We start from the raw sequence: 85,564 nt of genomic DNA on the forward strand, positions 1-85,564 counted from the left end.
GTTCACCGAAGAGGAGGACCTCGGCGCGCTGAACCTCTACTCCCGCGAGCCCGGCGTGTTCAGCGCGGCCAGTGAGCTGGCCGGGTGGCTGCTGGGCTCCCATGCGGCGGTCGCCTTCTCCGCCGCCCGCACCCACGCCCAGCTGGAACGGGCCCTCGCCACCCGCCACACCATCGGCGAGGCCATGGGCATCATCATGGGCAGCCACCGCCTCACCGAGAAGGAGGCCTTCGACGTGCTGCGCCGCTACTCACAGGCGAACAACATCAAGCTCCGCGAGGTCGCCCGCCTGGTCTGTGAAGAGGGCACACCGTCGTGACCCCGGGCGAGCGGCTCCTCCGGCACTTCGGCTGAACCAGAGAAGCCTGGGCCGGGCCCGCTCTTGGCCGCTGTGCCGCCTGGACCAGCCCATGGGGGCCGACCCCCGTCAGGCCGACCTCGTGCCCCTCATCACCAGTGGGGCGGGCTCGCCCGGCACGTCCCAGCAGTTCAAGCCGCCCCCCTGACGCGGCCAGACCTCCGGACCCCCGCCATGCCATTCGATGAGGCCCGACTCGGCCACGTCCACCTCATCCCGGCATCCGAGCCCGGCGAGCCGCAGCAACTGCGTCAACTCGTGCAAGGAGTACGCCGTGCCCAGGCACTGGTCGTCGAGATGCACGCGGCGGCCCCCACATCCACCGGGCGCCTCCACGATCGCGGAACCCTGGACCATGGACTCAGCTTCTCTCCAGGTGAGCCGGTCCGCATTCCGGAGGGCAGCCTTCGTGTTCCTTGGTTGACCGGCCGGTTCATCAGGCCGGCCGTACAACCACCGTGCCGCCCGTACGGTGGGTGGACGCCTCCCCGACCACGGGGGGCTCCCTGTCGACAGAGCGAGGCAAAGCCCGATAGCTCTATGTCCCCCCGGCGCCCCGGCGCGGCTGCCCTCCGCGACACCATCACCCCCCTCAGCATGTCCGGGCAGCCCCGACCGTTGTGAGTGGAGGCTTCCTTGTCGCGCTGGTGTGCTGTCTGCCTGAGCGCCTGCAGCACGCTCGGCGAACGGCAGGCTGCCGCGTCCCACGCCGCCGTGCGGTTCGAGGAGAGTGTGTAAGTCACGAACATGCCGCCTACCGGCGATGAGGCTTCGTGAAGTGAAGATCCCCGGTCTCGCTCTTCGTTCCTCTTCGTTGACTGATCACCAGTGGGCCCAAGCCAGCCATATGGAGATCGTCAGGCCTGCTGCTCGCCGGCAGGAGGCTTCTGGGCAGTCATCACGCCCGCGTCGGTTTACAGAAGACGCGGGCGTGCGACGGGCTCAGCCATTGAGCGCCCTGGCGAGGAAGCCAATCGCCCGACTGATACCGGTCTCGGCGGGTGCGCCGGCGTTACGAGCGGGGGTCCTGCGGCCATCCTTGTGCGTCGAATACGGCGATGGGGTCCAGGTAGTCGCGCCAGTGCGTCACCTTGCGGTCTTTGACGGTCACGACGGAGACGAAGCGGTTGTCGTAAGGCCGTCCCGTCACTGCCGAAGTGCCGTGGACTTCATACTCCAGGACGACCACCGAGGTCTCGGGGTCCCGGTGAACGCGGAGATTGTCCGCACTGCGCAGCGTGACGTAGTCGCCGTAGTCGCTGTACAGGTCGATGATCCCCTGGCGTCCCTCGACCCGGCGGGGGTAGCCCGGCACGGTGATCACGTACTCGAAGACCACGTCCTCGGCCAGCAGGTCGTAGTAGTCCTCCCCGTCGACCAGGCCGTCCAGCCCCTCCTTGATGATGCGGAAGAACGGGCTGTTCGCCCCGAAGGAAGCGTTGTCGTCAACGGTCTTGCTCACATCGCCTCCGAGGTCCAGGCGTGGGCGCTGCGCTCGGCGAACGCGCGGAAGCTGGTCGCCGGACGGCCGGTGACTTTCTCGACGTCACCGGTGGGCGTGGCACCGTTGCCGGCCATGATGGTGCCGGTGAGCCAGCGCAACATCACCGCGTAGTCGGCGGGGACGCCCGCGGCGAGCGCACCGGCAATCCACATCTCCTGGTCGAGGTCGTGGTAGGCGACGGGACGGCCGCTCACGGCGGCGATGATGTCCGCGACCTCCTGGAAGGTGAGGGCCTGCGGGCCGGTGAGTGAGTAGACGGCGCCGGCGTGGGCCTCGGGGTTCAGCAGCGTCTGGGCCGCGACCGCCGCGATGTCGGCCGCGTCGACGAACGCTTCCCGGCCGCCGGCGCTCGGGACCGTCATCACTCCGTCGATGAGGGGGAGGTGGTCGTCGGCGAAGTTCTGCATCACCCACGACGTGCGCAGGACCGAGTGCGTGATGCCCGGCCGGGACGCCAGATCGGCTTCGACGGCCGCGATGTCGACCTCCGTCGGCGCCTGATCGGCGTTGTACACGCTCAGGTAGGTGACATGGCCCACGCCGGCCGCCTGGGCGAGGTCCAGGAAGGCCCTGACCTGACCGGCGTAGCCGATGCGCGCGGTGGGTGTCACCAGATAGAGGCGGTCAATGCCGTCCAGGGCGGGCTGGTGGGTGGCCTGGTCGTCCCAGTCGAAGCGGACGTCCGCTCCGCTACGCGCTGCGGTACGGGGGTTGATTCCTCGCTGGGCGAGTGCGCCGGCCAGCAGTGAACCGGACCGGCCGGTGCCGCCAAGGATGAGCGCGGTGGGTGCTTCGTTTTTCATGGCTCCATGCTCGAAGCGCGGATCGAGATAATCCATGTGTGATTCGCTCGATCTTTTATGTGAGGCTCTCACGCCTTGACCTTGGATGCTCGTGCTGGTCAAGCTGATCGCATGGATCTGCTGACTGACCACCTGGTGCGGGCACGCGCCACCGGCGCGGTGTTCGCGCGGACGGTCGCCGAACCACCGTGGGGCCTCCGGTTGGGCGGTTCGATACAGCTGTCGGTGCACACGGTCGTCCGCGGTCGCGGCTACCTCTGGCTGGACACCCCCGGCAGCACCGTGGAGCTCATCCCGGGAAGCGTCACGCTGGTTCGCGGCGGACCGGACCACTACATCGGGCATGAGCCGGGCGCCGCCTGCCTGGAGCCGGAGGAGTTCCGGGCACGGCACGCCCAGTCGCACCCCGGGGACAACCCGCGGGCCACGGTGTTCCTGTGCGGCGCCTACCAGTTCTCCGGCGACGTCGGCAGCGGGCTCCTGGACGCGCTGCCCCAGGTCATGACCCTCTCAGCGGCCGACGACGACCCCTTGCGGGACGTGATCACCTTGCTGTCCCGCGAACTGGTCCGCAACGAACTCGCCCAGCAGATCGTCCTGGACCGCCTCCTGGACCTGCTCCTCGTCCTGGCCATCCGCACCGACTTCCGCCGCAGCACGACCGCACCACGCTGGTACCGGGCTGCCGCGGACCCACGGCTGGGCCCCGCGCTGCAAGCCATCCACGACAACGCCGCCCACCCGTGGACGGTCCCCGAGCTCGCCGAGATCAGCGGCCTGTCCCGGGCCGCCTTCGCGCGGGTGTTCAGGGAGGCACTTGGTCAGGCCCCGATGCAGTACCTGACCGAATGGCGGATGACCATCGCCCGCGACCACCTGCGCGCCGACGATCTCACCCTGCCCCAGATCGCCGACGCCGTCGGCTACGGTTCCCCCTTCGCGTTCGCCGCCGCCTTCCGCCGCCACCACGGAGAACCGCCCGGCACCTGGCGACAGCGAGAACGAGCGACCGCGCAGACTCGACTGCTCACCACGCACCACGGATCTTGATCAACACCATGCCCGGTTCAACATCTCATCCAGCGCGCCTCCTGGACTCCGTGCCCCATGTCCTGGCTGCCGATCAACGGCTCGATCTGCGCGGAGGTTCTGGTGGTGCCGGGACGGCTCGCCACTGAGCAGGTCGATCGCCGCGAGCTCGTATCCGAGGCTTCTGTCAGCGATCCAGTGAAAGCTGGCACAGCCCTGACCTCGGCTTTCATGAGATCGCTGCCGAACCCTGAATGGCTGCCTCTGTTCGCCCCCGCACTTGGTTGCGATTTCAACCGCGGGTGGATCCCGGTGGAGCGGCGTGGCCGGCTTCTGCTCCGTAAAAGGCGATCAACTCCCGTATCGCGCAGGGTAATCTCACCGGTGTGAATGGTCTCGCACCCATGGGGCCACCGGAGATCCTCGCTTCGCTCGGCGTGTCCTTCCGGCTGCACGAGCACGCTCACGTGACCAGCCCGGTGGAGGTTTGCGCCGCGTTGGGCGTTCCGCTGGAGCGAACTGTCAAGACCCTCGCATTCGTCACCCCCGCGGACCGCCTCGTCCTGGCGGCGCTGCCGGGCCATGCCCGGCTGCGCTACGGCGCCCTCGCCCGCGCGGCCGGGATCCGCCGAGGTGAGCTGTCTCCCGCCGATGCCGGGCGGCTGGCGCGGGCGGGGATGCAGCCGGGCGGGGTGTGCCCCGTGTCCGCGGACCGGGCTGCGCTGGTGGTGTTCGACGAGACGGTCGGCGGCCTGGGACGTGTGCACTGCGGCAGCGGCCGGCGCGACAGCAGCATCGAGATCGAGGCGGCGGAGCTCGTGGCCGCTGTCCCGGGGGCCGCTACGGCTTCGATCGTCGGCTTCCCGCCGGACGGGCAGGCATGACGACTGTCCGCGACGCCACGCCCGCGGACGCCGACGACATCTTCCGTCTGCTGAGCGGGTTCGTGAGGAGCTACCGGGCCGACCGAGAGGTCTTCGACGGCGCCACGTTCCCCCGGATCATCGAGGCAGCCTCGGTCGGCGGCGCCGAGTTCCTGGTCGCCGAGGAGGACTCGTGCGTGGTCGGGTACCTGCTCGCGCTGCGCATGCCCACCCTGTTCGCGGGCGGAACGATCCTCGAAGTGCTCGAACTCACCGTGGCCGAGCCCGTGCGGGGCCGCGGTACGGGTTCCGCGCTGATCAGGGCCGTACAGGCGAAGGCCCGGGAGGTGAAGGATGTCGAGGTGACCGTGCCGACCCGCAGAGCGGCCGGCTTCTATCGCGCTCTGGGGTTCCACGAGACCGCCGTCCATCTCAGATGGTCCACAACATGACCGGGTATCCGTCGACCAATCGGCCGGGCGCGACGGGGAGACCATGCAGATCCACGGGGTAAACGATTCGAGATACGAGTCGACGCGCACCGGCCAGGCTCCGCCGCGGCCGTAAGGGGTGCGCTCGTCCCAGGGCCGCGTGATCCGGTCCACCTCGGGCCGTATCCGCCTCACCCCTTCAACGGCCGAGAGCGTTCTGCAACTGCTGCTTGGTCATCGAGGAGCGGCCGTCGATGTTGCGCTTCTTGGCCTCCTCGTACAGCTGGTCCTTGGTCGGCCCCTGCGCGCCGCTGTGCGAGCGCTGCCCGCCGCGCTGGGACGCGGACTTCGGATCACGCGTGGATGACTTGCTCGCGGTTTTCGACTCGCCCGACCTCGCCCGCTCCTTGTTGACCGTCCGCGAGGCGATCTCCTTGGCCCGTCCGGCGGACTCGCCGCGGTCCTGGGCGCTCTTCTTGATGTGTTCGTACTGCCGTTCCCGCTTGGAACTCGATCCGGCAGGCATGACGCTCCTCCTCGTTGTCTCTCAGGTGATCAGGCGTTCCCGGCGGCTCAAGGGTGCTCGGGCCGCTGGTCCGGCGGCACACCGCCGCTTTCTCCACCGCCCCTGTTTCCCTTGTCCGTGCCGTGAGCGTGGCCCTCGCCCGTCTCCTCGACGTGACGTGCCTTGAGCTCGCCGCTGTCCCGCGGCGTGGCACCGCCCTTACGACTGCGACGCTGCTGGGGCTGCTGAGGGTTGGACATGTTCGGTCCTTTCCCCATCGTTTCGGGATGAGGTCAACGTTTCGAGTTCCCTGAAGCTGTCGTCCGATCCGCCGCTTCCCGCTCGGCGTCAACCGGTGAGCAGGACGTCCTGGACCGCCCTGACGCGCAGCTCCTCCAGCGTGCTCAGCTGCCGCTCGGCCCGTGCGATCAGTCCGTCGAGCTCCTGGTCGTCGAGACGGTCGTCCGCCTCGGCCAGGGTGCGCAGCGTGCGCCAGCCGAGTTCCTTGCCCTGCACTCCCAGCCGGAGGAACTCAAGTTCGATCACCAGCGTCAGAGGTGAACGCCGCAAGAGGCGCCCGTTGGTCTTGAGGCGCCCCATTCGCTCGGCCGCGCCGGATGCCGCGACCTTGTAGTGGCGCTTCGGCACGCCCAGGCTCCGCATGATGCGCAGCAGGCTCGCGCGGTCCTCGGCGATCTCGCCCGCCAGGTGCCGCAGTGGTTCCGCGTAGGGCGGATTCCGATGGGATCGGGCTGTGAACTGGGAGCGTCCGGCTCCGACCGTGGAACCTGCCAGATGGTCGTTGAGGTAGATCCCGAGCAGGTCCGTGCGGATCCGACGGGTCTGCGGCCGGGTGCCCGGCATCGGCGTCGTCATGGCTCGTGCCTCGCTTCTCTCCATCCGTGTGTGGCGGCTTTGCACGAGTACCCGGACCGAGCGCGCCGGCCCAAGCCACGGTGAATCTCCTCGCCGAATCTCTGCACGATCCGGCCCGGGCCGCCGGCTTCGGGGGCGTGGAACCGGCACAGGGGCGCACCCGGCCACAGCAGGACCAGACCGCCGACGAAGACATGCCCTGCGCGACGAGGGAACCGAGGGCAAGGCGAAAACGACTGCAGGGCGACCGGCTCCCACCGGTGACAGCACCCGCACCCGAGGACCTCACCCCCGGAGACGGAGCCGTCATCCGGGTCGGCGGACACCAGTGCGCCGTCCACCGGGACGACAGCGGCCGGCTCCTACGCCGTCGCGGCCCGCTGCACTACCTCGGCTGCCTCGTCGCCTTCAACCCCGCGGAACAGGCATGGGAATGCCCCTGCCACCGCTCCCGCTTCGCCCCGACGGCAGCATCCTGCAGGGCCCGGCCGTGCGGCCCTTGGAGCAACGCGAGGTCCAGTCCCCCTGACACCCGCCCAAGGCTGCTCCTTCGTTACGGCAGCTGCCCAGGGGTACCCCGTGGGGCGCCGCCGACGGCGTCCGGCACATCCGCATCCCCGACACCCCTGTGGAGCAATCCCGTGAAAGCCCTGGTCATCAACTGCCCGCTCAAGAAATCCCCTGAGCCCTCCAATACGGAGGAACTGGCCTCGCAGGTCGCCGCCCGCCTGACCACGTCATCAGTGAGATATCCGGCGCGCTCGCGGACATCGGTTACACGATCCCCGGCCAGGCGTGGACTTACTGGCACCTCGGTCCCGGACCGGGCCCCGACTACCTGGACCGGGCCTGGGACGCCGGCACGGACGGACGGCTGCTGATGGTGCAGTCGCACCTCAGCGGCGTCGAGGAGACGCTGGACCGCCTCCGGGAAACGGGGATGCGCGCGGAAATCGTCGACCGGGCGCAGCTCCCCTTCGGCCACGTCCTGCGCTCCCGGCTCGGCTGGCTGCGCGAACGCGGCCTGGTCACCGACAACGCCGACTTCACGACCGAGGAGCTGGTGGTGCTCCGTGCCGAGAACGCTTGACCGCCCCCGCCGTATCCGCCTCCCGCGCGACGGCCCGCTCCTGGAAGCGGCCGTGCTGGGAGAGCTCCTTGCTGCGGTCCCAGGTCAGCGACCGCCGGAGCTGTTCAGGAAAGGGCAGGCCCGATTTTGGTTCGTGGGATGGTGCCGTACTCCCCTCATGCGCGCTGTACTGATGACTGCTGGAAGGCGGAACTGCACGACCGCGTGCCCTCGTTCCACGCTCACCCTGTCTTGCCAGGTCACGTCGAAGCAGCGTCAAGGTTCTCGGAACGGACGCCGAGGAATCCGCTGACAGCGCCGCCGGGCATACGGCCCGCACGAGTGACGCTCGCGGCGCGCAATCGACGGACAGGCCCACCCGCGGCTTACCGCGCGGGTGTGGATCGGGCCGCGGTGTCGACGTCCGCGGTGGTGAGGAGGCGATCCTGCTGCTCGCGGCATTCGGCGTGCCGGAGACGGACGACCGCGTCGAGTCCGCCGCCGGGGGCTGCCTCCAGGGTGACCTCGCCCCTGCCTGCGCGGGTCAGGTGCCGGACCAACGGCAGACCGAGGCCGGTGCCGTCGTGGTCGGCGTGGGGAGCTCGCCAGAAGCGGTCGAAGGCCCTGTGCCGTTCGGTCTCGGTCATACCGGGGCCCTGGTCGATCACATGCAGCTCGGTCATGGGCGGGGTGCGGGTGCCTTCTGCGGGGGTGGTGATGACGGCCAGCGTGACGGAGGTTCCCGGTGCGGACACACGGAGCGCGTTGGAGAGCAGGTTGTCGATGATCTGTTCCAGTGCGCCGGGGACTGCCAGCACCGGAACCGACGTGCTCCCACTGACGATGAGGTCGACCTGCTGTTCGGCGGCGAAGGCCGTCCAGATGTCCGCGCGGTCGGAGACGACGGCATTGAGATCGGCGGCTTCTGCCCGGATCTCCGTGTTCTCCAGCCGTGCGAGAGCGAGCAGCCCCTGCACCATGCGGCTGAGCCGCTCCAGCTCCCCGAGCGCCTTGTCGAGGCTGTCCTGGGCGCAGGGGGAGAGATGCGGCTCGAAGTTCTCCAGACGCAGGCGTAGGGAGGTCAGGGGTGTCTTCAACTGGTGTGACACGTCGGAGGCGAACGCCTGCTGAGCCTGGAGCAGGTGCTGAAGCCGGGTCGCGGTCCGGGTGAACGACGCGGCGAGCCTGCGCAGTTCCGGTGGCCCGTGGTCGGCGGCCGGGGGATCGGTGATCCGCCCTTCGGCGAGTTGCGCGGTGGCGCGTTCCAGGGCCTGCACGGGGCGGGTGATCGAGCGCGCGAGAGCGAACCCGATCAGGGAGGCGGCGGCGAGGACTCCGAGACCCACGGCGGCGAGGACCAGCCAGGTGGTGCGCACCCTGGCCTCGAGCGGGCCCAGCGCGTACACCGTTCGCACCACACAGGCGACGGCCGGGTTGGACCCGCCCGGCACGGTGACGAAGAGGAATTCACTGTCCGCGGGCGTGTCCCTGCGCGTGCCGACGGTGGGGCGACCGTGCAGTGCCGCGGAGATGTCCGGCTCGGCGGACAGGTCCTTGCCGACCACGGTATGGGCAGCGGTGTCGGTGAGGACGATGCCCCGCCGGTCGGCGACGAGCACGGTGCCGCCGGTCCGCCGCCCGTACGCGAGGGCGAGGCCGGGCAGGTCGGCTGTCAGTCCGTGCTCCATCTTGTCCTCGCAGACCTCGGCGAGCGTCATCGCCCCTTGCTCCGCCGTGCGGGAGAACCGGGCCAGCTCGCTGCGGCCGTAGAAGACGCCGAAGGGCACTTCGAGGGCGAGCAGGACGAGCAGTATCAGGCTCAGGTGGCTGAGCAGGAGGCGACGGGTCACCGGATCTCTCCGCCGCGCGTCTGCACCGCGGCGGACGGGGCGTCGGGATGTGCCGGGGGGACGAGGCGGAAGCCGATTCCGCGGATGTTCTCGATCCAGGAGGCGTCGCCGAGTTTGCGGCGTAGCGCGGCGATGTGGACGTCCAGGGTCTTGGTGGGGCCGAAGAAGTTGGGTTCCCAGACCGCGTCGAGGATCTGCCGGCGGGAGCAGACGGCGCCGGGGTCCTCGGCGAGGCACGTGAGCAGGTCGAACTCCTTGGGCGCGAGGGCGATGGACGTCTGGTGCAGGCGTACCTGCCGGGTGCGACAGTCGATGGTCAGAGGGCCGATCCGCTGGATGTCGGGTGTCCCGGGGTGACCGAGGCCGTCCGAGGGCTTCGAAGATCCGCACTGGGGGTCCGGAACCGCCGGGCGGGCGCGGCGGGTGACGGCACGGATCCGGGCGACGAGTTCCCGTACGCCGAACGGCTTGGAGACGTAGTCGTCCGCACCCAGTTCGAGCCCGAGGACACGGTCCACCTCGTCGTCCCTGGCCGTGATCATGATGATCGGTACGGACGAGCGGGATCTCAGCGTCCGGCACACGTCGATGCCGTCCATGTCCGGCAGCCCCAGGTCCAGCAGCACCATCGCCACCTCTGGCGCGGCAAGGCCCTCGGCCCCCGTTCTGGCGTGTTCCACGGTGAACCCGAAACGGCGCAACCCCTCCGCCAGCGGCCCGGCCACCCGGTCGTCGTCCTCGATCAGCAAGACACGCATGCCGAAAGGCTCACAGACACCGGCCACGGCGCGTGGCGCAAACGCCGCAAGCTCCCCCGAGCCAGTGATCTTCCACGGCCGGCTCATTCGCCAGGGCGCGGCTTCTTGACGACATCAAGGAACTGGCCAGCGTGGCGTAAGCAGAGAGTTAAGACGTCGGACGCCGACATCCGCTCTCCCAGATGGCAGTCGGAATCTGATCCAAGGTCAGTGCGCCGGCCCCGGTGTCGTACTCGGCTGGTTCGGCCGGAACCGCGCGGGGCGAAACGCCGCTTCGAGGGTGTCCGCGCCCTCTCGCTGTATTCGCTCTGGCAATTCCCTTGATCGTCTTCCCGTAGCGTCGGCCGGGCGGTCGGTGCCACCGGAGCACCACCGGACCACCCGCCACCGCAAGAACCAGGGACACCGCATGCCCTTTGACGACCGCATGCCCATCGACGACCTGCGCCGCATCCGCCCTGACCTGGTGGAGCCCTTCGCGACCGCGCTCCCGGGAGCACGCGCCACCGTGCTGTCCCGCCTGTGGGGCGCCTTCGGACGAGAACCCCTGCCCGGTGTGACCAGGCGTCGCCGTGAGGCCGGATCTCTGGTTGTCGAGCTGCAAAGGGGCGGTTCGCTCTCGGCGGCCGAGGCGGGCGCGCGGCCGTTCGCCGACGTTCCGCAGGGCTTCGCCGTGTCGGGGCCGGAGGGGCCGATCAGCGACCCGGCCCGGCTGCTGGGACAGCTGGGCCTGCGCACCCCCGCAGCGGAGCGACTGGCGGCCGAACTCGACAACAGCGTCGTCAACCTGGCCCTCGCCAGGGCCGCGAACGCGGGCCGGAAGGTCGCCCCGGCCGACTCGGCGGATGCCGAGCAGGCGGTCGTCGACGGCCATCCGCAGCACCCCTGCTGCCGGACGCGCACCGGCATGTCCGTCGCCGAGGTGCTCGCCTACGCGCCCGAACACCACCCGGTCGTCCGACTGGCCCTGGTCCGGGTCCCGGCCGACCGCTGGCAGGGCGCCGGCGACTGGCCGCGGGCCCTGCGGGACGGCGACGCGTTCCTGCTGCCGGTGCACCCCTGGCAGCGGGACCACGTGCTCCGGCACCACCGCGACCTGGCCGTCGTGGAGGAGACGATCGCGGCCCGCCCGCTGCTGTCGCTGCGTACCCTCGCACCGCTCGGCGCGCTGCCCGGCTGCCACGTCAAGACCGCGCTCGACGTCCAGGTCACCAACTACCGGCGCACCATCTCCGCGGCCGAGGTCGCCGACGGGCCCCCGCTGTCCGAGCTGGTCGCGGCCGTCCTCGACAAGGCCGGACACAGCGGCAGCCTGCGCGTCCTGCGGGAGCTGGGCGGTGGCTCGGTGCGCGTGGACGGACAGCCTTCCGCGAGCCTGACGGCCATGCTCCGGGAATCGACCGAGTGCCACCTCGACGCCGGGGAGATCGCGGTACCGCTCACGGCCGTGCACGCGACCGGCGCCGCCGTGGTGTCGGGGGACCCGGTGCGCTGGCTTGCGGACCTCGCTGGCCTCGTCCTGCCGCCGGCTCTGACGCTGCTGTCCATGGGGGTGGCGCTGGAGGCACATGGCCAGAACACCCTCGTCGTCCTGCGGAACGGGCGGCCGGTGCGGGTGCTGTACCGGGACCTGGACGGCGTACGGGTCAGCCCGCGCCGCCTGGCCCGGTGCGGCTTCACACTGCCGCCGCTGCTCGGCACCCGCGCAGGCGACGACAGCGGCGCGCTGCGCACCAAGCTCTTCGGCGGCCTGGTCAGCGGGGTCTTCAGCGAACTGGTCGACGTCCTCGGCCGGACCCGGGCGGCTGAGCCACGGGCGCTGTGGGGCACGGTCGCCGAGGCAGGACGCCGCGTCTTCGCCGACCTGCCGGACCAGGAGGACGCGGAAGCGTTCTTCGGCGACACGATGCCGCTGAAGGCGACGATCGCCATGCGCCTGTCCGAGAACCCGGGCGCCGCGCAATGGACGTCCGTGCCCAACCCCCTGGCGCTCTGCCGCTGACCTCTGACACCGCCCGCTGTCCCACTGGAGCGACCACATGACCACCGACACGGCCCCCCACACCGATGGCGCCACCACCGTCCTCTCCCCGACCGCGGAGCCGTCGCGGACGGCCGACCTCGTCACGACCCACACGCTGCTCAACTGCCTGGTCCGCGAGGTGTCCGCCCCCGAGCACCAGGTGACGGTCGTCGACGATCACCTCCTGCTACGACTGCCCCGCCGGGGCCTGCTGCTGCGTGCCGCGCTGCGTCGGACCTCGTTGATCGGAGCGCACCGCTTCGAGGGCTCGGTGCAGCGGCTCGACGGCGATTCCTGGGTGACCGTGGACTGGCGCGAGCTGGCCGGCTGCATCCAGGAGGAACTGGAACAGCGCACGGGCCTGGCCAACGAGGAGTTCCTGGAGCAGGTGGCGGACAGCCGGGAGACGATCCGCGTCGTACTGGAGGAGCGGGCGGGCGCCCGGGCGGCCGCGGACCCCTACGTGGCCTCGGAGCAGTCCCTGGTGTTCGGCCACCGTTTCCACCCCACGCCCAAGGCCCGTACCGGCGCCCCGGCGGACTGGCTGGCGTACGGCCCGGAGACCGGCGCCCGCTTCCGCCTGCGCTACCTGGCCGTACGCCGCCACCTGGTGCGGGAGGAGGGCGAGCCGCACGCGCTGGACGCGCTTCACCCGGTGGCCGGCCCGGAGTTCGCCGTACTCCCCGTGCACCCCTGGCAGTTCCGGCTGCTGGAGGACCACGACCGGCTGCGCGAGGCGGTTGCCGCCGGGGATGTCGTGGACAGCGGCACGGGCGGCCCGGAGCTGGTGCCGACCGCCTCGGTGCGGACGCTGTACGCCCCGGAAGCCGACGCGTTCCTGAAGTTCAGCCTCAACGTCCGCCTCACCAACTGCGTCCGCAAGCACGCGAGTTACGAGCTGTCCGGGGCCGTCGCCCTCAACCGGCTGCTGCAGCCCGTCTTCGCCCGGCTCACCGACCGCTTCCCCGGCTGCGCGCTCCTGGCCGAGCCCGGCTACCGCACTCTCGACACTGCCGGCGACACCGCCCTCCTGGAGGGCCTCGGCGTCATCGTCCGCTCCGGCCTGCGCCGCCATCTGCGTCCCGGGGTCACACCCCTGCTCGCCGCCGCGGTGGCGGACGAGTACCCGACCGGCGCCGCCCATGTCTCCCACCTGCTCGCCCGCGGCGACGGCTCCATCCTGGCCTGGTGGGACGCGTATCTCGGGCTGCTGCTGCCGCCGGTCCTGGCCGCCTACTTCGAACACGGCGTCGTGCTCGAACCCCACCTGCAGAACGTCGTCGTCGGCGTCGAGGCCGACGGCACGCCCGCGCAGATGTTCTTCCGCGACCTGGAGGGCACCAAGCTCCTGCCCGGCCGACACGGGCAGGCCCTCGCCGAGCTTCCTGACGATGTGCGCGGTCCCCTCACCTACGATCCCGAACACGGCTGGAACCGGGTCGCGTACTGCCTCCTGGTCAACCACACCGCCGACATGCTCAGCGCCCTGGCCGACCTCGACCCGGCCCTGGAACCCGCCCTGTGGGGCCTGGTCCGCGACCACCTCGCCGGCTACGCCCGCACCGCCGCCGAACCGCCGCGTCTGCGGGCCCTGCTGTCCGGCGTACCGCTGCCGGCCAAGGCCAACCTCCTGCTGCGCTGGTCGCGCAAGGCGGACCGGCACGCGACCTACGTACCCCTGCCCAGCCCGCTCGGCGCGGACTTCCCCCGCGAGGTGGTCCGGTGAGGCCCGAGACGTACGACCTCGTCGCCGCACTGCCCGACGACGATCTGCCCGCCTACGTCTACGACCTGCCCGAGCTGCGCGAACACGTGCGCACGATCCGGGCCGCACTGCCGGACCGCGTCGAGCTGCTGTACGCGGCCAAGGCCAACTCCGACCCCCGGATCCTGCGCACCCTCGCCGAACACGTCCACGGCTTCGAGGTGGCCTCCGGCGGCGAACTGGACCACGTCCGCGCCACCGTCCCGGGCGCACCGATCGCCTTCGGCGGCCCCGGCAAGACGCAGCAGGAGCTCAGCCGCGCACTGGACGCGGGAGCCGAGCGCCTGCACATCGAGAGCGAACACGAACTCCGCCTGCTCGCCACTCTGCTGGGCGACCGGACCGTGGACGTCCTGCTCCGCGTCAACCTGCCCGTCGACGTGGGCCGGGTCGCCCTGGCCATGGGCGGCGGGCCGTTCGGCATGGACCCCCTACAACTGGACCGCTGCCTGGAGGTGCTGGAGTCGGTCCCGGGCGTCCGGCTGCGGGGCCTCCACTTCCACCTGGCCAGCGGCCTCCAGGCCCAGCCCCATCTCCTGCTCGTCGACAAGGTCCTCACCTGGGCCGAGAGCTGGGCCCGCGACCGCGAAGTGTACCTGCGTGAGGTCAACGTGGGCGGCGGCATGGGCGTCGACTACACGCATCCGCCGAGGGTGTTCGACTGGCCTGCTCTCGGCGCCGGACTGCGCCGGATCCTCGCCCGCCACCCCCACCTCACCCTGCGGATCGAGCCCGGCCGCTCGGTCACGGCGTACTGCGGCTGGTACGTCACCCAGGTCCTGGACCTCAAGTTCAGCCGGGGGCACGCGTTCGCCGTACTGCGCGGCGGCACCCACCACCTGCGCACCCCGGCCGCGAAACAGCACGACCAGCCCTTCGAGGTGATCCCCGACGACACCTGGCCGCGGCCCTGGAACCGTCCGGAGGTCCGGGACGAGCCGGTGACGCTGGTCGGGCAGCTGTGCACGCCCAAGGACGTACTGGCGAGCCGGATCATGATCGAACGGCTGCGCGTCGGCGACCGCGTCGCCTTCGCCATGGCCGGCGCCTACGCGTGGAACATCTCCCACCACGCGTTCCTCATGCACCCCCATCCGACCTTCCACCACCTCGACGACACCGGCGCGCCCGTCGCAGGCGACACGTATGCCCGTCAGACGTCATGAGTGCCGTCTTCCGCCTGCCGACGGCGCACGCACTCGCCGTACCGAACTTCCGGCGCTATCTGCTCGGACAGCTGGTCTCCAACATCGGCACGTGGATGCAGCGCGCCGCCCAGGACCTGCTCGTCCTCCACACCACCGGCAACAGCGGCAGCGCGGTCGGCCTCGTGACCGCGCTGCAGTTCCTGCCGCAGACCCTGCTCGGCCTCACCGGAGGCGTGCTCGCCGACCGGTATCCCAAGCGACGGACGCTGCTTCTGACCCAGACGGCGATGGCCGCCCAGTCACTCCTGCTGGGACTGCTCACGGTCACCGGAGCGGTGAACCTGCCGTCCCTCTACGCGCTGGCCTTCGCCCTCGGCACGGCCACCGCCGTGGACAGTCCCGCCCGCAACGCCTACATCGGCGAACTCGTCTCCCACGAGCAGAGGGCCGGCGCGGTCAGCCTGAACGCCGCCCAGTTCAACATGGCCCGCGCCATCGGCCCGGCCCTTGCCGGCCTGACCGTCGCAGCCTTCGGCACCGGCCCGGTGTTCCTCCTGAACACCGCCTCGTACCTGGCCGTCCTCTACGGCCTGATCGGCATCCGTACCGACACGCCGGACGCCCCTGTCCGCGCGCGACGGGGCCCCACCCGAGCGCGCGAGGCACTCCGCCACATCGCCACCACCCCGGAACTGCTCCTGCCGATCAGCCTCATCGCCTTCGTCGGCACCTTCGGCCTCAACTTCCAGGTCACCGTCTCACTGGTCGCCGTCACGGTGTTCCACACGGGCGCGGCCGCCTTCGGCTACCTCTCCGCCGCCTACGCTCTGGGCAGCCTCCTCGGCGCGATCCACTGGGCCAACCACGGCAAGCCCCCCACCGCCCGCCGCCTGACCTCCGCCACGATGGGCTTCGGCGCACTGGAAGTCGCGCAGGGCCTCATGCCGGGTTATGGCTCGTTCCTGGTCCTGCTGTTCGTCACCGGATGTGCCGCGGTGACCGTGACCACCACTGCCAACGCGCTCATCCAGCTCCATGCCGACCCGCGGTTGCGGGGCCGCGTCCTGTCCGTGTACTTTCTTGTGCTCCTCGGCGGCACCCCCGTCGGCGCACCGCTGGTCGGCCTGGTGTCCGACGCTCTCGGAGCCCGCTTCACCCTGGTTCTGGGCGGCGTCGTCTCCCTCGTCACCGCGCTCGCGCTCTCCGTCTTGTTCGCGAACCGAAACCGGCGGCGCGTACGGGTCGGAGCGCTGCCGGCAGGCGCCGAGACCGGAGTCGCGGCTTGTGAAGGCGGCCCGCTGCCGCCTCTGGCCAGGGGGCGGCCGCATGCGTAGTGCGGGCACGCCTTACTCTTACAACATGTAGGAGATGTCGGGGCGGGGCGCTGACCTGAGGAGTAGCGAGAATGAGCGAACACCGGCGCCGATCGTCGGGGCGGACCACACCGTCCGGTTCCGACGGCATGCACCACGGTGGCCGGGCCGCGGCGCGCAGGGCTGCGCAGTCCCGGAACGGGCGCGCCCGCCGCGCGGAGCGCGCGCGACACACGGACGCCGGACGTTCCGGCCGGCGCCGCCTGATCGACTACCCGCGGACGGGCAGACGCGGCCTCCGCCGATGGCTGCCGTCGTGGAAGCTGGTGTCCGGCACCTTCCTGCTGTTCGTCGGCGGCCTGCTGGGGCTGTTCGGCTACGCCTACGCCACGACGACCATTCCCAGTGCGAACCCCAGTACGCAGGCGCAGAGCAACACCTACTACTGGTCGGACGGCTCGGTGATGACCACCCAGGGGGCGACCAACCGGCAGAACGTCGACCTCGCCCAGGTGCCGAAGCTGGTGCAGTGGGACTTCCTCGCCGCGGAGAACGCCACCTTCTACTCCGACCCGGGCGTCGACACACAGGGCATGCTCCGCGCCATCTACCACATGGCCACGGGAGGTGAGGTGCAGTCGGGGTCCACCATCACCCAGCAGTTCGTGAAGAACACCTACCTCAGCCAGGACCAGTCGGTCACCCGCAAGCTGAGGGAGATCATGATCTCCCTGAAGATCGGCGGCCAGCTGTCCAAGCAGCAGATACTGCAGGGCTACCTCAACACCTGCTACTACGGCCGGGACGCCTACGGCATCGAGGCCGCGGCCCGTACCTACTACCACGTGCACGCCTTCCAGCTGAACGTCAGCCAGGGGGCCTTCATCGCCGCCACGGTCAACGAGCCGAGCCTGCTGATGCACGCCGACACCGACCCGCAGGCCAAGGCCCAGGCCAAGGCGCGCTGGACGTACGTGCTGGACCGGATGGCCAAGATCCACAAGATCACCGGCGCCCAGGAACAGCAGTACCTCGCGGCGGGGTTCCCCACGCCCAAGCCGTACGCGCCGTCGGCGGGCATGGCCGGGCAGACCGGATACCTGGTGCAGGCCGCGGAGAAGTACGTCGAGGCCCACACGTCCCTCACGGACCAGCAGCTGGGCCATGGCGGCTACCAGATCTACACCACCTTCGACAAGAAGAAGGTCGGCGCCCTGTCGGCGTCCGTCACGGCGATGGAGCGGAAGCATCTTGAGCCGCGACACCGCGCGGCCGACAAGGACGTCCAGGTCGGCGCGGCGTCGATCGATCCGTCGACCGGCGCGATCGTGGCGCTGTACGGCGGGCCCGGCTGGAACAAGGGGCACTGGACGGACAACGCGGACGCGACCGGCGTGCCGGTCGGCTCCACCTTCAAGCCCGTCGACCTGGCCGCCGCCCTCGACCACGGCGCTGTCCTCTCTCCGGGGCAGCCGGCCTCACCGATCACCCCGGCCTCGAAGTTCGACGGCGACGACGGCATCACCATCAAGAACCAGCAGGGCCAGGAGCTCCCGGACGCGAACGACCCCACGGGGCTCCTGCACCAGCGCAACGACGTGTCCACGAAGTGGGGATACATCACCCTGCGCAAGGCGATGGAGCAGTCGGTCAACACGCCCTACGTCCAGCTCGGCGAGTACGTCGGCTACGACAACGTGGAGCGCGAGGCCCTGAAGGCGGGGCTGCTGCGCACGAGCCTGCAGTACGACACGCCGGGCTTCTACATCGGCACCTCCACGCCGTCGGCGATCCGGATGGCGGACGTGTACGCCACCTTCGACGACGGCGGGGTCCAGCACGAGCCGTACTCGGTGACCAAGGTCGTCGCCGACGGCCGGCAGCTGACCGGCTTCGACAAGCCCAAGGGCACCACGGCCATGCCCGCCTCGACCGCCGACACCGTCACCGACGTCCTGCGAGACGTCGTGAAGAACGGCACCGGTACCAACGCCCAGGCCCTGGGCCGCCCGGTGGCCGGCAAGACCGGTACCACCGACGACTACAAGTCCGCCTGGTTCATCGGCTACACCCCACAACTGACCACGGCCGTGAGCATGTTCAAGGAGAACCCGAAGAACGCCGGCCTCCAGTCGATGCAGGGCGTCGGCGGCTACGCCAAGGTCTTCGGCGCCGACATGCCCACCGAGGTGTGGACCGGCTACATGACCGCGGCCCTCCGGGGACAACCCGTCCAGCAGTTCCCGCCCGCACCCGCGCTCGGTCAGTCCACGGACGAATACGGCGCCCCTTCACCCACGCCCTCCGCCACCGCGGCCCCGAGCACCCCCACGGCCACCCCGACCGCACCGGCCGCCCCGACCCCCACCACCGCACCGTGCCACGGACACGGAAAGCACTGTGTCAGCCCGAGTCCGACCGACACCGCAGGAACCACCGGCGGTAACGGCGGCGGCCTCCTCGGCGGTACGACCGGCGGCAACACCTCGCCCACACCCACGCCGACGAGCAGCACACCGGCGCCGACAGGCGTCCGCGGGCGGCCCTGAGCCGTCGCATCATCTGAGGCCGAGAGTGTGGCTCAGGGGGCCTTCACCCGCGGGGCAGGCCGGGGACGCCGTGGTCGCGCAGGGGGCCGACCTGCCAGCCGCGTTCCTGGCAGGTGTCGAGGATGCGCGGCAGCGCGGCGAGGGTGGTGCGCCAGGAGCCGGTCGCGGAGGTGCAGTCGGAGTCGTGCAACAGGATGGTGCCGCCACCGCGCAGGTCCCTGAGGACGGTGTGCTCGACGGACCGCGGGGTGGCCCGCCTGCGCCAGTCCTCGCCCCAGCACGTCCACAGCACGGGGGTCATACCGAGGCGCCGGCAGGCCAGATGGGCGGCGGTGCTCATCACCCCGTACGGCGGCCGGAAGAGCACGGGGGGTCTGCCGGTGACGTCGGCCACGGTGTCGCGGGCGCGGGCGAGGTCGTCGTGGGCGGCACGGGGACCGCGGAGCAGCAGCGGGCGGTGGTGCCAGCCGTGGACGGCGATCTCGTGCCCGGCCGCGGCCATCTCCTTGGCCAGCCCCGGTGAGCGGGCCAGCATGGAGCCGAGCAGGAAGAAGGTGACCCGCAGCCCGCGTGCGTCGAGGAAGTCGAGGAAGCGCGGGGTGGACAGGTGGTCGGGGCCGTCGTCGAAGGTGAGCGCGACGTGATCCGGCCGGCCGCGGCCGGACAGGCGGGGCATGGCCGCGTTGCGCAGCGGCCCGAACGTGGAGATGACGGGTGCCGCGTGCAGTGCCGCGAGCGTGGGCACCGCCGCGGCCGAGGCGAGCGCCGTGGCACGGACGAGACGGGCCTGGGTCATCGAGCGTCTCCGTCCAGGTAGTGGGCGACGGCCGTGAAGCGGGCGGGTGTCTCGTTGTAGGCGTAGGCCAGGGGGGCGGCGACGCCCAGGCAGGCCGTGGCCGCCACGGTGACGGCCGTCAGGGCGATCCGGCGTCGGCCGGCGAAGCGCCGCACCACGGGCTGTGCGTCCGGCGCGGGGTGCGGCCCGGTTCTGGCGGCGATGGCGGTCACCGGTCCGGGGGCAAGGCGGTGCAGGTCGAGTCCCGCCGCACGCTGGGCCCGGCCGCGCGGTCCGTGGAGGAGCTCGGCCAGCACCGGGCCGAGGTCCGCCGGTTCGCGGATCCAGGCCGCCAGGCCCGCCTCGTCCAGGGCGGCCGCGTTGGTCTGGCCGTGACCGGGTATGCAGCGGTAGCTGCCCACCGGCAGCCCGGCGGCGAACGCCTCCAGCGAGGTCAGGCCGCCCGCGTTCTGCACCAGGACGTCGCAGGCGTGCATCAGCCCGGCCATGTCGTCCACCCAGCCGAAAGTGTGCGCGATGCCGTCCCCGCGCAACTTCTCCGCGAGGGCCTGGTTGCGGCCGCACACCACCACGGGCACCGCGACTCCGGTCTCCCGTATCTCGGCGGCGGCCCGCCGCACCGGTCCGACGCCCCACGACCCGGCGACCAGCAGGGCCAGGGGAGCGTCCGCGGGCAGGGCGAACCGCTCGCGGGCGGCGGTCCGTTGCCCGGCGGTGGCCGGGGTGAAGCGTGCATCGGTGACCGGACCGACGACCGTGGCGGCGGCCGCGCCCTGTACGTGGGCCTGGGCCGCCGGCACCGGATGCACGGCCAGGTGGGCGTCGATGCCGGGGGCGACCCAGAGGGTGTGGACGGAGAAGTCGGTGAGGTAGGTGAACGCCGGCACCGTCAGCTTGCCGCGCCGGCGCAGCGCGCCGAGGACCTGGCTGGCGCCGGGGTAGGTCGAGACGACCGCACAGGTGTTGGGCGCGAGCGCCCGCAGGGTGCGCTGCTCGGCCGCGCGGAACAGGGCCCGCCACAGCGCACCCGGGCGTCCGGCCCGGTCGGTGGCCGCGTACAGGCGCTGGTAGCCCTCCGGCATCCAGGTCAGCATGCGGTGGTAGGTACCGCACAGGAGCCGGCCCGCACCGGTGGGCAGCAGGTCGAGGAAGTCGTGCCGGTCCACCAGGTACCCGTGCTCGGTCAGCCGCTCGGCCAGCCCCGTGGCCGCACCGTCGTGTCCCGCGCCGACACCGGCCGAGATGATCGCGATCCGCCCGGCACCGCCCTGCGGCGGTGCGGCGGACTGCGAGGGCGCCGACTCCGGCACCAGGTCGTCACGGTGGACCACGGTGGATCGCCTCCTGATGGGCTACGGGGAACGCCGGGCATGCCCCGGCCCGGACGGCGCTGCGGGCAGGCCGAGGTCGCGCCCGCGCACCGGCCGGGGCCACGACTCGACCGCTGTGGTGTCGAGAAAGGAAGCTACTACATGATGTAGAACTTAGGGAGCGATCGCCGCGGGATGGGGGAGCGGAGGCGGTTCGGGCTCCGGAATCCCCGCTGATGCCGGTCAAATTACTACGAGATGTAGAGGCTGTGATGGTTCGCCGAGGGGAGGGGCGTCGATGGCGTCAGGTCTCATCACGCGCTCGGTGAGAGCGGGCGGCACGGGACGGCGTACCTGACACCTGTCATCGGCGCTGTCGTCGCCGTCGGGTTGCTACCTCCTGTCATCGAGTGGCTGCGGACCCGCCGGGCGCCCTCCGTCCCGGCCGAGGCGGATCGTGACGCACTCGAGGCAGGCGTCTCGGAGTCGTCCGTGCCCGATCCTGGGCGGGCGCGACGTCGGTGACCAGGCGGCCTCCCGGGATCAGGTGAACCTGGCAAACCGGCTGGGCTTCGTTTCCGTTCGTCGCCCCTCGCCCCCGATCGGACCCATCCGGCCTCGCGGATGCAGCGTCTCCGCTGTGGGCGCGGCCCGTCAGGTGGGGGTCTCTGTGGCCACTGCCGGGCGAAACCCGACCTCGGCCGCGCTGTGCGGCGAACGGCCCGTCCTTCTGACGTCTACAAGATGTAGTAGATTAGTCGGGTGGTCACCCTGGCGTCGTCGCCATGTCATTCAGACGTCACCTTGCAAGCGAGAGGCGACCGGTGACAGAGCCCGAACCCCATGGCCGCTCGCTCATCCCGTGAGCACTTGACGCACTCTCAAAGACGGAAGGACCTCTCCCTATGGCCGCGGCCGCCACCGCGCAACTGGCCCTCGACGGATCCGGCGTCGACGGCTCGTTGTTCACCTCGGTCACCGACTTCGCCCGTGACACCAAGTGGCTCAACACGCCCATGGAGGTGTGGACCAACCTTGGTCTCGGGGTCTTCGCCATCCTCATGATCGCGGGCTGGTGGACCGCACGGCGCCGTGGCCCGCGGGCGATGACGGTCGCGCTGGCAGCGCCGGTCGCCGTTCTGACGGCCTTCGCCGCCGCCGAGGTCGTCAAGAAACTCGTCGCGGAGGTGCGGCCCTGCCGGTCGATGCCCCACGCCTACCTGGTCGACACCTGCCCGGCGCCTTCGGACTACTCCTTCCCCAGCGGGCACGCCACCGTGGCCGCCGCGACCGTGGCAGCGCTCTTCCTGCTCGACCGCCGGCTGACCGCCGTCGCCGCCGTGTTCGCCGTGCTGGAGGGCTTCAGCCGGGTCTACGTCGGCGCCCACTACCCCCACGACGTCCTCGGCTCCGCTGCCGTCGCCCTCCCGGTCGCCTTCCTCGTCAGCTTGGCCCTGCGCCGCTGGGCCACCCCGCTGGTCGGCTCCCTGAGCCATGGGCCGCTGCGCCCCTTGCTGGCGACCGAAGTCATCGCCACCACAGCACCGGCCCGGCAAGCCGTTTCGGCCGGGGATCCACTGTGACCGCCCGTCCGGCGGCGTAGCCTCTCACATCGTGCGGCGTGCCGGAACGGCCGAGACCGGGGGCGGCACCAGGGTCGGCAAACCGGCGTTCGGCGCCGAGTCGGCCGTGTGCCGGCAGGGCCTGGGGGGAGCGGCGCGCGTATGCCGGCCCTTTCCGACGGATCCGGAGCCGGCCCCAGGCGTGGCCGTGCCGCTTGCCGCCGTCGGCAGTGACGCGGACTCGGCGTAGACAGGCCGGACGCCGGCATCGGGCTCACGCTCGCCCGTGAACCGGCCTTATCGCTCGGCGGTCGGCTCGCCTTGGTGCGAGCCGCGCACCGCGCATGTTCGTCGTGCTCCTGCCGGTCCGCCGGGCGACCGCGCGACGGGGGTGAGGAACGGCGCCCGGCAGGTCAGAAGTGCCGCTCTCCGTGCTCCGGACGATCAGGAGCGGCACAGCCGTTCGGTCCGTGCCCAGGTGCATCGTCGTGGTCGGTCGGCGCGGCGGCGGTGGTACTGGCATGTGCCCTGCACAGCGCCCACTGCGCGCTGTCCAGCATGCGGTCGCTGTCCGAGGCGGCGTTGGCCAGGCTCGCGCAGCAGACGGCCAGCAGCAGACCGCCCGCCAGCAAGGGCAGGCTGCGACGGGCGGGCGGCGGGGCCAGCAGGGCCCGTACCCGCTGGGGCACCACACCGCCGGTCGCGGCCAGCGCCGCCGGACGGGACGCACCGGCGGACGCCAGGGCGGCGCGGCCCACGGCGTGGGCGACGACCGTGCGGTCACCGACCCGCTCGGCGGCCTCCTCGTCGGCCCAGCGCTCCAGGACGAAGTCGCCCGCGACGGCCACCGGTCGCAGCAACGGGTTCAGGGCGGCCGTGAGCCGCCACACGCTCTGGAACACGTGGTGACGCCCCCGCAGATGCGCCCGCTCGTGGGCGAGCAGTGCCTCGCGCTCGGCGTCACCGAGACGGCGCAGCATTCCCCGGGAGACGACGATCCGGCCCGGTGACCCGGGCAGTGCGAAGGCCAGCGGGACGTCGTCGTCGAGTACGGCCAGCTCCGTGTGTCCGGGCAGGTCGGCGCACTCTCGCCGGGCCCGGAGCAGGTGGCGGCCCTGCCGGACGGCGGCCACGCCGAGAGAGACGACACACACTGCGAGCACCAGGGTGCTCAGGGCCGCGACCACGGCATAGACGGGATCCTGGGAGCGCAGCGCGGACACGGACCAGCGGCCCTCCTCGGCGATCTGCGGGATCTGTGCCACTCCGGTGAAAGCCAGCAGGGCGAGGGATCCCGCCCATCCGGCCGCCGTCACCAGTGCGGCGCAGGCCAGCGCCAGGGCCGCCGGGCGTGGGGGCAGCCGGTGCGCCACGGGGGGTGCGAGCACGGCGAGTGCGGCCGTGACGAGGAACGGGATGTAGACGCTGATCAGCACCGGCTCACCGCTTCCCGGGCGAACGCCGGCTTTCGGGGAGTACGTCGTCGTGCCCGGACAGCAGCTGCTGCAGCAGGTGCTCGTCCTGTTCGGACAGCTCCGAGACGAAGCGGGCCAGCACCGCCTGACGGTCGGAGCCACCCGTCAGCAGGGAGTGCATGCGCTGGGCGGTGTGCGACGCCTCGTCGCGGGCCGGCTCGTAGGCATAGCCACGGCCCTCGCGGTGCCGTACCAGCATGCCCTTGTCATGCAGCCGGGACAGGATGGTGAGTACGGTCGTGTAGGCGAGGTCGCCCGGCAGCTGTTCCCGGACCTCCCGTGCGGTCCGTGGACCGTCCGCCGCCCAGAGCGCGGCGAGTACATCGCTCTCCAGTTGGCCGCGAGCCCGCCGCCCGGATGCCTCGTGGGCTTCCTCGTCTCCTTGGCTCGTCACCTCGCCGTCCGCCTTCCCTCGCCGTCGTCGCGTACAGGCTACCCGCCCACGTCCTACTTGTTGTAGGACGTCGGTGGTGACGAGGGTGCCCGGCGCGCGGGCCGTCGTGATCGTCGTCGGGGTGCCGGTGCCCGCGGCGGAGGCCAGTGCGGCGGTCCAGGGGTGCGCGTCCCTCCGGCCGCTCGGCGATATGTGAGATTCCGGACGATTCCCGAACGGCTACTACATCACGTAGAGGCAGGGCGTACGGTGGGGGTATCGCGGGAACCGGGCGGTCATCCGGTCTGTGCCGGCCTTCTCTCGTCGGCTGCCGGGGTGACGGACGGGAGCGGGTGCTCCCGAGGGGTGTCCAGGGCTCCGGCAGATGTCTACGAGGCCGTAGTCGTCCAGTTGTCTGGCTGAACTCATTCATCCGAAAGGACCCTGCCCCATGACGGCACCGATTCCGGCGGCGTCCCAGTTGGCTGTGAACGTGCTCGACGCCCACTCCCTGCTGGCCGCCTTCGGCGTGCTGGGCGTCGCCGTGGTGATGTTCGCCGAGACAGGACTGCTGGTCGGATTCTTCCTGCCGGGCGACTCCCTGCTGTTCACCGCCGGCCTGTTGTGCACGGGGTCGGCGCAGGGGAGCCTGCATCTGTCTCTCGGCCCCCTGCTCGTGGCGGCGGCGGCAGGCGCGTTGGCCGGGGCTCAGTGCGGATATCTGCTCGGGCGGAAGGCCGGCGGAGCGCTGCTGGCTCGCAGCCACTCCCCGCGACTGCACGAAGGAGCGAAGCGCGCCGAGGAACTCCTGGAGCGCTATGGGTATGCCAAGGCCATCGTGCTGGCCCGTTTCGTGCCCGTGGTGCGCACGGTCCTCAATCCGGTGGCGGGCGCGCTGGAGGTGCCGGTACGGACATTCACCCGGTGGCAGGTCGTCGGCGGGCTCGTGTGGAGCGTCGGCCTCACCCTCGCGGGGTACGCGCTCGGCTCGTCGATCCCGAACGTCGACCGCTACCTGCTCCCGTTGGTGGCGCTGATCGTCGTCGTGTCTCTGGCCCCCCTCGTCGCCGAGGTGTACCGCGGGCGCCGGGCGGCACGGGCGGATCTCGCGCAACACCAGCGCGCCGGCCAGGGAGAATAGAGAACCGTTGGTGGAGTACCTAGGGTCAGCCTGTGCCTTCTATTGTGGTGTGTGAGGACGATGCGGCGGTTCGTGACGTGCTCAAGCGTGCACTTGAGCACGACGGCCATACGGTCGCAGTCGCTTCCACTGCGGACAGCCTGCTCCGCCAGCTTGAGCCGGTCCCTCACCTGGTCGTTCTGGATCTGGGACTCCCGGACGCCGACGGCCGCGATGTCTGCCTGGCGCTGCGGGCCCGTGGCGTCGATGCCCCGGTGCTGATGCTCACCGCTCTGGACGGCATGCATCACAAGGTGGGCGGCTTCGAGGCGGGAGCCGACGACTACATGACGAAACCGTTCGACATCCCGGAGTTGCTGGTGAGGGTCCGCGCCCTGCTGCGCAGAACAACCGCGACGACCCCACCGAGGGGCGTCGTTCTCGATCCGGCGAAGCATGTCGTGATCCACGGTTCGACGAGCGAGAGCCTGACGCCGACCGAGTTCCGGTTGCTGGGCAGGCTCATCGCCTCACAGGGCGACGCGGTACGCCGCCATGCCCTGGTCGCCGCGGGCTGGCCGCATGGCGCGCAGGTCAGCGACAACACCCTTGACTCCTATGTTCGCCGGCTCCGGACTAAGCTCGGTGCGCTGGGCGTGGCCGATCGCCTGGCTACGGTCCGCGGGGTGGGCTATCGATGGGAGTGACAGGCTTCCGCGGGAGGGTCGTCGCCCTTGCGGTTCTGATCGCGACCGCGGTGGTCGCCGTGCTGGTGGTGGTCTCGCACGTGTTGCTGAGCCAGGTGACCGACGCCGACGCGAACGCTCTGGCGCACACCCGTGCGGAGGCGGTGGCGGCGAACGTGGCCGTACGCGGTGGCCACGTCGTGCTGATCGAGGGCGGCAACGAAGCGCTGGACACGGTCTCGTGGGTGTACGCCGACGGGCACCTCATCGACGGAATCGTGCCGGGCAGCTTCCTTGAACGCGTCGACGCGCTCGTCGGCTCCGGGCGGTCCCAGACCACCACGGTCGGCAGTCACCTTCTCTATGCTCAGCCGATCCGGCTGGAAGGCCACCACGTCATGGTGGTCGTGAAGGTGGATCTGACGCCGTACGAGACGTCGGAGCAGCACAGCCTGACGATGTCGCTGATTCTGGGCGGCATCTCGATCGTGCTCGCAGGCGTCGTCGCGCACCTCGTGGTGGGGCGCGCGTTGCGGGTGGTCCACGACATGGCGGCTCTCGCCGACGAGTGGGGCGATCACGAACCCGGGCGCCGATTCGACCTCGGCGTTCCTCGCGACGAGTTCGGGGAACTCGGGCGAACCCTCGATCGCCTGCTCGACCGCGTGGACAACGCGCTCGCGGACGAGCGCCGGCTCACCGACGAGATCGCCCACGAGTTGCGGACCCCCCTGACGGCCCTGCGGGGCGAGGCACAGTTGGCGCAGCTCTCCGGTCAGCAGGTGGCACCGGAGGCCGTTCTGACCGAGGTCGACCGCCTGAACACGGCGATCACCACGATTCTCGGTGCCGCCCGGACACGGATCCCCGGCGGTACCCGCTGCGATCTCAGGGCGGCGGCGCGACAGGCGATCGCCGGTCGCTCCATCGAACTCGCCATCCCGGCCAACGTCGATGTCGCCGTGGCGACCGACCTCGTGGTGGCTGTGCTGTCACCCCTGCTGGAGAACGGCCTGCGGCACGCGAGTTCGCGCGTCTGGGTCACGGCGCGCGTCCAGCCCCAGGGGGTCGTGATCGATGTCCTCGACGACGGTCCCGGGTTCGACCCGGCGGAGGTCGACCGGGTCTTCGAAGCGGGCGTGACCAGCGGTGACGGGCACGGGTTGGGGCTGGCGGTGGTAAAACGTCTCGCCGTGTCAGCAGGAGTGGCAGTCCGTGCGATCGCGGATGGTCACGGCCGCGTCGAGGTGACCTTCCCCACGGCCGAGGCGATCGCGTAGTCAGGTTGTGTGCAGGTTGGCCGAGCCAACCTCGGCGCATGACAACGACGAGCGAAGCCCGCACGCGCCGCAGTGGGCGGCTGATGCTGAACAAGGTTCCCGAGGTCACCATCTGGTTCTGGGTGATCAAGATCCTGTGCACGACCGTCGGTGAGAGCTTCGCCGACTGGATCAACATGAAGCTGGGCGTCGGCCTGGTGAACACGGCCTGGATCTTCACCGCGGTGTTCGTCGTGGTCCTGGGCGCCCAGCTGCGGCTGAAGCGGTACGTCCCGTTCCCGTACTGGCTGACCGTGGTCGTCGTCAGTGTCACGGGCACGCTGTACACCGACATCCTGACCGACCAGCTCAACGTGCCGCTGTGGATCAGCACCACAGTGTTCTCGGTCCTGCTCGCCGTGGTCTTCGGTGTGTGGTGGCTGCGCGAGCGCACCCTCTCGATCCACTCGGTCAACACGCTGCCGCGTGAGTCCTTCTACTGGCTCACCGTTCTCGTCACCTTCGCGCTCGGCACCGCGACCGGCGACTGGACCCTCGAACTCACCGGCTGGAGCCCGGGCGTCTCGGTCCTGCTGCCGCTCGGCCTCATCGCGGCGATCATGCTGCTGTGGAAGTTCGGCGCGAACCCGGTGCTGTCCTTCTGGCTCGCCTACATCCTGACCCGCCCGCTGGGCGCCAACATCGGCGACTGGCTCGCCTCCCCGAAGGTCGCCCAGCCGGGCGAGCCCACCGGCCTCGCACTGGGCACCTTCACCACCAGCCTGATCTTCCTCGGCCTCATCCTGGCGACCGTCATCTACCTGACGGTGACGCGCTCCGACGTGACCGAGACCTACGACGCCACGCACACCCCGCAGGTCACCGCGAACCCGCGCAGGGAGCGCACCGCGCTGGCGGGCTTCGGCCTCCTCGCCGTCGCCACCGCGGGCCTGCTGGTCTGGGCGCACAGCCAGCCGCATGTCGGCCCGGCGCCGGAGGAGGACGCCACCTCCACCGTTCACCTCGCCCCCGGCCAGGCCGTGAAGAAGTTCCCGGCCACGAAGGTCGACGCGCTGAGGACACTCGCATCGACCTCACTCAGGGACGTACAGTCCGGGAACGCCACCGGGGCCCACACAGCCGCCCAGTCGCTGCGAGACCTCTGGGACGCCGACCAGGCTTCGTTGCAGCCGCTGGACAACACCGGATGGACGTTCCTCGACGCCCAGATGGACCAGGTCCTGAAGACCTTCGGTATCGACCACTCGAACCCGCCGATGTCGCAGGCCCACCAGGAGGCCGAACTCCGCACCCTCCTCACAGATATGCGCTGACGGACCTGATCGGCGGCGACTCCGCCGGAGTCGCCGCCGATCACGGCTGATGTAGGACGGGGATCTGGAGTCCGGGGGCAACGGCGGAGCGCCGCCATGACAAGGCCGTGGCCGGGAGGCGACACCACGCTGCTCGGGCGAGGGCGGCGGGGCGCCGAACGCGGGACGGCAGTCAGGATGTGTTCAGGTAGTCCGTGGCACGGTCGGGCCTCATGGCACACGCGAGATCAGAAACCACGGCGGCCTCATCGGTCGATGCCGCGGCGTCCTCGGGCCGCCGGTCGCGCTGGAACAAGGTGCCCGAGCTCACCGTCTACTTCTGGATCATCAAGGTGCTGTGCACGACGGTCGGGGGGACCGCGGCCGACCTGCTCGACGAGAAGGCCGGGCTCGGCCTGACCGGAGTATCGGTGCTGATGAGCGCCCTGCTGGCGGTCGTCCTGGCCGTGCAGTTCCGCACGGGCGCCTACCGCGCCGGCGTGTACTGGCCGGCTGTCGCGCTGATCAGCGTCGTCGGCACGCTGGTCAGCGACGATCTCACCGACGACATGGGGGTGCCGCTGGAGACCGGCGCCACCGTCTTCGCGGTCGTCCTCGCGGTGGTCTTCGTGGTCTGGTACTGGCGTGAGCGGACCCTGTCCATCCACCACATCGACACGACCGCCCGTGAGTCCTTCTACTGGCTCGCCGTCCTGTTCGCCTTCGCTCTCGGCACCGCCCTCGGCGACCTGGTCTCCGAGCGGATGGACTTCGGCTCCTGGCTGTCCGCGGTCCTGGTCGCCCTGGTCATCACCGCGGTCGCCCTCGCACACTTCGCGCTTGACCTGGACGCGGTGTGGAGCTTCTGGATCGCCTATGTCCTCACCCGCCCGCTCGGCGCGTCCATCGGCGACTACCTCTCGCAGCCGACCGGTGACGGCGGAGTGGGCCTGGGCACCGTCGTCACGAGCGTGCTGTTCCTCGGTGTCGTCCTCGGCCTGGTGGTGTACCTGGCGGTGACCCGGAAGGACGTCGGGCAGCCGCAGCGAGCCGCGCGCCACGCCGCCTGAACAGGGACGGGGCAGGCGTTCCAGAGGTGTTCAGGCTGCCGCTGCCAAGGTCGTTGATCGCGATCGCCTCACCGCGGTCGCCCCTGTGGCAAGGTGCTCGCCCCCATAGCAGGACGAGCACCTTGCCCTGCGACCACACAAGGAGCCCCCCACCTTGCAGCAGCCGAACGATCTCACCGACCTCGACGTCGCGAGCACGACGAAATCGGTGATGAAGAAACTGCCCGAGGTCACCCTCGCCTTCTGGATCATGAAGATCGCGGCGACGACCCTGGGCGAGACGGCCGGTGACCTTTTCTCCCAGACCTTGAAGCTGGGTTACTTCCTCACCACGATCGCGCTGTTCCTGATCTTCGTGGTGACCCTCGTCGTCCAGCTCGGGTCCCGCCGCTACAACCCGTTCTTCTACTGGACGGTCATCCTGTCGACCAGCATGGCCGGCACCACGATGTCCGACTTCATGAACCGCGACGCCAGCACGAAGTACCTGTCCGGCGGCGCCACCTCACTCGGCTGGGGGCCACAGGGCCTCGGCCTCGGCTATCCCGTCGGCGCGGCGATCCTCATCTCGATCCTGCTGGTCGTCTTCGCCGTCTGGCGGCTGAGCGGAATGACGTTCCAGATCCGCGACATCGTCACCTTCCGCGGTGAGGCTCTGTTCTGGTCGGCGATCCTCGTCTCCAACACCTTGGGCACCTCCATGGGTGACTTCCTGTCCGACAGCTCCGGGCTCGGATACGCGGGCGGCGCGCTGCTGGTGACCGGGCTTCTCGCCGTACTGGTCGCCCTGATGAAGGTGCCCGTGGTGCCGAACGTCCTGCTGTTCTGGATCGCGTTCGTCCTCACCCGCCCCCTCGGCGCCACCGCGGGCGACTTCCTGACCAAGCCGGTAGCCAAGGGTGGTCTCGATCTCGGTACCCCCGGTTCCTCCGCGGTCCTGCTGGCCGTCCTGCTCGCCCTCATGGCCTACGCGCACGTCCAGGAAGGCAGGACCCGTAGCGAGCGGGCGTAGCCACCCCACCCAGGGCAGGCCTCAGCGAAAGCCGAGTCGCCTGCCGGCCAGATGTCGAGTACGTGTTCGGGGGTGCCTGCCCACACCGAGGCGGCAGGCACCCCGAGCCCCTGCGCCGTGTCTCCTCTTTGGTTTGGTCCACGGGCCTCTTCGAGTCGTACGTCGTCTCCTCTGTCTGTGCCCGCTCGGCAAAGGGCGGGAGCCTGCACCGTGCGGAAGCGGTGTGCCGATGCGCGCGGCGTGCCTGAACGTGTGGGGACAAGCGAGCGTAGGTGCGCGGGCCTTGTGGCTTCCGTCCCGCGCATGGCGTCCGCAGCGGTGTCACGGTTGTGGCGGGACCGGCGTCCGCCTGCGGTGCACGAAGAGCCGTCGGTTGTGTGAGACCCGGGGCCCGCCTGGTTGCTCGGCGGTGATGTGGCAGCGGGCCACAAGTTCGAGAGTGACTGTCACAGCCACGGCCTGAACGGCCATCAGGGCTATGAGGACGAAGAGTTGAACTGCTCCGGCGACAAGGGGGTCGGCTCCGCCGAGCAACATGCCGACAAAAGCGCCGGGCAGGGTTACCAAGCCGACGGTGCGAGTCTGGTCGAGACCCGGCAGCAGTGCGTCGGAAGCTGCGGGCCTGGCGATCTCGATCCTCGCATCGCGTTCCGTCATCCCGAGCGCGAGACCGGCCTCGACCTCACCGTGGCGTTGCGCGAGCGCCGAGAGACTCTGGCGGCCGGCCAGGACCGTCGCGGTGAGGGCGCCTCCGATCAGGATTCCGGTGATCGGGATGACGGCTATGCCGTGGGGCGAAACGAGTCCTGTGGCCAGCAGGAGGGCGACAGCCGGTACCACACTCGCGGCGATCGGCACGCCTGCCCACCACCAGGATCCGTTCGCGGTGATCCGTCGGCCTGCAGTGCGTACCGCGACCCCGTACATCAGGATCAGGAACGCCGGAAGGCCGGCGCGCGAGGACACAACCCATCCGATGACCGCGGATACGGCTATGAGTTGCACGGCGGCACGCACTCCCGCAGTCAGGACTTCGCGTGCTCGGCCGAAGCCTTGATCTGGGGACAAACGGGCCGTGGCGGTAACCGCCACGGCTGTTGCGAGGAGTACGGCCAGGGTCCAGCCGAGGTTGGCATCGACAGGCAGAAGGCTGGTCGAGGCGGAGCTCATGCGTCTCACCGTTCATCGCTGTTGGGCTGAGGGTCTGCGGGCACAATGCCGTGGCTTCGACGCTGCAGACGGTCCCGTTGACTGCCGTCTGAGGCTGCCCTAGGGGACCTACGTGGGTTGGTGATACCCGGCCGAGTACGTTGCCCGCTGCGTCGATCCTCCGGCGCAAGTAGGCGATGTACAAATCGACGACACGGGAAGTGCTCCCGGAGCGAAGCAGAGCGAACTCGTCGGGAGAGAGCTCAAGGAGCCTGCCGTTGCGAGTGACTCGTGAGCAGTCTCGTCCATCAACGGATCTGCGACTCTCAGGCGACTTCCGGCGCAACATCGCAAGCGGTCAGGAAGAGAACGGAGACCTCGGGCAGGAGCGCTCGGATGCGCCGAGCCACGGCGGGGCCCTCGAGGTCGGGCAACAGCACGTCGAGTACCCAGGGCGTCAGGGCGAAAGCGAGCGGTGGGGGCGAGCGGTCGTCGGCGGTGGTTCCTCCCTCGGCGGGAAGGACGGCGAGCCGCGTGCGACCGAGCCGTTCTTCGGTACGGGGGGCCGTGAGCGCGGGTGATGATCGAGTCGTGGCGGCGGGCGGGTGCCGTGAGCGAGGCTGCCGCCGGCACCCACGCCACCGCGGCCGCTGCGTCGTGGCCGAGTCCACCGTGAAGACGCATGTCGGCCGAGTCCCGGCCAAGGTCGCCGCCCGTGACCGCGTCCAGGCCGTGATCTTCGCCTACGACCGGGGAATCGCTCGCCCCGGTGCCGGCTGGCGGGAACGCCGCGGTCCGAAGGGAACAGGCGTCTTCTCACCCGCCTCTCACCCTACAAGTCGTAGGGTGGGATGTCCTCCTACGGTCTGTAGGAGGTTTCGGCTCGGTGGCCGGTTCGGCGGCGTGTGACGACGAGAGGCAAACGATGACCGACGGCTCGAACGCCATGGCGACCGGTGCCCCGCCTACCGGCCTTCCCGCGCAGGCCGTCCGGCCCCGGCGCCCGCGAGGCGACCCCCGGCTCGGAGCGGTCGCGGCCGCGTTCACGCTCGCCCAGCTCGTCCTCGTACGGCCCGATCTCGGCCTCGGCTGGGACGAGACCGTCTACGTCAGCCAGGTCAGCGGTCACGTGCCCGCCGCCTACTTCAGCGCGCCCCGCTCCCGCGGCATCTCGCTCCTCGTCGCCCCGATCGCGTCGTGGTCCGACTCCACCGTCCTGCCCCGGACCTACCTGGCCGTCCTCTCCGGACTGGCCCTCCACCTCGCCCTGCGCGTCCGGCGGGGCCACTTCGGACCCGGCGTCCTGGCCACGGCGGGGCACGACGCCAGCGCCACGGTGGCCGAGCTGAAGCGCGCCGCTCATCGCACGTCCTTCGCTCTCCTCGCTCCGCCGGGGGGCCGTGCGCCCGCGTACGCGCGCACCTGGACCGCTGAACAGGTCGGCGGTCTTCGGGCGTACGTGGCACCCGGTGCACGGCAGGGAAGGGGAGCGCTGTGACCGCGGCCGAGGGCCTGCCGATCACTGTGGGCAGGCGACTGTACTTCCAGCTGGCCATCACCCTGACTGTGCTTGCCGCCGCCGGTTGGGTGCTCGCCGTGCACCGGGCCACGCTGGACAGCGGCACCGACCGGCTGGCCGCTGCCGACCGGGAGTGGCTGGTGCTCGCCTGCCTCGCCGCGATGGGCACCTGGGTGTGCGCGGCCGTGGCACAGCAGGGGGCGGTGGTCGAACGGCTGCCCAGGGGGCGGCTGGTGGCGGCGCAGTTCGCGGCCGGCGCCGCCAATCACCTGCTTCCGGCGGGGGTCGGAGCGACGGTGGTCAACCTGCGGTTCCTGACGCGGTGCGGGCTTTCCACCCGGCGCTCGGCGACCGCGCTGGCGGTGAAGGCGGCCGTCGGCGGATTGGTGCGGTGTGCGCTGGGGGTGGCTCTGCTGGTCGCTGCGCCCGGCACGGTCCATCTCTCCGCGCGGGTCCCGCATGTGCTGGTTCTGCTGCCGGTGGCGGCCGGAGTCGTCGTCCTGGCGGCTGCGATCAGCCACCGCCTCAGACGACTGGTGGCCCGGGCCTTCGCCGACGTGCGGGACGTGCACCGGTGCCCGGCGCGGGCCTGTGCGTTGTGGGGCGGGTCGGTCGCGTTCGCTCTGCTGCATGCCGGGGTGGTCCTTGCCCTGATCCACGCGATCGGCCTCGGCCTCCCCGCGAACCGCGTGGTCATGGCCTACCTGGTCGCCAGCGGCGCGGCAGCGCTGCTGCCGACACCGGGCGGGCTGGGGTCTCTGGACGCCGCGCTCGCTCTCGCGCTCACGGCGGCCGGCGCGCCGGGAGCACAGGCGGTGACGACGGTCCTCGGCTACCGCCTGCTGACCGGATGGCTGCCGATGGCCCCCGGGCTGCTGGTCCTGGCGCTGCTGGCCCGCCGCTCGGCCTTGTGAGCCGGCGAGTTGTTCGTCATACCTGGGGGCACTCTGCGCGCGCCCTCAACCCGGCGGATCGGGTTGCCGTTCCAGCCGGTATCCGTGCCCCCGCAACGTGGTGATCCGGGGCAGCCGGGCCGGCCGCCCGCCCGTCTGCGCCACCTCGGTGAGTCTGCGGCGCAGGCCGGCCAACGTCACGTCGAGGGTCTTGGTGGAGCCGAACCAGTTCTCGTCCCACACCTCGGCCATCAGCGTCTCGCGCGAGACCGCTTCGCCGACCCGCGTGGCCAGCACCGCGAGCAGGTCGAACTCCTTGGCCCGCAGCGGGACGTCGACGCCGAGCAGTGCGCAGCGACGGGCCGTCACGTCGACGACCAGATCGCCCAGCCGCACCGGCTCCCGGGCCGGCACGGCCACCACGTGCCGTCTGAGGTGGGCCCGCAGCCGGGCGAGCAGCACGGTCAGGCTGAACGGCTTGACCAGGTAGTCGTCGGCCCCGGCGTCCAACCCGGCGATGATGTCGATGTCGTCGGTCCGTGCCGTCAGCACGACGATCAGCAGGTCGGGGAGGCGGGCGCGCAGCTGCCGGGCGACGTCCAGGCCGTCCATGTCCGGCAGCCCCAGGTCCAGTAGCAGTACCTCGTACGGTGCCTGCTGGGCCTCCGCCAGTGCGCCCGCTCCGGTGCGGCACCACGTCGGGGCGTAGTCGTGGCCGCGCAGGCCGGTTTCCAGGTGGCGGCCGATGGTGTCGTCGTCCTCGACGACGAGGACGCGCAGTCGGCTGCGGTCCGGTGCGGCGGGCGTGCGCATGGTCGACAGCCTAGGAGTCGCCGGGACGAGGGGCTCGTCATGAGTGCACGCCGGGTTCACAGGTCGCGGAGCTCCTCCACGGCTGGGCGGTGGCTGCCGCGGATGCCGTTGAGGGCCGCTGCCAGGATGGCGGCGACGGCGGCTGCCCCGGTGAGTGCCAGGTAGGCACCGGGGATCGACAGGGTCGCGGGTGGCGGATCGAAGACGCCGGTCAGGACCTTGACCAGCATCTCCGACAGGGCCCAGCCGATGAGAGCGCCTCCGGCCAGGCCGGCGACGGCGAGGAGCAGGGCCTCGGCGAGGACCATGCCGCGCAGCTGGCGTGGTCGCGCGCCGAGGACGGTGGCGATGGCGAAGGTCCGGCGGCGTTCGGCGAGTCCGAGGGCGAGGACCAGGCCGCCGGCCCCGGCGGCGAGCAGGACGGCGAAGGCGAGCTCGATGCGGGTGAGGCCGGCCAGGTCGACCGAGGTCAGGCTGGTGCCGACGGTGCCGCGGGTCTGGGTGAGATCGGTGACGGTGGCCCGGGTACCGAGCTGCCCCCGCAGGTGGGCGGCGATCTGCCGCTGGTTCGTGCCGCCGGTGTCGAGGAGGAAGGCGCCGACCGAGTCGTCACCGGTGGCCTTGGCGATGTAGGCGGCGTTGGCGACGAAGAAGCTGTCCTTGGGGGCGGTGGGGAACTCCTTGGCGATGCCGGCGTAGTGGAAGGGGACCGTGCGCAGGGACTTGGTGCGCGCGTCCTGGATGCGCAGGTTGAGGGTGTCGCCGGGGGAGAGCTGGAAGTCGTTGACGGTCTCGACGCTGACGAGGAGGTTGTCCGGGCGCTGGGCGAGGCGGCGCATCAGCTGGTCGGCGGTGCCGCCGGCGAAGTAGGCGTCCTGGAGCGAGGTGGCCTTGGCGACGCTGTCCGGTCGGACGCCGTAGAGGTCCTGCAGGTCGGAGCCGACGTAGGCGAAGCGGTGCTGGAGGGGTTCGACGTGCCGTACGCCGGAGACCTTGAGCGCTGCTCCGGCTGTGGGCGGGACGCGGGCACCCGGTGGTTCGGTGACGGTGACGTCGGCGCCGTTGGTCAGCCGGGCGTCGACCTCGGCCTGCTGGTGGTAGGTGGCGTTGAAGACGGCGGTGGAGACCGCGAAGGAGACGGCGAGGGCGAGCAGGACCACCGACCGGGCGAACGGGCGGCGGCGCCGGGCCAGCACGGCGGCGGTGGTGCCGGCCAGGGTCGCGGTCAGCGGCCGGGCCAGCCGGGCCAGCGCGGGCCGCCCGTGGGTGAGGGCGAGCAGGGTGAGACGCCAGAGCAGCAGGGCCGCGCCGATCCACAGCAGAGCGGGGCCGAGAAAGGCCCAGTACGACACGGAGATGCTGGGGACGCCCTCCGGGGCGAGGACGAGTGCGTACTGGTTGCCGGAGGAGGCACGGAAGACGAGCCACGAGCCGATCAGGAGGGCGAAGTCCAGGCCATAGCGCATCCACCAGGGCGACCGGGAGCCTCGTCCGTCCTCCTGCTTGCGGGTGTCGGCGACGGTCACCGTGCGCAGGTCCCGCACGGCCGGGACGAGGACCGCACCCGCGGCCACCGCGGCCCCGAGCACGAAGGCGACGGCGTACCAGACGGACCAGGTGCCCGCGCTCGCCCCGAAGGAGGCCGTGCCGAAGGCGAGACGGCCGGTGAGGGCGGCGATACCCAGCCCGGCCAGGCCCCCCGCGAGGCCGATCAGGGCCGCCTCCAGCCCGGCGAGTGCGGTGATCTGGCGGGGCCGCAGACCGCGCAGCCGCAGCAGCCCCTGTTCCTGACGGCGCCGTCCGCCGCCGGCCGAGGCGACCGCCGCCGTCAGTGTGGCGGCCAGCACTGCGCCCGGCACACCGAGGAAGAGGAAGAGGATCTGGGCGTACAGGGCGTCCTGCCGGGCCGAGTCGAGAGCCGCGCCGATGTTGTTACCGACCAGGGCCGTACCGGCGGAGCGGGCTTCGAGGTTGTGGGCGGCTCCGGTGACGGCGGAGTACGCGGCGGCCGGGTCGGAGGGCAAACGGGCGTTGTCGCGAGCGGTGTGGATCTGGGTGGTGACACCGGTGACGCCGCCAGTGAGGGCGGCGAACTGGGTGGCGGGCAGGAGCACGACGTTGTCCGGGGGCGCGGTCGGCTGGGACTGGCTCGGGGCTCCGACGGTCTGGAAGAGGGAGTCGGCCTGCGGCAGGTCGACCACGCCGTCCACCTTCACCTGGCGCAGACCGGCACCCGGAAGCTGGATGCCGATGGTGTCGCCGGGTGCCGCGTGCAGGTTGGAGGCGGTCTGCTGGCCCAGCAGGACACCGCTGGACGAACCGGAGAGCGTGCGGACGGCGTCGGGGAAACGGGCGCGGTAGCCGTCGGGCAGGCCGAGGGCCATGCCGGGGCCGGTGGCCTGGGTGCTTCCCTGCACGTGAGCGGTGAAGCCGCTGGTGTGCGCGAAGCCGACGGGCAGGGCGGTGCGCGTGCCCGGGGTCCTGGCCACCAGGGACAGGACCGTACGCGGGTCGGCGCCGGGCTGCACCTGGACCTGCCAGTCCACGGCGACCGAGCGCACGGCACGCTGGGTCATCGTCGCCTTCGACGCGGTGAGGAAGGAGCCGAGCGCGGCGACCAGGGCGACCGCGAGCGCGACGCCGGTCAGGGCGGCCAGCAGCCGTCCGGTGCGGTGGCGGGCCAGTCCGCTCGCCCACGTGGTGATCACGGAACCTCCTCGGGTGCGAGCAGGCGCCCGTCGCGCATGCTCCGGCGGACGGTGAGCCGGGCGGCGACAGCGGGGTCGTGGGTGGTGACGACGAGGGCCGCGCCGGTGTGGTCGGCGGCCGCCAGCAGCGCGTCCAGGACGTGGCTGCCGGTGGCGTGGTCGAGGCGCCCGGTTGGTTCGTCGGCGAGGATCAGACGTGGCGCCTGGGCCAGGACCCGGGCGACGGCCACCCGCTGGGCCTGGCCGCCGGAGATCTCCTCGGGGAGCCGGTCGGCCAGGTCGGCGGCGTCCACCAGGGCGAGTGCCGCGAGCGCGCACAGTCGCGCCTCGTCCTCCGGACGATCGGTGAGGACCAGGGGCAGAGCGGTGTTCTCTGCCACGTTCAGGGCTGGTATCAGGCTGTCGCCCTGGAAGACCAGACCGATGTCGTACGGCCCGAGCGCGGCGGCCCGGGAGACGGTGCCGCTGGTGGGCTGTTCCAGCCCGGCGAGCAGGTGCAGCAGCGAGCTCTTGCCCGACCCCGAGGGGCCGACGACCGCGAGCCGGTCCCCGGCCCGGATCTCCAGGTCGGCACCGTGCACGGCCACGACCGCCTGAGGCCCACGGCCGAAGGTCAGGGCCGCGTCCGCACAGCTGACAAGTACCTCATCCGACGGCATCGGGTGCCTCCTTGCGGTCCTCCCGTCGGGCATCGGTGGCCTTCCCATCGGTCAGGGTGATCACCCGGTCCGCGACACGGACCGCTTCCCGGCTGTGCGTGACGATCAGCACCGCGCATCCCTCCGCGGCCCGCTCCCGCAGCATCGCCAGGACCAACTGCTCGGTCTCGCCGTCGAGTTCACCGGTCGGTTCGTCGGCGAGCAGGACGGCGGGCGCGTTGGCCAGCGCGACGGCGAGCCCGGCCCGCGCCAGCTCTCCGCCGGACAACTGGCGCGGCAGGGCGTGCGCCCGGTCGGCGAGCCCCACCCGAGCCAGTAGTTCGCCGGCCGGGACGAGGGCTCTGCGGCCCTGGGCCCGCTGCGGCAGGCGGACGTTGTCGCGCACGCTGAGGTGCGGCAGCAGGTTGCGGGTCTGCAGCAGGACGCCGATATGCCGGGCCCGCAGCCGGGCCCGCTCGGTCTCGGGCCGATGGCTGATCCGTACGCCGTCGACGCGGACCTCGCCGCCGGAGGGCTCGTCGAGTCCGGCCAGGCACGCCAGCAGGGTCGACTTGCCGGCCCCGGACGGACCCACGACCGCGACCGTCTCGCCACGCCCCACCCTCAGCGACACCCCGCGCAGCGCGAGCGTCTCCTCCTCGCCGGCCCGGTAGAAGCGGTACAGCTCGCGTGCCGTGAGGGCATCGCCTGCGACACCGCCGCTCTGTGTGCCGTCGGACATGATGCTCACCGCCAGGTGAAGGAGTCGCTGACGATGCGCCACGGGTCGACGTTGTCGGCCTTGACCGGTCCGGACAGGGTCAGGTCCACCTCGTGCCCCGCGCGGTAGAACGCGTACCGCTCGAAGGCGTCCCGCACCACCTTGCCGGTGACCGGGTCCTTCGCCGAGTCGCCCTGATAGGTCAGCAGGATCACCCGGCCGGCGTGCCGGGTCACCTCACTCACCTTGGCCGAGGAGAACTTCGGTACCTGGGAGTGGAGTTGGGGTACGACCGTGTTGGAGACCGAGCCGACCGTGGGCGCGCCGGAGGCGGAGACCGCGGTGATTTTCACGGTGTTGAGCTTGTCGGTGAACGCGGTGGTGGAGCCCTGGCTCGTGCGGGCCCAGCCTTCGGGCACCTTCAGGGTGAAGCCGGTGAAGGTACCGCCGGTGGGCCGGTAGGAGACGTACACCTGGTTGTCGGGGATGTCGCCGGGCGGGTTGGACTCCGTGGGTGCCGGCTGCTTCTGCCCGCTGACGGTGGTCGACCCGGAGGCCGGGCTGCCGGAGCCGGCGTGCGACCCGGATCCGGAACAGCCGGCGGTCACCGCCGCCGCGAGGGTGAGCCCGACCACCGCGTACGTCCTGGTGTGTGCTGCCATGGTCACTGCCCTCCAGAGGAGCCTCGGACCGGACGGTCATGGCACCGACGCTAGGAAGCGGCCGGTTAACGCCCCGCTCGCAGCGGGTTAGACGACGGCAAAACCGTGTGGCGCAGCGCATCCGCCCAGGTGAGCGCCCCGCATGATGAGGACATGAGACTTCGCGTGGTGCGAGTCGCCCTGACCGCCGCTCTGGTCGCCGTCGTCCTCCTCGCCGTCCCGCTGGCCCTGGCCATCAGGTCGTCCCTGTACGCCGACCAGCGCGACACCCTGGAGCGGTCGGCCCTGGCCGCGGCCGTACGGGTTAGCCCGGACTTCGTGACCGGCGACCCGGTGGAACTGCCCGCGCCCCCGGTCGGCGGGCGTCTGGGCCTGTACGACGCGCAACTGCGCCTGCGCGCGGGCACCGGCCCACGGCCCGGCGACACCCCGGTCCGGCAGTCCCTGGGTGGTGCGGCGGTACGGGGCCGGGCGGGCGCCGACCTGGTGGTGGCCGTGCCCGTCTCCCACGCCGAGAAGGTGATCGGCGTCGTACGGGCCTCCACCCCCGCCGCCGCCGTACGCGACCGGGTGGTCGCAGCCTGGACGCTGCTGCTCGGCGTGGCCGCGCTCGCGCTGACCGTCGCCGTGCTCGTCGCCCGCCGCCAGGCCCGGGCGCTGGCCGCGCCGCTGGAGGACCTCTCCCGCCACTGCCGGGCGGTGACCGAGGGCGACCTGAACGCACGGGCCGCCCCCAGCGACGTCGCCGAGATCGACCAGGTCGCCCGCACCCACAACGAGATGCTGCACAGCCTCTCCGAACTCCTGCGCCGCGAACGCGACTTCACAGCCAATGCCTCCCACCAGCTGCGCACCCCGCTCACCGGCCTGCAACTCGCTCTGGAAGCGGGCCTGGCCCAGGACGACGACGCCCGGCTGCGGCCGGTGCTGACCGAGGCGCTGGCCACCACGGAGCGCCTGCACCACACAGTGGAGGAGGTGCTGCGGCTGTCCCGCTCCCGGGAGACGGCCCGCCCCACCGCCGGGACGATCGCCGTACGACAGTTGCTGCGGGAGACGGAGGAACGGTGGCACGGCCTCTTCGCCCAGGACGGCAGACGCCTGGAGTGCGCCGGCCAGGACGCACCGGCCGACGTCCGCGTTCCCGGCGGGCCTGTGTCGGAAGTGCTCGGGATCCTGCTGGACAACGCCCGGGCGCACGGGCGCGGCACGGTCCGCGTGGCGGTGCGGGATCTGGACGACGCCCTCGCCTTCGACGTGAGCGACGAGGGTGCCGTGACGGGCGAGCCGTCCCGGCTCTTCGACCGCGGCCGCACCGGGGACGGGCACGGAACGGGCATCGGCCTGGCCCTCGCGCGTGACCTGGCGGTCTCGCTTGGCGGCAGGCTCTCCCTGACCGGTCGGCACCCCGCCACGTTCACCCTGCTTCTTCCCGTCGGTCAGGACGGGAGGCAAGAGGCGGGTGGGTGAGCATGCCGCGGGGGCGCCCTGGTGGATGTCACCTGGGCGCCCCCGGGTCCGGTGGGGATCAGCCGGTCGGTCCTGCCGGCGTCGTAGTCGTCTTGAAGCCTTCGGTCTTGTTGGCCTGGAGGGCGAACTCGTTGGTGAAGGTCTTGCTGAGGTCCACCGACCCCTTCACGTTGCCGACCAGTTGCTCGGTCGCCAGGGAGGTCTTCGGACCGCCGGCAGGCATGATGCCGTCGGGGAGGAACTGGCCCTTGTCCTCGGTCAGGGCGGTGATGTAGTCGGCCTTGGTCACCAACTGGTTCGACACGAACGACGCCGGCAGCTTGTCGGCTATGTCGGCCGCGCTGTGCGTGTTGATCCAGTGCATGGTGGCGACGAGTGCGTCGACGACCTTCTGCACCGTGTCCTTGTGCGCGTTCACCCAGTCGGTGCGGGCGAGCACACTGGCCGCGGGGAAGGCGCCGCCCATCGCGGCCGTGGCACCCTGCGTGGTGGCCAGGTCGATCGCGGAGGTGCCGACACCCTTCTTCTCGATCGCGGCGACCGTCGGCTGCGTCGTCATCACGCAGTCGACCTTGCCGTTCTGCAGCGCGGCGATGGCGGTGGAGCCCGCGCCGACGCCTATCCGGTGGAACTGGCTCGTCTTGACGCCCTTCTTGGCGGCCAGGAACTGGGTGAGTGTGTCGGTGCCCGAGCCCAGGTCGGTGACGCCGAGGGTCTTGCCCTTGAAGTCGGCGCCCGAGGTGACGCCCGACTTCTTGGTGCACATCTCCCGCTCGCCCGGCGCGCCGGAGAGCTGGACGACGTCCTCCACCGCCTTGCCCTTGGCCTGGAACTCGATCGTGTGGTTGTACCAGGCGCCGGCCATGTCCACCTGCCCGGAGGCCATGGCTTCCTCGGCGCCGACACCGCCGTCCTGCTCGGTGCTGAGCTGGACGTCGACGCCGTACTTCTTGTAGAAGCCGAGGTTCTGGGCGAGCTGGTAGGGCAGGTAGATCTGCTTGTCTATGCCGCCGACCATGAGCTTGACGGTCGGTGTGCCGCCGGAGCCGCTCGTCGCGGTGGTGCTGCCGGAGTTGCCGGAACAGGCGCTGACCGCGCCGAGAGTGAGAACGGCGAGGAGAGACGCGGCAACGGTGGCGGGTCGTCTGGACATGGCTGGCCACATTCCTTTTGTGAGGTGGAACAGGGGAGAACGGGGGGAGGGGAGGGGCTGGGTCAGAGGGCGTTGGACGCCTCGGAGGGGGCCGGCGGGCGCCAGGACAGCAGCCGGTGCTCCAGCTTGCCGATCACCCACTCGGCGCCGAGCACGATGACCGAGATGACGAGCATGGTGGCGAACACGCCGTTGGGGTCGAAGTTGTTCTGCGCGGTCTTGATGACCAGGCCGAGGCCGCTCTGTGCGCCGAGCACCTCGCCGACCAGTGCGCCGACGATGGCGAAGCCGAAGGCGCTGTGCAGGCTGGCGATGATCCACGTGAGCGCGGACGGCACGGTGACGTGCCGGATGATCTGCAGCTGGGAGGCGCCGAGCACCCTGGCGTTGGCGAGGATGTTGCGGTCGACCTCGCGCACGCCCTGAAAGGCGTTGAAGAAGACGATGAAGAACACCAGTACCGCCGCGAGCAGGATCTTCGGCAGCACGCCGATGCCGAACGCGACGATGAAGATCGAGCCGAGGACGATCCGCGGGATCGCGTTGACCATCTTGATGTAGGGGCCCAGAACGTCGGCTAGGAAGCGGCTCTGGCCGAGCGCGACACCGACGACCACGCCGGCTGCGGCCCCGACGGCGAAGCCGACCAGCGCCTCCTGGATCGTCGTCCAGATGTTCGCGTAGAAGGACCCGAACTCGGTGCCGTGCTGGAAGAGGTCGACCAGCCGCTTGGCGATACCGGAGGGCTGCCCGAAGAAGAACGGGTCGACGATTCCCCAGGTGGTGAACGCCTGCCACCCTCCGATGACCAGGGCCGCGAGGCCGACGCGGCCGGCCCAGACCAGGGCGACGCGGCGCCGACGAGCGCGTTTGGCGACGGCTCCGGCCGAGAGAGGGGCGCCACCCTTGACGGGAGCGGGGGAGACTGCGGACGCCGTGCTCATGCGGTACCTCCTGCGGTGCGTGCGTAGGCGCGCTCCACCTCCTCGCGCAGCGAGTCCCAGATCTGGTGCTGAAGTTCGATGAAGCGGGGCTGGAAGCGGATCTCCTGGACCGAGCCGCGCGGGCGGGGCAGGTCGATGTCGAAGACCGCCTTGACCGAGCCGGGGCTGGACGTCATGACGACGACCCGGTCGGCGAGCGCCACGGCCTCGTCGAGGTCGTGGGTGATGAAGATGACCGACGGCCGGATCTGCTCCCACAGGCCGAGCAGTTCGGTCGACATGATCGCCTTGGTCTGCACGTCCAGGGCGCCGAACGGCTCGTCCATGATCAGGATCCGGGGCTCGTTGATCAGCGCCGCGGCCATCGCCACGCGTTTGCGCATACCGCCGGAGAGCTGGTGCGGGTAGCGGTCCTCGAACCCCGCGAGGCCCACCCGGCGCAGCCAGTCGCGTGCCGATGCCTGGGCCTGCTGCTTGGGTACTTTGCGGAAGACGGGGCCCATCAGGACGTTGCCGAGCACGGTCTTCCAGGGCAGCAGGGCGTCGGCCTGGAACATGAAGCTGACGCCGTCGGTGACGCCGTCCACCTGACGGCCGCCGACCTTCACCGAGCCCTCGCTGGGCCGGTCGAGCCCGGACACCATGCTCAGCGTCGTGGACTTGCCGCAACCGGTCGGGCCCACCACCGCGCAGAACTGGCCGGGCTCCACAGTGAACGAGACATCCTGCAGCGCCGTGAACACCTCACCGGCAGGAGTCAGAAATCGTTTGGTGAGCCCGGAGATCTCGACTCGTGCGCTGTCCTGGCCGGCTCTCCCGGCGACCGGACTCACTGCGGCATCGTTTCGCAAAGCCATCTGAGGTGGTCTCCTTCCTGACCTCGGGGGGTCGGACCTCGGGGGTCGAGGAAGGCAGACGCTAGGGGCCGCCGGGTGTTACGTCGCTGTTTCATCCGTATCCCGCGTAAGCCGTGTTAGCCGGACTTCTGCTCGTTCTGCTCAGCGATCCGGGGCTGGGCAGAGGGCCGAGGGCGGGGGCACAATCACGCCACCACGGGTACGGCGCAGGGGCCGCGCCCGGTAGCCGTACGACAGGCGAGAGACGCGAGTGACGCTGGTGAAACCCATCCGTATCCCGGTCGGACGTGGCGGGAAGGGGCGGCTCTCCGCGCGCATTCTGGCCAACCAGCTGGCCATCCTGGCGCTGACCGGGCTGATCGGTTTCGTGCTGTTCGCCTTCGCGCAGCGGGGCGAGATCGACCGCACCTACGAGCAGCGGGCGCTGGACATCGCGCAGACCACGGCCGCCGAACCGCAGATCCGGCACGCCATGCAGGACGGGGGCGGCGGCGACGTGGTGCAGACTGTGGCCGAACGGATCCGCAAGGCGTCGGGGGCGTCGTACGTGGTCGTGCTCGACCTGCGCGGCATCCGCCATTCCCATCCCGACCCGGCGCTGATCGGAGACCCGACGGGCGATCCGATCGTGGTGCTGGACGGCAGGCCCCACGTCGGTACCGACCAGGGCGCGACCGGGCGGTCCGCCAACGGCAAGGCTCCGCTGTACGGGCCCACCGGCAAGCTGGTCGGCGAGGTGTCCGCGGGCATTCCCGAGCACTATGTGCTGGGCGAGTTGTGGCGCGAGCTGCCGACCTTCGGCCTGTACAGCGCCTGCGCCGTCGCGCTCGGCTCGGCGGCCGCCCTCCTGCTGGCCAGGCGGCTCAAGCGGACGACGTTCGGGCTGGAGCTGGAGGAGATCGCCGGTTTGCTGCAGGACCGCGAGGCGATGCTGCACGGCATCCGTGAGGGAGTCGTCGCCTTTGATCCCGAGGGCAGGATCACGGTCGTCAACGACGAGGCTCGCGACCTGCTCGGCCTCGGCACCGCGCTCGGCAGAACGCTGGCCGAGGTCCTGCCGGAAGGGCGGCTGCGCCACGCCCTGGACGGCACCCTGACCGGGAGTGACATCAGTGTGCTCACCGACGACCACTGCCTGGTCGTCAACCGGATGCCGGTGGCCCTGCACGGCCGTGAACTGGGCGCCGTGGTCACCGTGCGCGACCGCACCGAACTCATCGGGCTGCTGCGCGAACTGGACTCGGTGCGCGGCCTCACCGACGCGCTGCGCGCCCAGCAGCACGAGTTCACCAACCGGATGCACACTGTGGCCGGCCTGCTGGACATCGGCGACCACGACGCCGCCTACGAGTTCGCCGTCGAGACGGCCGGCGCCGAGCAGGCGCTGACCGAGTCCGTACGGGAACGGATCGGCAACCCGCTGCTCGTGGGACTGATCGTCGCCAAGACCACGGTGGCCGCGGAACGCGGGGTGCGGATCGTCCTCAGCGACGACTCCGCCCTCGGCGAGGACCCGCCGCATCTGCGCCGGCTGCTGACCATCGTCGGCAACCTGCTGGACAACGCGATCGACGCGTCGACGACCGGACCGGCGCGGCCGGGCGGCTGCGAGGTGCGGCTGTCCTTGATCGAGGCCGTCGACGTCGTGCGGGTGGAGGTGGCCGACACCGGGCCGGGCATTCCGCCGGGCGCCACCGAGTCGATCTTCGAGGACGGCTGGTCGACCCGTCCGGACCGGGGCACCGCCCGGCGCGGCCTCGGACTCGCCCTCGTCCACCGGCTCGTGCAGCGGCACGGCGGCACGATCACGGTCAGCGAGGGGCCGGGCGCGGTCTTCACCGTGACGCTGCCCGTGCCCGACACCGCCCCGGCCCCGCAGGGCGCCCTGTTCACAACGGTTCCGCCGGTGCCGGTCGGCGCGCCGGGCGGCATCGCGGGAGGTGACCGCTGGTGATCCGGACCCTGGTGGTGGACGACGACTTCCGGGTCAGCCGCATCCACTGCGACTACGCCTCCCGCGTCAGGGGCTTCGAGGTGGTCGGCCAGGCGGCGACCGTGGACGCGGCGCTGGACGCGGTGCGCACCCTCCACCCTGACCTGCTGCTGCTCGACATCTTCCTGCCCGACGGCAGCGGACTCGACGTGCTGCGCCGGCTGAGCGGGGACGAAGGTGGCGACCGCCCCGACGCCATCATGATCACCGCCGACCGGGACATCACCTCGGTGCGGACCGCGATGAAACTCGGCGCCGTCGGCTACCTGGTCAAACCCTTCGGTGCGCCCGACCTCGCCGAACGGCTCACCGCCTACCGCGAGCTCCAGCACCGCATGGACGCTCTCGGTACCGTCCCGGAGACCGACCAGGCCGACGTGGACGCCCTGTTCAGCGCCGCCCGCCCGCCGGCCGTGCCCCGCGTCCCCGCCAAGGGCCACTCCGCGCCGACCCTCGCCCTGCTGCACCAGACCCTGCGCACCACGCACGACGCCCTGTCGGCCGCGGAGGCAGCCGAACGCACCGGGGTCTCCCGGGCCACGGCCCAGCGCTATCTCTCCTACCTGGTCAAGGAGGGCATGGTCCGGCTCGAACTGCGCTACGGAGCCACCGGACGCCCCGAGCACCGCTACCGCGCCGCGCACTGAGCCGGATCAGGGCAGAGCGGCGGGAGTGAGCGCCGGGGTGTCGTGGTCTTCGCGCGGGCGGGACAGCGCGAGGTGGCCGACCAGCGCGGCGCACACCAGCGCGGCGAGGACCGCCGTGGTGCCGAAACCGAAGCCGACACCGAGCGGCTGACGGCCGGAGAACGGGACGCCTTCCACCTCATCGCCACCGGCCTGACGAACGCCGAGATCGCCCAGTGCCTCCACCTCACCGAGACCACCGTCAAGACCCACAGCACGCGGATCCTGGCCAAGCCGCAGTTCCGAGACCGGGTTCAGGTGGTGATCTTCGCCTACGAGCACCGACTGCGCCCGCACGGAGCCTGACCGCTCGCGCCCGCGAGGCAGCGGTAAGAGAAGGGTGACTTCCCGGTGGGTGATTTCACGCGAACCGCTTACCGACTACATTCTTGTAGACGCGAGGTGAACTGTAGATGATCGAACGGGGCGTCCACTCGTCCCTGCCTCGAACGACGGGAGCGTGAACTCCGTGCCGGGGCGGTCGGATTGAGCCTCCGGCGCGGCGGAACCGGCCGGCCCGACACCTGCGGTCGCCGCTCGGCGGGGGCGCAGCAGAGGAGGCAGTTCTTGGCTGACACCCATCGCGGCGGAATGGGCGTCGGGATCCGTCCTCGTACCGCGACGCGCCTGGCGGCACCGCCCCCGACCCGGGCCTCGGTTCCCGGCGTCCAAGACGCCGGACCCCAGCAGTGGCACCGGGGCATGACCCTGCTGGCCACGATCAGCCTGTTCATCGGCACCCGCGCCGCCTGGACGACCGCGATGGCGTCGCGCCCGCCGGTCGCCGCCGTCATCTCCGCCTGCTACGCCTCGATCCTGGTCTGCGCCGTCCTCAGCCTCCTCGTACGGAGCCGGCGGGCCCTGATCAGGGTCGACGCGGCGGTGCTGGTCACGGCCGTCGCGCTGGTGATCTGCGGCTACCTGCTCGACCACGTGGGCACGGACGAAGCCGCCCTGACCGCCCAGGCCGCGGACCAGATCCTGCACGGCCGTCCGGTCTACGGCCAGGCATGGCCCTGGTTGTTCGACACGCACGGCGTCGGGATCACCAAGACCATGTCCGGCGGCGCCGACTACACGTACGGCTATCCGCCGCTGACCGCTCTGCTGGCCGCACCGGTGCACGCCGTCCTCCACTCGACGGCAGCCGCGACCCTGGTCCCCACCGTCGCGCTGCTGGCCTCCTCGGTCCTGCTGTGGTTCCTGCTGCCGGGGCCCTGGCGATCCGCCGGTACGGCCGTCTGCCTCGGCTTCGGCCTGCTGCCCCACTACGCCTACGCCGGTTACCCGGCCGTCACGGCCCTTGCCCTGCTCGTCCCCGTCGTGGTCCGCTGGCCCGGCACGGGCGAGGGCGGCCACCTCGGGCCAGGGGGCGTGCTGCGGGCTGCCTGCCTGGGTGCCGCCTGCGCCGCCCAGCAACTCGCCTGGTTCCTCGCCCCGTTCCTCCTGATCGGCCTGTACGCGGTCCGGCGAGGCGAACTCGGCCCCCGGCGAGCCCTGGCGGTCACCGCCCGCTACACGGCCACCGCCGCTCTCACCTGGGCCGCGGCCAACGCGTACTTCGCCGTCCAGGACTTTTCCGGCTGGCTGCACGGCATCCTGCTGCCACTCGACCAGAAGGCGATCCTGCACGGCCAGGGCGTGATGGGCATCTCCTACTACTTCACCGACGGCAGCAGCCGCCTCGACTTCTACTCCTACGGCAGCCAGCTGCTGCTGTTCGGCCTGCTCGCTGCCACCCTGCTGTTCGTCCGGCGGCTCGGCCCGGCTCTCACCGTCCTGCCGTGGCTCGCGTTCTACCTCGCCACCCGCTCCCAGGACGGCTACTTCCTGATGATGACCCCGCTGTGGCTGGCGGCCGCCGCCACCGTCCCGGCCGCCGCGTTCGCCACCGCCTGGCAGCCACGCCTGCCCCGTCTCACCGGCCGACGCGCCAAGGCCGTCGTCGCGGCCGGCCTGCTCGCCCCCGCCCTCGCGTGCGTCGCGATCGCCGCCGGGAGCCCGCCGCCGCTGCGCATGAGCCTCGCGCCGCACTTCACCAAGCGTGGCTCGCGTGCCGGTGTCACCGCCATCGACGTCCGTGCCGTCAACACCACCGGTACGGCACTTCAGCCGCACTTCGCGAGCCGTACCGGCCAGGGCGCCTCCAACTGGTGGACGATCACCTCGGGACCGGCCGTGCTGGCCCCGCACGCCTCCGCCGACTATCGCGTGGAGCCCGAGGGCGGCTTCCGTGCGATGCCCCGTGGTCACGGGCCGGGCAGCTATCTCATCGCCGTCACCGGCACCCCGATGACGATCACGTCCGCCCACATCCCCGTCGGTTCCGCGGTGCGGTAGACGCCCACCGGGCCCACGGCGAACTCGAACTGCACTTCGTCGGACTGCCCGCCACCGAGAACCCCCTCGCGCTCGACGTGCCGACCGTACTGGCCGTCGGCCCGCTCCTGTGCGAGCTGATCATCGCCTACACCCGCGGCGAGGACGACGACAGCGCCGAACGGGCCCGCAGGCGCGCCGTCCTGCTCGACCGGCTGCGGGCCTCACCGCGACAGCCCCTGCACCTGCCGACTCCCACCGCACCCCTGCTGCGCGACGTGTGCGCCCTCCTGCGGGCCGACCCGGCCGACCGCCGCACCCTCAAGGAAGTCGGCCGTGCCGTCGGCGCGGGCGACCGCACCCTGTCTCGGCTGTTCCGCAGCGACCTGGGCATGACCTTCCGGCAGTGGCGCACCCCACTGCGCCTCCAGCACGCTCTCGTCCTGCTCGTCGACCGCACCCCGGTGACGGCGGTGGCCCACGCCTGCGGCTCGTCGTCGGCCGGCGCGTTCATCGACGCCTTCCGCCGGACCTTCGGCCACACCCCGGGCTCCCATCCGACGGACTGACGGGCACCGGTCTCAGGTGCCCGCCGGTTCCGGGTCGCCCACCTCCCGGGGGGAACGGGCGGCCGGTGTGGCGAAGACGGCCGCCACCACCAGAACGAGCACCAGGATCAGGGCATGCCGCAGCCCGAAGTGCTCACCGAGGTAGCCGAGCGAGGGCGGGCCCACCAGGAAGGCGACATAGCCGACGGTCGCGGCCAGCGCGACCCGGGCGGCCGAGTCGGCACCGGAGTCGCCCGCCGCGGAGAGCGCGACGGGAAACCCGAGTGACGCCCCGAGACCCCACAGGACGGCGGCCGCAGCCGCGACCGCCTGGTTGTCGACGAAGATCACGAGGGCCAGTCCGGCGGCCCCGACGAGCGCGCTCCCACCCAGGGCCGCCGCCCGCCCGAAGCGGTCGACGAACCGTCCGCCGACGAAGCGCCCCACGGTCATCGCGGCGGCGAAGACCGCGTACACGGCCGAGCCCAGCGCGGCGTCGAAGCCGTGACCGTCCACCATGACCAGCGGCAGCCAGTCGTTCGCGGTGCCCTCGGCCATGGCGAGCGCGAGGATGACACAGCCGATGAGCAGCAGTGTGGGATCGCGCCACCCCGCGGCGCGTGCCGCGCCCGGAGCACGGCGCTCGCCTGCCGTCTGCCGGCCCACCTCGGCGGGGACGCGCCGGATGACCAGGGCCAGCGCGCCCAGCACCACCGCGGCCACGACGAGCAGATGGACGAGGACCGGGAAGCCGACCGCCGTCAGGCACATGCCGACGACCGCCCCGAGCACGGTGCCGAGACTGAAGCAGCCGTGCATGGCGGGCAGCGTGGAGCGGCCGAGCAGCCGCTCGACCTCGGCGCCCTCGACGTTGAGGGCCACCTCGCCGCCGCCCATGCCCAGACCGAACAACCCGAGGCCCAGCGCGACGCAGGCCTCCGAACCGACCGCGGCTCCCACCCCGACCACCGCGGCACCGGCGGCGACGGCCGACGTGCCGGCCAGGATGACGAGCCGGGCACCCCAGCGGGCCACGACCGTGCCCGAGCACAGGATGCCGAGCATCGAGCCGACCGAGAGCCCGAACAGGATCAGACCCATCCGCGCCGTGGAGGCGCCCAGCAGGTCACGCACGTCCGGGGTGCGGGTGACCCAGGAGGAGATGGTCAGCCCGGGCGTGAAGAACAGGACGAAGACGGCGGTGCGACGCCGGGCGAGGTCAAGGGGCATGAGCGGTGGCTCCAGCTGGGTCCGTACACAAGTCTGTACGACCGTACACACTACTTGTACGCCTGTACACACTTGGGAGTGGGCAACCCATGGCACATTGAGGGCGTGAGCGGCACACGACGCGAGATCCCGAACGATCCCGGACGCAAGGAGCGGATTCTCGATGCGGCCCTGGACGTGATCTCCGAGAGCGGCGTGCACAGGACCACCCACCGGAAGATCGCCGCACGGGCGGACGTGCCGCTGGGCTCGCTCACCTACTACTTCGACGGCATGGCGGACCTGCTCGCCCAGGCCTTCGCCCGGCTGTCGGACACCATGTCCGGGCTCTACCGGAGCACGCTGCAGTCCGCCGCCTCCACGGCCGAGGCCGAGGCGGCCGTCGTCGAGCTGATCTGCGGTCCGGCCTACGCCACGGAACGCGACATGACCCTCATCTTCGAGATGTACGCCTACGCCAACCACAACGAGGCGGTCTCCGCGACGACCCGCACCTGGCTCGAACGCAGCAGGGACAGCCTCGCCCTGCACTTCACGCCCGGAGTGTCCCGCGCACTCGACGCCCTGATCGAGGGCTGGCCCATGCACCGGGCCTTCGCCGACGCCCCGCTGGACCGCAGGCTGGTCACCGAGACGGTCCGCGCGATCGTCGCCGCCGACCCCCGCATGTCCACGGACCCCACCTGAACCGCACCGACGACCGCTGCGCGATGCCGGCCCCGGCGGGAGAGGAACCGGCGACCGCGATCGCTGCCCGGATCAGGCCACGGTCCGCTGGACGTAGGGGACCAGCCGGACCGGGCCGAGGAGACCGTACGCCTGGCGTGCCGCCGTCCCGAACACCGCCTGGATGCTGACCCGCAGCCGGTTGAACAGCGGGGTGGCGACCTCCACTTCGACCGTGTTGGCGCCCGGGCGGAGCAGACCGCCGAGGTCCACCTCGGGGTTGAGGCGGCCGACGGGATCGAGCCGGGTGCCGTTGACGGTGACCCGGCAGGGGTCGGCGACGCTGCCGAGCCGCAGCACGGCGCCCGTCGAGGAGGACCAGGTACTCGGCAGTGTGACCGTGGTCCGGTAGCGGCCGATACCGCCCACATCGGCCAGTTCCGGAATCTGTGACCAGGCCAGCAGTGCGTCGAGGGCCAGGCTGTGCCGGACGATCTCGGTACTGGTGGCGTCGGCGCTGGGCCGCCAGTCGTCGACGGTGAGGGTCCACTGGTCGAGGGCGACGGGCGCGGGCACCTCGGGGATCCGCGTGGTGACCGTGCGGCCGTTCGAAAGGGTGGTGGCGTACGTGCCCGCCGCAGCCGCGCGCACGACCGGCGAACCGTCCGCGAACAGCACGCTGTCCGCCTCGGTCGTCACCGCGTGCGGGCGGGCCCCGGTACGGTCCCCGAACGCACCGGGCCGCGCCAGCGCGACGACGAGCGTCTCCCCGGGCTGGAGGGTCACCCGGAACGTGAAGGAGTCCGCGTCCTGGGTGTACAGGGCGAGCCGGGTGATCCGCCCGGTCCAGGGATCCAGCAGATAGGGCACCGTGCCGGAACCGGAGCGCACGGTGACGTCGTGGTCGACGGCCGCCACCGGCGGCTTGACGGTCTCGGCGTGCTTGCCGTTGCAGAAGTAGTAGAAGTCGGCGTCGTCCGTCGCCCGGTGCGCGTTGAGAAGGGTCGAGGAGGTGCCGTGGGCGACGTCGGGCGTCACGCCGAGATCCGCGAAGGCCGCGCCGACCAGGGTCTTGTCGGTGACTTGGCGAACGTTCGGCAGGGCCAGCAACCGGGCGGTCAGAGCGCGCAGTTCGGCGGTCTCGCCGGCGTCCGGGAGACCCGGGGTGAGGGCCTGGTCGAAGGCGCCGAACAGCATGGTGGGCAGCCCGGCCAGGGCGAACGTGAGCAGCCTGCGGGCGTCGGCGACGGCCAGCGTCGGGTTGGAGCCGTAGAAGAAGTCGCCTTCGAGGAACAGCGCCTTGTGGGCGGGCCCGTCCGGCGCGAGCCGCTTTCCGGACACCCTGGCCGAGGGCAGGTCGAGCAGCGGCCCGCTGAGGAACTGGTGGGTCCAGCCGAGCGGGACGCCGGTGGAGGTGAGCCAGGACGCGCCGATGCCGGTCGCGCTGTAGCCGGTCTGCCGGAAGACGGCGACGTCGGCGCGGACGGTGCCGGACTGGAGCACCTGGTGCACCCGCCCGAGGTAGCCGGCGATGTCCGGGACATGCCGCCAGGTGGGCTGGCGTGGCCTGCACGACTCGCCGTACCCCGCCCCGCCGTTGTACGGGCTGAACGCGGCGAACCCGGGCCCTCGCACCGAAGCTGAGAGGGGGAGGGTCTGGACGAAAATTCCCTTGCAGACCAGGGCAGTGACCGCCCTACGGTTGCTTTCCGTGACTGTCGAGATGCCCTACCGGCCACTTCCGATCGACCAGTCGGACGTGCGCTACGTCCACGGACCCGATTCCGCTCCACAGCCGGGCGTGCCCGCCGGCGAGACGGTCGCGTTCGAGTGGAGGGGCAGCGAGGTCTACCCGGGAACCTTCCGCAAGTTCTGGGTACACGTGCCTGCACAGTACGACCCAGCGGAACCGGCATCCTTGATGGTGTTCCAGGACGGATGGTGGTACCTGGACCCTGCAGGGGAGGTACGCGGCGCGATCGTCCTGGACAACCTCGTCCACCGCGGCGACATCCCCGTCACCATCGGTGTATTCGTCGATCCTGGTGTCTTCCCGGATGCGGAGAACCCGAAGAACCGCAACAACGAGTACGACGCCTTCGACGACCAGTACGTCACCTTCCTCCTCACCGAGATCATCCCGCAGGTTGCCGAGCGCTGTACCATCGCGCTCTCGCCCGAAAGGTGGGGCATCTGCGGCGGGAGCAGCGGCGGCAACTGCGCCTTCACCGCCGCGTGGCTGCGTCCGGACAAGTTCCGCCGCGTCATCGGATACCTGTCCAGCTTCGCGCAGATGCCGGGCGGCAATCCCTACCCGGACCTCATCTCCCGCGTCCCCCGCAAGCCGCTGCGCATCTTCATGCAAGGCGGCCACCGCGACCTGCACTGGAATGAGCCACAGCGGAACTGGCTCGCCGAAAACCTGCGCGTGGCCGCCGCCCTCGCTGAAGCCGGCTACGACTTCCGCCTTGTCCTGGGGGACGGAGGACACAGCCCCAACCACGGCGGCGTCCTGCTGCCGGACGCTCTGCGCTGGCTGTGGCGGCCCAACGAGGATTGATCGATACCTGCTCGTCCTACCTGGCGCCGGCTGAGGTGAGGGGGCTGCACCCTTGTCGCACAGAGCCGTGAAGCTCCTGGTAGACGAGTGCGCGGCCGAGATCACCTGCTTGACCAGGAGTGTCGTCGTGCTCGTCCATCCGTCCGCGATCGACCTGTGCAGCAGACTCAGCTCGAAGCGCGGCGCACCTGCTACGCAGCCCTCAACGCTGGTACTCGCGACTTCATCAAAGTGATGACGAAGCTCGTCCATGCTCTGGACAGGGACGAGGTGACCGAGGAACTGCGGTCGGAACTGGACCGATCACGCCGAGACCATCGCTTGCGCCGCGCGGAGGCCCAGATGATGCTGCCTGACGTTGTCATGGCGGCAGCCGGCACCGCGAACCGTCACTTCGGTGATCTTTATGGCCTGCTGATCCGTCTTGACAGAGGCACTACCGAACCGGGAGAGAACGTCGAAGCCGCCCGGGAGAGCATGAATCGGCTGTGGGACTCCCTATGGAGAGTGCGCCATGTCATGCGCGTCGACCTCGGGATCACGCCACCCGATCTGGGTTCGTAGGCCCGTTTGCATGGGTCACGTTGCCGATCACGGCAGCGTCTGAGCTTGTGCTTTAGCCTTCGGTGTTCTACAGCCTGCCACCCAAGTTGGACCGGCTGCGGTGAAGTCAGGGTGTTCATGCCTCTATACGCATCCAGGCGTCGCCTGCGCGGAGCCAGAGGGAGCCGTTGTGGCCTTGACCGCAGCGCATGACCACTCGGCCGGGAACGCGAAGCGTGCGGCGGCTGGTCACTGTGCAGGTGGTGCCGTTGAGCTCGGCATGTGTGAGCTCGACAGACCGCCTGTTGTGGTTCCTGCGGGTGAGTACTGCCCGGTTGCCGAGGACTGCGAATCCGTCCGGATCGGGGACGGGGCTGGCATAGCTGGACACTTCGCCGGTGGACGGAGAGATTTGTGTCAGGAAGGTGCCACCGCGGCTGCTGCCCGAGTACCAGACGAGCCAGACGTTCTCGCTCTCGGTCGCGGCGGTGCAGCCTTCCAGCGGATGGTCGGGCAGCCGTCCGTTGGGAGCCCACATCACCTGCCCCCGGGTGTTCCAGCCAGCGAGACCCGCTCCCGACTCGGTGTGACCTCCGTAGATGCCTTCGTCTCCGTAAGCCGTCCAGATGCCGCCGTGGATGTCGGTGACCAGAGCTCGGATGTCGTCACCGACGCAGAACTCGGCTTCGGGTGTCCCCGATGGAGAGAACATCACAGCGTTGGATGTCCAGGAACCCGCGGTCTCGTTCCGGAACGTGCGGCCGCTCACCAGGAGGAATCGGGAATCTGGGAGCAGAGCCAAGTGGCTTGGCCGAATGCGAATGTCCTTCACCGGGATGCGCCGCTCCCCATGAGCGGTGATGGTGACCAACTCGCCGGTGAACGGAATCACCGGCCCCCACCCGATCCATCCCTTGACGTAGCGGGTGTGATCAAGGTGTCGGCGGTGGACCAGGAGGACCGCAAGCTCTCCGGCAGGTCCGACGCTCCACCAGAGGGCTCGGTACCCTCGCACGGCATCGCCAGTGGGAAGCCGCCACACGTGGTGTATCGCGGCATCGGTACGACCGGTTATGGGGAGGAGGGGCATAGGCGGTCGCCTCCAGGGCGCGTATCGAGTTGTGATCAATCTGCGGGATTCGCCTCGCAACAAAGGCTGATCACATGGCCGGCGGGCGATCGCACTGGATGCACATGCCAGTCAACCTGTCGGCAGGCCGATCTGATGGCGTTCGAGCACGGAGCGGAGCTCCGAAAGGACCTGTACGGCGGCCAGTCCTGAGGGGCCACCGAGGGCGCCTGCGGTCAGCTCGGCCAGCGTTTCAGTGAAGGTCGCCTCCGCCGCCTCGACGAGTTGCAGGCCGTCATCGGTCAGGTCCAGCAGTGATGAGCGACGATCCGATGGATTGGTTCGCCGTATGACCCATGCCTGCTTCTCCAGACGGTCGATGCCCTTGCTGGTCGCACCGATCCCGATGGCGAACTCAGCGGCAAGGTCCGCCACCCGGGACCCAGGGTGGTCGCGCAGGAAGCGCAGGAATTCGAACTGCGAGGTGACGATCCCGTGCCGCTCGCGAAGACGGTCGTTCAGCGCGTTGTAGAGGCGCGTCTCACAGCGAACGAGGTCGGCGAAGAAGCCCGGGAGGTCGACCCGGCCACCGCTTGACTTAGATGCCATGGCATATATCTTAGCATCCATACAGATGCCTTGGCATATAGTTCCTTGGCATTCACTTGCGGTGGAGGCGACAATGAGCAGGCAACAGCGCGCGGAGATCGACGCGATGGTCCGGCAGCCCCGGCCTGAGGGCCCTCGGCCGGTGGAGGAGCTCCGCGCCGGGTTCAGGGCGATGATGGCCGAAATGATCGTCCCGGCCGGGATCCGCACCCGGACTGCGACGCTCGGCGACCGGCCCGCGGTGCTCGTCGAGCCGGCCGGCACTCCGACGGCCGGGACAATCCTCTACTTCCACGGCGGCTCCTACGTGGTCGGTTCACCGGAGACGGCGATGTCGCTGACGGGGAACCTGGTGACCAAAACAGGATTCAGGGCGTTCTCGTTGGATTACCGGCTTGCCCCTGAGCACCCGTTCCCGGCCGCGATCGAGGACGGGCTGAGCGCCTACCGCGCACTTCTCGACAGCGGCGAAGACCCTTCGGCGATCGCGTTCGCCGGGGAGTCCGCAGGTGGCGGCCTCACTGCCGCCACCTGCCTCGCCGCTCGCGGCGCGGGCCTGCCCATGCCCGCCGCGATCGTGGCGTTCTCCCCTGGACTCGACATGACCCGGACAGGCGGGAGCATGGACAGCAAGGCGGGCATCGATCCGTTCTTCACGCGTGAGGGCCTGGAATACACCGGAGCCATGTACCTTGCGGGACAGGACCCGCACCAGCCCATGCTCAGCCCCGCCATCCGCGCCGACCTGACCGGTTTCCCCCCGATACTTCTGCAGGCGGGCACCAACGAAATGCTCCTGGACGATTCCACACGCATGGCCACCCGCGCGAGGGAAGCCGGAGTGGACGTCATCCTGGACGTCACCGCGGACGTTCCACATGTCTTCCAGGCGTTTGCCGGCGTCCTGGACGAAGCCGACGAGGCACTGGAGCGCGCCGCTCTCTTTCTCCGCCAGCGCATCCGCAGCAAGGGCACGGCACACACGCCGGCAAGCTGAAGGCGGCATACGCCCTCATAGGGACGACGGCCCACACCCCGGCCCTGGCTCGCCGTTCCGCTCCCTGGCAGCCAGGGCCCCGCCCCGCTCCGAGGGCAATTCAAGACCCCGAAGCCCATCCGCCGTAAACAGTGTCTCACCTGGGGACGCTAGATCCTCTTGCGTGACGCGAATACAACTGACTGACGAGGAATGGGAGTTCATCGGGCGGTACGTGCCGATCGGCGAGTAGGGCCCGTATCCCGAGCGGCTGCGGCAGCAGTTCGAGGGCGTGATCTGGCGGTTCAAGACTGGCGGGCAGTGGCAGGAGATACCGAAGGAGTTCGGCGCCTTGTCACTGTGCACAACCGCTTCCGGCAGTGGCGTGATGACGGCGTTTTCGAGGCCCTGCTGGAGGGCCTGATCGCGGAAGCAGCGAAGCGAGGCGAGGTTGACCTGTCCCTGGTCACTATCGACTCCACCACCGCGCGCTCACCACGACGCCGCCGGAATGCACCTGGGTCAAGACGCCCTCACTCCTCATTGCCCTGGAGAAGGCCGCGGCCGAGGAGGAGAAGGCCAGGTCAAAAGGGGCGACTCCGAAGAACGAAGCGGGCAGGAAGCCGAAGCAGACCCCGAGCGGGAGGAGGGACGACGCACCTGGCGCCGACGCGGACTCCGCCTGAAGGCCGCCATCCCGGGGTTCCGGCCACCGGTTCCACAGCCCTCGGTGACGGCGCGGTGGTCACCGCGCACATCCGTGGCGTGCCGGCGGCCGTTCGGAGCCCGGCCCGTCCTCAGGAACCGTGTGCGACTCCCATGGTGTCCCAGAACGAGCACCGGTGTTCGGCGGAGACCTGGTCGTCGTCGATCAGGGCACTCCTGCCTCCCGCCCGCAGCGACAGCGTCAACCCCTTGCCGCTGTGGTAGGCGGGCCAGGCGGACAGCCGGGCGACATGCGGCCGGCCGGTCCTGGTGAAGGCGCCCCAGTACTGCGTCATCTCGCGGGCCAGCCGACGCTCGTCGGCGTTGAACAGCGGCGCGATCGGCGTGCCGTTGTCGAAGCTGGGCCAGATGTAGGCGAGTTCCGCGGCATGGCCGGCTCCCCAGACGTAACCGGGTATCTGCGTCAGGCCGGGCCCGGTCCGGTGGTCGAACTCGTACGAGTAGGTGGGGGTGTAGCGCTCGAAGGTCCGGACGAGCGAGCGTTGCCCGCACCCGCCGATCCCTCCGATCATCCCCGAGTCGGTCATGAGCGCGCCGACGAGGTACGCCGCGGTGTACGTGTCGGACTTCTCGGGCCAGGGGTAGCGGGCGAGGACCTCGTCGGCGCGGTCCCCGGCGACACCCTGGACGAAGGCGAGGTAGGCCTCCTTGTCCGCCCCTATGTAGCCCTGGGCGAAGGTGCGGCCCTCGTCACGGTTGGCGCCGACGACCAGGGGCACACGGGCGAACCGCCCGCTGTCCACCGCCGCGCGTACGTTGACCGGAAACGTCGGGGTCCCGTCCACGAAGGCGGCCGAGAAGGTCCGGCTCGCGTCGAGGAGTGAACCCGCCGACGCCGACCGCAGACAGCCGAGGACGACCGTCTCGTCGGTGCCGTCGCAGCCCGCCTGGCGTGCGAACGCCGTTCCGGCGGACTCGGCCTGGGCCTGCGGCTCGCTGGGGCAGGAGCCGCTCTGGATCATGGCGCGGGCGAACAGGCCGCGCGAGCCGGGCGACACCAGATGTCCGCAGACGGACCAACCGCCCGCGGACTCGCCGTCGATGGTGACCGCGCCGGGATTCCCGCCGAAGGCCGCGATGTTGCGCTGCACCCAGCGCAGTGCGGCCTGCTGGTCCATGAAGCCGTAGTTGCCGGACTCGCCACCCTCCTTGGTGAGGGCGGGCAGCCCGAGGAAGCCGAAGACGCCAAGCCGGTAGTTGAGCGAGACACCGATGACACCCGTCTCCCGTACGAGCTTCGACTCGTCGTTCTGTGCACCGCTGCCGTTGGTCAGGCCACCGCCGTGGATGAACACGTGCACGGGCAGACGGGCGCCGGCCCGCACTCCCGCCGGCCGCCACACGTTGACGTCCAGACAGTCCTCGGTCTCGCTGCGCGGGCCGTTGCCGCTGGGCAGCACCGGGCAGGGATTGCCGAAGGCCGTGGCCTCCCGAACGCCGGTCCAGCGCGCCGCGGGCCGCGGCGGCTGCCAGCGCAGGGAGCCGGTGGGGGCCGCCGCGTAGGGGATGCCGACGAAACGCTCGACGCCATGGGAGACGGCGCCGTGCACGGCGCCCTTGTCGGTGGGCACCACGGCCGGCGCACTCGCCGCCGTCGCGGACGTGGCCGCGGCCGCCGTCGCGGGCAGTAGCCCGGCGGGCCCGACGGCGGTCAGGGAAAGGATCAGCGCGCCGCCCAGGGCAGTACGGATTCTGCTGGCAGTCATCGGGGCCTCTCTGGCGGGATGCCGGCCGCGGCGGTGCGGCCGGCACGCGTGGTGGTGCGGAGGAGGAAGCGGGCGGTCAGCGGGTGACGCCGACGGTGCCGTGCAGGGGGAGCGTCCGCGAGGAGGAGCCGACCCACACGTCGCGGTTCCCGGTGCCGAGCACCCAGGCGTGGGAGGACGTGTTCCAGTACTTCAGCTGCTGGGCGTCGACCCGGATGCGTACGGTCTTCGACTGGCCCGCGCGCAGACGTACCTTCTGGTAGCCGCCGAGCGAGCGCACCGCCTGCGGTGCGGTGGTGCCCGGGCTCGCGCCGACGTAGACCTGGGCGACCTCGGCACCGGCACGGGTGCCGGTGTTCTTCAGGGTGAACGAGACGGTCAACGCGCCGTGACTCTGCCGTACCGAGAGGTCGCGGTAGGCGAAGGAGGTGTACGACAGTCCGTAGCCGAACGGGAAGAGCGGGGCGGACCGCTGCTTGTCGTACCAGCGGTAGCCCACGTAGACGCCCTCGGAGTAGTTCTCCTGGTTGCCCACTCCCGGGTACCTGAGCGGGTCGCCGGCCACCGGTGTCGCGGACTCGCTCGCGGGGAACGTCTGGGTGAGCTTGCCCGAGGGGTTCACGTCGCCGTAGAGCAGCCCGGCGGTGGCCTCGGCGCCGTTCTCCCCGGGGTAGTAAAGGTCGAGGACCGCCTTGACCTTGGACAGCCACGGCATGGTGATCGAGGAACCGGTGTTGAGGACGACGATCGTGTTCGGGTTGGCGTCGGCGACGGCGGAGATGAGCCCGTCCTGGTCGGCCGGCAGGGAGAGGTTCTTCCGGTCGAAGCCCTCGGTGCCGTCGTCGTAGGCGAAGACGACGGGGGTCTGCACCTGGCGGGCCAGGGCCACCGCCTGTTCTCGCGCGGCCTGCGCGGCCTGCGGGGTGACCCAGTTCAGCCGGACCTTCGTCGGGCCGCCCTGGATCGCGAGGGCGCCGGCCGCGAAGGTGTGCGCGCCTGCCGTGAGGTGCACCGTGGCGGTGCTGGAGCCGAGGAAGCCGGTGATGACGCTGTTGCCGTCGATCTTCAGCAGGCCGTAGGCGGCGGGGAGGTCGAAGACGAAGGAGTAGTCGCCGTCGGTGGGCACGGTGAGGGTGCCGCTGTAGTCGAAGGAGGCGTCCGGTGTGACGGGGATCGTGCCGTCCGCGTCGACCGGCAGGGCGGGGCTGAGGGCCGAGGCGGGGACGGGGACGCCGGTGTTGTCGCCGCCGGCCGCGTAGCGCACCGTGGTGTGCCGGCCGGCCCGCGCGGTGATGGTGTCCAGCGGCGAGGCGGCGGAGTCCGGTACGACGTTGGAGCTGCCGCCGCCGGTGACCTTCGGTGTCCTCGCGGTCGGGCCGATGAGCCCGATGCTGGTGTCCTTGCCGGTGAGCGGAAGCGCTTCGCCGGTGTTCTTCAGCAGGACCGCGCCGGATTCGGCCACCTTCTGGGCGACTTTCGCGCCGCCTTTCGGGTCGCGTGCGGGCCGCTGGGCCGCGGCGCCGTCGAGGAGACCGAATTTCGTCATCTGCTGCAGAATGCGTGCGACCGAATCATTCAGCTCGGAGACCGGAATGGTGCCGTCGGTAATCGCGGTCTTCAGTTCCTCGCCCAGGTAGACACCGCTCGGCATCTCCTGGTCGAGGCCGTTCACGATGTCGGTCGTTGCGTGGGCCGCGCCCCAGTCCGACATGACCCAGCCCTGGAAGCCCCACTGCTCCTTGAGGATCGAGTCGAGCAGTTCGTCGCTGCCGCAGCCGTGGCTGCCGTTCACCGAGTTGTACGAGCACATCACGGCCCCGGCGCCGGCTTCGACGGCGGCCTCGAAGGCGGGCAGTTCGATCTGACGCAGGGTCTGCTCGTCGACGTTGACGTTCACCCCCATGCGGTTGTCTTCCTGGTTGTTCTCCGCGTAGTGCTTGACGGTGGCGATCAGGCCCTGGCTCTGGACGCCCTCGACCTCGCCGGCCACCATGCGGGAACTGAGCAGCGGGTCCTCGCTGAAGGTCTCGAAGTTCCGGCCTGCGTACGGCACTCGGATGGTGTTCGTCATGGGGGCGAGGAGAACGTCCTGGCCGAGCGCACGGCCGTCGCGTCCGACGGTCCGGCCGAACTCCCGGGCCAGTCCGTCGTCGAAGGACGAGGCCAGGGCGACCGGTGCCGGCATCGCGGTGGCGTGCTCGTTGACCCGGACGCCCGCCGGGCCGTCGGTGAGCCGCAGTTCGGGGATGCCGAGGCGGGGCACCCCCGGGATGTATCCGGCCTGCCCGAGCGCACGGGGATCGGTGGCGCCGTGGACGAAGGACAGCTTCTCGTCCAGCGTCATCCGGGCGATGAGGGCGGCCACGCGGGCCGACACCTTGACGGTCAGGCCCGCGTTGCCGGCGCCCGAGGCGCCGGGGGCCACGGCCGTGCTCCCGGCCAGGAGCGCGGCGCTCACTCCCGCGATCAGCGCCGTACGGCGTAAACGGCCGCCGCGGCGTCGTACCGATCTCCGATCGAGCTCCATGCGGGCTCCTCACCACTGAAGTGCTCGACGATTTATGTCTCCGCTGGACAGAATTCGAGTCACAGCAGGTGGCTCTATAAAAGATCGAACGTTCAAGGAGGTTAAATTCGCGCATTCGATGCGTCAACCCTCTGGAATTCCGTTCTTGGCAGACATAAATTGGCGCCCTCGTGAGGGAGGTGACACGTGTCTCCACGTGACGAGGTCCTTGCCCATGTGCGGCGGCACGGGAGCGCGTCGCGCCCCGAACTGCAGACGGCGCTCGGCATGAGTCGTCCGGTCGTCGCGGCCGTCGTCCGCGACCTCCTCGCCGAGGAGCTGCTGACCGAGCACCAGGGGGAGAACACGGGCGGCCGTGGGCGCCCCGGCCGCCGCCTTCGGCCGCGCTATCCGGCGGGCGCGGTCGTCGGAGCGGACGTCAGCCACCGGCATCTCACCGTCGCCGCGGCCACCCTCGACCTGGCCATCCGGGCCGAGCGGCGGGTGGCGATCGATGTGGACACGCGGCCGACCGCGGCCCTGGACATCACGGCCGACATGATCCGGCAGACGGTGGAGGAGGTCCGGCTCACCGTCGGCGGCCCCGTGAGCGCGTGTGTCGTCGGCATACCGGGGCCGCTGGACATGAGCAAACGGGCGATCGCCTCGCCCACCATCCTGTCCAGCTGGTCCGGGCTCGATCTGGCGGCCGAACTGGGCTCCCGGACGGGACTGACGGTCGCCCTCGACAACGACGCGAATCTCGGAGCCCTCGCCGAACACCGGCACGGTGCCGCCGACAACCGCGGCAACCTCATCTACGTCAAGGCGTCCGACGGCATCGGGGCGGGCCTCATCGTCCACGGGATCCCGGTCAGCGGCAGCTTCGGGGCCGCGGGCGAGATCGGCCACACCCAGGTGATCCCGGACGGCAACTGGTGCCGGTGCGGCAACCGCGGCTGCCTGGAGACGATCGTCTCGGTCCGCCAGGTGCTCCAGCAGGTCCGGCACTTCTACCCGGGCGACACCGACCTGCGGTCCCGGCTGCCGGAGATCGCCCACCACCCGGTGGCCCGGAAGATCTTCGCCGAGTCCGGCCGTACCCTCGGCCGCGTCCTGGCCAATCTGTGCGCACTGCTCGACCCCGCGGCCGTCATCATCGGCGGCGAGATGAGCCAGGCAGGCGAGGCGTTCGTCGACGGTGTCCGCGACTCGATCGAACGCCTCGCCCAGCCGGGCTTCGACAGCCGCGTTCTGGTCGCCGCGTCCGCCCTCGGCACCCGCGCCGAGCTGATCGGGAGCCTCACGCTCGCCCGGGACATCGCCCTGCGGGGCGGAATCCGGCAGGCCGAGGGCTGATCCGCGCCGGACGGGGCGGCGGGTCGCTCTCCGCTCTGCCGGTCGGGGTGCCACTGGCGGGCCTCGGGCATCCCTCACCGGCCGCGAAACTGGGACGATCAGCCGTCAGACGGCGAACATGCAGCTCACGCCGGATCGGCGCTCACGGTCGTTGCGGACGGAGTCAGCGGCTCCGCCTGCAGGCCGGATGGGAGCTCTCCGTACCATCGAGGAACGATCGGCAGGTTTCGCGGCGTGGTCCTACGCCCGCACGTCGCCCGTGTCACGCGATCAGCAGTGCGATCATCGACGGGGTCGGCCCGGGCCGGGAGCCGATATCAGGGACAGGCGAGGATGAGCGAGCAGAGCAACCCCACCGCCACGACGGGTACGACGGTCAAGGCGTTCTCGCCGGACAGTCCCACGCTGCGCCGCCGCCGCCGACGGGCGGTGGGGCAACTCGCCCTGTGCGTGTTCGTGCTCGTCCCTTGGACCGTCTACCTGGCCGTCACGCTGCCCGATCGCTTCGAGGCTCGGTACTGGCCCATGGTGTGGGTGGGCTTCGACGTCATGCTGCTCGTGTCGCTGATCGGCGCCGGGGTGGCGGTCTGGCTGAGACGGCAGGTCCTGGTTCCGCTGTCCCTCGTGGCAGCCACGCTCCTGGTCTGCGATGCCTGGTTCGACATTTCCCTGAGCTGGGGGCGAGGCGACGTGTGGGGGAGCATAGCCTCGGCGGTACTGGTAGAACTGCCGCTCGCCTTCTTGCTCATCATGCGCGCGCGCCGGGTCCTCCAGATCTCGGCCCGGCTGGCCTGGCAGCGACTCGGACTGGCAGGCGAACCTCCGCCGCTGTACAAGATGCCGCTGTTCGTCACTCTGCCGTCCTCAAGCAGCATCCAATTGGACTTCAACGAGGCGAAGGACGCCTGACGGCCTCGGGTCCGACCCGGGAGTCGTGTCTTGGCGGACGCCGCAGCGATCGACGCGCCACGCCTCGAGGGGACTGCTGTCCCGGGCGGCGCGTCGCCGCGAGGTGAACGTTTGACGACCGGGTCGACCAGCGTCGGCGTTCAGATGGATCTCGCCCGGATGGCACGCGATGCGGGCAGTCCCCTCACTCCCAGTTCCCTGCAGTGGGCCGGCGGTGGGCGCCTTCCTGTCGGCCGCAGGAGCCAAGGCCGCGTCGGCCGTCGCACAGGCCGTCGGCCGACGCGTGCAAGGCCTCAGTTCATCTTTCCGGTCCGGGCGTCATGCCACAGGTCGACGCCGCCGTCGACGGCGTACGTGTCGATTTCGGCCAGCTCCTCGGCGGTGAACTCCAGGTTCTCCAGCGCGGCGACGTTCTGCGTGAGCTGCTCGGTACGCGACGCGCCGATGACCAGCGAGGTGACCCGCCTGTCACGCAGTGCCCAGGCGAGTGCCATCTGCGCGAGGGTCTGCCCACGGCGCTGGGCGATGGAGTTGAGCGCGCGGAGCCCGTTCATCATGTCGTCCGACAGCCAGTCCGTGTCGAACGAGGTGCCGGCCGCGGCCCGCGAGCCCTCCGGGATGCCGTCGAGGTACCGCCCGGTGAGCAGGCCCTGCGCGAGCGCCGTGAACCCGATGACGCCGAAGCCCTCTTCCTGCGCCGCGTCGAGCAGCCCGTCCGTCTCGATCCAGCGGTTCACCATGCTGTACGACGGCTGGTGAATGAGCAGAGGTGTCCCCAGTTCCCGCAGGATCGCGGCGGCCTGCCGGGTGCGCTCGGCGTCGTAGGAGGAGATTCCGACGTACAGGGCCTTGCCCTGGCGGACGGCGGTGTCCAGCGCGCCCATCGTCTCCTCCAGGGGCGTGCTGGTGTCGAGGCGGTGGGAGTAGAAGATGTCGACGTAGTCGAGGCCGGTGCGCCGCAGGGACTGGTCGAGGGAGGCCAGCAGGTACTTGCGGGAGCCGCCGCCCTGGCCGTAGGGGCCGGGCCACATGTCCCAGCCGGCTTTCGTGGAGACGACCAGCTCGTCCCGGTACGGCGCGAGGTCCTGCTTCAGCAGCCGCCCGAAGTTGAGTTCCGCGGAGCCGTAGGGCGGGCCGTAGTTGTTGGCCAGGTCGTGGTGGGTGATTCCGAGGTCGAAGGCGCGCAGGGCGATGTCCCGCTGGCTCTCGAACGACCGGTCGTCGCCGAAGTTGTGCCAGTAGCCCAGGGACAGCACGGGCAGGTCGAGGCCCGAGCGCCCGGTGCGCCGGTAGCGCATCGTGCCGTTGTACCGCTCGGGGTCCGCGACGTGGTTCATGGGGGTCTCCGCAGGTGACAGTGAGTTTCATGCTGTTCGGGGGGTGAACGTGCCCACTGTGCCCCGGCTCGATTTCCGAGTCCAACAGCTCCCGCACATCGCATTCATCGGTGTCACTTCTCAAAGAGGACTTCGCGGCGGAAACCGTGGCCGTAGCTGGGTGAACCCGCTGAGAAGGGCCATCGGTCTGCTCACCTCGGTGGTGGCCGCAGGCCTGTGCGTGGACGACGCGCCCTCCGGATGATCTCCGCAAGGACGTCCACGCCGGCCAAGGCCTGTCGCGAAACGCCTCCGTCGGCGGCGTGTCAGGTCAAGCGTTCCGGGCACTTGACTCCGTCGGTGCGCGGCATGATCCTCGTCCCAGGTATTGCGCGGTTCATGACAACCCCATGGTTTCGCCAATCGCGCCCTCCCGTCGACCGAGGGACGTGGACCGTGACGCGGACCGGACGCTCGCACCGCAGACGCAAGAACGTCACCCTGCTGTCGCTGCTGCTCCTGGTACTGACCATGGCCCTCGGGCCGACCCCGAGTTCCGCGGCCGGCGACGACTGGTGGATCCCGACCGCACGCCCCGCCCCGGACGTCCAGATCGACGTCACAGGCGAGCCGTTCACCGGCACCGACGCGGCAGGAGAAGTACGGGGGTTCGTCGACGCGCACAACCACCTGTTCGGCAACGAGGCCTTCGGGGGCCGGCTGATCTGCGGCAAGGTCTTCTCCGAGGCCGGTGTCGCCGACGCTCTCAAGGACTGCCCCGAACACTACCCCGACGGCACCCTCGCGCTCTTTGACTACATCACCCGTGGCGGTGACGGCAAGCACGACCCGGTCGGCTGGCCGACCTTCAAGGACTGGCCCGCGTACGACTCGATGACCCACCAGGCCGACTACTACGCCTGGGTGGAACGGGCCTGGCGCGGCGGCCAGCGCGTGCTCGTCAACGACCTCGTCACCAACGGCATGATCTGCTCCGTCTACCCCTTCAAGGAACGCAGTTGTGACGAGATGACCTCGATCCGGCTGCAGGCGAAGATGACCTACGACCTCCAGGCCTACATCGACAAGATGTACGGCGGCACCGGCAAGGGCTGGTTCCGCGTCGTCACCGACAGCGCTCAGGCGCGGCAGGTCATCGAGGAGGGCAAACTCGCCGTCGTCCTCGGGGTCGAGACCTCCGAGCCCTTCGGCTGCAAGCAGATCCTCGACGTCCCGCAGTGCAGCAAGGAGGACATCGACAAGGGTCTCGACGAGCTCTACGCACTGGGCGTCCGTTCCATGTTCCTGTGCCACAAGTTCGACAACGCGCTCTGCGGCGTCCGCTTCGACTCCGGCGGCCTCGGAACGGCCATCAACGTCGGCCAGTTCCTGTCCACCGGCACCTTCTGGCAGACCGAGAAGTGCACCGGCCCGCAACACGACAACCCCATCGGGAACGCCTCCTCGCAGGCGGAGGCGGACCTGCCGGCCGGCGTGGACGTCCCCTCGTACGACTCGGACGCACAGTGCAACAAGCGCGGTCTCACCGATCTCGGCGAGTACGCCGTGCGCGGCATGATGAAGCGCAAGATGATGCTGGAGATCGACCACATGGGCGTCAAGGCCGTCGGCCAGGCGCTGGACATCCTGGAGTCGGCGTCCTACCCCGGCGTGATCTCCTCGCACAGCTGGATGGACCTCGACTGGACCGAGCGGGTCTACTCCCTCGGCGGCTTCGTCGCCCAGTACATGCACGGCTCCGAGGGCTTCGTCGCGGAAGCCGCCCGGACCAAGGCGCTGCGCGACAAGTACGACGTGGGCTACGGCTACGGCACCGACTTCAACGGCATCGGCGACCACCCCGCCCCGCGCGGCGCGGACGCGGCGAACAAGGTGACATACCCCTTCAGGAGCGTCGACGGCGGGTCCGTCATCGACAGGCAGACCTCCGGCGAGCGCACCTTCGACATCAACACCGACGGCGCGGCACACGTCGGCATGATTCCCGACTGGATCGAGGACATCCGGCAGGTCGGCGGCCAGGACGTGGTGAACGACCTGTTCCGGGGCGCCGAGTCCTACCTCGACACCTGGGGGGCCACCGAACAGCACCAGGCCTCGGTCAACCTCGCCAAGGGGCAGCCGGCCAAGGCCAGTTCGTCCGAGTCGAACCCGTTCACGAGCTACCAGCCGGGCCGTGCCGTGGACGGCGACGACTCCACCCGCTGGGCCAGCGACTGGAGCGACGACCAGTGGTGGCAGGTCGACCTGGGCTCCACCCACCTCGTCTCCCGGGTGACGCTGGACTGGGAACGCGCCTACGGCAAGGCGTACCGCGTCGAACTCTCCACCGACGGCACGAACTGGCAGACCGCCTGGTCCACCACGAGCGGCGACGGCGGCCTGGACACGGCCCGGTTCCCCGGCACTCCGGCCCGCTACGTCCGGATCCACGGTCTCGACCGCGGCACCGACTGGGGGTACTCGCTGTACGAGGTCGGGGTCCACAGCGCCTGAAGCGGCGAACCGGCGACGGCACGGACGCCACCGCTGCCCCCACCCCCTGACCCCGTCACCCCCTCACCGCTCACATCGCGGGCCCGGCGATCTGACGGCTGCCCGGCGCGGCGGCGTCGTCCGCGCGCACCCTGTGCGGCCAGACTGTCCCGACCACTCCCACCGAGGTCCGACCACAGCGGCCTCCACCGGGATCACAAGCGGCCTCCACCGGGATCACGAGGGAAGGGCGGAGACATGAGGCGGGTGTTCCGGCCGGGCGCCCGGCGCCCCCGGCTGTGCTTCGACGGCTGGATCGCAGGCCTCGGCACCACCTCCGGCAACCGCGTCGTACTGGGCCACTGGCTCCGCTCGCCGTTCGGCCCGTTCAGCGACGTGATGCTGGAACGAAGCGACGGAGAACGGCTGTTGCTCGCTCCGACCCGGCGCACCGCGGAATTCGTCCGCGCCACCTACCACTTCGACACCGTACGCGTCGTACCCGTCGACGTCGCCGTCCTCGCGGACACCTGGACCGTCACGGCAGGACCGCTCCGCCTGCGCTTCACCACCGGCCCCCGCACGCTCCTCGGCCATCTGCTGCATGCCGTCCCCGGACCGCTCGCCCGCCGCCCGGCGTGGTCCGCCGTCACCGACAGCCTCGCCCGCATCCTGCTGCCCGGAGTACGCACCCGCGGCAGTGCCGGTGGAGGCCGCAGGGAGTGGTACGGTGCGCGGGATCTGCGGGCGATCCGCCGGCTCTCGGGTGACTACGACGGTACGGACCTGGGCGCGCTCGCACCCGTCGAACCTCCCGTGCGCTTCGGGTTCGGCTCGGTACCGCGCCGGCCCGCGCTCACCCGGGTCACCACGACCGTCGAGGCGGAGTGATCCCTTCCCGTCGCCGGCCCGCGGCGAGACCGTCGACTCGTCTACGGTCACATGACACGGGCCGTGAGAACCTCTCCCGCCCGTCGTAGTGCCTCCTGGTGCCCGAAGAGCCCGGGCAGTCCTCCGGTGTGGACGAAGACGGTCCGCTCACCCGGGCGGATGTCACCCTCGCGCACGGCCGCGACGAGACCCGCCATGGCCCGCCCCGTGTAGACGGGATCCAGGACGAGTCCCTCGGTCCGGGCGGCGAGGAGAACCGCCTCCGTCACCGGTTCGGTGAGGCGGGAGTATCCGGCCCCGACCTGGTCGAGCCGCAGCCGTGGCCGCCGCGGCGCGGGGGAGGGCGCGTACAGCTCCGTCAGCAGCAGGTCGAGCGTGTGCCCCGGATCCGCCACGGCCCCGCAGTGCACGCCCAGGACCCGGTCCTCGCCGACGGCACGCACCAGCCCGGCCATCGTGCCGCCGCTGCCCAGCGCGACCACGGCGGTGGCCAGATCGGGAGCCTGTGCGAGGAGCTCACGCCCGCCGTCGACGTACCCGAGGGCGCCGACGGGACTCGATCCACCGAAGGGAATGAGCGCAGGAGCCGCGTTCCGCTCGCGCAGTCCTGTGACGACACCGTCGAGGACGGCGGCGAGTTCGGACCCGTCCACCGCGCCGGCCCACACGACCCTCGCGCCGAGGAGACCGTCGAGCGCCAGATTGCCCGCCGCCGTGCCCGTGGGCTCGCCCGCGAGGACGAGGACGACGTCCATGCCGAGCCGGGCCCCGGCCGCCGCCGTGAGGCGCGCGTGGTTGCTCTGCGGCGCTCCGCTGGTGACAAGGGTTCGCGCGCCCTCGGCGAGGGCCTGTCCGCAGGTCCACTCGAGCTTGCGGACCTTGTTCCCGCCACCGCCCAGCCCGATCAGGTCGTCCCGCTTGATCCACAGGTCGTCCGGCCCGAGCCCCAGGGCCTGCGCGAGCCGAGGGGCGGGTTCGAGCGGTGTCGGCCAGGAGGCCAGGGTGACCTTGCGGTGCTCCTCGCGCATCGTGCCCATACGACAACCCCTTCGTCTCCGTGCCCGCGCGTCCGTCCCACGGCGCACCCATGTCTTCCCGAGATCCACCTCGCTCAACACCGTGGGCGTACCGCGCGCCAGGGCCGGTGAACGTGCGGACGGGGCGCCGTGATTACGATGCCCCGTGCATTCGTTTCCCTCCCCCCGGCCGGACAGCGCGGTGAGCACCGCCGACTCGTTCCCCCTTGGAGCTTCGACCACGCTCGCCGAACTCGCCCGGGATCCGCACCCGCGCCTGGCACTGCTCCGCGCCCACGAGCCGGTGTCGTGGCTGCCCGAGCTGAACGGCTGGCTGGTCACCCGCCGCGACCTCGGGCTGGACGTGATGAGGGACTCCGCCACCTACACCGTCGACGACCCCCGCTTCACCACCGCCCAGGTCGTCGGACCGAGCATGCTCTCCCTGGACGGCGCCGCGCACACCCGCCACCGCGAGCCCTTCGCGGCACCCTTCCGGCCCCGAAGGGTGCACGACAACTTCGCCGCGTTCATAGAACGGGAGACCGACCGCCTCATCACCGCACTGGAACCCGGGGGCGCCGCCGAACTGCGCCGCGCCTTCGCCGGGCCGCTCGCGGTGGCCGTCGTCACCGACGCCCTCGGGCTGGTCGGGACGACCACCGACACGGTGCTCTCCTGGTACGACGCCATCGTACGGTCCGTCTCGGACATCACCGAGGGCCTGGCGGCGGGCCCGGCGGGTCCCGCCGCCTACGCACAGCTGCGGGCCGCCGTCGAGGCGACCGTCGCCGACCCGCACGCCTCCTCGCTCCTCGTCTCCGCCGCCGAGCAGCTGGACGTGCCCGAAGTGGCCTCCAACGCGGCGGTGCTGATGTTCGGCGGCATCGAGACGACCGAAGCGATGATCACCAACGCCCTGCTCCACCTGCTGCAGAACCCCGCCCAACTCGCCCTGGTGCAGGCCGATTCCGATCTGCTGGACGGAGCCGTCGAGGAGTCCCTGCGGCTGGAGCCCGGCGCGGCTGTGGTGGACCGCTACGCCACCCGCGACACCGTGCTCGGCCCGGCCGCCATCCGCCGCGGCGACCTCGTCAGCGTCTCCCTGACCGGCGCCAACCGCGACCCGGCCGTCTTCACCGACCCGGACCGGTTCGACGTCCGGCGCGCCGAAGCCCGGCTTCAGCTGGCCTTCGCCCACGGCCCGCACCACTGCCTCGCCGCCCACCTGGCCCGACTGGAGACCCGCATCGCCCTCCAGCGCCTGTTCGAACGCCTCCCCGGACTCCGCCTCGACCCGCAGCGTCCCGCCACCCCGTCCGGCCTGGTCTTCCGCAAGCCGGCCGCCCTCCATGCGCTCTGGGACGTCCCGGCCTGACGACCCCCGACGGCCGCAGGCCGAGGCCCTGGAGCACGGCGCGGCGGACGTCCGTCACGAAGAGGTGACTGTCGTCGCAAAGCCACTCCAGCACCCGGGGCGGCCTCACCTGCCCCCGGATTCCCGATGCGCTCCAGGACGCCTTGAGGTGCTGGTCCGGCAGCTGCGCGGACTGCCGACAGCCGCTGCCGGGCAGCACGCACGGAACACGGGACAAGTAGTGGGCGTGTCGGTTCTCGCCCTACCAGCACCTCGGCCGCCGGGCCCGCCAGGATCGACGTAGCATCAAGCCCGGTACCCCGTCGGCCGGGCTCGGCTTCGCCCGGTCTTGCAGCACACAGGAGTGGCAAACCCCATGGACGCACCCGCGGACAGCCCATGGTCCGGAGCCGGTCTGGACCCGCTGACCGGTCGCGTTCTGGAGCACCTGGTGACTGTGCCCTCGGCTGACGCGGACGAAGTCGCGGCAGCGGTCGGAGTGTCCACGGCGGACGCGGCGCGGGCTCTGCGAGACCTCGCCGACGCCTCGCTCGCCCTGCGCACCGATGCTGCCGCGCCACGCTGGGCAGCCGGCCCTCCACGCACCTCCCTGAGCGCCCTGCTGGCCCGTCGGCGGGCTGAACTGGCGCGCACCGAAGGGCTCGTGGAGCGTTTGCACGAGATGTACGAGACGGTGTCCGGACCGCGCTCGGCACACCTGGTGGAGCTGCTGGAGCGCGAGGACGAGGTATCGGCGCGCTACGCCCAGCTGCTCAAGGGATGTGCGACCGAAGTGCTGCACCTGGCGAAACCGCCCTACGTCACCAGTTCCGGGGTGGCCGCGCAGCCATCAGGGGTGGCGGACGGGGTGCGGATGCGTTCCGTGTACGAGACCGAAGGCTTCTCCGACGAGGTGTCCCTGGCCACGGCGGTGCACGGCACCGGGCGGGGCGGGGAACTTCGGCTGGCGGCACGGCTGCCGGTGAAACTCGTGGTGTTCGACCGGACCGCGGCCCTGCTGCCGGTGCGGGGGGACCGGCCGTCCGCCGGCTCACTGGTGGTTCACTCGCCCGCGCTCGTCGAGGCGCTGGCGGCCCTGTTCGAGAGCGTGTGGCGAGATGCCGAACCAATGTCCCTCTCCAGCCGGACCGATGCGCTGCCGCCGGCCTTCGGCCACCACGGCACGCCGCTGCCGGACACCGGGGCGACGGGGACACCCGACCCGCGCACCCGGGAGATCCTGCAGCTGATGGCCGCGGGGATGAAGGACGACACGATCGCCCGCGTACTCAAGGTGAGCCGCCGCACCGTTCAGAAACATGTCAGCGACGTGGGCACACGGCTCGGCGCCCGCACCCGCTTCCAGATCGCCCTGCTGGCGGCCGAACGGGGGTGGCTGGGGGAGAACCAGGGCTTGGCCGATGCCGTGCTCGGTCGGTGATCTGCAGGAGCACGGTGATCCAGGGCATCGAGGCAGGGCATCGAGTCAGGAAAGCGCAGGCCCGCAAGGTGGTTGCCGGGTGTCTCGGCGGAGGGCTTCGGACAGTCTGCCGCGGAGGCGGTTGCGCGGCCCGGCGTTGCCGCGCACGGTGCCGTACCCGTGGATACGGCACCGTGATCGAGGCCTACGTCGTGGGCTTCAACGCGAAGTCCCTGTGGGTGACCCGGTCCCGGTGCACCACGGTCCGGCGGGTGAGGGGCCGGTGGCCGTCCGCGGTGGCCTGGAGGGTGTGTACGCCGGGGGAGCGCGAGAACAGGGTGTAGAGACCGTCGCCCACGGCCGGGTCCTCCGGCGTGGCCACGGTGAGTACGGCGGTGTCCGGCGCCGAGGTGTCGGCGACCTTCGCGCCGATGATCGCCGTACCGGTGCGGGCGTCCTGGACGGTTCCCACCGTCAGCCCGCCCGGCACCGGCTCCAGCGTCCGGCTCTGCACGCTCACGTCGTCGACTTCCCAGAAGTAGGCCCAGTTGGCGACGAAGTGGAAGCGCAGCCGCACCGACGACTGCCCGGCGTACTGCCGCAGCGGGACGCTCACCGTGAGGTGGTCGGCCTCGCCGTTCGCCTTGGGACCGGCCCACACGTTCTGCCAGGTGGCCCCGTCGTCGGTGCTGGCGTCCACGGTCATGTGCTGCTGGCTGAGGTTGGTGATGTAGTGCGTCTTGAAGGTGAGACTGGCCGACTGCGCCGTCGACAGGTCGTAGGCGGGGCTGACCAGCGAGGTGTCCTGATGCGGTCCGAAGGGCGCGTTGTCGCTCTCGACGGTCGCGAAGGAGCCGCTGCCGCCGGTGGCGTTGCCGCGTTGGGTGGGGTCGTCGAACTGCCACCCGTCGTCACTGTCCGCCGCGCTCGCCACCGTCCAGCCCTGTGGTGCCGCGGTGGGGGTGTCGAATCCCTCGGAGCGCTCGGTGGTGTGGAGGGCGTAGCCGACGGCGGTGGCCGCGTCCGGGTCGGCGGCCAGGGCGCTGTCGGCGGTCACGGCCTTCCTGCCCACCGTCACCTCGCGGGTGACCGCCTCGTAACCGGGCAGAGCCGCTGTGACGTCCAGGGTGTAACCGGCTTGCTCCGGAAGGGAGATGTCGTACCGGCCGGTGACCGGGTCGGTCCACACCGGCGCCTCCGGCGAACCCTCGACGGCGATCCGGGCGTACAGCGGCCAGCCGTGCCCCGAGCCGTCCCGGACCGTGCCGCGCACATGGGTGCGGGGCAGGGCCTTGAGGCCGAAGTCGCGTGTCAGGGTCTGGCCGTCCGCGATCTCCAGGGAGACCGGTGCCGCCGACGCGTAGCCGAAGGCCGTCACGGTGAGCCCGTCGACCTCACCTGCGGGCAGGTTCAGGGTGTACGTGCCGTCGGCGCTCGTGGTGGCCACGTCGAGGCCGGAGGCCACGGTGGCGTAGGCGACGGGTTTGCCGGTCCTGGTGTCGGTCACCTTGCCGGTCAGGGTCCCGCTCGGGCCGCTGCGGAAGGCCGCCAGTCCGGCCGGGGTACCCAGGCCGGTGGGACCGTCGTAGCCGGTGCCCGCGGTGCACAGGTAGGCGGCGGCGCAGGTGCCGTTGGATCCGGAGGTGATGTCGTTCAGTCCGGTGCCGCCGGCCGTGTACGGATACGCGTTGGGATAGGTGCCCGGACGCGGTGAGCCGGCCAGCGCGTAGACGCCGGCGATCACGGGCGTGGCCGCGCTGGTGCCGCCGTAGGTCTGCCAGCCGGTGCCGTGGCTGCCGAACGTCGAGTACACGGCAACGTTGTCGGCTACCGCGGAGACGTCCGCGACACTGCGTCCCTGGCATCCGGTGTCCTGCTGGAAGGAGGGCTTGGACTGGTACGACGCGCAGCCCGAGCCCGGCCCGTAGGAGCCGCGCTTCCACACGGTCTCGTCCCACCCGCGGGCAGTGTCCGGGTCGGCGACCAGATTGGTGCCGCCGACCGCCGTCACCGTGGGAAGGGTGGCCGGGAAGGCGACGCCGTAGCCGTTGTCCCCGCTCGCCGCGACGACCGCGACGCCGGGATGGTCGTAGGAGGCGCCGTACGTCGGGACGTCGGAGGCGTAGTCGCCGGAGCGGCCGTAGGAGTTGGACACGTACTTCGCGCCCAGCTCGACCGCCTTGTCGACCCCGGCCGCGAGCCGGTCGAGTCCGTCGTTGTCGGTCTCCACGAGCAGGATGTGCGCCTGCGGGGCGACCGCGGAGACCATGTCGAGGTCGAGGGCGATCTCACCGGCCCAGCCGTCGTTGGACAGCGGGTAGTCGGTGCCGCCGCGCTGGTCCACCTTGGTGAAGCAGCCGTTGGCCGTGGTGCACGGCGGCAGCCCGTACTGGGCGCGGTAGACCGCCAGGTCCGCTTCGGCGTCGGGGTTGTCGTAGGCGTCCACGATGGCGATGGTCTGCCCCGCGCCGCCGTCGGCCGGGAGGCTGTAGGCGCTCTGCAGGTCCTGCGGTCCGAGCCCCGGCGGCGTCTGAGCCGCGGCCAGCCGGAGCAACGGGGACTCACTCGTGGAGCGCATGGCGAAGCACGACGCGTGTCCCTTGGCGGGCGTGCCGCACACGGGAGTCAGGTCGGTGGCCGCGCCGGCTTCGGTGTCCGGAGAGGTGTCGAGGCGGGCCGGAGGGGCGGCGGCACCTGAGGGCGTGGCCGGCATGGCATGCGCGGGCGCCTCGATGCAGAGCAGAGCAAGGGCGGCGAGCCCCAGGGCGGTTACACCCGAACGGAGCCGCGGGGCCACCGATATTCGCTCTCTTCGGAACGCGGATTGCTTCACTTCGTACCCATCGTGACGGGCCCTCGGAATCGGGCCGGGAACAGGGGAAAACCTGCGTGCAGGAAGACGTCCCGACAATTAGCCGGTCAGGCATGACGGGATGTCAATAGGCCCTTCGTTACACGTTCATTTCCCGGAGACTGCCGACTTCCGCTGAGGGTTCTCACTTGTGCAGAATCACGAAGTGGCATTGGAAGTCCGGTGCGGAGCAGCCGAGTTCGTACCCACAATGGGCGGGTCCGCCGAGATCTCCGCCTGATTCCGGCATGCCCGCACCCTTTTCCTCTCGCAACAGCTGCACAACGAGGTGACTCGGCCATGATTGCCGTGCCTAAAGACGGTCCCCTAAATGAATTCCCAGTGGGTACGGGAAGGCTCGGCTGCCGTACGAAGGTGTCCGGTGTGGGCGAGGTCGTGCAGTCGCGCGACGCCGGGCGTGGCGAGGGGGAGGCCGTCGCCCTCGACGCCCGCTCCGCGCACCCGCGGCTGCCGGCCCCCGTGGCCCGCCCTGGCCACTGCACCGGATGCGGCACCGCCTACGACCGGCCCACGAAAACGCATGACCTCCTCACAGCGACGGCGACCGTGAACCCCGCCCAGCATGCGGCGCCGCCTGGCTACCCCAGAGGCCAGGACAGGCGCGGTGGCTCAGCCTTGACGGATGGCCCCTGGGGGCGGGGTCGGAAGACCGGAGGCCGAAAGGAACTGCTTTCTTCATCGGCCAGCGGCTGCGTGGTGTCCATGGCGTGGCGACAGCCGGACGCCGGTCGCTCCCGAGGTCTCAACGAGTGGGCTTCACGACATGCCCCACCGCGACGAGACCGACCCCTGTGGCGAGGAGCGAGGCGAGTGAACGTTCCAACTCGCCGGCACCAGTAGGGCTCCTGCTCCCCAGAGCCTCGGCTGCCGCACTCGTTGCTGCACCCCAGTGACCCGGCATGCGGCCCGGCAGCAGAGCGTGGACTCCCGGGACCGCCCACACGAGGGCCGGCACGAACAGCGCCGGTGCCGGCACGCCGAAGACGAACACCTCGTTCCCTCTGGTACCTGCTGTCGCGTCACAGGACGGTGCCACTCAAACGGGGTGTTCACCCATGCCCCCCGATCGGGCACGCGTGAAGCCCATGAAGATCGTTCCCCGGGCAGGGTACGCCTCAGTCCCACCAGAAGTCCCAGTGGTGGACACCGGTGATCCGCTGTGCGTATGCGGCCAGTGTGTACGGCCTTGTGCCTTGCCAGATGTTGTCGGGGCAGAAGGCGAAATGTTCGGCAGCGACCAGGAGAGCATCCTGTTCAGTGGTCGGCGGGGCTGCGACGCTCAGATGCAGGGTGGAGAAGCCGACCGCGACGACGCGGGCGCCGAAGCGGCTCTCCCAGTCGCCGACGACTGCGGAGAACTTCGCCGTGTCGTTGTCGTAGTTGGCGGGACCAGACCAGCCCGCGGTGGTGAGGGCTTCGGCGCCGGATACGGCGGTGACCAGCCCCAGACGGGAGTGGGGTCGGCCGGCAAGGAACACCCGGGCGTAGTCGGCGGCCACCTGGTCGGCGTTCGTCACGGACTCCCGGCCGGGTGCCCGCCCGGGCCAGCTCTGTCCGAAGGGGGCGGTGCCGGCGAGGCGCTGCTCGGCCGAGAGCGTGTCGTCGTCTTCGTCGACGGCGGTGTACGTCGCCCACCAGTTGGCGAGGAGGCCGGCGGGGTCGTGGTCCGCGGCGACGGACATCTGCTCCGGGAAGACCTCGCCCGATCCCCAGGGGCGGAATTCGGCGTCTTGCGGATCGAGCGCGTCGAGCAGCAGGGGCCACTGGCCGGAGGCGCTGTGCTCGGCGTGCATCCGAACCCACAGCCCGGAGGTGGCCGGCCCGTCGCTGAGCCAGAGGGGTTGGGAATCCCCGTCGCCTTCACCGGACGTGATCATCCGGCCGGGAGGCATCACTGAGCGGCTCCGATCACGCGGTCACGGAACTGCTGGAAGGCCTGCCAGCCCGCTGTTTGCCCCGGCGTGATCAGGTCCCCTGCTGCGCAGTCGAGGACTTTGCATTGCAGCGCTTCGGCCAGACGGAAGACGGGCGTGAGCACGGCGTCGCCGGAGCCCCGGACGTGGAGCATGATCGAATCCACCGGGTCTTCAGAGCCGATGTTGAGTTCGATCGACCAAGTGGGGCCGGAAAGCTCGCCCCACGCCGGGTCCGAGAGATCAACCTCGGGAACGGCCTGGGCGACGGCCGCGAGCACGTCGCATTGCCGGCCCAACGGGTCCGCAGCGCAGTCGGCGGGAAGCTCGTGCACCGAGGTGACGTGGTCGGGCAGGCGGAGGAGGAGCACATCCCAGCTCATGGGGGCCTTTCAGGCAGGACTCAGGTAGCGGTTGCGGTGGGTCAGATCGGGCTGAGCTGTTCTCCGGGGGAGTGCGGCAGGAGCACGTTCTGCAACTGGCGCATGTGCGCACGCCAGGGGTCGCCATCCGGCTCGGCCCACAGCTCCATCAGCTCGGACGGCTCGGTCATGACACGGTCGAGGGCCCGGAGGGCGAGGTCGCGCAGGCCGGTGAGATCGGGAAGGGGCTCTTTCGGCCCATAGACCGGATCGGCAGGCTCGCCCTCCGGACACTGCGCCGCGACAAGGGCGGCCGCGGCCACCGCTACATCTGATGCGGGCGCTTCGAGGTAGTCGGCCGTGTCGATCACCCATGTGAAAGCGCCGCGAACCATGCCCTCGCGTTCGTCCGGGAGTGCCTCGTCGAGGTCACCGCAGAAGTCCGCTGCGGTGTCGTTGCCGAAGGGGCCGGCGTCCCACGTGCCCATAGATTCTCCCGATCATGGTGTTGGCCGGAGAATCCTGACAGAGACCACTGACAACGGCCGCGTGATCCAGACCAGGCCGGAGCAGGAACTGCTGCTTCGTGTGGTCGAACCGCTTCTGAAGGGCGGATTCGCGGAGAAGTGGACCGGCAGATCAGTTAGCCCTCCGGTTGCGCTGCGGCAGCCGGGGCGGCAGGCCACCGGCCTTCGACCCGGAGATCTGCAAGCAGCGCAACACCGTCGAGCGGTGCATCAACCGCCTGAAGCAGTGGCGAGGCATCGCCACTCGCTACGAGAAGACCGCAACCGTCCAAGGACTGTCCCGTAAGCCGTGGCTCTGCTGACGGTGGCAGGACACACGTAGACAAGTCAGTGGCAGGCTGACCGCCGGTAAGAGACGATCACAACGTGCACGGCCCTGCTCTTGCCGGATGCGCCCGAACGCGTTGAGCGGCGTGGCGCCGTGCTGACGTTGGATCGACGCTCGGCCTGGTGCTTTCCACGCCGGGTCGGAGAGGACGCGTGTGTCGCTCGCTCTTGAAGATCGCTTGGCCATCACCGAACTGGTCTCGCTGCATGGTCATCTTGTTGACGACGGAAGTCTTGACCGGTTGGAGGAGTTGTTCACCGCCGATGTGGTCTACGACCTAACCGACTTCGGCCAGGAGCCGCTGTGCGGGGTGGCGGCCATCCGAGAAGCGGCGTGGGCGCTGGGAGCGGCCAACCCTGTCGCGCATCATGTCACCAACGTCGTCGTCACCGCGTCGGCGGACGGCCAGGTGCATGTCCGTTCCAAAGGGCTGGGTATCAAGGCCGACGGCTCCTGCGGTTCCGTCTCCTACGACGACACCGTCGTGCGCACGGCTGACGGCTGGCGGATCAGCCATCGCAAGCTCTCGCCGCGCCGAACTCCCTTGGGCGGGCTGACAAAGCCCGGCTGACCAGGCACATCCCGCCTGTGCCTAGCCGGTGAGGATCACCTTGCGCAGGCGGGCGATGCCGAGCATGGCGTGGTGGACACCATCGCCCTTCAGGCGGCAGTCGCGAAGGATCTGACTCCAGGTCTTCGTGGGGGCCAAGACGTGCTCGACACGGGCTCGCACTTTACGGTGGGAAGCGTTGTGATCTTCCTTCCAGGCGGGACGTTCGTCCTGGCCGCGCTCCCGGCGGTGCGGAATGACCAGGCCAGTGCCTCGGTATCCACCGTCGGCGATGACAACGGACTTTCCTTCAGCGGCTTTGGCTCCGGACAGTTCCATGCCTTGCAGTCGTTCCGCTCGCCGGGCAGGGGCGGGCCGACGGCGACGACGAGGCGGGTATCGGCGTCGATGACGACCTGGTGGTTGGTGGAGTACCGATAGTTCTTCGACTGCTCGGCGACAGTGTGATCGCGGGTGGGGACCAGCGTGCCGTCCGCGATCAGCACGGCCTCCTTGCGGAACCGCTTGCGCTGCCGCAGGGCGAGTAACGGTCCGAGACGCCCGATGACCGCGCAGCAGCCGACTTGGGCACACCGAACAGCGGGCCGAGCTGCCGCAGCGTCAGGTTCGTCCGCCAATACGCGGTGACCAGCAGGACCTGATCATGCAGCGGCAGGCTCCACGGCCGGCCCTTGCAGGTCGGCTCCGACGCCGTGATCAGACCAGGCACGACAAGATCATGTCGCCAAGATCAGCCGTTGCGGGAGAGCCCTTAGCCGGCTGGACTGCATATCGCTGGCATCTTCCGCTGGGCCGCATCATGATCAGCATTTCGGCGACAGTTCGAGAGGCAAGCCATGCAGGACGACTATCCGAGCTTCCCGGGGTTCGAGAACGTCGGTTTGGAGGACAGCTACGTACTGGACATAGTGGTCCATCCGGCTGTCCTGATCCTCAAGTTGGACGTCCTGCTCTTGCCCGGTCACCCTGAACATCAAGCCCCGGCGCCAGGAGAACGCGCCTGCTTCCGGCAGGCCACGGTCGTCTTCTCATCCGTCCGTGATCTGCACTGGACGGGCCAGAACGTGATCACGCCTGCGATCGACGCGAGTGGGAGCGCCGACTACGGCTCGGTCGACTCCCTCACCAGGGTCGACAGCGGCTACAAGATCCTGGGTGACTGGGGCGAGATCAACCTGCAGTCAGGCTCGCCTTCGCTGTCCATCGATCCGCCCCCCCTTGATCCAAACGAAACTGCCCAGGTCTGCGGAGCCGATCAGCAGGGCGAAACGAGACGCGCCGAACGTTCCTGATCCCTAGGAGTCCGCATCAGCGCCGACTACCGGCCGGACACCTGCCGCCCCCGAACGGCTCTCCCGGCCCACCATCTGCGTCCATCGATCGCCATACACGGCTGTCCATCGACCGCCGTCACAAAAATGACACTTTTTGCCACGCGGGAAACGGGGTGCGCCCGCTCCGGGCCTAGGCTGTGCCGATGACCAGTGCCGATGCCGTCGCGGAGACCGGTTCCGAGCCGCGCACCCAGTCCCTGATGCTGACCTTCTTCGGTGTCCATGTACTGGGGCGGCCCGTCGCCGTGTCGTCGGGCAGTGTGATCGCCGCTCTCGGAAGGTCGGGCAGTACGGAGGAGGCGGTGCGGACCACCTTGAACCGGATGGTCAAACGCGGCCTGCTGGAGCGTCATCGCCAGGGCCGCAAGGCCTACTTCGGGCTCACTCCGCATGCCGTCCAGGTGCTGACGGACGGCAGGGACCGCATCTGGCGCACCGGTGCGGTGAACCGGGACTGGGACGGCCGGTGGACGATGGTGGGCTTCTCGCTGCCCGAGGCGTGGAGTCGTGAACGGCACGACCTGCGCTCCCGGCTGATCTGGGCCGGTTTCGGCCCACTGCAGAGCGGCCTGTGGGTGGCCCCGGCGCGTGTCGACGTCCGCGAGATGGTGGCGGATCTCGGTCTGGAACCGTACCTGCGGGTGTTCCGGGCGGAGGTGGAGTCGCCGACCGATGTACGCCAGGTGCTGGAGCAGGCCTTCGACGTGCCGGCCATCGGTGCCCGGTACCGGGCGTTCCTGGAGCGATGGGACCGCACCGACCCGCTTCCCGCGGCGGTCTCCGGCGACGAACTCGCAGGCCAGCTCCTGCTGCACACCGACTGGCTGGACCTGGTGCGACGCGACCCGCATCTGCCCGCCGAGCATCTTCCGAGGGACTGGCCCGCAGCCGAGGCGGAGACCGTCTTCCGTGGCCTGGCCGGCCGCTGGGAGCGCCCGGCCGCGCGTGTGGCCGCCCGGCTGCTCGACATTCTGCCGCTGGGCTGATCCGCACCCAGGCCTCGCGCATCCGGACGCGGAGCCACCTACCTCAATATTGGGCATGGCATTGACGGCGATGAAAAAAGAGCCCTACATTCGCAGCGCTCTTCCAGCTCGCTCCCTCACTCGGTCCCCCCCTCGACTCGCGGAGCCGCCGCCATGCCCCGACCCCGTCTCTCGACCCTCGCCGCCGCCTGTGCGACCGCCCTCGCAGCCTCCCTGGTCGGGCCGGTGACCGGCGCCCAGGCCACCACCGCCGACCACTACTCCGGCACCCTGTCCGACGGCGCCACCTGGATCGCGGACAAACCCGCGCAGTGGAACGGCAGCCTGCTGCTGTTCAGCCACGGCTTCGGACCGACCGTCGCTGCCGACGCCCCGTCGACCGCGGCGCGCCAGGCACTGCTGGACGCCGGCTACGCCCTCGTCGGCTCCTCCTACGACCCGAACGGTTCGATGTGGGCGCTCGACTCGGCCGAGCGGGATCAGTTCGCGGCGCTCGCCGCCTTCCGCCGGCAGGTCGGTACACCGACCCGGGTCATCTCCGTGGGCCAGTCCATGGGCGGCCTCATCAACGCCCAGATCGCCCGCGACGGCGCGGGACGCGTCGACGGCTCACTCGGACTGTGCGGCCTGGTCGCGGGCGGCGTGGATCTGGACAACTACCAGCTGGACGCCGAGTACACCCTGGCCACGTTCTTCGACCCCGCCGACGCCGACAAGCTCGTGAACCTGGGCAGCCAGGCCGACGGCGCAGCCCTCGCCGACCGGCTCACCAAGGCTGTGGAAGCGGCACAGCAGACCCCCACGGGACGTGCCCGGATCGCCCTGGCCGCCGCCTTCCTCAACCTGGCCGACTGGGCTCCGGGACAACAGCCGCCCGCGGGTGACGACTTCGCGGGCCAGGAGGAGCAGCAGTACGCATGGCTGGCCCAGGGCCTGCTCGGGTTCATCGTCCCGGCTCGCTGGTCGGTGGAGCAGTCCGCCGGCGGCAACACATCCTGGAACAAGGGCGTCGACTACGCAGGCCTGCTGCACAAGTCCAGCCATGCCAAGCAGATCAAGGCGCTCTACCGCGACGCCGGGCTCGACCTGCGGACGGACCTGAACCGGCTCACCCGCGGTGCGGACATATCGGCCGACCCGGCCGCGGTGGCTCATCTGAAGCGGACCTCCACGGCCGGGCAGGGACTGGCCGTGCCGCTGCTCGACCTCCACACGACCGCCGACCAACTCGTGCCCGTCGAGCAGGAGTCGGCCTTCGCCGGGCGGGTGCGCAGGGCCGGCGACTCCGCGCTGCTGCGGCAGGCCTATGTGGCACGCCAGAGCCACTGCAACTTCACCACCGCCGAAGTGGTCGCCGGGCTGCACGCCGTGGAGCACCGGCTGGACACCGGGCACTGGGACAACTCCACCACTCCCGCCGCACTCCAGCACAGCGCCGACGAACTGGGCCTCGGCGGCGCTGCCTTCACCGACTACCGGCCGAACCGCCTGACCGGTACCCGCTGATCCCCAAGCGTCCTCTCCCCATCCCGAACCCGCTCGCCTCAGGAGCCCCCGTGTCAATGACGACCGAAACCTCCGCCAGAACCGACGTCGGCCGCGGTCTGACCACCGGCACCCTGGTCGCCGGTCTCCTCGCCGTCTGCCTCGCCCAGATCGGTCTGGCGATACCGGCCACACTCAACGGGCTGTTCCAGTCCGACCTGCACCCGGTCGGCTCGCAGCTCACCTGGATCTCCGACGCCTTCCTGCTGCCGGTCGCCGTACTGGAGCTGACCTTCGGCCTGCTCGGCGATCTCTTCGGCCGCAAGCGGCTGCTGATCGGCGGCGCTTCGCTGCTGGCCGTGGGCGAGCTGGTCAGTGCCACCGCCTCCGGCGTCCACCAGCTCTGGGCCGGACAGGCCCTTTCCGGCCTGGGTGCCGCCGCACTGTTCCCGACCTCGCTGGCCATCCTGGCCGCAGGCACCACCTCGCCCGCGCAACGGGCCCGGGTCATCGCGATGTGGGCGGCCCTGCTCTCCACCGGCGGGTTCCTCGCACCTCTGCTCGGGGGTATCACCGCCACCTACGGCTCGTGGCGATGGTCCTTCGTCGTGGTCACCGCCATCGCCGCGGCGAGTGCCGCCGTCAGCGCCCTGTTCGTCGTCAACTCCAGCGCCCCCGAGGGACGCTCGCTGGACGTGGCGGGCCAACTGACCATCGGCCTCGGCCTGTTCTCCCTGCTCTACGCCATCATCCAGGGCCCCACGGACGGATGGGCCTCGCCCTCGATCGTCATCGCCTTCGTCCTGGCGGCCGCCTTCCTCGCCGCCTTCGTCCTGGCCGAGAAGCGCGCCAAGTCCCCGCTCCTCCGCCTGGACCTGTTCCGCAACCGCGCCTTCGCGGTCGCCTCGGTCGTGGCCGTGATCGGCATGTTCGCCTTTCTGGGCACCGCCTACTCCGTCAGCATCCGGCTCGGCCCGGTGCAGGACCAGGCCCCGATGCGGACGGCGCTGGCATTCGTCCTGCTCAACGGCATCACCCTGGTGATGCTGCCGCTGACGGAACGGCTGCTGAGAAGTGCGGCACCGGGGCTGCTGCTGGGCGCGGGGCTGCTGCTGATCGCGGCGGGAGACTACTGGGCGGCCACGCTGCCGATCACCGACAGCGCCTTCACCTCGCTGATCCTGCCACTCGGTCTGGTGGGCCTGGGTTTCGCGATCACCGTCTCGTCGATCACGGCAACGGCCGTCAACACCGTCCCACTGCACTTGGCCGGCATGGCGAGCGCCACCACCAACCTGCTGCGGGACTTCGGCTTCACTCTCGGCCCGGCCGTGATCGGTGCCGTGGCCCTGAGCCGCGCAGCCAGCAGCTTCTCCGACTCCCTGCACGACTCCGCGCTGCCGCAGGCACTCAAGGGCGCCGGCACGGCCGTGCTGGAAGAGGGCGGCCCACTCGCGGTGAACGGTGCCTCAGCGGCGTCACCGAAACTGGCCGACCTGCACCCTCTCGCCCTGGACGCGCTCGGCCACGGCTACTCGATCGGTTTCGTCGTCTGCGGCTCGGCCGCACTGTTCTCAGCGCTGCTGACCCTCGTGACGCTCCGCGGCCGAGCCGCTTCACGTGACGAGTCCTCAGAGCGGTAGCAGGGGACGAGCGGAACATCTGCCGTCCCGCAGTCGGCGGACGGCCGCCGGGCCGGCGCCCATGCGGCGCCGGGCTTCGGACAGACGCCGGGAGGCCGAGGAGGAGGTGACGCACCGCGCCGGGCGGCCGACGCCGGGCGCGGTGCGATGTGCGGCTCTTCCCGCGGACAGCCGCAGCCTGCCTCAGATCCCCTGCCAGTCCGGCTTGTTGGCGAAGGTGTACCGGAAGTAGTCCGCGAACTTCAGCTTCGACGCGGCGGCCTCGTCGGCCACCACGGTGGCATGCCGGTGCAGC

The 85,564-nt window shown here is 70.6% G+C and carries 69 protein-coding genes and 9 pseudogenes; 44 read left to right on the forward strand and 34 right to left on the reverse strand.

Annotated elements, in window-relative coordinates; genetic code table 11:
- A partial coding sequence (locus tag ACFY0P_RS46085; protein WP_388928247.1) for an ANTAR domain-containing protein occupies positions 1-319 on the forward strand: 319 nt, incomplete at its 5' end.
- A gap of 1,051 nt (positions 320-1,370) precedes the next feature.
- On the opposite strand, the gene ACFY0P_RS46090 is transcribed toward ACFY0P_RS46085, so the two are convergent.
- Positions 1,371-1,820, reverse strand: coding sequence for a nuclear transport factor 2 family protein (locus ACFY0P_RS46090; RefSeq protein ID WP_388928250.1), 450 nt, complete (start codon positions 1,818-1,820; stop codon positions 1,371-1,373).
- Positions 1,817-2,665, reverse strand: a complete 849-nt coding sequence (locus ACFY0P_RS46095) for an NmrA family NAD(P)-binding protein (protein WP_388928253.1) — start codon at positions 2,663-2,665, stop codon at positions 1,817-1,819. Before ACFY0P_RS46095 ends, ACFY0P_RS46090 begins: the two co-directional genes overlap by 4 nt.
- Before the next feature lie 111 nt (positions 2,666-2,776).
- On the opposite strand from ACFY0P_RS46095, the gene ACFY0P_RS46100 reads away from it, so the two are divergent.
- The 3 genes from ACFY0P_RS46100 to ACFY0P_RS46110 all read left to right on the forward strand — a co-directional run bounded on the left by ACFY0P_RS46100 (position 2,777) and on the right by ACFY0P_RS46110 (position 5,009).
- Positions 2,777-3,715 carry a cupin domain-containing protein gene (locus tag ACFY0P_RS46100; protein WP_388928256.1) on the forward strand — a complete coding sequence of 313 codons (939 nt, stop codon included), beginning with the start codon at positions 2,777-2,779 and terminating at the stop codon, positions 3,713-3,715.
- Positions 3,716-4,080: 365 nt separating this feature from the next.
- Positions 4,081-4,578, forward strand: coding sequence for an aminoacyl-tRNA deacylase (locus tag ACFY0P_RS46105; protein ID WP_388928259.1), 498 nt, complete (start codon positions 4,081-4,083; stop codon positions 4,576-4,578).
- Positions 4,575-5,009 (forward strand): GNAT family N-acetyltransferase, encoded by a 435-nt coding sequence (locus ACFY0P_RS46110; protein ID WP_388928262.1) that lies wholly within the window; start codon positions 4,575-4,577, stop codon positions 5,007-5,009. Before ACFY0P_RS46105 ends, ACFY0P_RS46110 begins: the two co-directional genes overlap by 4 nt.
- 178 nt (positions 5,010-5,187) lie before the next feature.
- Here ACFY0P_RS46110 and ACFY0P_RS46115 read toward each other — a convergent pair whose 3' ends face one another.
- From ACFY0P_RS46115 to ACFY0P_RS46125, 3 genes are all read right to left on the reverse strand, one after another.
- Positions 5,188-5,514: a plasmid stabilization protein gene (locus ACFY0P_RS46115; RefSeq protein ID WP_388928265.1), complete on the reverse strand. Its 327-nt coding sequence runs from the start codon at positions 5,512-5,514 to the stop codon at positions 5,188-5,190.
- Positions 5,515-5,561: 47 nt separating this feature from the next.
- Entirely contained in the window at positions 5,562-5,753 is a 192-nt protein-coding gene (locus ACFY0P_RS46120) for a hypothetical protein (protein WP_388928268.1), read from the reverse strand.
- Positions 5,754-5,841: 88 nt separating this feature from the next.
- The gene (locus tag ACFY0P_RS46125) at positions 5,842-6,369 is read right to left on the reverse strand and encodes a hypothetical protein (RefSeq protein WP_388928270.1); all 528 of its coding nucleotides are present in this window, start codon (positions 6,367-6,369) and stop codon (positions 5,842-5,844) included.
- Between the two features lie 733 nt (positions 6,370-7,102).
- On the opposite strand from ACFY0P_RS46125, the pseudogene ACFY0P_RS46130 reads away from it, so the two are divergent.
- Positions 7,103-7,226: pseudogene (locus ACFY0P_RS46130) on the forward strand (flavodoxin family protein); the annotation flags it as partial.
- 23 nt (positions 7,227-7,249) lie between these two features.
- Positions 7,250-7,459: a hypothetical protein gene (locus tag ACFY0P_RS46135; RefSeq protein WP_388928273.1), complete on the forward strand. Its 210-nt coding sequence runs from the start codon at positions 7,250-7,252 to the stop codon at positions 7,457-7,459.
- A gap of 365 nt (positions 7,460-7,824) precedes the next feature.
- On the opposite strand, the gene ACFY0P_RS46140 is transcribed toward ACFY0P_RS46135, so the two are convergent.
- Both ACFY0P_RS46140 and ACFY0P_RS46145 read right to left on the reverse strand, forming a co-directional pair.
- On the reverse strand, positions 7,825-9,288 hold the full coding sequence (locus ACFY0P_RS46140; RefSeq protein WP_388928275.1) for a sensor histidine kinase: 1,464 nt from the start codon (positions 9,286-9,288) through the stop codon (positions 7,825-7,827).
- Positions 9,285-10,046 (reverse strand): response regulator transcription factor, encoded by a 762-nt coding sequence (locus ACFY0P_RS46145; protein WP_388928278.1) that lies wholly within the window; start codon positions 10,044-10,046, stop codon positions 9,285-9,287. Before ACFY0P_RS46145 ends, ACFY0P_RS46140 begins: the two co-directional genes overlap by 4 nt.
- A 409-nt stretch (positions 10,047-10,455) precedes the next feature.
- On the opposite strand from ACFY0P_RS46145, the gene ACFY0P_RS46150 reads away from it, so the two are divergent.
- The 5 genes from ACFY0P_RS46150 to ACFY0P_RS46170 all read left to right on the forward strand — a co-directional run bounded on the left by ACFY0P_RS46150 (position 10,456) and on the right by ACFY0P_RS46170 (position 18,844).
- The gene (locus ACFY0P_RS46150) at positions 10,456-12,048 is read left to right on the forward strand and encodes an IucA/IucC family protein (RefSeq protein WP_388928281.1); all 1,593 of its coding nucleotides are present in this window, start codon (positions 10,456-10,458) and stop codon (positions 12,046-12,048) included.
- Positions 12,049-12,085: 37 nt separating this feature from the next.
- Positions 12,086-13,795, forward strand: a complete 1,710-nt coding sequence (locus tag ACFY0P_RS46155) for an IucA/IucC family protein (protein WP_388928284.1) — start codon at positions 12,086-12,088, stop codon at positions 13,793-13,795.
- The gene (locus ACFY0P_RS46160; protein ID WP_388928287.1) at positions 13,792-15,000 is read left to right on the forward strand and encodes a type III PLP-dependent enzyme; all 1,209 of its coding nucleotides are present in this window, start codon (positions 13,792-13,794) and stop codon (positions 14,998-15,000) included. Before ACFY0P_RS46155 ends, ACFY0P_RS46160 begins: the two co-directional genes overlap by 4 nt.
- Entirely contained in the window at positions 14,997-16,316 is a 1,320-nt protein-coding gene (locus tag ACFY0P_RS46165; RefSeq protein ID WP_388928290.1) for an MFS transporter, read from the forward strand. Before ACFY0P_RS46160 ends, ACFY0P_RS46165 begins: the two co-directional genes overlap by 4 nt.
- A 71-nt stretch (positions 16,317-16,387) precedes the next feature.
- A complete protein-coding gene (locus tag ACFY0P_RS46170; RefSeq protein WP_388928293.1) occupies positions 16,388-18,844 on the forward strand; it encodes a transglycosylase domain-containing protein in 2,457 nt (818 codons plus the stop codon).
- Positions 18,845-18,887: 43 nt separating this feature from the next.
- On the opposite strand, the gene ACFY0P_RS46175 is transcribed toward ACFY0P_RS46170, so the two are convergent.
- Together ACFY0P_RS46175 and ACFY0P_RS46180 are read right to left on the reverse strand one after the other, a co-directional pair.
- Positions 18,888-19,640, reverse strand: a complete 753-nt coding sequence (locus tag ACFY0P_RS46175; protein ID WP_388928296.1) for a polysaccharide deacetylase family protein — start codon at positions 19,638-19,640, stop codon at positions 18,888-18,890.
- Complete coding sequence (locus ACFY0P_RS46180; protein WP_388928299.1) at positions 19,637-20,971, reverse strand: UDP-N-acetylglucosamine--N-acetylglucosamine transferase; 1,335 nt, start codon at positions 20,969-20,971, stop codon at positions 19,637-19,639. The genes ACFY0P_RS46175 and ACFY0P_RS46180 overlap by 4 nt, the downstream gene beginning before the upstream one ends.
- Positions 20,972-21,855: 884 nt before the next feature.
- On the opposite strand from ACFY0P_RS46180, the gene ACFY0P_RS46185 reads away from it, so the two are divergent.
- Entirely contained in the window at positions 21,856-22,533 is a 678-nt protein-coding gene (locus ACFY0P_RS46185) for a phosphatase PAP2 family protein (protein ID WP_388928302.1), read from the forward strand.
- A gap of 392 nt (positions 22,534-22,925) precedes the next feature.
- On the opposite strand, the gene ACFY0P_RS46190 is transcribed toward ACFY0P_RS46185, so the two are convergent.
- Both ACFY0P_RS46190 and ACFY0P_RS46195 read right to left on the reverse strand, forming a co-directional pair.
- Positions 22,926-23,948, reverse strand: coding sequence for a M56 family metallopeptidase (locus tag ACFY0P_RS46190; protein ID WP_388928305.1), 1,023 nt, complete (start codon positions 23,946-23,948; stop codon positions 22,926-22,928).
- Between the two features lie 4 nt (positions 23,949-23,952).
- Positions 23,953-24,381 (reverse strand): BlaI/MecI/CopY family transcriptional regulator, encoded by a 429-nt coding sequence (locus ACFY0P_RS46195; RefSeq protein ID WP_388928308.1) that lies wholly within the window; start codon positions 24,379-24,381, stop codon positions 23,953-23,955.
- Positions 24,382-24,811: 430 nt separating this feature from the next.
- Here ACFY0P_RS46195 and ACFY0P_RS46200 point away from each other — a divergent pair, with 430 nt between their 5' ends.
- The 6 genes from ACFY0P_RS46200 (at position 24,812) to ACFY0P_RS46225 (ending at position 30,820) form a co-directional block, all read left to right on the forward strand.
- Complete coding sequence (locus ACFY0P_RS46200) at positions 24,812-25,501, forward strand: DedA family protein (protein ID WP_388928311.1); 690 nt, start codon at positions 24,812-24,814, stop codon at positions 25,499-25,501.
- Between the two features lie 32 nt (positions 25,502-25,533).
- Positions 25,534-26,187 carry a response regulator transcription factor gene (locus ACFY0P_RS46205; RefSeq protein ID WP_388928314.1) on the forward strand — a complete coding sequence of 218 codons (654 nt, stop codon included), beginning with the start codon at positions 25,534-25,536 and terminating at the stop codon, positions 26,185-26,187.
- Positions 26,178-27,446: a sensor histidine kinase gene (locus ACFY0P_RS46210; RefSeq protein ID WP_388928317.1), complete on the forward strand. Its 1,269-nt coding sequence runs from the start codon at positions 26,178-26,180 to the stop codon at positions 27,444-27,446. Before ACFY0P_RS46205 ends, ACFY0P_RS46210 begins: the two co-directional genes overlap by 10 nt.
- A 38-nt stretch (positions 27,447-27,484) precedes the next feature.
- A complete protein-coding gene (locus tag ACFY0P_RS46215; protein ID WP_388928320.1) occupies positions 27,485-28,759 on the forward strand; it encodes a hypothetical protein in 1,275 nt (424 codons plus the stop codon).
- Positions 28,760-28,971: 212 nt separating this feature from the next.
- Positions 28,972-29,808 carry a hypothetical protein gene (locus ACFY0P_RS46220; protein WP_388928323.1) on the forward strand — a complete coding sequence of 279 codons (837 nt, stop codon included), beginning with the start codon at positions 28,972-28,974 and terminating at the stop codon, positions 29,806-29,808.
- A gap of 154 nt (positions 29,809-29,962) precedes the next feature.
- Complete coding sequence (locus ACFY0P_RS46225; protein ID WP_388928325.1) at positions 29,963-30,820, forward strand: hypothetical protein; 858 nt, start codon at positions 29,963-29,965, stop codon at positions 30,818-30,820.
- Positions 30,821-31,141: 321 nt separating this feature from the next.
- On the opposite strand, the gene ACFY0P_RS46230 is transcribed toward ACFY0P_RS46225, so the two are convergent.
- The gene (locus ACFY0P_RS46230; protein WP_388928328.1) at positions 31,142-31,990 is read right to left on the reverse strand and encodes an ABC transporter permease; all 849 of its coding nucleotides are present in this window, start codon (positions 31,988-31,990) and stop codon (positions 31,142-31,144) included.
- 627 nt (positions 31,991-32,617) lie between these two features.
- On the opposite strand from ACFY0P_RS46230, the pseudogene ACFY0P_RS46235 reads away from it, so the two are divergent.
- The 3 genes and pseudogenes from ACFY0P_RS46235 to ACFY0P_RS46245 all read left to right on the forward strand — a co-directional run.
- Positions 32,618-32,743 (forward strand): annotated as a pseudogene (locus ACFY0P_RS46235) (LuxR C-terminal-related transcriptional regulator); the annotation flags it as partial.
- Between the two features lie 151 nt (positions 32,744-32,894).
- Positions 32,895-33,287: pseudogene (locus ACFY0P_RS46240) on the forward strand (hypothetical protein); the annotation flags it as partial.
- Between the two features lie 176 nt (positions 33,288-33,463).
- Positions 33,464-34,402: a YbhN family protein gene (locus tag ACFY0P_RS46245; protein WP_388928331.1), complete on the forward strand. Its 939-nt coding sequence runs from the start codon at positions 33,464-33,466 to the stop codon at positions 34,400-34,402.
- A 45-nt stretch (positions 34,403-34,447) separates the two neighbouring features.
- On the opposite strand, the gene ACFY0P_RS46250 is transcribed toward ACFY0P_RS46245, so the two are convergent.
- The 5 genes from ACFY0P_RS46250 to ACFY0P_RS46270 are packed head-to-tail and all read right to left on the reverse strand — an operon-like array spanning position 34,448 to position 39,923.
- Positions 34,448-35,194 (reverse strand): response regulator transcription factor, encoded by a 747-nt coding sequence (locus ACFY0P_RS46250; protein ID WP_388928333.1) that lies wholly within the window; start codon positions 35,192-35,194, stop codon positions 34,448-34,450.
- Between the two features lie 56 nt (positions 35,195-35,250).
- Positions 35,251-37,902, reverse strand: a complete 2,652-nt coding sequence (locus tag ACFY0P_RS46255; RefSeq protein WP_388928335.1) for an FtsX-like permease family protein — start codon at positions 37,900-37,902, stop codon at positions 35,251-35,253.
- Entirely contained in the window at positions 37,899-38,561 is a 663-nt protein-coding gene (locus ACFY0P_RS46260; protein WP_388928337.1) for an ABC transporter ATP-binding protein, read from the reverse strand. The genes ACFY0P_RS46255 and ACFY0P_RS46260 overlap by 4 nt, the downstream gene beginning before the upstream one ends.
- Complete coding sequence (locus ACFY0P_RS46265) at positions 38,548-39,282, reverse strand: ABC transporter ATP-binding protein (protein WP_388928339.1); 735 nt, start codon at positions 39,280-39,282, stop codon at positions 38,548-38,550. Before ACFY0P_RS46265 ends, ACFY0P_RS46260 begins: the two co-directional genes overlap by 14 nt.
- A gap of 5 nt (positions 39,283-39,287) precedes the next feature.
- Positions 39,288-39,923 (reverse strand): hypothetical protein, encoded by a 636-nt coding sequence (locus tag ACFY0P_RS46270; protein ID WP_388928341.1) that lies wholly within the window; start codon positions 39,921-39,923, stop codon positions 39,288-39,290.
- A 153-nt stretch (positions 39,924-40,076) separates the two neighbouring features.
- Here ACFY0P_RS46270 and ACFY0P_RS46275 point away from each other — a divergent pair, with 153 nt between their 5' ends.
- A complete protein-coding gene (locus ACFY0P_RS46275; protein WP_388928343.1) occupies positions 40,077-41,393 on the forward strand; it encodes a histidine kinase dimerization/phospho-acceptor domain-containing protein in 1,317 nt (438 codons plus the stop codon).
- 58 nt (positions 41,394-41,451) lie between these two features.
- On the opposite strand, the gene ACFY0P_RS46280 is transcribed toward ACFY0P_RS46275, so the two are convergent.
- The 3 genes from ACFY0P_RS46280 to ACFY0P_RS46290 all read right to left on the reverse strand — a co-directional run bounded on the left by ACFY0P_RS46280 (position 41,452) and on the right by ACFY0P_RS46290 (position 44,347).
- A complete protein-coding gene (locus ACFY0P_RS46280; RefSeq protein ID WP_388928345.1) occupies positions 41,452-42,546 on the reverse strand; it encodes an ABC transporter substrate-binding protein in 1,095 nt (364 codons plus the stop codon).
- A gap of 62 nt (positions 42,547-42,608) precedes the next feature.
- Positions 42,609-43,490 carry an ABC transporter permease gene (locus ACFY0P_RS46285; protein WP_388928347.1) on the reverse strand — a complete coding sequence of 294 codons (882 nt, stop codon included), beginning with the start codon at positions 43,488-43,490 and terminating at the stop codon, positions 42,609-42,611.
- Positions 43,487-44,347 (reverse strand): ABC transporter ATP-binding protein, encoded by an 861-nt coding sequence (locus tag ACFY0P_RS46290; RefSeq protein ID WP_388928349.1) that lies wholly within the window; start codon positions 44,345-44,347, stop codon positions 43,487-43,489. Before ACFY0P_RS46290 ends, ACFY0P_RS46285 begins: the two co-directional genes overlap by 4 nt.
- A gap of 259 nt (positions 44,348-44,606) precedes the next feature.
- Between ACFY0P_RS46290 and ACFY0P_RS46295 the strand changes: the two genes are divergently transcribed.
- From ACFY0P_RS46295 to ACFY0P_RS46315, 5 genes and pseudogenes are all read left to right on the forward strand, one after another.
- A complete protein-coding gene (locus ACFY0P_RS46295; RefSeq protein ID WP_388928351.1) occupies positions 44,607-46,301 on the forward strand; it encodes an ATP-binding protein in 1,695 nt (564 codons plus the stop codon).
- Positions 46,298-46,987, forward strand: a complete 690-nt coding sequence (locus tag ACFY0P_RS46300) for a response regulator (RefSeq protein WP_351498275.1) — start codon at positions 46,298-46,300, stop codon at positions 46,985-46,987. Before ACFY0P_RS46295 ends, ACFY0P_RS46300 begins: the two co-directional genes overlap by 4 nt.
- A gap of 42 nt (positions 46,988-47,029) precedes the next feature.
- Positions 47,030-47,332 (forward strand): response regulator transcription factor, encoded by a 303-nt coding sequence (locus ACFY0P_RS46305; RefSeq protein WP_388928354.1) that lies wholly within the window; start codon positions 47,030-47,032, stop codon positions 47,330-47,332.
- A gap of 285 nt (positions 47,333-47,617) precedes the next feature.
- Positions 47,618-49,366 carry a hypothetical protein gene (locus ACFY0P_RS46310; RefSeq protein ID WP_388928402.1) on the forward strand — a complete coding sequence of 583 codons (1,749 nt, stop codon included), beginning with the start codon at positions 47,618-47,620 and terminating at the stop codon, positions 49,364-49,366.
- Positions 49,357-49,914: pseudogene (locus tag ACFY0P_RS46315) on the forward strand (helix-turn-helix transcriptional regulator); the annotation flags it as partial. The gene ACFY0P_RS46310 and the pseudogene ACFY0P_RS46315, both read left to right, overlap by 10 nt.
- Positions 49,915-49,926: 12 nt before the next feature.
- Here the strand turns inward: ACFY0P_RS46315 and ACFY0P_RS46320 are convergent.
- Positions 49,927-51,123 carry an MFS transporter gene (locus ACFY0P_RS46320; RefSeq protein WP_388928356.1) on the reverse strand — a complete coding sequence of 399 codons (1,197 nt, stop codon included), beginning with the start codon at positions 51,121-51,123 and terminating at the stop codon, positions 49,927-49,929.
- A gap of 105 nt (positions 51,124-51,228) precedes the next feature.
- On the opposite strand from ACFY0P_RS46320, the gene ACFY0P_RS46325 reads away from it, so the two are divergent.
- On the forward strand, positions 51,229-51,810 hold the full coding sequence (locus ACFY0P_RS46325) for a TetR/AcrR family transcriptional regulator (RefSeq protein ID WP_388928358.1): 582 nt from the start codon (positions 51,229-51,231) through the stop codon (positions 51,808-51,810).
- A gap of 72 nt (positions 51,811-51,882) precedes the next feature.
- Here ACFY0P_RS46325 and ACFY0P_RS46330 read toward each other — a convergent pair.
- Positions 51,883-53,418: pseudogene (locus tag ACFY0P_RS46330) on the reverse strand (glycosyl hydrolase); the annotation flags it as partial.
- A gap of 58 nt (positions 53,419-53,476) precedes the next feature.
- On the opposite strand from ACFY0P_RS46330, the gene ACFY0P_RS46335 reads away from it, so the two are divergent.
- Together ACFY0P_RS46335 and ACFY0P_RS46340 are read left to right on the forward strand one after the other, a co-directional pair.
- Positions 53,477-54,349, forward strand: a complete 873-nt coding sequence (locus tag ACFY0P_RS46335) for an alpha/beta hydrolase (protein WP_388928360.1) — start codon at positions 53,477-53,479, stop codon at positions 54,347-54,349.
- 156 nt (positions 54,350-54,505) lie between these two features.
- Positions 54,506-54,913 carry a hypothetical protein gene (locus ACFY0P_RS46340; protein ID WP_388928362.1) on the forward strand — a complete coding sequence of 136 codons (408 nt, stop codon included), beginning with the start codon at positions 54,506-54,508 and terminating at the stop codon, positions 54,911-54,913.
- 115 nt (positions 54,914-55,028) lie between these two features.
- On the opposite strand, the gene ACFY0P_RS46345 is transcribed toward ACFY0P_RS46340, so the two are convergent.
- A complete protein-coding gene (locus tag ACFY0P_RS46345) occupies positions 55,029-55,784 on the reverse strand; it encodes a hypothetical protein (protein ID WP_388928364.1) in 756 nt (251 codons plus the stop codon).
- Positions 55,785-56,093: 309 nt separating this feature from the next.
- Positions 56,094-56,570 (reverse strand): MarR family winged helix-turn-helix transcriptional regulator, encoded by a 477-nt coding sequence (locus ACFY0P_RS46350; RefSeq protein WP_388928404.1) that lies wholly within the window; start codon positions 56,568-56,570, stop codon positions 56,094-56,096.
- Positions 56,571-56,643: 73 nt separating this feature from the next.
- Here ACFY0P_RS46350 and ACFY0P_RS46355 point away from each other — a divergent pair, with 73 nt between their 5' ends.
- Both ACFY0P_RS46355 and ACFY0P_RS46360 read left to right on the forward strand, forming a co-directional pair.
- A complete protein-coding gene (locus tag ACFY0P_RS46355; protein WP_388928406.1) occupies positions 56,644-57,567 on the forward strand; it encodes an alpha/beta hydrolase in 924 nt (307 codons plus the stop codon).
- A 163-nt stretch (positions 57,568-57,730) separates the two neighbouring features.
- Positions 57,731-58,249 (forward strand): annotated as a pseudogene (locus ACFY0P_RS46360) (transposase); the annotation flags it as partial.
- Between the two features lie 94 nt (positions 58,250-58,343).
- Here the strand turns inward: ACFY0P_RS46360 and ACFY0P_RS46365 are convergent.
- Together ACFY0P_RS46365 and ACFY0P_RS46370 are read right to left on the reverse strand one after the other, a co-directional pair.
- Positions 58,344-59,978 (reverse strand): carboxylesterase/lipase family protein, encoded by a 1,635-nt coding sequence (locus ACFY0P_RS46365; RefSeq protein ID WP_388928366.1) that lies wholly within the window; start codon positions 59,976-59,978, stop codon positions 58,344-58,346.
- 76 nt (positions 59,979-60,054) lie between these two features.
- Positions 60,055-62,505: a glycoside hydrolase family 3 C-terminal domain-containing protein gene (locus tag ACFY0P_RS46370; RefSeq protein ID WP_388928368.1), complete on the reverse strand. Its 2,451-nt coding sequence runs from the start codon at positions 62,503-62,505 to the stop codon at positions 60,055-60,057.
- Positions 62,506-62,691: 186 nt separating this feature from the next.
- On the opposite strand from ACFY0P_RS46370, the gene ACFY0P_RS46375 reads away from it, so the two are divergent.
- On the forward strand, positions 62,692-63,843 hold the full coding sequence (locus ACFY0P_RS46375) for an ROK family protein (RefSeq protein WP_388928370.1): 1,152 nt from the start codon (positions 62,692-62,694) through the stop codon (positions 63,841-63,843).
- A 333-nt stretch (positions 63,844-64,176) separates the two neighbouring features.
- Positions 64,177-64,752 carry a hypothetical protein gene (locus ACFY0P_RS46380; RefSeq protein WP_388928372.1) on the forward strand — a complete coding sequence of 192 codons (576 nt, stop codon included), beginning with the start codon at positions 64,177-64,179 and terminating at the stop codon, positions 64,750-64,752.
- Between the two features lie 293 nt (positions 64,753-65,045).
- On the opposite strand, the gene mgrA is transcribed toward ACFY0P_RS46380, so the two are convergent.
- Positions 65,046-66,089 (reverse strand): L-glyceraldehyde 3-phosphate reductase, encoded by a 1,044-nt coding sequence (mgrA, locus tag ACFY0P_RS46385; protein WP_388928374.1) that lies wholly within the window; start codon positions 66,087-66,089, stop codon positions 65,046-65,048.
- A 435-nt stretch (positions 66,090-66,524) separates the two neighbouring features.
- Here mgrA and ACFY0P_RS46390 point away from each other — a divergent pair, with 435 nt between their 5' ends.
- Complete coding sequence (locus ACFY0P_RS46390) at positions 66,525-68,585, forward strand: discoidin domain-containing protein (RefSeq protein ID WP_388928376.1); 2,061 nt, start codon at positions 66,525-66,527, stop codon at positions 68,583-68,585.
- Positions 68,586-68,822: 237 nt separating this feature from the next.
- A complete protein-coding gene (locus ACFY0P_RS46395; protein WP_388928378.1) occupies positions 68,823-69,455 on the forward strand; it encodes a hypothetical protein in 633 nt (210 codons plus the stop codon).
- Positions 69,456-69,502: 47 nt separating this feature from the next.
- Here the strand turns inward: ACFY0P_RS46395 and ACFY0P_RS46400 are convergent, their stop codons facing one another.
- The gene (locus tag ACFY0P_RS46400; RefSeq protein ID WP_388928380.1) at positions 69,503-70,492 is read right to left on the reverse strand and encodes a D-cysteine desulfhydrase family protein; all 990 of its coding nucleotides are present in this window, start codon (positions 70,490-70,492) and stop codon (positions 69,503-69,505) included.
- 181 nt (positions 70,493-70,673) lie between these two features.
- Here ACFY0P_RS46400 and ACFY0P_RS46405 point away from each other — a divergent pair, with 181 nt between their 5' ends.
- Both ACFY0P_RS46405 and ACFY0P_RS46410 read left to right on the forward strand, forming a co-directional pair.
- On the forward strand, positions 70,674-71,849 hold the full coding sequence (locus ACFY0P_RS46405; RefSeq protein WP_388928381.1) for a cytochrome P450: 1,176 nt from the start codon (positions 70,674-70,676) through the stop codon (positions 71,847-71,849).
- A 355-nt stretch (positions 71,850-72,204) separates the two neighbouring features.
- Positions 72,205-73,269: a LuxR C-terminal-related transcriptional regulator gene (locus tag ACFY0P_RS46410; protein ID WP_388928383.1), complete on the forward strand. Its 1,065-nt coding sequence runs from the start codon at positions 72,205-72,207 to the stop codon at positions 73,267-73,269.
- Between the two features lie 184 nt (positions 73,270-73,453).
- Here ACFY0P_RS46410 and ACFY0P_RS46415 read toward each other — a convergent pair whose 3' ends face one another.
- From ACFY0P_RS46415 to ACFY0P_RS46430, 4 genes are all read right to left on the reverse strand, one after another.
- Positions 73,454-76,045 (reverse strand): carboxypeptidase regulatory-like domain-containing protein, encoded by a 2,592-nt coding sequence (locus tag ACFY0P_RS46415; protein WP_388928385.1) that lies wholly within the window; start codon positions 76,043-76,045, stop codon positions 73,454-73,456.
- A 1,190-nt stretch (positions 76,046-77,235) separates the two neighbouring features.
- Entirely contained in the window at positions 77,236-77,913 is a 678-nt protein-coding gene (locus ACFY0P_RS46420; RefSeq protein WP_388928387.1) for a DUF4253 domain-containing protein, read from the reverse strand.
- Between the two features lie 98 nt (positions 77,914-78,011).
- Positions 78,012-78,416 carry a hypothetical protein gene (locus tag ACFY0P_RS46425; RefSeq protein ID WP_388928389.1) on the reverse strand — a complete coding sequence of 135 codons (405 nt, stop codon included), beginning with the start codon at positions 78,414-78,416 and terminating at the stop codon, positions 78,012-78,014.
- Positions 78,417-78,457: 41 nt separating this feature from the next.
- Entirely contained in the window at positions 78,458-78,883 is a 426-nt protein-coding gene (locus tag ACFY0P_RS46430; RefSeq protein WP_388928391.1) for a DUF4259 domain-containing protein, read from the reverse strand.
- A gap of 149 nt (positions 78,884-79,032) precedes the next feature.
- Between ACFY0P_RS46430 and ACFY0P_RS46435 the strand changes: the two are divergent.
- Together ACFY0P_RS46435 and ACFY0P_RS46440 are read left to right on the forward strand one after the other, a co-directional pair.
- Positions 79,033-79,185: pseudogene (locus ACFY0P_RS46435) on the forward strand (IS5/IS1182 family transposase); the annotation flags it as partial.
- Positions 79,186-79,404: 219 nt separating this feature from the next.
- Entirely contained in the window at positions 79,405-79,821 is a 417-nt protein-coding gene (locus ACFY0P_RS46440) for a nuclear transport factor 2 family protein (RefSeq protein ID WP_388928393.1), read from the forward strand.
- A gap of 21 nt (positions 79,822-79,842) precedes the next feature.
- Here the strand turns inward: ACFY0P_RS46440 and ACFY0P_RS46445 are convergent.
- Positions 79,843-80,494 (reverse strand): annotated as a pseudogene (locus ACFY0P_RS46445) (transposase); the annotation flags it as partial.
- A 163-nt stretch (positions 80,495-80,657) separates the two neighbouring features.
- Between ACFY0P_RS46445 and ACFY0P_RS46450 the strand changes: the two are divergent.
- From ACFY0P_RS46450 to ACFY0P_RS46465, 4 genes are all read left to right on the forward strand, one after another.
- On the forward strand, positions 80,658-81,113 hold the full coding sequence (locus ACFY0P_RS46450; protein ID WP_388928395.1) for a hypothetical protein: 456 nt from the start codon (positions 80,658-80,660) through the stop codon (positions 81,111-81,113).
- Positions 81,114-81,292: 179 nt separating this feature from the next.
- Positions 81,293-82,141, forward strand: a complete 849-nt coding sequence (locus ACFY0P_RS46455) for a PaaX family transcriptional regulator C-terminal domain-containing protein (protein WP_388928396.1) — start codon at positions 81,293-81,295, stop codon at positions 82,139-82,141.
- A gap of 153 nt (positions 82,142-82,294) precedes the next feature.
- Positions 82,295-83,647 (forward strand): alpha/beta hydrolase, encoded by a 1,353-nt coding sequence (locus ACFY0P_RS46460; RefSeq protein ID WP_388928398.1) that lies wholly within the window; start codon positions 82,295-82,297, stop codon positions 83,645-83,647.
- A 56-nt stretch (positions 83,648-83,703) separates the two neighbouring features.
- On the forward strand, positions 83,704-85,269 hold the full coding sequence (locus ACFY0P_RS46465; protein ID WP_388928400.1) for an MFS transporter: 1,566 nt from the start codon (positions 83,704-83,706) through the stop codon (positions 85,267-85,269).
- A 183-nt stretch (positions 85,270-85,452) separates the two neighbouring features.
- On the opposite strand, the pseudogene ACFY0P_RS46470 reads toward ACFY0P_RS46465, so the two are convergent.
- A pseudogene (locus ACFY0P_RS46470) lies at positions 85,453-85,564 on the reverse strand (glucosamine-6-phosphate deaminase); the annotation flags it as partial.

Origin of the sequence: Streptomyces sp. NPDC001714 (genome assembly GCF_042892755.1) — a bacterium.
GTDB lineage: Bacteria > Actinomycetota > Actinomycetes > Streptomycetales > Streptomycetaceae > Streptomyces.

Coding starts and splice junctions, on each gene's coding strand:
- ACFY0P_RS46285 (WP_388928347.1), bottom strand. CDS start 43,490: ATGAGCACGGCGTCCGCAGTCTCCCCCGCTCCCGTCAAGGGTGGCGCC.
- ACFY0P_RS46145 (WP_388928278.1), bottom strand. CDS start 10,046: ATGCGTGTCTTGCTGATCGAGGACGACGACCGGGTGGCCGGGCCGCTG.
- ACFY0P_RS46355 (WP_388928406.1), top strand. CDS start 56,644: ATGAGCAGGCAACAGCGCGCGGAGATCGACGCGATGGTCCGGCAGCCC.
- ACFY0P_RS46280 (WP_388928345.1), bottom strand. CDS start 42,546: ATGTCCAGACGACCCGCCACCGTTGCCGCGTCTCTCCTCGCCGTTCTC.
- ACFY0P_RS46185 (WP_388928302.1), top strand. CDS start 21,856: ATGGCCGCGGCCGCCACCGCGCAACTGGCCCTCGACGGATCCGGCGTC.
- ACFY0P_RS46460 (WP_388928398.1), top strand. CDS start 82,295: ATGCCCCGACCCCGTCTCTCGACCCTCGCCGCCGCCTGTGCGACCGCC.
- ACFY0P_RS46465 (WP_388928400.1), top strand. CDS start 83,704: ATGACGACCGAAACCTCCGCCAGAACCGACGTCGGCCGCGGTCTGACC.
- ACFY0P_RS46115 (WP_388928265.1), bottom strand. CDS start 5,514: ATGCCTGCCGGATCGAGTTCCAAGCGGGAACGGCAGTACGAACACATC.
- ACFY0P_RS46175 (WP_388928296.1), bottom strand. CDS start 19,640: ATGACCCAGGCCCGTCTCGTCCGTGCCACGGCGCTCGCCTCGGCCGCG.
- ACFY0P_RS46170 (WP_388928293.1), top strand. CDS start 16,388: ATGAGCGAACACCGGCGCCGATCGTCGGGGCGGACCACACCGTCCGGT.
- ACFY0P_RS46430 (WP_388928391.1), bottom strand. CDS start 78,883: ATGGGCACGTGGGACGCCGGCCCCTTCGGCAACGACACCGCAGCGGAC.
- ACFY0P_RS46210 (WP_388928317.1), top strand. CDS start 26,178: ATGGGAGTGACAGGCTTCCGCGGGAGGGTCGTCGCCCTTGCGGTTCTG.
- ACFY0P_RS46370 (WP_388928368.1), bottom strand. CDS start 62,505: ATGGAGCTCGATCGGAGATCGGTACGACGCCGCGGCGGCCGTTTACGC.
- ACFY0P_RS46135 (WP_388928273.1), top strand. CDS start 7,250: ATGGTGCAGTCGCACCTCAGCGGCGTCGAGGAGACGCTGGACCGCCTC.
- ACFY0P_RS46265 (WP_388928339.1), bottom strand. CDS start 39,282: ATGTCCGACGGCACACAGAGCGGCGGTGTCGCAGGCGATGCCCTCACG.
- ACFY0P_RS46120 (WP_388928268.1), bottom strand. CDS start 5,753: ATGTCCAACCCTCAGCAGCCCCAGCAGCGTCGCAGTCGTAAGGGCGGT.
- ACFY0P_RS46230 (WP_388928328.1), bottom strand. CDS start 31,990: ATGAGCTCCGCCTCGACCAGCCTTCTGCCTGTCGATGCCAACCTCGGC.
- ACFY0P_RS46450 (WP_388928395.1), top strand. CDS start 80,658: ATGCAGGACGACTATCCGAGCTTCCCGGGGTTCGAGAACGTCGGTTTG.
- ACFY0P_RS46290 (WP_388928349.1), bottom strand. CDS start 44,347: ATGGCTTTGCGAAACGATGCCGCAGTGAGTCCGGTCGCCGGGAGAGCC.
- mgrA (WP_388928374.1), bottom strand. CDS start 66,089: ATGAACCACGTCGCGGACCCCGAGCGGTACAACGGCACGATGCGCTAC.
- ACFY0P_RS46095 (WP_388928253.1), bottom strand. CDS start 2,665: ATGAAAAACGAAGCACCCACCGCGCTCATCCTTGGCGGCACCGGCCGG.
- ACFY0P_RS46250 (WP_388928333.1), bottom strand. CDS start 35,194: ATGCGCACGCCCGCCGCACCGGACCGCAGCCGACTGCGCGTCCTCGTC.
- ACFY0P_RS46395 (WP_388928378.1), top strand. CDS start 68,823: ATGAGGCGGGTGTTCCGGCCGGGCGCCCGGCGCCCCCGGCTGTGCTTC.
- ACFY0P_RS46110 (WP_388928262.1), top strand. CDS start 4,575: ATGACGACTGTCCGCGACGCCACGCCCGCGGACGCCGACGACATCTTC.
- ACFY0P_RS46165 (WP_388928290.1), top strand. CDS start 14,997: ATGAGTGCCGTCTTCCGCCTGCCGACGGCGCACGCACTCGCCGTACCG.
- ACFY0P_RS46215 (WP_388928320.1), top strand. CDS start 27,485: ATGACAACGACGAGCGAAGCCCGCACGCGCCGCAGTGGGCGGCTGATG.
- ACFY0P_RS46125 (WP_388928270.1), bottom strand. CDS start 6,369: ATGACGACGCCGATGCCGGGCACCCGGCCGCAGACCCGTCGGATCCGC.
- ACFY0P_RS46425 (WP_388928389.1), bottom strand. CDS start 78,416: ATGAGCTGGGATGTGCTCCTCCTCCGCCTGCCCGACCACGTCACCTCG.
- ACFY0P_RS46220 (WP_388928323.1), top strand. CDS start 28,972: ATGGCACACGCGAGATCAGAAACCACGGCGGCCTCATCGGTCGATGCC.
- ACFY0P_RS46350 (WP_388928404.1), bottom strand. CDS start 56,570: ATGGCATCTAAGTCAAGCGGTGGCCGGGTCGACCTCCCGGGCTTCTTC.
- ACFY0P_RS46420 (WP_388928387.1), bottom strand. CDS start 77,913: ATGCACGCCGAGCACAGCGCCTCCGGCCAGTGGCCCCTGCTGCTCGAC.
- ACFY0P_RS46150 (WP_388928281.1), top strand. CDS start 10,456: ATGCCCTTTGACGACCGCATGCCCATCGACGACCTGCGCCGCATCCGC.
- ACFY0P_RS46275 (WP_388928343.1), top strand. CDS start 40,077: ATGAGACTTCGCGTGGTGCGAGTCGCCCTGACCGCCGCTCTGGTCGCC.
- ACFY0P_RS46260 (WP_388928337.1), bottom strand. CDS start 38,561: ATGCCGTCGGATGAGGTACTTGTCAGCTGTGCGGACGCGGCCCTGACC.
- ACFY0P_RS46380 (WP_388928372.1), top strand. CDS start 64,177: ATGAGCGAGCAGAGCAACCCCACCGCCACGACGGGTACGACGGTCAAG.
- ACFY0P_RS46270 (WP_388928341.1), bottom strand. CDS start 39,923: ATGGCAGCACACACCAGGACGTACGCGGTGGTCGGGCTCACCCTCGCG.
- ACFY0P_RS46365 (WP_388928366.1), bottom strand. CDS start 59,978: ATGACTGCCAGCAGAATCCGTACTGCCCTGGGCGGCGCGCTGATCCTT.
- ACFY0P_RS46310 (WP_388928402.1), top strand. CDS start 47,618: ATGGGCGTCGGGATCCGTCCTCGTACCGCGACGCGCCTGGCGGCACCG.
- ACFY0P_RS46200 (WP_388928311.1), top strand. CDS start 24,812: ATGACGGCACCGATTCCGGCGGCGTCCCAGTTGGCTGTGAACGTGCTC.
- ACFY0P_RS46400 (WP_388928380.1), bottom strand. CDS start 70,492: ATGGGCACGATGCGCGAGGAGCACCGCAAGGTCACCCTGGCCTCCTGG.
- ACFY0P_RS46155 (WP_388928284.1), top strand. CDS start 12,086: ATGACCACCGACACGGCCCCCCACACCGATGGCGCCACCACCGTCCTC.
- ACFY0P_RS46410 (WP_388928383.1), top strand. CDS start 72,205: ATGGACGCACCCGCGGACAGCCCATGGTCCGGAGCCGGTCTGGACCCG.
- ACFY0P_RS46100 (WP_388928256.1), top strand. CDS start 2,777: ATGGATCTGCTGACTGACCACCTGGTGCGGGCACGCGCCACCGGCGCG.
- ACFY0P_RS46320 (WP_388928356.1), bottom strand. CDS start 51,123: ATGCCCCTTGACCTCGCCCGGCGTCGCACCGCCGTCTTCGTCCTGTTC.